Here is a 115343-nt window from a genome sequence, read left to right as displayed (position 1 = left end):
TTGCGGTCATTCCTGCCCAGCCGATGGCGTTGCCGGTCTGGCCGCGGCGGAATGCACGGCCGCAGGTGTCGGTGACAATTACGCCGACATGTTTGCCGCAGATTTGGTAAATTTTGTCTCTGATCTCTTTTGCCTCTCCCATCGGGTCTTTGGGCAGTACGATGATGTTTTCTCCTTCGATGTTGCTGTTGTCAACACCTGCGCGCACGCCGATGTGTCCGAACGGTAGTTCAGAGAGGATGAACGGGTATTCGATGATGATGTCTGTGGATGAGTCAAGGACTGCCTGAACGAACCGCGGGTCTTCTTTTGTTTTGGCTGCGATTCTTTTGGCATCTGCTGACGGGGTGATGCTTGCAAGGGCATGGGTGTATCCTTTGGATTTTGATACGATGGTGGAGGCGATGCAGATGATGTCGCCGTCTGCGAAACTGGTGTTTGCGCAGATTATTGAAGGGAGATCATCACCTTTTTGGATGATTGGAACTCCTGTAACTCCGGTTACCTGAACTGACATTATCTGAAATTATGCATTTGTGTGATTATAAAGTCGGCGTTTTGTGACTGCTTGTGTTGTCTGCGGTGTAACCGCATCATGCGGTTACAAATTCAGGCATTTTTCAGGATTCATTTTGGGAATTATTCCGTTTCAGAGTGTTTATGTTTTTTGTAGCCAATGTTTTGCTATTGTTGTTTTTAGTTTAATTTTTCTGAATAGAGAGTACTGATTTTCCGGTTACAGCGGTTACACTTTTGGTAAAACCAAATGTATTCTGTTTGTTTTTCGTTTGAAGGATAATTCGTGGTAATTTTTGTATCCGCATATGCGGTTACAGTTTTGTCAAGAGTTTTTCATTTCATAACTAAAAATGCGAAACTTCTCGGAGAGATACTTTTTTTACGGCTCAGGTCAATCATCTGATATATCCGCATGAGTACGTATCGCGTTATCCGCTGCCCGGGCTGCTATCAGTTTACCTACACGGATCAGTACGGCAAGTGGAAGCTCTGCCCTGTCTGCGGAGAAGTGATAACGGTTGATAAGGTTCCGGTCTATTTAGAGGTGGATGATTTTTCCCAGGCTGAAATTTTGATAAAAGAGGTGGAAAGATATCTGTACCGGAGCGGACGGCTGGACCTTACCCCTACCGAAGTAAATCTGATACGGGAAAAATATCTTGCCTGGCTTGAGTCAGCCGCGTAATGTTACCAGAGCCTGCCGCACTGGGGACAGAGAATTGCCGGACGGCGACCGCATTTCGGGCACATTAACTGCCCGCGCGAATTCTGGATAAGTTCGGTCCCGCACTCCCGGCAAAAGATCTCTTTTTTGAAACCGCAGATATGTTCGACGACCATTGTACAATACCTCTTGGCTGTCAAACTGATAAACTTAGTGCTCGAACAAGCGCGGCGTTTTTCCTACTGAGCCGCCCGCGGAAAACACGATTCAAAGAAAAAAAGAATTTAGTAGTCGCTGCCGCTGTAGAATTTGCGGTCGCTTCCACCATTCCGGTCACCGTTGCGCGGTCCTCTGCGGTCATAGCCGCCGCCGTTACGGTTACCATAGCCGCCGCCACTACCGCCGCTTGATCTGCGGTCTCCGCCTGAGCGATAGTTGCCGCCGCCGCCGTTGCGGTTACCGTAGCCGCCGCGGCTGTTGCTGCCGCCGCTTGATCTGCGGTCTCCGCCGTGGTCATTGCTGCGGAAGGAACGGCTGCGTTCCTTCTCCTCTTCCTCGCGCTCGGATCTCGGCGTTGCCGTCTGAATCTCAAGCTCCTGACCGCGGATCGTCTTCTGGCTCATAGTGTTGAGAACAGTCGCCGCGTGTTCAAGCGGAACCTCCACAAACGAGTAGTTGCCGTAGAGATCGATTCTGCCGATACAGCTTCCAGGAATATTACACTCGCCTGCGAATGCACCGACAATATCCTTTGGCCTGATCTGCTGATTCTTTCCAAGCGTGATTCTAAACCGCACCATACCAGCCTCTGCGCCGGTATTCTCAAACGAGCCCGGCTCTCCGGCTGGAGCTGCTGCATAGGATGTGGTTTCGCCGGACTCGGATGAACCGTTCTTGCCGGTGTCAAGATGCATCTTCAGAAGCGCTGCCGCAACCTCGATACTCGTGATCTCAGCCTCGTCCTCGGTCTCGAGCAGCTGCTCGACCATCGGGAGATACTTCTCAAGATTTCCTGCCGTGATAACAGTTCTGACCTTGTCGAGGAACACCTGCATCTTCATCTCGGCAACATCGTCAAGCGACGGCAGAGGTGTCTTTGCGATCGTGATCTTTGCATACCGCTGAATGTCGCGAAGCTTGTAGATCTCACGCGGAGACACAAACGTCACTGACTTGCCGGCTCTGCCTGCACGACCGGTTCTGCCGATGCGGTGCACATAGTACTCCACATCCTGCGGAACATCATAGTTAAACACCATATCAACGTCATCGACATCGATACCGCGTGCCGCAACATCAGTTGCGATCAGAACATCGATCGATCCTGCGCGGAACCGTGCCATGACGCGGTCGCGCTGCATCTGTTTCATGTCTCCGTGCAGGGCCTCAACAAAGTAGCCGCGTGCCTGGAGTCTGCTCATCAGATCATCAACCGTTCTCTTCGTGTTACAGAACACCAGAGCGAGCTCCGGATTGTTCATATCCAGCAGCCGACTGAGTGCCTCAAGCTTGTCGCGCTCGCGGATCTCAATGTAGGTCTGCTCGATCTGCGGAACCGTCAGTTCACGGCGGGTGATCTTCACAAACTGTGGATCACGCTGGAATCTGCGGGTGATGTCCAGAATCGGTGCCGGCATGGTTGCCGAGAAAAGAATCGTCTGACGGTCTTCCGGCGTGTTGTGGAAGATCTCTTCGATATCCTCGCGGAAACCCATGTCCAGCATCTGGTCTGCTTCATCAAGCACGAACATTTTGACTGAACCAAGGTTCAGTGTTCCGCGCTTTAAGTGATCAATTACTCTTCCGGGTGTTCCGATAACAACCTGAACAGATCCGCGAAGAACTTTGAGTTGACGCTCAATCGGCTGACCGCCGTAGATTGGAACCACACTGAGTCCCTGTTTGTATTTCATCAGCCGGGAAAACTCCTCGGCCGTCTGTATTGCAAGTTCCCTCGTGGGTGAAAGTACTAATGCCTGTACCCTTTTATTCGCCGGATCAAGTCTCTCGATAATTGGAATTCCGAACGCCGCCGTTTTCCCCGTACCCGTCTGAGCCTGCCCTGTTACATCGTTCCCCTCAAGAATCTGCGGAATAGCCATTGCCTGAATTGGTGTTGGCTCCTCAAATCCCATGTCCTCAATCGCCTGAAGAAGTTCTCCAGAGATTGTGAACTCTGCGAATGTTTTCGTATCCTCCATTCGCAATATAATAGGTTGTTTAAGGATATAGTATAGTGGGTGTGTGGCCGTAATCCCTATCCATAGGGAGCGCTAAATCAATTCATTGTATGGAGGATGTCTACATCGCCCGCGCAGGAGCACTTTCTGCCAAACGCAATACCGAAAATAAAATTCAGGCATTATGCAATGCCGCAGGTCTTGAGAATATGGTCTCTCCCGGAGACCTGACTGCGGTCAAAGTACACTTTGGCGAACGCGGGAACGACGCGTTTGTAAGCGCGCTGCATGTTGCAGGAGTTGTCCGGCAGGTGAAGGAGGTTTCTGCCAAACCGTTTTTGACCGATACCAATACCCTGTATCTTGGAGGCAGGAGAAATGCGGTTGATCATGTGGAGACTGCTCTCAGCCACGGATTCTGTTATCCGGTTACTGACTGTCCGGTGATTATTGCCGACGGGCTGAAAGGCACGAATGAAAAACTAGTCGAGGTGTACGGCAAGCATTTCGAGACAGTGAGAGTTGCCGCTGATATTGTTTCTGCCGACAGCATAGTTGTTGTCTCCCACTTCAAGGGGCATGAGGTTGCCGGGTTTGGCGGCGCACTCAAGAATCTTGGAATGGGCTGCGCTTCAGGGAATGGAAAACGCGAGCAGCACACAACCCGTCCGTTCATCAAAAAGGATGACTGCATTACGTGCGGGGCATGCATTAATGCATGTCCCGAGTTCTGCATCAGCCTTACCGAAAAGGAGATCGCAATTGATCTTGAGCACTGCATCGGTTGTCTGATGTGTATGAACACCTGCCAAAAGCATGCGATTGATATCGACTGGAAGGATGACGGCACAATTTTTGTTGAGAGGATGATTGAGTATGCGGCGGGAGCTGTTGCGAACAAGACTGGCAAGGCATTCTACATCAATTTCCTGACCAACATTACGCCGCACTGCGACTGTACTCCCTGGAATGATATTCCGTTTGTCCCTGACATCGGCATTCTTGCGTCACGCGATCCGGTAGCGCTTGATAAGGCCTGTTATGATCTGGTCAACGAGGCTGAAGGAGTCTACGGCAGTCTGTTGCCTGATCATCATCACTGCGGCGAGGAGAAGTTTACCCGCGTGTGGCCGGGGACACAGCCTGAGCTGCAGTTCAGTTATGCAGAAGAGATGGGACTCGGGCGGTCCGAGTACCGGCTCAAAGAGATCTGATCCTTCAAAGATCCTTTTTTCGATCGCTATTTTTTTATCGGGTTAAAAGTTACTCGGTGTGATTGTTAGATGGATGTCTCTGCTTGAAATAACCACGTGACGCATGCCTGCGGCCTGCGTCACGTGGTTGCTCCAAGCGCGACCACATTTGCCACCGCGCAACTTCTATGGGTATAAAATAAATTCAGGCAGAGCACTGATTCTGAGAGTGAATTTATATTGTCGCTCTTCCCATCAGTAAATCAGATGAAGATACGTGGGATAACTGTTCGTGTGCCGCCGCTTCTGTTTGCGGTCACCGTGTTTTTTGCGGCGATGTGTGCCATGATGTACGGCTCATCAAAGGATGCGGCATACATCTATATCGGCGTCCCGCTCTGTATAATTCTCATATGCATGCCGCTTGCGATGAACTACATGACAGAAAAGCAGCTGCAAAACCAGCTCCTGGGCCTCAAAACCAGAGCAAAATTCACCCGTGCACGCCAGATATCTCCTGCAATGCTTGGGACGCCGGTTGTAGTGGAAGGAAAAATTCTCAAGGTCTCAGGCATTCTCATGGGAAAACCGGTTTACCTCATCTCAGACCCGACCGGTCAGATGATCGTCAGGCGTTTTGCTCATCCTGACCCTCTTGTCGGTGTAGGGGCGGTCGTTGAGATTGTTGGAACCATCGCACGAAAAATTACCGATGCAAACGCAGTATATGTCAATGCAGTTTCCATCCGCCCGATCAAGCAGCTCAGGACCGACTCTGCGGAAACTTCGCAGGAAAAATCATCTGCATCCGAAGAAAAAACTCACATAAAAAAACTTCATTAACTTTTTTTCTGAAACGCGATTCGCGTTTTAAAATTTCATCATGAAAAAATAAGCGAGTGAGTGGTGAATGGGTATGATGTCGCAACGATGCTATCTCCCAAAACTATATCAGAAGTCGAAAGAGAGTATCCTTCATGACAGCACCTGTGAAAAAACTCGACGGCAAAGTCGCAGTAATCACTGCGTCAACAAAAGGCATCGGTCTTGAAAGCGCAAAACTTCTGGCAGAAAACGGCTGCACTGTTTATATTGCCGCGCGATCCAAGGAACTCGCCGACGAAGTTATAGCAGACATTATCTGGGCAGGAGGAAAAGCAAAGTTCGTCCGCTTCAATGCTCACGAGCCTGCAACCTACACCACCATGATCGAAGAAACGGTCAAAGCAGAAGGCAGGCTTGACATTCTCGTAAACAATTACGGATCAACCGACCGAAGCCTTGACCTTGATCTTTTGACCGGTGACACGGACGCATTTTTCCATATCGTGCAGGACAACCTGCAAAGCGTGTATCTCTCAAGCAAGGCCGCAATCCCTCACATGATCAAAGGCGGCGGCGGAAGCATTGTCAACATCTCATCGATCGGTTCAATCAGCCCTGACATCTCAGGACTCGCCTACTGCGTTGCAAAGTCCGCGGTCAACACACTTACCCAGAACATCGCAACCCAGTACGCGAGATATCATGTCCGCTGCAACGCAGTCCTGCCAGGCATGATCATGACCGACGCACTCAAAAATAATATGACGAACGAGTTTCAGGACTCATTCCTGCGCCATGTTCCGTTAAACCGTGTCGGGGAACCAGAAGACATCGCAAACGCGGTGCTGTTCTTTGCAGGCGACGACTCCTCGTACATCACCGGACATATTCTGGATGTCGCCGGAGGATTTGGCATCCCGACACCCATGTACGGCGACAATCTGATGCGATAAAAAAATTACATCCTCTTTTTTGCCGCACAGTACTTGCCTAAAACATCCATGTACTCCTCCGGCCTGTTCATAATATCAAGCGTGTCCCAAGAGCCCACAAGATCATACAGACTCCGTCCTGCTTCCAGTCCGATCTCAGGAATCGGTTCGGGCAGCATCACATGCATCGGAATAGGGTCGCCGTACCGCGGATTTGCAACCCAGCCCTCTTTTTTCATGTAGTAGTAGGCGGCTCCGCACATCTCATCGATCTCACCATACTCACTCGCAAAATCCGTGGAGACAAGGTTAGCCATCACCAGATCCTCGCGGCCCGGATTGATGGTCACGTGGCCGTAGCCCGGAGGAATCAAGACTGTATCTCCTGCATGCGCAGGAACCAGAAGCACGTCGGTGTGATCGCGGCGCTGGAGCAGATAGTAGGCAAACCCGCACAGCACTTCATAGACCTCAGGGTATGGGAGGCCGGCAGGATTTTCCGGATGATAGTGTCCTTTTGTTTTGGTGTACTCGCCGTTGTAGATGCCCGGCGGAATTCTCGTAATATCGTATCTGAGATGATGGCGTTCAAGCCATGTGTGATCCCCGTGCGTTTTGTAGAGATCGCGGTACATATAGTAAAGCGGAGTTGCAGGGTCAGCGGTCGGAGGGCGGGCAAACACGTTTGCCATATCGGCAACCGTTCTGACACCCGGCTCCGGCAGAACGCCTGACCAGTACTTTTTCATGGAATACATATATTGCATGCATCATATAAGGACAATTCGTCCGTTACAGGCCGATCAGTTCACCGATAAAAGAAAAGACGCCAAGCATGTCAAGCGCAATCACGATCATCAGCACAACAAAGATCTTTTTCAGAAGTTTGTCAGGAAACTGGTTCGCATACGTGACACCGATGAGTGCCATGGGAACAGCCGTCACCGCAAGGATCGCCCACATCACGAGATCCACGTACCCGATTAAGTAAAATCCGTACGACGAGAGGTTCACGTGGGCAGACAGACCGTTCACCACATAGGATGCAATGCCGCCAAGCGTGATGAAAACAATTGCCGCAGCTGAGGTCGCAACCGCATACCGCATCTGATATTTTCCAATTATGGTCAGCAGCGGCACAACAATTGTTCCGCCGCCGACTCCAAGGAGACCTGACATAAATCCGGCGAAACCGCCGATACCAACTCCCGCAGGAGTGGACAGCGACCGCGCATCACCGGACGGAAGAGCGGTTATCATGCGGACAGCACCGATTACAAGCATCACGCCAAACAAAAATGTCAGCACCTGAACAGGGAGGTAGGTTGCAACAGTGCCCCCGATGTAGCCGGTCACAATTCCTGCAACACCGATTATCACTGCGTCGCGCCAGACAACATTTCCTTTTCTTGAGTGGCCGAGTGCGCTGGAAAGAACGGTTGGCAGTGCCACCGCAAGGCTTGTACCAAACGCAACAAGAATTGCTGTCTCAGGATCAACGCCTGATGCCTTCATCACAAAATACATCACCGGCGCAAAAATAAATCCGCCGCCGACCCCGAGGAGGCCTGACATAAATCCGGCAAACAGACCGGTGGCAATTAAGAGACAGAGGAGAAACGGTTCCATACAACTCTCCTCACGGAATGATCTCACATCCATTGTAGCGGGTGTGTTCAAACGATGCCCGCGTAAGTTTTCCTTCATCGATCATGGTTTGCAGGCGTGGAATCTGGGTCGCAAGCGCGTCGTGCAGGGCATGGACCGTGTCGCAGACAAGCGTGTAGTGTTCGCGCCAGGGCCGGACAATGTTTGAGTAAAGACACCGCCCTCCGCAGAATCCGTAGATGTCACAGGACGGACACGGCTCCTGAATATGAATCTGCGGCAGGTTCAGAGGATCAGCCGAGCTGATGTGGCCTGCATAATAATCTGCCATGCCGACCATAATCGGGCACGGCGCAATCCAGCCGTTGGTCATGATGCTGTAGTTGGAGTAGCCTGACCCGCACCGGAGTCTGCTCTGCTGTCCAAACAGCATGTCCTCGGTTGTCGAGAGAAACGGATACCATTTTGGAACCGTGCCGGTCTCCTCAATTCGCGAGACCCACTCGTCCACGAGTTTTACGATGCCAGCATTGTAGGAGTCCTTCCACTCGGAAAATCTCCGGTGTGAGTAGTCGCCGGTAAAGTCCGCGTCCATCTGCCAGTGAATCGAGGAGAAGTGATCTGCGAGATGCGTTACGCTTGCAAAAATATCTGTGTCCTCGGCAACCGTCATACGTGCGATCAGTTCGCCCGTATATCCGCGGCCACGGATACGATCCGTGACACCAATAACGCGATCATAGATGCCGCAGCCGCGGTGGCCGTCGGTCAGTTCGCGGCAGCCGTCGATCGAGATGAGAATCGTCTCAAATTTATTCGTGTACGCAGGCGGCAGCTCGCCAAGTTTGGTACCGTTCGTCTGAAGCATGAAGCGACTGATCGGCGCATGGTCCATGATCTCGGTGACGATGTCGGCTCGTAAGAGCGGTTCACCACCAATGAAGGTCAGCACGCAATCAGGATCTTTTGCAAGAAAACGGTACAGCTCTTCAAGTGGATAGTCAAGGGTTTCAGCAATGGTCTCATCGATCGTACCGGCAGAGCCTCCTGCCGGATCCTCCTCTTCAAACATCTTTGCCCGACAGTAGGAGCAGCAGAGATTGCAGTCATCGGTTACGATCAGATGAAAGAACATAATCTTATGCGACCCTGAGACCGTTTTCCTCGGCGATGCCGAGATAGGTTTCTGCAACATACTCGGCCTGCTTTTTCGTCATGCCATAGGTGTTGAATTTCCAGACCTTGGTGGCGCCCGGAATAATGCCGGTGATGCCCTTCTTTCCAAGAGCGCTGGAGAGGAAAAAGCCGCGTTTCTTGTGCGTCTGAGCAACCACATCAAACGACCCGCTCGTATCAACGCGGGTGAGCGTGTGTTTTCTCGGATACTCGGAGAGAATTTTGGTTCCTTCGATTGACTTCAGCGCATCAACGATGATCTTACTGTTCGCCATCTCAGAATCAAACTGTTCGACCCGCGCCTTCACCTTCGGGAACGATGCAAGCATGCCGACAATCGGTGCGCCCATCAGCGAGCAGCCGATGATGCCGACCTCTTTGATGCCGAATTTTCTGCCGGTGAGATCTCCCGTCATCTGTGTTGTTCTGAAAACCTCTTCGGCACGCTCTTCGGTTGCCGCGAGAACTCCTGAAGGTGCGGGAGCCGCCATACTTTTGTGGCCGGAACCGACCACAAAGTCAACGCCGAGATCTTTTCCATTTACCGGCATCACACCAACCGTGTAGACACCGTTGTAGAGGACCGGCACATCATACTGATGAGCGACTTTTGCCACTCCGCGCACGTCATGCATGTTGCCGAACTGGTAGTCAACATGATCAATATAGAGCAGTTTCGGTGCGGTGCCGAACTCGCGAATGACATCCTCGATACGGTTTGCCGCGTCATCCGGAGTGATATGATTGTCAGCGGTTTTGGGGATCTCGCGAACAATGCCGCGGCAGATCTCAACCGAGAGGTAGGAGGTGTAGTGTGCCAGAGCACCGATCAAGACCGGATCGCCTTTTTCGACATAGGTTCCCGCAACCTGCTGAAATGCACGGCGGGCTCCGGGGACTGTTCTCGCCTGTGCCATACCGAGCCATTCGGCAAGCTCCACATGGAACTCTTTGAGGGGAGGGTTTTGGATATAATCAAGACGGAACGGTTTTCGGCAGTTGTCACAGACTGAGTAGCCGTCGCCCCAGGCAATTACCGCCTTCATTGCCTCCGGCGTCAGACGGCCGGCAACCTGAATCGGGTCAAGATTGATAGCGGTTTCTTCCACCATACGGGCGTCGATGTTTGCCGCACACTTCATAGGAGTTCCTCCTCAAGAATAGCGATCTGTTTTTTGACCGCTGTCAGATATTTTTGTGCGTCGGCTTTTTGTGCATCATCAAACTCGTGGGAGGGCGCGGTCTCGCGAAGGAGTGCGCGTATATCTGTTAAGGAAAACAAAGCAGTAAAAAGAGCTTCCGCGGCTCGCTGTGACATGATGTACTACATCAACGCCGGCATAAAATAACATATCGATTAGAAAAAAAGAAAGTTTCGAGTAAGGAAAATCTTATTCCATTTCCGAAAAGACGAGTTCGTAGACCCAGTCTTCAAGCATTTTACAGTGCTCGACGTTACACTCTTCCTCGCATGCAACGCACGGAACAATTGTCTCGCCTGCCATCAGAAGCATCGGGTCAATTGTTTCATCTTTTTTGGCTATTTTGACGAGATAGGTGCGGGTGCCGTCTCTACGGCACTCTACACGTTCGATGTGTCCGCCGGTCTCAAGTTTTTTGAGGACGCGCGAACATGCTCTGCTGTCAAGGCCAAGATCTTTCCAGAGTTCGCTCTGCAGAACACCCTCGGGATTTGCCCGGATGTGCGCAAGTGCAGCAATTTCATGGTCACTCATCTGGGATGCTGTCATGGGATTTAGTTGATTGGGGAGATGCTCAGGATGTTGTTTCCGCGGATGACGACCGTGCCGAGATTTCTGCGGGCGGTCTCGCTGACCTCGATTGCTTCTTCAAGGTGAAGATTGAGGTACTCATCCACTGCAACAAGGCGTCCCTCAAACCTGCGGCCTTCGTCCTTGATCTCAACAGAGATCTTGGAGTCTACAAGAGAGTTGACCTTTTTTATTGGAAGGACAATACTGGATACCATATCCTTATCGTTCGTCACTGAAACTAATTAATCTGATTGTTTATCGCGTGGTGTGTCTTTATGTCTGAGCAGCCCACGGAAAATCGAAACGCATGCCTGCGACCTGCTTACCGCTTCGCAGGAACACACGAAATTTCACAGAATAGGACTTTACGTGTTGGCGAATATTTTGAAACGCGAATAGCGTTTATTAGCATCAGTGGACGGTGCTGCAATGTCCCTGCCTACAATATAATCGAAGCAACCGCAGGCAGTGCACGAAGATCTTCTATAGCAGCAGCCGGAAGGGTTCCGTCGATGATTACCACCAGCCGCGGTGACTCGGCGATGTAGGGGTCAGTCACAAAAATCTGGCGGAGCGGGAGATCGTGTGAAGCGAGCACGGCGACTGCTGATGCAACAATATTTTTGTCGCCGGCATTTTTCGGCAGAATGGTTACAACCGAGAGCCCGAGATTTTTTGCAACATCCGTAATGTCAGGAGTTACGCGGAGGTGGAAGAAGGTCTCGCGGATATCATCCATCTCAAGAATTCTCTTGACGGTCGTGTCAACAACGCGCCGGTCAACACCAACAACGCGGGCGACTGCGGTTGCTGAGACCTCAATGCCGTTGACGGCAACTTTTCCGGTTTTGCTGACACCAAAGCCGCTCTCCAGAAGAAACTTGACAACCCGCTGCTGCGATGGAGAGTCAGAAAATGGTTCGAGAATGGTACGCCACATGTACAAAGTTGTGTATCGACGAATGTATTTATACTATCCTCTGCGAGTACCCTTGTACTGATTTGCGGCAGCAGGGATACAGAAAAAACCAAAATCCCTGAACATCAGTAGGTTTATTAACCAGTATGACCCACATGTATAGGTCGCACTGACAGACTCGGAATGAGTTTTCAGCCAGAATGCGAGGGTAGCCAAGCCAGGTCAACGGCGCTAGCTTGAGGGGCTAGTCTAGTAGTAGTTCTTGGGTTCGAATCCCATCCCTCGCACTGTTTTTCAAAATATTCTTTATCATCAGTCTCAGATGTTTTCGTCTTCATCGACATTTATAAATATCCTCAACGAGGAGTATCAATTATCATGTTTCAGAAGTACGAGACAAAGCCCAGCGGACTGATCTTTGGGGGAGTGTTCGCGCTCATCCTCTCAATCTTCGGACTGCAGGCATTCAATAACTATCTTCTCACGACATCAGAAGTGATTATGAATGAGATGTACATCACCATCGCAGGAGACATCATCGGCATTGCGGTCGGACTGCTGGGTCTTGCAATGCTCATCTCCGGCATATACTATGCAATAAAGGCACGAAAAGAGCCGAAGTGTGAAGATCAATAAAATATAAAAAAAATAATTTTTTTTAGATAAGCGGATCCGGGATGCTTCCCATGTCGCTTACCGGAAGTCTGGTATTTTTCACGAGGATCGGCTGATCCGTTTCAATAAGCCTGTCCATGATGATCATTTTCCCGGGCTTTGATGTGGCAAACACCGGAACACCGACGCCGCCCTGCACGAGGGCACAGGAGGCTGCAGCTTCCCGGACATACTTTGAAGCACAGGAGAACACCAGATCCGAAGCCTTCGCAAGACGAAGAGCGTCCTCAAGAGAGGCGACCGACGAGGTGTGGACTGCGATGATCAGAGCATTCGGGTATGTTGCACGAATCTCTTCGGCAAGTTCATGCTGAAAACCGGCAATGGTCACCGCCACCTTTGTCCAGCCCATCTCTTTTGCCTTGGCAAGTCCTGCGTGTGCATCCATTGCACCGGTTTTTTTGTTGACGACAAATCCTCCGGCCTCCTCAATTCGTGCGATTACCTCCGGATACGGTGTGGTCGAAACAAGTCCTGACATTCGTCCGCCGATGCCCTGCACAAGCTCGGGAGATCTGACGATGACGGTTCCGGCGCCATCACAGGCAATGACTGCCGCATCAATTCTGCCGGTCCGAAGACCGGTGGTCATCAGTTCGGATGCACCGAACAGAACAAAGGTCTCCTTGTCAAGGACCTCACGGTTTTTCGTGCACATGCCAAACCTGTCGATGCGGGCAGTGATGTTGTCCGCGACCGCTGCGGAAGTGATCGGGTCCACCGGTTTTGCAAACCGTTTTGCAAGAGGGCATGAATGAATCTTCGGCTCGCCGGTCTCCACGACAACACCATCACGGATTACCACGCGGGTCATGCCGATTGCTTCGATAATATGCTCGTCAGTCATCAAAACTCACTTTCGGTGAATAGATATGGACTCCCGAGAAACATAAAAGCAGTTAGCCATGGCGCGGTACTGGGAACTTGATGCGGCACGCGGAATTGCAATTCTTCTGATGATCGCATATCATGTTTTATTCCAGCTGAGTTTTTTTGCGCCGAAAATACTTCCCTGGTTTAATCCGTATGTGATGACAGGGGCCCCAATTGCATTTTTGTTTGTGACGATTGCCGGCGCTTCACTTATTCTCTTCACCGCAAAAGAGACGAACATTCCAAAAGCCGCAAAAAAAATGTTTGTCCGCGGTCTCTACATTCTCTGCTTTGCTGTTGTCATCACGATTGCGTCATGGATTCTTTTTCCTGCTGAGCCGGTGGTGTTTGGCATCCTCCACTTAATCGGCTGTGCAACCATTCTTGCGATTCCGTTTGTGGTTCTCAAGATTTCTCCAGTGATCACGGCAGCGTTCGGGATTGTGATCATTGCAATCTCGCCGCTTCTCTCACTCGTGAGAGGTCCTGCGATTTTGATTCCGTTCGGCATAACTCCGGTCGGGTTTGCATCGCTGGACTACGAACCGCTCATCCCCTGGTTTGGCGTGATGCTTGTTGGTGTTGCGCTTGGGATGGTCTTCTATAAAGGTGGTGTGCGGCAGTACTTTTTGCAAAAGCTTGGCGAGATGCCGCGTGCGGCGTCCCCTCTGGCATTTCTCGGCAGACATTCGCTCATCATTTATCTGATTCATAATCCGATCATCTTCGGCGTGCTTGTGCTTGCGGGTATTGCGCCGCTCTGATGTTTGGGATGATCCTCGCAGATGTATTCATTCACACGTAGCCCACGATAAACACTGAACACACGGAACTTCACGGAATCCAAAAACAATTCACTTCTGTGATGTTCTCGTCTGCTCCGTGATGTTTTTCCGTGTGCTCCGCTTTTCCGTGGGTGGCGTGGGCGGCTCGTGATCAATGATGCAAACCTATTTATCAATCAGAAATAGTACTCTCTGTAATATGACGGCAGGTTTTTTTGACCGATTTACCGCGAAGAAACCGTGGATTGTGGAGAGCATTCCGCCACCGGTTACCGGACACGGAGCGGGAATGAGCATTCCTGAATACAAATCAAAGCCGTATTTCATCGTTGCATCCGTTGAGATGGGAAATACGACGACCAAATGCATTCTTACCGGAACCGATCTTGAAGAGGGGAGGTCCTATGTTATCAACAAAACCGTCTCGATGAGCCGTGACGTTCGGGCGCCAAAGCCGGGAGAGCAGGTGTTCGGCACAACACTGGACGGAACCGAGCTTACCCGCGAGTCGGTCACTGAACTCGTGAAAAACACTCTTATACAGTGTCACCGCGATGCTGATCTGACCATCAAAGGTGATCTCGACTTCGTGGTGCGCAGTACAGGTGTTGTCGCCGCAATGGACTCGCCTGATCAGGTGGGAGATTTTATTGTGGCTCTTGCGAACGGCTGTCTTGAAGCAGGCGTTCCTCCAAAAAAGATGACGCCGCCGATGGGCAAAGACAACCTGCCGCCAAAGCTTCGTGAGTTCAGCTTCGCTGACAGATTAGTCTTCACCGGTGCGGTTGCTGGCGTGACTCCTCCTGCCGGAGCGTCCGGTGTTGAGATGGTTGCAAACGAGATGGAGGGCGAGCTTGCCATGGCAGGAATCAAAGAGGGAGCAAAGTGGACACCGGTCGATTTCCGCAATCCCTGCATCTCCATGGACTTCGGCACAACACTGGACGGCCGTATCACGAGTGACGTTGATCCTGATGCAGCAAGTCCGTTCGCAAAGACGATCGGCAACTTCTGCGGTCTTGCGGGAGCAATTCCTGATGCGATCATCCGGGGAACCGGTCTTGTGGACAAAAAGAAAGGAACCGCACTGGATCTGTTCGGCGAGACCTGTAAGCCTGCGGCGAGCCGTGCCACAAAGAAGGCGATGCCGTATGTGGAGCGGTGCATGGCCGTTCTTGACATCACCGAGGTTCCGGCCGACCGCAAGCATTTTGGAAAAGTGCCGGTCTGCGCAGATGTTGCGAAGGCTTCGGGAATTTATCTGCTCGGTGTCGATGTGGGACACGACGGCGACAAAATTCCTGAACTGGAAGCAATTGGTGCAGAGCTTGCGAAGAATGAGAGCAAGGATGTTATCCGCGAGGTTATCGACCGGCTGTGTGCAGCAGTTGCGCTCAAAATCATCGATCTGTGCAGGGAGAGAAATCTTCTGCCGCCAAACAGTTCCATCGGTTTTACCGGCCGTGCGATCATCTCTGGCAACAAACCGCAGTACATTCTGGACGGTGTGACCGAGCGCAATCTCTATGATGATCCGGTGTCGCATCTCGTGTTTGTTGACGATGGTCTCGCCCGCGGGGCAGCACTCATGGGCAGATGTATGAACAGCCTCGGCCACCCGAAATGCCCGATCGGGGGAGTCCGCGGCGGAAAATGTATTATGGCAAAACGTCAGAAAATTGGGAGGTAATGCTGATGACGGAAATTGAGGAAGTAGATCTGGTTATCCCTCCGGGAACTCCGCGGAGTATCATCCGCGATATTGCAGCGATGTTTGATCTTGAGATGGTGAGCGTGACGCGGTCGCTGAGCTATGCGAACATGGTCAATGATGAACGCGAACTGATCGCATTCCGCGGCAGCCCCGAAGAGGCCGCAAAGGCGGAAGAGTATCTGATTACAAAGATCAGAGAGTTCATCGACAACTGAATTTTTTTTGATTCATATTTTTTTTCAAACGCGAAGAGCGCGAATAAAAAATTGCCAATGGCGATTTATGAGGGATTGATGATATTATTTTATTTTTGGATGATTATTTGATCCATGAAACCCAGATGCTCCCAATTTTCTTTGAAAAATCGCCATTGGCGATTTTTTCATTCGCGCTATTTGCGCTCTTCGCGTTTGAAAAAAATATGAATCAGTGAACCGGGCCTCGCCTGTCCACCCTGCCGTCCGCATACTGCGCGAACCGATTTTTTCCTGTGTCATGCACCGGGTCAGATACCGGCCACGGCCATCCGCCAAAACCGGTTTTCTGATAATCCTGATATGCCTGATGAATTTCCTGGCTTGAGTTCATCACAAAGGGCCCGTACTGAACGACTGGTTCGTGAATCGGCTCGCCCTCCAACAGCAGCAGGAGGCAGGTATCGGATCCTGCAGTAATTGTTGCGTCAGCATCGCCTGCGAGCCTGATGCGGTGATACGGCGCAATCTGCTCTTCATCGATGGTGATGGTGTCGCCAGAGTAGAAGTAGAGATTGCGGGAGAGCGACTCAGACACTCCGGGCAGTGTGAGCTCTGCTTCAGGATCCATGCGGATGAGGAGAATTCGTACCTGATTTTTCGGATCCGCCGCCCATGATGCGGGCGCTGGATCGAGCGACCTCACACCCTGAAAAGTTCCGGCGATGATTCGGACGTGAGAGGCTCTGCCTTTCGAGTCGGTGACCGTTGCCTCGGGGATATCTTCAGACCAGAGCATTTTGTAGTTCGGCTCGGTGAACTTGTCCTTCTTTGGGAGGTTCAGCCATATCTGAAAAAGTTCGAGCGGGTTTTCCTTATCCTGATGAATCAGGGGAAACATCTCGGCATGCTGGCATCCTCCTCCGGCCGTCATCCACTGGACATCGCCGTCACCATATCGTCCGGCGGCCCCCATGGAGTCTGAGTGATCCACATATCCTTTGATAGTCACGGTGACGGTTTCAAATCCGCGATGCGGATGTTCGGGAAATCCCGGAACCGAGCGGCCGTGATACATCCGAAACCCGTCGCGAAGGGTGAAGTCATTTCCCAGATTGCGGCCGGCGAGGGAGACGGCTGGTCCGAGATTTTTGTTTCCTTTCGGATAGGCATCTTTGTGATGGGCACAAAAGAGAAAAGGATTCTCGGTAGCGAACGGAAAACCAAGTTTTTCGATCGTGCGTATCAGAGTCATGATAGAGATAAATTTCCCGGACTGTTATAAATACGCGCGGGATGTACTAAAAAAAAAGATAAAATCAGTTGCAACCGCCGCCGGAGCCGTCGCCCTTGCCGCAGCAGCCGAACTCGTTCTGAACATCTTTGCCGAGCAGACCAACAGCGTCTGCACGACAGCGCTGACAGTGCCGCATCTGGCGGACATAGGGTGCGCACAGCTCATGCATGTGTGCTTTTTCCGCAGGTGTCGGAGGAACAATATCCTTGAACTTGTACTGGGGGATGAGCGGGATAATGTTGAAGTTGAACACGCCCATTGCGCCAACTTTCTTGGCAATCTCAGGAATATGGGTGTCGTTTACTCCCGGGACGTAGACGGTGTTGATCTTAACCAGCATTTTTCGTCTGACCGCCTCTTCAATGCCTGCCATCTGATGCTTGAGCAGCAGCTCAGCACCCTCGCGTCCGTGATATTTTTTGCCCTCGTACTCAACAAAGGAGTAGATCTTTTCGCCGATCGCAGGATCAATCGCGTTCAGTGTGACCGTGATGTTTCGAACACCGTACTTTTCCAGCTCATCGATTTTGTCGGGGAGCAGAAGACCGTTGGTGCTGATGCAGAGAATCGTGTCAGGATATTTATCGTGAACCAGCCGCAGGGTCTCAAAGGTCTCAGGGTTTGCCAGCGGATCGCCCGGGCCTGCAATGCCGACCACCTTGATGTGCTTCATCTTGGAAACAACTTCATCGATGCGCTCAAGTGCGTCGCCTGGTTTTAAGACCATACTTGTTACGCCCGGCCGCGACTCATTGACACAGTCGAAGTCACGGACACAGTAGTTGCACTGAATATTGCATTTTGGCGCGACCGCTACGTGGCAGCGGCCGAACGAGTGCCGTGCCTCGGGGCTGTAGCAGGGATGTTCATTGATGCGCCTGAGCGTTTCCGGATCGTAGGGCAGCTCCTGCGCCGGCGTCTCGCCACTATGTACCATAACTTATCCTATGGGAGACGGTCCTATATAATTCCAAGTGAAAAGGCACCCGATGATGCAGGGGGTGTCTGTTTTTTGGGCGACTTTGTATTTTCATCGATGAGTCGCCCACGGAAAAGCGGAACGCATGCCTGCGGCCTGCTTACCGCTTCGCGGGAACACGCTGAATATCACAGAAAAAGATCACGGAGCAGACGTGAACATCACGGAATTTGAAATAGAAGTTTTGTGAGCTAAATCATTCGTGTGTTTTGTATTGTTTCGTGTTTCAAAAATCGCACCAAGTAACTATTATTGAAAATAATTTATTTCCGTGCTGTTCACGTCTGCCCCGTGATCTTTTTCTGTGAAATTTCCGTGTGGTCAGTGTGTTCCGTGGGCGACTCAGGATTGAAAATGTAATGCCCGGCAGAAACATGGTATAGTATGCAAGACCAAACATACTATACTCTTAATCTGAGGAATACGCATATGGTTGATATTGGAGGCCTGTTTGGCAAAAATGATCGGCAGAACCCGTGGACCCCCCGTGGAGAGCTGTCGTTTGAGAAAGGACTCTATGAAGATGCGGCGAAGAGTTTCGCCAGAGCAGTCGAGCACGAACCTCAGAACAGTTCCCTCTGGTATCGTCTCGGCGTTTCACAGAACCGGTCCGGCCAGCATGAAAATGCTGCCAAATCTCTGCAGAAAGCAACCGACCTTGACCCGAAAAATACGGATGCATGGATTACGCTCTCCACACTTCTCGCCGATGCCGGCAGATTTGATGAAGCGGTCTCTGCCATCAGCCATGTAACACTTGGCGACAGCGAGCCGTACTTACAGGAACTCAAATGCGAATGGCTGGAACGTATCGGCAGATATGCCGATGCAGCAGCTGTCTGCGGTCATCTCTCCTCCCTCCGGCCCGAAGACCGCAGACTCAGAATCCGTCTTGTGGAGCTGATCATGCGTGCCGGAAACTTTGCCGAAGCAAAGACCCTTTTTGACCAGCTGGGATCTGTTCCTGCGGACAACCACGGCATGTTCACCTCGTCTGCCGCGTTCTGCTGCGAGATGCTCGGCGACCGTGACGGTGCCCTGCAGCGCTATGCAGCCCTGCCGGAGAGTGAACCGTCCGGCTGGTACCGCCGCGCACGGCTTGAAGAGAGCATGGGCAAATACAAGGATGCTGCCGCATCCTACGGCATGGTCCAGCAGTACTCCTCAGACACCGACATCACCGTCACCGTCCGGCGTGCCCTCTGTCTCTTCTGGGACGGCAACAGCCGTGAGTCCTCGGTGCAGCTGGAAAAAGTTCTCGCACGCGGATATGCGAACGCTGAACTCTGGTATCTGCTTGGTATCGTCTCCTTCCTTTCAGGAAACATGAAACGTGCGTCTGAGGCATTCCTTGAGATGGTTCATCTCAATCAGGGCAATGCATCGGTCTGGTACATGAAAGGATGCGCCGAGTACCTTTCCGGCAGATACAAAGAGGCTGTTGAGAGCTTTGCCCGCATGGACAAACTCGGCGGCGACGGCTCACGGTCACAGTCCAGAATGAAATGGTTCCAGGACGAGGACAACGACATGCAGCTGTTCAACAACTCCGCACCCACCGGTGCCGCCGCCATGGCAAAACCTGAGATCGGCGCAGTCAACGTGGGACTTGCGACCATGCAGAGCTTTGCACTTTCGGCGCTCGGTAGGTATGCGGAGGCTGACAAGACCGCAGTCCGCGTACTTGACGCGGCTCCCGACCGGCTTGACCTGCAGCTTCTGCATGGAAAATGCCTTGCAGCACTTTCCCACTACCAGTCTGCGGCCGATGTCGCGTCCCGCGTCATTGCCAAAGATCCAGACTCCCTTGCAGCTCACGAACTCTACGCCTCCTCCATGATGCGCATCGGCAGATACAAAGAGGCCGCAGCGTCCTGGGAGAACATCATCCGCATGGCGCCTGACAACAATCCGGCATTCTTCGGTGTTGCGGAGTCATGGGCAGGCATCGGAAAATACACTGAGGCCGCAACCGCCTACTCCCATCTTCTGGAGAGCATGCCGCAGGATGTTTCACTCCTGTTCGGATCAGGAGACGTGCTTTTCCGCAGCGGAAAGTATGCAGAGGCTCTGCCCTACTATGAACAGGTGATCGGTCTGTCGCCGCAGACGCCCGCGGCATACATCGGTGCTGCCGCATGCCGCGAGATGCTCGGCAGATATGCAGAGGCTGGCGAAGCTCTCGCAGCTGCCGAACAGCTTCTCCCCGGTCATCCGGGCGTGCTGATCGCACTTGCCCGTGTGCAGGCCGAAGGCGGCAATGCAGCTGCGGCAGTTGACACCTACGCAGGTGTTCTGCGTGACTATCCTGAGATACCCGGAGTTGCGGTGCAGGTCGCAAAACTCTGTGCCGGTCTTGGCAGAAACGAGGAGGCGGCAGACGCTGTTGTTCTTGCACTCAAAAATGGTGAGGAGAGTACAGACCTTCTGGTCCTCGGCGGCGATCTCTGTACAGCCCTCGGCAGATATGATGAAGCAGCAGACTACTACTCCAGAGTTGCTGCAGTTGCTCCGGACAATGCCCATGTGTGGTTCGGTCTTGGTCATCTGCACTTTATCAGCGGCGATTTCCGCGAAACCTCGATTGGTATGGACAAAGTTCTGGAGATTGAACCTGGCAACACCGCCGCACTTCGCGACAAGGCCGCTGCTCTGACCGCTCTTGGCAAGTTCCCGGAGGCGGCTGAGGTTCTGCACAGACTGATCGATGCAGATGAGCATGATACCAAGGCCATGCTTGATCTGGCGTCGGTCCTTGAACAGATGCAGAAGTACGATGAGGCTCTTGAGATCTATGCACAGTATCTCGGCAGCGGTGCAACAAGTCTGGATGTTATTCGCAGACTATCCTCCATCTATCTGGTTCAGGGCAACTATGAAGAGGCTCTTGCCGGCTACGATATGCTGCTTGAAGCAAACCCGAAAGATCCGGTGACGCTTCGTCTGCGCGCTGAGTGCCTGCTTCAGCTGGGACGGTATGAGGAGTCTGCTGATGCATATGCACAAATGCTTGCCGAACGCCCGGCCGATGATGCGGCACGCTACGCATATGCGTCCGCTCTTGCAAATGCCGGAAAAACCGCTGATGCGGTTCGCGAGTTTTCTGATCTGGTTTCCAAAAATGCGGACAACACGACGGCGCTGTTTGCGCTTGCCGATGTGCTGGGGAGATCAGGCAAGTATCTTGAGTCTGCAAAATGCTATGACAAGCTGATCAGTCTTTATCCGAAAAACAGCTTCGCTCATCTGCAAAAAGCGATGATGCTGGTCAAGCTCGGCAACCTTCCGATGTCGATTGAGGCGTTTGAGGCTGCACTGCAGGTTGAGCCGAAAAATCCGTTCATCCTTTCCGGCCTTGCGTTCATGCAGATGCTCTGCGGCAGACCTGCCGAAGCTCTTGCACAGCTGGAGAAGGCGGAACGTTCCGGCGCTGTTGATCCTGATATCTACTACTGCCGCGGTCTCATCTGTCTGCAGCAGAGCAGATTTGATCTTGCGGTGACGGCAGCTGAAAAGATTCTTGCTGATCATCCTGATCATGTTCCTGCCTGGCATCTGAAGGGACGAGCGCTTGAACAGTCCGGTCATCTGCGTGAGGCAGTGGACTGTCTGTCCAAAGTTGTGGAGCTCTCGGAACTCTCTGACACCGAAGAGAGCTGAAATTTATGCAGATTCAGATCCTGTGTGTCGGCAGGATTAAGGATGCGTATCTGAATGAGGGAATCGCCGAGTTTTCCAAACGGCTGAAACCCTATGCATCTGTTTTTGTGACCGAGCTTTCCGAGGTAAAAGTTCCTGACGGTGCGTCAAAATCTTCTGAGATGCTTGTCAAGGAGCGGGAGGGGGAAAAGATTCTGGAGAGTGTGCGGGACGGTTTCATGACTGTTGTGCTTGATCCGTACGCGCCGCTGATCTCAAGCGAGGAGTTGTCGTCGCTGTTTGGCACTGCGGAGCTCGGCGGCAGAAATATCTGTTTTATCATCGGCGGTCCCCTGGGCCTGTCGCCTGCGGTGCTTGCGGCGGCTGAGCGGAAAGTGTCGTTTTCCCGGCTCACGTTTACGCACACGATGATCCGGCTGATTCTTTTTGAACAGGTTTACCGGGGTTTTCGTATTCTCAGAAACGAGCCGTATCATAAGTAAGGCTTTGCATGGGCGCAGCCCGTGCTCTGCCTCGCAGATATTTATGCAAATTTTGATGTGGTGATGTATTTATGATGATTGGGATCAATGTCATCAATTATGCGTGATGATGACTGTTATTGCGGGCTGCTTGCTGATGATACACATAAAATAATTGGTGCTGCAATGGAGGTGTATAATATTCTGGGGTCTGGTTTTTTGGAGAATGTGTATCGCGATGCGCTGGGGGTTGAATTTGCCGCACGGGATTTTTCGTATGAGCAGGAAAAACTGGTGAATATTTTTTACAAAGAGGTTAAGCTGCCAAGTTACTATAAGGCGGACCTTATGTGTTTTGGGAATATCATTCTGGAACTGAAAGCAAAGAAAGAGCTCACGAAAGAGGATGAGGCACAACTGGTGAATTATCTGAAGGCAACGGGGATTCCTGTTGGTCTGCTGTTCAATTTTGGAAATCCACGACGCCTTGAGTGGCGACGTTTGATCTATACGGATAAACGATACTCTGGTATGTGCTGATTCTTTCTTCTCTTTTCTGTTAAATGTGTACTGTTGAAGTGGTTAGTGGGAATTACGAGGAAAAAACCGCCACAGATTCACACAGATTCCAAATTTGCCAATCGTCATTATCTTGCGTTCGGTCGGGACTCCGGCTAATCGCCTGCGTCCTTTTCGACCTCACTGGATAATGACTGGCAAATTTTTCGGTTTTTTGTTGGAGTGGTGTGTGTGGTTTTTTTCCCATTATGTCTCCACTCTCTCCTGCAATACATTTAAAAAAATCTAAAAAATATAATTTGTGTGATACTGTAACTGGTTTTTTCAAGCAAAACCACAGATCACTTCAACAGGAAACCGAAAAATTTGCCAGCTGTTATCCAGTGAGGTCGAAACGGACGGAGGCGATTAGCCGGAGTCCCGACCGAACGCAAGATAACAGCGATTGGCAAATTTGGAATCTGTGTGAATCTGTGGCTGTTTTTCCTCGTCATGCCCACTCGCCACTCCAACAGTACACTTACGTCACACCAAAAAAAATTAGAGCCGGAGGATCTCCCGCTCTTTCTCCGACACCTGCACTAACGGTCTTCGCAGCCGGTGATGGTGCATAGCCGCCCGCACCGTCCCGCGCGTACAACCGTTCCGGAGAGCAATCTCCTCTACCGTCATACCAGAAAATAACTGCCTTTTCAAAACCTTTCGATCACAAAGATCAGGATGATCACGCCAGACCATATACTTCCGCCTCCGCCGCAGTGATGATCTCAGGGCCTGCCACGCGTTCCTTTGCAACAACATACGCTGTCATCTCCTCAGGCGCAAGATGCTTCCTGAGATCCTGAAGATTCACCCGTTCGTACGGCACCACCCGGTCGCCTGCGACACTCTTTGCACAGCTGTACAAATACCCGCGGCCGAGGAACTTCTCCGCATCCGAGCTTCGCAGATGCACAATCTTCTCATGAATCTCCGGCCGGTCAAGTCTCAGCTTCTCTACGTTTACTTCGTAGACCGTCTTCGTCGGCCAGAAAATCCGGTACTCCACGCTTTCGCAGTTTTCTGCGCGAATCATCTCGATATCTGTATGATACTGTTCAAGAAATCCGAAGTGGAAACCTTCAAACGCGTACGCAAGGTCGCGGCTGTGCAGTGCTGCCTCAAACGCATCTTTGGGGCGCGGATGAATCCGCGGAAGGGTTGCGGTGAGAAAATGTTCGGTGTTAAAAGGGGTATACGTCATGGGGAGTCCTGTTTTTGTGAAAATTTGTGTCTGTTTTCAAGATACTTCTTCTGCATGATTCTGTCATATGCCTCCCTTAACAGGATTTCTTTTCTCCTGTATGCGTGACTGAATCAGCTTCTTTGCCTCTGTTCTGCTTAAAACATACGTCGTAATCGTTCGCATCTCCGACTGGCTGACACGGATTGCGGTATCAGCATGACATGCCGGGCAGCGAAGAACGGGCGCTCCGTCGACAATGCCGGTGCCGGTGATTTCACGAAGAATTAAAGAAAAAGAGGAGCCGCAAGCAGGGCAACAGTAGGTACTGCCAAAGTATCCTGAACTTTCAGTCAATAGTTACCTCCGCTTCACCGGTTTTGCGAAGAGTAAGAGATAACGAGGAGTCGTTCCTCCCCTTCGGGGAGTCACAGTCGCATGTCACTTCGTTCCATGCTCCGCTCCTTCCCTTCGGGAAGTCACTCATCGACGACCTCTGCACTCATACTCTCCTGCATCCGATCGCGCTCCTCTGCAATCCTCGCCTCATAGTTGAGGTTTGTCCGGTACTCTGCCAGCTGTTCGGCGAAGATCGTCTCATACACCTGCATCCAGTACCGCATCTGATCTCCTGTCGGAACGATCCCGGCACGGTCAGCGATCGCGTCTGTTATCTCCTGTTCCAGCAGATGAAACGCACGCTGACCACCGCGTGTTGCGATCACTGGAAATGCAAGATCGGTCAGCACATCAAAATAGTTCTGACGAAGTCTGTCCTCATCCTGCATCATTCGTTTCCGGTACTGTATCCATGCCCCTGCATCAGGGTCCAGTTCTCCTGCGGGTATGGAGAGCCTGGCATGGTATCCGTAAAGGCTGTGCTGGATGACCGAGGTAAGATAAGCGGTTTTGTTGGCAAATCCCATTCGGTGAATGAGTTCGCCGAATGTGCAGTACTCTTTGTCGGTAAGGACTGCGTAAAGTGTTTTTCTCACGTAATTAATTAGTTCTGTCATGATGTCTCTGGAGATATACATCATATATCATATGTCAGTTGTTTCTGCGCGGTTAGACACCCTCGTGAAAAAATATCCACATTTTTTTCGAAAACGCCTTTTTTGCGCTCTGTCCAATAACAACCATCGAAGTATATTCTTATACAAAGAAAAACAAATATAGTACACAAGAGTAGTGGAATACTCATTCATCATCAGGTGGATGAGTGTGGCCGGAACTTTTGTGCATCAGTATCTGAGAAACTCCGTCGTTGATATCTGACATATGATATACTTCAGATGTATGACCAACGGCAATACTGAAAGGATGACCGCCGATAAGCTAATCATCTGTGACGGCGAAAATAACTAATGTCTGCATTGGTTTCTGTTTTGACGGCTGAAACGATTCAGACATCTCCGGTTTCGCCCGAGGGTATTTGTAATCTTTCTCCTGGGTTCCTGATGCGCGTTGTAAGCCCCGAGGCTTGGCGCAGCTCTGTCACCTCCCTTCGGTGGTGTTCGCCGCAAAATACCTTTGGTATTTATTGGCTGTTCGAACGTGGTCTTTTGTAGTATATATAGGTATCCGAAAAATGGGGGAAAACAGCGTCCGGTGAGCGGTGTTGGCAAAATCCCGGATCTTCGAAAGGTATGTATGGGGGATTTCGTTGATGTATGTTAATTTTTATATAATATTATATGTATAATGGTGTGGGGAGTATGTTTGTATTGTCATGCCGGTTAGTGTGAACGCGCACACTATTTTGAAACCTGTTTTTGGATGTATTGAATCCTCTCAGGAGAGGACGCAATCTCACGAAAAATATTAACCATAATTTCACGACAAACATCAAAATTATGAGGCGAAAACCTTGCGCATGTCAGAGGGCAACTTGCAAAAATTGAATAAAATTGGTAGGATACTGACACGCACAAATTTCAAAACTAAGCCAGTATTTCACTTGTATTTCGATTTAAAAAACAGAATGAGTAGATTTAATAGGATGAATCGATCATAATACTATCCTGATAGGATAAAAAAATCTCCACTCATTGAATAAAAGTGTCTGTGCGATTGTTTGTCCGACCAAATATATGTGGTGTGTGTATGTCATTGAATGATAATTCTCAGGATAAAGTATCGTACAGATGTTGGATACATCGGCTGCTGTTGATCTTTGTAGCTATGTTGATCGCAGGTGCACTGCTCGCAGGACCGGCGGCAGCGGATACATATGTCACAAATTTTTCCGAACTGAAGTCTGCGATTACTGCTAATAAGGACCCCGTCATCGTGATCTGCGAGAATATTTCTCTCACTGCGGTGCTCACCATCAATTCTGATGTCACTATCACTACCGATGGCACAGACCGCAGTCTCATCCGTTACTCTGCATATAAAAATTCCATCTTCAAAATCAGCTCAGGAGGTAATCTGACACTCACTGGAAATGATTCTGGAATCCTCACTCTCGATGGATATAATCTTGCAGTTTCCACTAATGGTGCCGGCGTCTACGTTGATGGTGGCAATTTCACGATGAGAAACTGCACGATCACCGGTAATAAAGCTAATGCGAGTGGTACTAGCAAAACTACCTATAGTGGCGGCGGCGTCTACGTTGCTAGCGGTAATTTCACTATGAGTGGTGGCACGATCACCGGTAACACTGCTACTGCTAACGGTGGCGGCGTCTACGTTGCTAGCGGTAATTTCACTATGAGTGGTGGCACGATCACCGGTAACACTGCTACTGCTAACGGTGGCGGCGTCTACGTTGCTAGCGGTAATTTCACTATGAGTGGTGGCACGATCACCGACAACACTGCTAAGGACAGCGGCGGTGTCTACGTCCAGAATGGCGGCATTCTCACCATGAATGACAGCATTATTTCAGACAATTACGGCAGCAATGCCATCTACTTTACCGGCACTCATATCATCGTGAATAACTGCACTATCTCCGACAACAATGCCGCTGGACTCAGTTGTAGCGGTAATACCATCGTGAATAACTGCACTATCTCCGGCAACAGTGGTCTCGGACTCAGTTGTGGCAGCAATGCCATCGTGAATAACTGCACTATCTCCGGCAACAGTGGTACCGGACTCAGTTGTGGCAGCAATGTCATCGTGAATAACTGCACTATCTCCGGCAACAGTGGTACATCTGGCGGCGGCGTCAAGGGAGCGAATGTTACTATGAATAGTTGCACTATCTCCGACAACACTGCTACTGACGGTGGCGGCGTCTTCGTTAACGGTGTTTTCGTTATGAATGACAGTACAATCTCCAACAATACCGCCATAGGTGGCAGCGGTGGTGGCGTCTACATCTACAGCAGTACTTCCACTATGGGTACTTTTACTATGAATAGTGGCTCAATCTCCGACAACAACGCGATGATTGCGAGCTCGTTCTATGGCGGCGGCGGCGTCTACGTTAATGGTGTTTTCGTTATGAATGGTGGCACAATCACCAACAATACTGCTACATATGGCGGTGGTGTCATTCTTGGTGTTGGTTACAACAAGATTTTCGATATGAAGGGCGGCACGATCACCGGCAACACTGCTACTGGTAAAGGCGGTGGCGTCTACACTTACGGCTGTTTCACTATGTTTGGCGGCACGATCACCGGCAACACTGCTACTGATAAAGGCGGCGGCGTCTACCTTGACAGCAACTCGTTCAGTATGTGTGATACCGCCACCATCTCCGGCAACATCGCGACGAATGGCGGTGGTATCTACGTTGTTGACGGTACTACTTTCAATATGAATGGTGGCGAGATCTCCGACAACAGTGCAACGATGAATGGCAGCGAAGTGTATCTGTCTAGTTCATCTAACCCCAAATTTTGGATTTCGAGTGCTTCGAACATAGGGCCAAACACGACCTACATCGCTGCCAACACATTTATCAAAGTCGGATTCCTTCCTAGCGATAATAAACCGGTAGTCCAAAACATCACTCCCCAAAATCAGACCGAGGGTGCCAAAATTGTGCAGCTGTTTACTGGTGCAACAGCTGAGTCCGAAGACTACTTTACTCTGTCGCCGGATTTGAAAGGGATAGCGCTGAAATATTCTGATGTATCTTCTCCGCCAGAGTTGCGTATCGTCATTATCAACTCCGACTACTCTCTCACTGTAATCAATGGCAGCGGCACCGGTTCCTACCCTTCCGGGCGTTCCGTCAGCATCAGCGCTACCCCTCAGTCTGGCAAAGAGTTTGTCAACTGGACAAGCAGTATGGGAGGTACCTTCGGTAACAATGAATCCGAAACTACCACCTTCATCATGCCTGATAATGACGCTACCGTCACGGCAACGTTCAAAGATATCTCTCCAACCGATTACTCTCTCACTGTAATCAATGGCAGCGGCACCGGTTCCTACCCTTCCGGGCGTTCCGTCAGCATCAGCGCTACCCCTCAGCCCGACAAAGAGTTTGTCAACTGGACGAGCAGTATGGGAGGTACCTTCGGGAATAATGAATCCGAAACTACCACCTTCATCATGCCTGATAATGACGTCACTGTGACGGCAAACTTCAAAAATATACTCCCTACCCCTGTTCCGACGTTCCGGCCCTCCGTAGACTCCTCTGATAGTAAATACAGTGACACGATCATCGCATATATTGATGATACCGGCGCCGCATCCTTCGACAATCTCCTTGGTTTTATCAGAATCATCCTCCCCAAAGGAACATACGGCACCGTTATTCTCAACACCGCTCCGTCTGGAGTTACAGCACCTCTGGACAGCTACACTGTCTGCAATATCACTGTTCCAGAGTTTCAGGGCTTTGCGCAGATAGAGTTCAGCGTTCCGATAGCCCTCCTGAGAGATCAGGGATTAACAGTGAACGATGTCGTTCTCCGCCATTATACAAATGGTCAGTGGGTAAACCTCCCGACCTTCTACCTCGGTGAAGAACGCGGCGCAGCAACATATGTTGCCTCCACCAGCAGTTTCTCACCGTTTGCGATCGTCTACGAACGCGGAGGCGCAACAATCGTTGAGAAGTCCACGCCGCAGCCGACCGCCTCCTCCGGCACTGCGAAAACCGCAGCAGCAACTGCTGTACCAACAGTTGCAGATGATCAGACGCAGTCTGCGAACTCGGATTCGCAGACCATTTCAAGCAATAGCGGTGCAACAGCAGCACCTACGCTGACCCAGGCACCCGCATCTCTGGCAGGATTGTTTGCAGGGCTTCTTGCTGCCTGCCTGCTCGTAAGAAGGAGGGTATAACCCTTTCTTCTTCACAATGCGGTGAATGAACATACTGATAAACTATGTTTATCTCATCATTCGACCTCACTCAATCAGATTTCCACCAAAAATCAGCTGTTTGCTGCACCGGCGGCACATGGCACCATCCGATACATCCAATGATGACCCGGGTAATAATTCCTACCCGATTAAATTCGTAAAAGCAGATGTTTCCCGCAATAATATGCGGAAAAACATTCGATTCATCACAATCAGCACACACACATCGGATGGTGCCGGCCGTTACCGGTGAATCTACCGGTCGGGATAGACATCAAAAATGATCAGCCGCAGACTTCATATCAGGCAGATATTCTGATTGTCCCCCCACCCCTAATCCCGCAAATACAGAAGTGATCTGTCTATGAACATTACCAGAGATATCTTTGTTCTCATAATTCTTTTTGGTATGTTTGCCGGCTTCATGATAATCATCATTCCGATGATTATGGCGTGAAGACGGCGAACAGAACCAGATTTTTTTTTCGATGTCACAGACATAGCGGACAGCACCGGCTTTGTCCATAAATTCGTTTATTGATAACTGACGTATCGTTGTAGCTCCGTCCACGATCGCATGCCTTTCCCACGCCGCCACGTCGTGTTTAACTCTCCTTTCAGGAGTCGTTTTGGCCTGCTCACTACTTCGCGAGAACACACAGAAATTTTACGAAAAAAACATCACGGAAATGCATTGTTTTCGGGTTCCGTGATGTTCACGTCTGCTCCGTGATGTTTTCCCATAAAATTTCCGTCTGTTCCGCTTTTCCGTGGGCGGCCGGGAATTAATAGGCAACATCGACAGCACCCATAAAAGCACCCCTAAATAAAGTGAATTTGTTCCCCGGTCAGTCAGAATTGTGAAAGAGTTATACCCGAATACTTCCAACACTCCTCTACCATGAAACTGGTATACACCGGCAAAACAAAGAATGTTTTCGCTCTTGACGACGGAAACTATCTGCTGAAGTTTAAGGACGACTGTACCGGCGCTGAAGGCGTTTTCGATCCCGGGATGAACACAGTGGGCCTGACCATTGACGGCGCGGGCCGTGCCGGTCTCCGGTTGACCAAGTACTTCTTTGAGATTCTGAACACGAAAGGTATCCCGACACATTACATTGACTGCAACATCAATGATGTGACCATGACCGTGATTCCGGCAAAACCATTCGGCAAAGGCCTTGAGGTCATCTGCCGGTTCCGTGCGGTCGGCAGCTTCTACCGCCGCTACGGCGACTATGTCAAAGAGGCCGCAAGCCTTCCGGCATTTGTTGAGACAACTCTCAAAGATGATGCCCGCGAGGATCCGCCGATCACCAAAGACGCACTTGACATCCTCGGCATCGTCTCTGCAAAGGACTACGAGATCTTAAAGGACCTCACCCAGAAGATTGCCACCATCATCAAAGATGAACTTGCCAAAAAGGACATTGACCTCTATGACATCAAGTTCGAGTTCGGCAAAGTCGGCGACAAAATTGTTCTCATCGATGAGATCTCAGGCGGAAACATGCGTGCCTACAAAAACGGCAAACACATCCAGCCGCTCGATCTCGAAAAAATGGTCCTGGATGCATAAATCCTGATTATTTATTTTTTTATCTGTTGTCTATTACGTTCTGCTCCGCCCACGACTCGCATGCCTTCCACACGCCGTTTCGTCGTGCTCACTGCTTCACAGAAAAAACGGAGCACACGAAAAAAAGATCACGGATCAAACGTGAACATCACTGAATCCGAAAACAATTCATTTCCGTGATGTTCACGTCTACTCCGTGATTTTTTCAGTGATATTTCCGCGTGTTCCGTTTTTCCGTGGGCGGAGCAACCGTCGCCTACTCCTCACAACACAAGGATCGTCTTGTCCCCGAGCAGCTCCGTGATAGTATCATTGCTCTGCAGCTTACCATCCAGATACACGCCCTGAAGATTTTTCAGATACGCCGGCCGCGTCCCAAACCACTCAGAGATCATCTCTGCAATGTACTCTGCTCCCTGTCCTGAGCCTGCGAGGATATACGGTCGTCCCTCATTGCGGACATTCATGTAATAATGGAATGCCGCCTTTGCATCCGCATACGCAATCATTCGTGCCGCATCCTCAATGATCGGCAGATCAGCCTCCTGCGCATACTGGGTCACCTGACGATAGTAGGGAATGTAGTTATTCATCCCTGACGGATACGCATCAACCGTTGCCGTGAGCTCATCACTCACCCTGTTGTGTATCTCATAGAGCGAAACATCCACATTTGTCTCGTACGGACTGATATCAGAAACATTCACATCATCGTACAGATAAAAAACATCCAGCTCAGCCTCGGGATCAGATCCAAGCGAGTGCCAGTTGGCGGGATCTGCGTACTTGATCGCAATCGTCTCCGGTACATCCCCTGCCATATAAATCGCCCCGACTCCGATGACAACCAGAATGATAATTCCTACAAACAGCCAGATCATCGGCATCCATTGTTCAAGATCATTTCCTTTCATGTGAAAAACTCCGTGAGTGTCTTTTGTTGTCTGATATCACGCAGCATCTTTGCATGCGCCAGCCAGAAATTTGTGGAAAGCAGCGCTTGTGCAGCAGATGTCGCCTCGGCAAGAGTACCGACCCGCACCGGAGCTGTCGCAAGCGAAGCATGTGACGCCTCGCGGATTACCCAGGTCCCAAGAGGCGCCCAGTACTCGCCTGAGATGTCGCGGATGCAGAGCACCTTTGCACACCTGCCGATACTTTTCAGATACTCCAGCACCGCAAGCCGGGCCGAGTAGTACGCGCCGCCAATCGGCGAGTACTTGCTTTTTGTCAGACCTGCTTCTGCATCCTCGATGATGGTCTCCTCCTCGCCTGCCCAGAGAGAATGTTTCTGCCAGCGCTCAATCATCTCAAACTTCCACTCCTCTGCAGGAATCAGCAGGAAACAGAGACTGTTGCCGTGCAGGGTCGCACAAAACACCTGAAACTCAGGCAGCGCAGGCATACGAACCACATCGCGCTTCATGCCGGACGAGATCATATCATCCGTCGCCGTGATTGCCCAGCGGGTCGGGACAACTTTTCTCTGCACACCAAGAAGGCCTGAGGTCAGAAGATTCGTGATCTTATACACATCAGTCCCGTTCTCAAACAAAATGCGTGCCGCTTCCGTCGCACGGAGATCGGTGTCTGAGGTGCACCGGTCAACGATCCGCGACACGCTTGCATTGTCGATCACATCCAGCTTTTTCATTGCGCCTGACATCCCGACCGGTGCAACCGTTCCGTCGAAGTTCAGATCAAACTGCACCGGTTTCGCAAACGCTACCTCAACGTCAAGAGGTTTATTGGAGAGTGCGATCTCCTGAATTTTTTCGGTGTCAGGCAGTTTTACGTCCATCTCTTTTCCGCCGCGGATCGTTCTGGACCGGATGTTTACAATGTCGTCGATCGAGAATCCCTCGCGTACCCACTGAAGCGGATTGTCAGAGTCATTGATCATCAGAGGGCCGCCGATCACTCTCGGGTAACCGTAACTGCCGACGAATACCGAAGGGGACGCTCCCATGTACTCGCTGACCGGCCGGACATCTTTGAGTGCGTGAAACCTCCGCGTGACAGGACAGTTCGGCAGGCCGCAGAGACCTTTTCCTTTGCAGACAGCACACTGGGACGGCATTTTGTTACTTTTGTTGTTTCAGGTCAGTTAGCTCAGCATCAGGATGCGTCTTCAGATATGCGGCGATCTCGGGCTTGTGGAGAAGCAGACAGTTTGTGCAGGCCCAGATTTTTCCGCCAGAGGAACTGTCCACAAACTCTCCAAGCTCGGTGTCATGGCAGGGATAGAACGGGCAGTAGCAGAAGTCGCAGGACTGCCCCTCAAAGTGGCAGGGATAGTAGGGACAGCTTTTTTTCTGCCACTCGACCCAGTGGTTTCCGCCGTAGCGCGAGTAGATGAAGTAGGATGGTGTCCTTCGGACAACACGACCTTCATGCCGGTCAAGCGATGCGGTAACCCCGTTGAGGACTGCATCATACACGCGTCGTCCTACCTCGGTGAAGGTTCCGGCATACAAATGACGCGGGGTGCCTGATGGGATCGCCGCAACGACGACCGCGTCTGATGTGGTGCCGGTAAAGTCGCGTCCGAGATTTTTCAGGGCATGGGCTTTTGCTTCGGTCGCGGTTATGATCGTTTCAAGAATTGCCGCGTCCGAGAGACTTTCGTCTGAGGTTACGATGATGTTGATGGTGTGGGGTTTGGCCGGGTCAGGGTTTGGGTTGGAGACGCCGGCTGTGACGAATACGGTGATGTAGTCGTACTGAAGCACGCAGAGGTTGTGCATCGAAACTGCAGTCAGAAGACCGAATGCATCAGTTTCGTATCCTTTTGCTGTGAGGATGTCCCTGATATATACAAGAGGGTTGTCGTGATCAAAATTATTCGGAACGGTTCGGTTGAGAATGGTGGAGATGTTTTTCATGCCGCCGTCAACACCGGTGCTTGCCGCACGCCATGTGCCCCGGATGTAGACGGTCTCTTTGTCGTAATGGTATCTCACTGCTTCTCCTCAGTTATTACATATCTCTGCGGCTGAGCTCTTTACTGTATGTGTTTTTGCGTGTTCGTTGAAAAAAGGTAATACCGTCCGCACCAAACATATGGTCATGTTTTGGCAGCCGCTCTCGGTTGAGTCATGGATTGGCATGCGCAGAGGCTCGTTATCTGATGTGAAGGATTCGGTAAATACGATCATCGAAGATGTCAGAGTAAACGGCGATAAGGCGCTGTTCTCTCTGACGGAAAAGTTCGATCATCAGAAACTTTCCTCGCTTGCAATTTCTTCTGAGGAGATTGATGCAGCGTACGATCATGTGTCTCCCGAGCTGGTGCAGGCGCTGATTGAAGCTGAGGCGCGGATCACTCAGTTCCATGAGTTACAGAAGAGCAAAACGCTGTGGCTTGAGGAGATGGAGCCGGGCATTACGCTTGGGGTGAAGACGACGCCTCTGGACCGTATCGGTGCATACATCCCGGGCGGCCGCGCTGCGTATCCGTCGACCGTTCTGATGACGACCGTTGCTGCACGGGTTGCGGGCGTTCCTGAGATTGTTGTCTGCACGCCGCCAAAGGTCAATCCCTTAACGCTGGTGGCCCTTGATATTGCAGGTGTTGATGAGGCGTATCAGATCGGAGGTGCTCAGGCAGTTGCTGCGATGGCTCTTGGTACCGAAACCATTCGTCCGGTGCAGAAGATTGTCGGTCCCGGCAATGTGTTTGTGACGCAGGCAAAAATGATGCTTCGCGAGTACGCTGACATTGATTTTCCTGCGGGACCGAGCGAGATCGGTATCATTGCTGATGCGTCTGCTGAGCCGCGCTATATTGCAGCAGATGTTCTTGCGCAGGCCGAGCATGATCCAAACGCTGCATGCGTTCTGGTGACCGACAGCAAAAAGCTTGCAGCAGAGGTTGGAGATGAGATTGCTCAGCAGATTGCGAATGCTCCGCGCCGTGAGATTATGGAAAAAGCCCTTGCCCACTCAGGGTATGTGATTGCGGAGAGTATGGAGGATGCAACGGATCTGATGAACCGGATTGCTCCTGAGCATCTTTCGATTCAGACGGTGGACGCGCTCTCGACACTCTCCGGCATCCGTCATGCAGGCTCGATCTTCATCGGTCCGTACACGCCGGTCGCCTGCGGTGATTATGCGTCCGGCACGAACCATGTGCTGCCGACCGCAGGGTATGCGAAGAGCTACTCTGCTCTTGATGTGAATCATTTCATGAAGCGGTCGCAGGTGCAGATGGTGACCCGCGAGGGACTTGAGTCGATCGGCGATGTGATCGAGGCACTCGCTACTGCGGAGGGACTTGCGGCCCACGCGAACTCGGTGCGGCTCCGACGCGAATAATTTTTTTGGAATTATTTTTTTGCGATAGGAGTTCCGCGGTGATGAATTTCATCGTTTGAGATTTTTACTGTTTTTTTCCTTATTTGGAGTAACCACGGAATGCACGGAAACATCACGGAGCTTCACGGAATGCACGGAAACATCACGGAGCTTCACTGAATGCACGGAGAACGCCTGCGGCGCCGGAATGCACGGAAGAACAAAGGAGATGGAAGAAGTCCTCAAGTATTTTCTCCATATAAAATAAAGCCGAAGAATATCTCTTTCTTAGCTCTTCCGTGCATTCCGGCGCCGCAGGCGTTCTCCGTGCATTCAGTGAAGCTCCGTGTTCTCCGTGCATTTCGTGGTTACTCCAAACGAAACCAAAGTTGAGATCTCTCACCTCAACAATTTCAAAAAAAAATTTAGATCTTCCGGGCGATCGTCAGATAACCCGTGTGCGACACTTTCGTCGAGGGCCGCGTTCCCCGTGCGCTCCGCGTCAGTTCGCGCTCCATGCACTCAAACGTCTGCACGCACTCCTCGCCGAACAGCCGCCGTGCCGTATCCATCACACAGAACGTCTGCTCAAGGAACGGCGTATAGGTTGCGAAGTATCCGCCGGTCCTGAGAAGTCCGTAGGCATGCTCCACATGCTGCGGCTCAATCATCATATCCAGATGCACCACATCAAACGGCCCGTCCGTAACCGCGAGCACATCACATGCCCGGCACTCAACATTCGTAAGCCCTGCATCACGGATGTTTCCCTCCGCAACGCGGGAAAACTCCTCGCGTGCCTCACACGTCACCACAGACTTTGCAACGCCGCCGAAAAAAATCGTCGCAATCCCTGAACCGGTTCCTGCATCAAGCACGCGGTCGCGGGCAGACATACCGGTATAGGCAATCACCATGCCGATATCCTTTGGCATCATCGGTGCGCCGGTGCGTTTTCCATGAGAGAAAAAATCCGTCGGCCTTGGCACAAGGACCGTGAACGGTTTTTCCAAGTGCGTCAGAATCGTATCCCCGCTCTCAAGTTCAGCCACCGCCGAAAGATCAATCATCCCGAGATCCGTCGAAAGTTTCCCCTCTCCGGCCCGCACATAATACTCGCGGCCGTGACCGCGGACAATCACCCGGTTTGGTCCGATCATTCTACTGCCGTAAGTTTCAGAATTGCCTCGGCAATATCGCCGTTGCATGATTCAAGTGCTGCGCGTGCAGTCTCCGGCGACACCTGTGTCTGGGACGAAACAAGCTCCACATCAGACTCAGGGATCTCCACCTTCGCCGGCTCAAACCGCGGAGTGCCGGTCAGCTGGTACGAAGTCTGGCCCTGCATCGTAATGCCGACAACCTCAGCCGGCTCAAAGACATAGTTTCCTGAAGATGTGTAGACAACAACTCTCTCCACATTCTCGATCTCGTCCATCTTCATGCCCATCTTCTTCATTGCGGCCTTCATCTGTTTGGGGTTAACACCTGGCATCATAGTTTTTTACCTATCCTTACTCTATCATTTTTTTTCAATCAATCTTAACTCCATCGGGATTACTGACGGTTTTTCCCCTGACGAACCTTGACTGCAGTTCCATAGGAAAATCCGATCATCTCAGTACCCGAAAGCATCGCCATACCGGTTGCAAGCAGATTATCATCCTCATCAACCACAAGCACCTCATCCTCGGCCATGATCGCAGGATCGCTTGAAACCACATGCTTTGCCATCGCATTTTTGCCGTCAAGAATGAACGGCACCGCATCGCTCATCACCACAACACGATTTTTCGGTGCGGCAAGGAATGCATGCAGGCGTTCTGCCGCAGGATACCCAAGCGTCAGTCTGCCGTCGCCGGCGCGGACCGTTATTAACCTCGTCTTGCCTGAGTTCGCGTATCTGATGCGTTTGGTGTTTGAGTAGGCAAACGTGGTGTCGTCAGGAAACATCGCGTCTCCTGCTCCCCTGCCGAACTGAAAATCAGCGATGCGGCGCACCCGCAGCAAACTGACCGGCAATAAGCTCGTTAACTCTTCTGATGAAATCATCTTCACAACCTTTCGGGATATATGCCCCCGCAGCAATATTATGTCCTCCGCCCGCACCGTCAAACTCTGCGGCCGCTGCAACCAGTGCCGCCTGCAGGTCAACGCCGCGGCGGAGTACTTTTTCATAGGTCCTCATCGAAATTTTGACAAGATCCGGCTCGTCAGAGACATAGCACAGCACCATAATCGGTTTTGACGGATCGAGTTTGGACAGCGCCATACCTGCTCCGATGCCGACGATCGTGTCAGGGTATGTATCCCTCGTGTGGATCCACTGCAGATGTCCTGCGTCGGTGACGCCCGCGGACAGAATGTGCTCGCAGAGTTCGCGGATGATCGTGCGGTGATGTCTGAGCATGTGCTCTGCCTCGCGGTACTGGGTTCCCCGGTCGCCGAAGCAGACTGCTTCACCGATTTTTGGCTTTGCCCATCTGCCGCAGGCGTTCAGCATGGTTGCATACTCTGAGGCGTTGCGCAGAGGCGACAGCTCGGTCTCGTGCGGGAAGAAGTAGAGCTCGGCAAACAGCCGTTCGGTTGACTCGCCGTTGGCGATCATCTGTTCGGCAATGATGCTTGTAAGAAGCTTTGCTTCATCCGCTTCCAGAGACTCCCAGACCCGCTGGTCCGTGGACTTTTCATAGATACCAAGCCGGATCAGAAGATCAGCGGCTGCTTTCGGGTCTCCTGAAAGGCCCGGGAGAATCGGGTCGTCGCTGTTGGCGAGGCAGAGATGGAGGGGGCGCGTTGAGAGTCCGTAGCAGTTGATGCCTTTGGTGATTCTTACGCGTCCGGTCTGTGCACCGTCCTCTGCAATCCACCGGGCGATGCCGGTTAAGCCGCAGGTTTCGCGTGCCATCATGTCGCCCACGTTGCCGACAACCGCGAGCTCCGCAAGGTCGGCGTTGTCTGGGTCAAGTTTTCGCGCAAGCATGTAGACGATGCCTGCCGCAGAACATTTCGCATACTCAGGTCCGTACAACTGTGCGTTGACCTGGGGATAGATCGTGCCGTTTGGTGCAGGCTGGTTGATGTGATGATCGAGGATCAGCACGTCATCAGCTTTCATTCCTGCCTCTTCCATGAGGTTTTGCTGGCCGGCACCGAGGTCGGTGAAAACTTTGAGGGTGTCGTCATCTGGCACATGGCGCATGGTCAGCGGTTCAAGCTGGCGGACGAAAACGGGTGTCACGGGGATGCCGAGACGCGCAACCGCCTGTGCGGCAATTGCTTCGCTGGTGATGCCGTCTGCGTCGATGTGCGAGATAAGCGTCACTGCGTGCGCATTTCTGATGATCTCGGCTGCGGCACTGATGTCCTCAATGAAACCCATTCCTATGTACTTGGCGCTCCGGCAAACTATAGGTATGGGATGGTGTGGTTTGGTACTTTTATCAGTGATCCGCCCACGGAAAAACGGAACACACGGAATTCGAAAGTATTTTTTATTATTTCTGTGATGTTCACGTCTGCTCCGTGATGTTTTTTCCGTCAATATTTCCGTGTCATCCGTTTTTCCGTGGGAGGCCATACATTAAGGAGGCCAAAAATTAATAGACAACACCCTCGGGAGGCTCACATCACACACAGAGATGCAAACGTCGGATGGTTTAAGCGGTTTTGATGCAGATTACATAATTATCAGGTCTGGTCCAGACCGAAATATTCGGAGATACTCATGCGGGAGCTGCTTTCATTTGGTCTTTCAGGCATTGTTTCGGCTGATACCATGCGGGTCGTTGACAGGAACACGGACGGCTGCGGTGTTTCGGCGATGCAGAGAATGGAGAGCGCAGGCGCTGCTCTTGCGTTTGCTGTCAGGAAGGAAAATCCGTCTCGTGTCGCAATTCTCTGCGGTCCCGGAAACAACGGCGGCGATGGACTGTGCGCCGCACGCCACCTGTCTGCAGACACCGATGTCATGGTATACTGCTGCGGCGAACCAAAGACCGTCGAGTCCCGCGTCCAGTATGCGGCACTCGCAGGATGTCCGGTGACGATATTTTCCGAGCCGCCACCAGAGATCTTCTCTGCCGACGTAATTGTGGACGCTCTGTTTGGAACAGGTGCACGCCTGCCGCTTCGTGAACCGTACGCCGGCCTGGTCTCTCGTATGAACACGTCTGGTGCACGCATCATTGCCTGTGATGTGCCGACGCCAGGGGGCCGGGCAGACCGCGTTGTCGCGTTTCATCTCGCAAAGACCCCGGGTGCCGAGGTGTACGGGATCGGGATTCCACTCGCAGCAGAAGTTTTCTGCGGAGAAGGAGATCTTCTTCTGATTCCTGAAAAGTCAGCGGGTTCCCACAAAGGCTCGGGCGGCACCGTGCTGGTGGTAGGCGGCGGCCCCTATCAGGGAGCGCCGTTCCTTGCAGGAGTAGCCGCACTTCGCGCAGGCGCAGACATTGTCCGTGTTGCATCGCCCTCAGACGGCTTTATGCCTGACATTATTCACGAACGCCTGTCTGGGAACCATGTTTCCAAGGAGCACCGCGAGCATCTCGTATCCCTCGCAGAAAAATCCGACGCAGTTGTCTGCGGTCCGGGTCTCGGCACTGCATCAGACAGCCTCTCGGTCTGCTTTGATGTGGTTGCCGCTGCACGAAAAGCTGTTGTGGATGCGGATCTGATCAGAAACCCTCTGCCGCATGCGAGGGATGGAACTATCTATACGCCGCATGCAGGAGAGTTTGCCCGCATCGCGGGAGCTGCTGTTCCTGCCGGACTTTTTGAGCGAGGGTCTGCGGTTCGTGCGGCGGCAGCTGCTGCAAACGCGACGATCATTCTCAAAGGCCCCATTGACACGATCTCTGACGGCACGCGTGTCAGGTTCAACAAAACCGGCGCACCAGGCATGACCACCGGCGGAACAGGCGATGTTCTCGCCGGCTGCACGGGCGGTCTCCTTGCCCGCATGAAACCGTTTGAGGCTGCGTGCGCCGCGGTCTATGCGACCGGCCTTGCCGGAGGCATCGCCGATGATGAGGCCGGAGACGGGCTTCTTGCAACCGATCTTCTAAGGCATCTGGCGCATACATTATACAGAGAGGAGTGAGACATGCCTACATTCACACACTTAAACGAAAAGAACGAAGTCCATATGGTTGACGTCACCCCCAAGCCCGACGTTGCCCGCGAGGCAACCGCCAGCGGGAGAATTTATCTCAGGCCCGAGACGCTGAAAGCAATAGCCGAAGGAACGGTTGTGAAAGGAAACGTCCTTGCAACAGCGCAAGTGGCGGGCACCATGGCAGTGAAGCAGACCTGGGCAATCATTCCCATGTGCCACCCGATTCCGGTCGGCGCGGTGACGGTTGCGTTTGATCAGACTGCCGAGTACATTGAGGCGACGTGCCGCGTCAAGACGTTCGGCAAAACCGGCATTGAGATGGAAGCGCTGACTGGTGTTTCAGTAGCCCTTCTGACGATCTGGGACATGGTGAAGTCTGCTGAGAAGGATGAAGCAGGCCAGTATCCGGCGACGCGGATTGAAGGAATCCATGTCGTGGAAAAGATCAAAGCAGCTGCTTGAGTAAAAATTCTTTTTTTGTTTCTGTGAGTTTGCATCTTCACCCACGAGTCGCCCACGGAAAAACGGAACACACGGAGTTTCACAGAAAAAAAACATCACGGAGCAGACGTGAACAGCACGGAAATAATTGTTTTCAGATTCCGTGATGTTCACGTCTGCTCCGTGATCTTTTTCCGTCAATATTTCCGTGTGTTCAGTGTCTTCCGTGGGCGGAGCTGACCAATCCCAAACTGTGTTCCCCAATAACCGAATTTATGTCAAAGCCCTTTTCGCCCACATCATTTTATAGCACATACACCCAATAATACACAGTTTACAGCACTGTGCCGTCATGGTGCAGCTGTATATCACAGGAATGTGGCAGCATATCCGAAGAATATTCGGATGATAAGACTGCTGAACCTGAGGTGAAAGCAAAAATGTCCAAATCAATGTATGGATACGTTCGGGATGCGTGGAAGAGACCCGCAGACTCTGGTGTAAAGAAACTCCTCTGGGAGAGAATGCAGGTATGGCGCCGTCAGGGCGCAGTCGTCCGCCTTGAGCGTCCGACCCGTATCGACCGTGCCCACGCACTCGGCTACAAAGCCAAGCAGGGCATCATTGTTGTTCGTGCATCCATCCGCCGTGGTGGCCGCAGAAAGTCCCGGTACATCCGCGGACGCAGAACCAACCGTATGGGAATGCGCAAGGCAACGCCTGGAAAGAATCTGCAGACCATCGCAGAAGAGCGCGCAGCAGACCGCTACCCGAACATGGAAGTTTTAAACTCCTACTGGGTTGGACAGGACGGAAAGAGCAAGTACTTCGAGGTCATCCTTGTTGACCGCTGCAGCCCGTCTGTCCTTGCCGACAAGAATCTCGCATGGGTTGCAAACACCCGTGGACGTGTCTACCGCGGCAAGACCTCCGCAGGCAGAAAGGGACGCGGACAGCACAACCGTGGAACCGGTACCGAAAAGTGCCGCCCGAGCATCCGTTCCAACAAGAGCCAGGGCAAATAACCCTGTCTTCTTTTTTTCCATTATGATTACCGACGCCTGTGTATTCGCAAACCAGGACCAAGCCGCAACAGTTCGGCGCCTTCTTCTTACCGGTAAATCCTGCGGACTCTCCCGCATGGTTATCTGCGGCACTGCACCCGACATTCCTGACTCCTATGCCGGAGTAGAAGTTCTCCGCGGCAGGGTTGTTGGCAAACAGAACGGCAAAACGTTTCTTGACACCATGAAAAAAATACCGAAAGGTGTTGTTGTAATGGTGTATGTTGGAGAAAACAGCTTCAACCGAACCGCCATCACCACAAAAGGCGTTCATCTGCTGACGGGGATCGCAGATCTTCCGAAAGGCGGGTTTGACCACATCGTCGCAAAAATGGCGGCTGATCACACCACCGGTGTGGTGATCGATCTCTCCCGCATCATCGATGCAAAAGGAAGGCGGACAGCTCTTTTGCGATATGCAGAAATTCTTCTGCTGCACCGGAAGTTCCGTTTCCCTCTCGTGATCGCAAGCGGAGCCGACACAATCTTTGGCATCAGAAATGTGGAAGAGACTCTTGCGCTCTGCTCACTGTTCGGCATGACGCGGGCAGAAACATATGCCGCACTGAACGGTCTTGACGCTGTACTCAGCCCACCCCGGCCGGTGCGGATCGTGGAGGATGCATGAGACCGCTTCCGCCGACCCTTCGCGAAAACCGGAGATATATTCTGGTGAAAATTGCCGGAGAGTTTACCGCTCCCCTCACGCAGAAGGAGATCTATTTCACGATTTCCGAAGCGGTCACCTCGCTCTTCGGAGACGTCGGCTCTGCCGCGGTTCATGTTGCGGTCGTCTGGTCCGAAGACGAGCACGCGATCGTTCGGTGCAGCAGAGGATCAGAGCAGAAGGTCATTGCATCGCTTGGAGTTATCACAAAAATTCTGGGAGCTCCAGCAGTGTTTCACAGTGTCGCGGTGTCAGGCACCATCCATGGCGTCAAAAAACATCTGCATCCAACAACATGGGATGACGAGGTCATCGCCGGCTACCGGTGCTCAGGCAAAAAAGTTGATAGTCTTACAGGTAGTAATACGCACAGATATCTCACACGAGATGATATAATTAAGGAGTAATCATGCAGCCACAACAATATCAGATGGGAGGATACGATCGTGCCATCACGATGTTCTCTCCCGACGGGCGCTTATATCAGGTTGAATATGCCCGCGAGGCAGTAAAGCGCGGCACAACTGCTGTCGGCATCAAATGCAAGACCGGCGTTGTGCTTCTGGTTGACAAACGTGTCAGCTCCCGCCTTTTAGAGCCCTCGTCGATTGAGAAGATCTTCAGAGTTGATGAGCACGTTGGTGTTGCTTCCTCTGGTCTTGTCGGCGATGCACGGGCACTTGTTGACCGCGCCAGAATCGAGGCCCAGATCAACCGTGTCAGCTATGGTGAGCCGGTTGATGTGGAGACGCTTGCAAAGAAGCTCTGCGACCATATGCAGACGTATACGCTGTTCGGCGGAGCACGTCCGTACGGAACTGCACTGCTGATTGCAGGTGTAGAAACCGATGAATCCGGTACCCGTTACCGCCTCTTTGAAACCGATCCCTCAGGAACTCTCCTTGAGTACACGGCGACCGGTATTGGTATTGGAAGACCTGCGGTGATGAAGCTCTTTGAGGCTGAGTACAAGGAGAACATCTCTGCTGAAGAGGCAATCGAACTCGGTCTGAAGGCGCTTCACACCGCAACCGAGGGCAAGTTTGATGTCAACACGGTTGAGATCGGTATTGCCGGTTCCTACTCTGCGAAGAAGAAGACCGCAAAGAAAATCGAAGCTCCGAACGGGCATGAGTCGTCTCTTCTGCCGTTTAGAAAGCTGAACGCTGATGAGGTCAAGGTTGCGGTAGCAAAGTTTTCCAAGACGCAGGGCAGCTCTCCGGTTCAGGAAAAAGATCCGGACGTGTGAGTGAGGTAGAGGGATATGATCTCGCTTGATGATGCAGTGGTGGCGCGGCTTGAGACGCATGGTCTGAAGTTTGAGATTCTGGTGGATCCCGAACTTGCAGACAAGATGCGCCACGGCGATGAGTCGATTGCAATTGAGGACGTGGTCGCAGCGCTGTATGTGTATGAGAATGCTTCCCATGGCGACAAGTCGCCGGAAGAGGATCTGCAAAAGGCGTTTAAGACGACTGACTTTGAGCAGAATGCAAAACAGATCATTCTCAAGGGAGAGATTCATCTTACTACCGAGCAGCGCCGTCATTTAATAGAGGAGAAACGCCGCCGTGTCATCAACTTCATTGCGCGAAATGCGGTGAACCCGCAGACCGGACTTCCGCATCCGGTGACGAGACTTGAGATCGCCCTTGAGGAAGTGCGGGTGAACTTTGATCCGTTCAAGTCGGTGGATGAGCTGGTGAAAGAGACCGTGAAGGCTCTCCGCCCGATTCTTCCCATCAGATTTGAGGAGAGAAAGATTGCGGCAAAGTTCCCGATGGATTATGCTGCACGTGCGTATGGTGCGGTTTCCGGTGCTGCGTATGTTACGATGGAGAAGAATGAGTGGCAGAGCGACGGGTCATGGATCTGTGTGGTAAAAATCCCGGCCGGGATGCAGGAGGAGTTTTTCAGCCTGGCAAATCATGCGGCCAAGGGTGATGCCCAGCTCAAGATTTTAGAATAATATTAAAACATCTGAGAACTAATGATAGTAGATATTTCTGAGGAATACTTATGGCATCCAAGAGCAAGAAAGTAGCAAAGGGACGCGTCACCGGTAGTGCCGGACGTTTTGGCCCGAGATACGGTCGTTTCACCCGTAAAATGGTGAATGAGAGCGAAAAGATTTCCCGCGCAAAGCACCTGTGTCCGATGTGCGACACCGTTGCAGTAAAGCGTGTCGGTACCGGCATCTGGGAATGCAAGAAGTGCGGTTACAAGTATGCCGGCGGTGCATATGTTCCGCAGACTCCGGCTTTAAAGGTCGTTCTTCGTTCCATTGATACCAAGGGAGTATAACTGAATGGTCAGTTATAAGTGCGCCCGCTGTAAACAAACAGTTGAGATTGACGCAAATGTCCGTTGTCCCTACTGCGGACACCGCATTCTCTTTAAGGCGCGCGGTGCCGGAATGAAAGTACTGAAAGCCCGATGACATTCATAACATCATCGCGTAAACCGTCACCGGATGTGCGCAGACTTGCCAAGGAGATCGCCTTTGCGCTCGATCTCCCGTATGTCCAGCGGGGAAAGTCAGGTCTTCGGACGATGGATGCCGAAGACCCGGTAGTTATTTTTCTGTCCGGTGCAAAGCGGGGCGGTCAGCTTTTTGATCTGACGGTAAACGGAAAGATCGTTTTTTCAATGCTGATTACGAATGTTTTGACAAGCGAGAGGACGGGTCCGTTCCATCATGGTTTTGTGGTGCGGGAACGTGATCTTTATGATGCTTTGTCACCCCATATGCAGGTGATGTTTGATGCGGACGCTCCAGGTCCGATTGTGTTTGCCGGGACCCAGAAGATGCAGTATATTCTGCAAGTGATGGTGTGATGGCGACGCACGCAGCTGAGTTCCGGTTTGAGTGTTCGTATGCAGATAAGCTGTATGCGGTGCTTGTTCCGGAGGCAGGTTCGGATCCGGGTGAAAAGTCCCGGGTGAGTCTCATGCATGATGAGTCTTCGGTGACTGTTCGTGTGGAGGCTCTTGATGTTTCATCTCTCCGGGCTTCCCTGAATATGTGGCTGCGTCTGGTTAATGTGTGCAGAGAAATACAGGAGTTGTAAAAAATGGCAAATCCACAAGGGGGCATCCCCCCGCAGATTCAACAGCAGCTGGCGATGTTTCAGCAGATTCAACAGCAGCTGCAGCAGGTGTCTTCCCAGAAGATGCAGTATGAAATGACGCTTCGCGAGACCAAACGTGCGTTGGAGGAGCTCGACGCGGTTGCGGATGATGCGGTGGTGTTTTCCAGCGCAGGTTCGATTCTTATTCAGAAGAATAAGGCTGCAGTGATCACTGATCTTCAGGAGAAAGTTGATTCTATGGAGCTTCGCATCGGTTCACTTGATAAGCAGGAGAAGACGATGACGGCAAAGGCAAGTCAGCTGCAGAAGCAGATTCAGGAGGCAGTTGCCGGTCAGGGCAATGTGCCGACTGCACAATAATTCTTTTTTTTCCTCTACATTGAAATACGCTCCTGACATACTTATCTGGTATGAGATATTTACCAGAGCAAATTCTGGGTGTTGCGGGTTGTATTCTGCTGCTTGTCGGTATGATTGCTCCGCTCTACACCATTAGTCTGGCTGTTGTTGAGCTGTATCCGGTTACGGTGGCAGCTGATTTCAGGCTGGCTCTTTGTTTTGCGGTCCTGCTGGTTATTGCGGCATGGGCGGTTGTGTTCGGCAAGCATCTGGTGACTGCGATTCTCGGTCTGCTGACGCTTGTGTTTACGTCAGTTTTGCAGGTGATCATTGACAGCCAGATTCAGAATCTTGCTGCTTCAATCAGTGCAATTGGCGGCGGCTCTTCATCTTCGCTCCTTGGAGGAATCCTCGGAACTGTTGCCGGGTATCTGATCAATACTGCGGTGACGTCTTCGTGGGGCTGGTACGTCCTCTTTGGTGCTGGTGTTGTTCTGGTGATTGCAGGTGTGTGCGGATTTATTCGTGCGAGAAAGACACCGGCAAGTGCCGAGTAATTTTATTTTTATTTTTTAGGATGCTGTAGAAAAATTTCGTTGTTGTTTTTTGAAAAAAATGTAATCGAATAAGTGGTGAATCTGCGGTTTATTTTATCTCGTGCGTCCACACTCACCATTTACCCGATAACATTTTTCAAAAAAAGCAACTAAATTATTTCGCGATAAATCACAAACAACCAAAAAAGAAAAACTACGCCCAAGTCGGAATTCGAATCCGAGTCGATGCCGTGACAGGGCATCATGATAGGCCACTACACTACTTGGGCACAAACACCTGCATGTCATCCCGTTCACAATCAAAAACGCTAAACGCCCAAGTCGGAATTCGAATCCGAGTCGATGCCGTGACAGGGCATCATGATAGGCCACTACACTACTTGGGCACAGTTATTCGTTTTTGATTGCGTCATTGAAAATGGTCCCGACTCCCGGATTCGAACCGGGGACATCGCGGTAGCCGCGCAGTACGCCCGCAGGCGTGATTCTTACTACAGCCGCGCACTCTACCATCTGAGTTAAGTCGGGATGACTGCTCTACATAGAATGATGTTTTCAAATATAAATATGACGGTTTTTCGGCGTTGTGTTTTTAATCCCAAGCCGCTCCTAATTTTTTGCGGACGGCTCAGAAATAACGCCTGTGGCAGTTCAGAAATACATATGATACGACCATATTTTCCGCACGGTATTTTTTAGTAGAAACCAAATCCTTAATAGATTGGATAGTGAGATTACATCCATAATTAGGGGGAGAATCGAATTGGGAGAATCATACTATATCGGGGGTAAACTAACCTCCAGTCCAAACACCATACCGGTGTTGTTTCCCTACACCGGCGAGGTATTCGCCGAGGTAGACATTGCAGGAACAGAAGATCAGGCGCGGGCCGCCGACTCTGCAACAGCCGGATTTTCTGAAACCCGGCTCATCCCTGCATACAAACGTGCGGAAATTCTTCAGCGCATTGCGGATCTGATCGAAAAAAACCGTGACAGATTTGTGGAAATACTGATTCATGAATCGGGAAAACCGTTCCGTCAGGCACATATGGAAGTGACCCGGGCCGCGGACGTAATGCGGCTGTCGGCCGAAGAAGCAGTCAGAGTCAACGGAGAGATACTCACGCTGGACAGTGCCGCTACCGGTGAAGGATATGTCGGCTACTACTCCCGCGTCCCTTCCGGTCCGATCCTGTGCATCACCCCGTTCAACTATCCATTGAACCTTGCCTGCCACAAAATCGGGCCGGCAATAGCTGCCGGATGCTCATTTGTTCTGAAACCCTCATCAAAAACACCAATGTCTGCACTGCTGCTTGGAAAGCTGGTCCTCGAAGCCGGATACCCTCCCGCCGCAGTCAACGTCGTTCCCTGTTTTGGAGACAACAGCGAAACACTTGTCCGTGACCCGCGCTTCACCGTACTCTCCTTCACCGGAAGTCCGGCTGTTGGATGGAGACTCAAAGAAATCTTCCCCGGCAGACGCATCGGTCTTGAACTCGGAGGCAACGCCCCTGCCGTGATCCACAAAGACGCAGACCTTGATTACGCAGCACGGCGGATTGCCGAAGGAGCAGTGGTAAACGCAGGCCAGAGCTGCATCAGCGTCCAGCGTGTCTATATTCACAATGCCGTGTACGACGAATGCCTGAAAAAAATTATGGCCCACATGCGTTCCTTCGTAGTCGGAGACCCCCGCAACCCGGAGACCGATATCGGCTCTATGATCTCTGAAGAGGAGGCGCGGCGTGCAGGAGAAAAAGTACGGCAGGCGGTAATGCGCGGAGCACGTCTGCTTCTTGGCGGCATCAGGGAAGGATCGGTGATGCATCCGACCATCCTCGAACGCCCCTCCTCTGACATGGGCATCTACTCAAGCGAAGCATTCTCTCCGGTCATCACCGTGGACCAGTACTCAGACATCGACGAGGCCATACAAATGATGAACGAATCACGGTATGGTCTGCAGGGATGCATCTTCACCAACTCAATAGACATATTACAGAAACTCTCAGTTGTCTCTGAATGCGGAACACTGGTCGTCAACGACTATCCCTCATACCGGTCTGATGCAATGCCGTACGGCGGAACGAAACTCTCGGGAATCGGTCGTGAAGGTCCAAAGTATCTGATTGAGGAGTTCATGGAACGAAAACTGATTGTGGTCAAACAGTTTGCCTCGATCACATGACAGATACCGAATTTGCCATCATCGGATGTCCGAAGTGCAGGAGGATGCAGGTAGCAAGTCTCTTGCATGCAACCAAAACCTGCGCATGCGGATACAAAATCGATCTCTCCAAGGCAAAACTCCTCCGTGTATGCGAATCTGCGGACGAGGCAGGGGAACTGCTTCGCTCCTTTGCCGCACCAAAAAACTCCGGGTTTGTATCAGCCTCAACGATTGGAACGTGTTCTGCATCAGAGTTTATTACAGAAAAAAAGAACGACTGAGATGTTCAGTCGAGCGGGATTGCTTCAAGGGTTGAAGCAAGCTCCCAGATTCTGGTACGTGCATAGACCGGCATGTTGGGGTCATTGCTGATCTCGTCGATTTTGGATAAGGCATCAGCTGCACGAAGGCCGGTGCTTTTTTTGTCGTCAAGCAGTACGGTTTTTGTTTCTTCTGCGACGCGGCGGATGTTGCGCGGAATAGTATTGTCCTCGCCAATAGCCTGTAGCATCATTACACACTGTTTAATCATATCTTCCGGACTTGCCATGTTGAAAAATCCCTCCTGAAGCTGTTGCTTCCCGGCAGAACCGGGTTCATACCCCGAAACTAATCATTAGGTTAGTCCTTACAGGGTGATAAAGGATGCTATCTATATGTGGTGTGCAGGCTAATAGTAATGAGTATGAACTGCGGTGCGCGAAAACCTGACGACATCATGGCCGAGTATCTCCTCGGCGGTGCAAAGATGCTGGCTGAGCTCTGTCCAAAATGCGGAGCGCCGATGTTTGAGGTGAAAGGAAAGCGGATGTGCGTGGTCTGTGCCGAGGCTGAAAAGAGCCCTGTGCAGACCGCAACCGCTGCGTCTGAACCAAAAGTAGCTGATACCCTGCGTGTTATTACGCCGAAGTATGCAGCGGCTCCGGCAAAGTCTGTTCCGGTGTCTGAGGATATTCCATCAAGGCTTGATGCGCTGATTCTTCAGTTCTGTGCCCGCGCCGAAGGTGAACCTGATCCGTCGCGCTGCCTGTCGTATATGGAGTGCATCAGAACTGCTGCTGAAGCAAGGGTTATGCTGAACCGCTGAATATGATAATCGTTAATGAGCATCCGCGCTCAAATGGTAGGTACATGAAGGTTATCGGTGTTGTCGGTTACCCTGCAAGCGGCAAAGGGGAGTTTTCACAGATCGCAGCAGAGCTTGGTATTCCGGTTGTGGTGATGGGCGATATGATCCGGCGCCGCGTTGCTGCTGCCGGTCTCCCTCTTACCGATGAGAACATTGGTTTTGAGGCACGGCAGCTCAGGGCAGATCTCGGTATGGATGCGGTTGCAATTCTGACCGCTGAGGAGGTTGCCCGGCAGTCTGGGGATGTTGTGGTGATCGATGGTATCCGCGGTGATGCGGAGGTCAGATACTTTGCTTCGGTGTTTGCAGAGTTTACGCTTGTTGCGGTCATTGCTTCGTTTGAGACGCGGCTGTTTCGGATGCAGTCGCGGGGCCGCAGTGATGATACGACGACGGTTGAGAGTCTTGCAGCCCGCGATGCACGGGAGAATTCGTTTGGTCTTACCGCTGCGATGGGTCTTGCTGAGGTTCATATCTTCAATGAGTCTACAAAGGATGTGTATGAGGCGCTGGTGCGAAAATTCTTGGCGGAGGAGTCATGAAGATTTATTTTGCGTCGTCGCGTCTTGCGCTGAAAAATCCTGAGACCTGGGTTGCGGGTATTGCTGATGCGGGGTTTGACGGATGGGAGATCTCTATGGACGGCTGGTTCCACGGAGTTGAGGATATTGCAAAACAGTTCCCGGGAATCAGGAGGGTGCTTGCGGATACCGGTCTTGAGTCTTCGGTTCATCTGCCGTTTTCCGGTCTGAATCCAGCTTCGTTAAATGAGGATATCTGGGGTACGACGGTTGATCAGCTTTCGGCATGCGTCAGTTCAGCGGCTGAGTTTTCTGATATGGTGACTCTGCACCCGGGATATCTTGAGCCGAACGGGCGGGAGGCAACGTCTGTTGCATGGAATAATCACAAAGAGGCTCTGGTGCGGCTGAGTGATGCGGCAAAGGATGCGGGCGTAGTTTTGTGTCTTGAGAATATGCCTAATCTTGAGGATTTTTACTGCCGCGATCCGTATGAGCTGGCAGGGTTTGCAGATGCTGTGCCTGGTATTTCCCTGACGTTTGATGTGGGGCATGCGAACACGAATCAGAATCTGGATGCGTTCTGCAAGTTGATTCTGCCGCGTGCGCGTCATATGCATATTCATGATAATTATGGGAAGTATGATGAGCACTTGGCGCTTGGGAAGGGTTCGATCGACTGGAAGAAGGTTCTGCCAAGGATCAAGGCTGATTATCACGGAAAAATTATGGTGGTTGAGGGGAGGAATCCTGCGGAAGGGAAGGTCAGTCTTGATATGCTGCGGGAGTGGTTCTGAATGGCCGGCGGCGAGACGCTGTTTGTGCATTTTCTTGGGACTGCGGGTGCTCTTCCGACGCCGAATCGGAATCCGTCGTGTGTTATGATCCGCCGCGGTTCGGATATGCTGTTATTTGACTGCGGGGAGGGTGCGCAGCAGCAGATGATGCGGGCGAAGACGGGTTTTACGGTGAGTGCAATTTTTGTGACGCACTGGCATGCGGATCATTATCTTGGGATTTTTGGTCTGGTGGAGACGATGTCTTTTAACGGCCGTACTGAGCCTCTGACGATTTATGGTCCGCGGGGTGTGGATGCGTTTGTGGAGATTATTCATCAGCTGACGCCGAAGATGTCGTTTGTTTTGACTGGTGTTGAGGTTTCTGATGGTGATGTGACGCTGTTTGACGGGTATTCGGTGATGGCGTTTAAGACGTATCACGGGATTGAGAGTGTCGGGTATGTGCTTGAGGAGGATATGCGGCCCGGACGGTTTGATCGTGAGGGTGCTGTTGCTCTTGGTGTTCCTCCAGGCCCGCTGTTCGGGAGGCTTCAGCGGGGTGAGACGGTGCGGATTGTCCGTGATGGTGTTGAGCGTGTTGTGACGCCTGATCAGGTGATGGGCAGTCTCAGGCGCGGCCGGAAGGTTGTGTATACTGGGGATACGCGGCCGGTGAAAAACCGTAATGATCTGCTGGAGGGGGCGGATCTTCTGATTCATGAGGCGACGTTTGATGAGGAGGAGGGGTCTGCCCGGGCGAAGGAGGTCTGGCATTCAACGGCGCGGGAGGCGGGTCTTGTTGCTGCGGAGGTGAGGCCGAAGATTTTGGCGCTGGTGCATTTCAGTTCCCGGTATACGTCGGCGGCGAATCATGTGCATGATGCGCATGAGTTTTTCGATGGTGAGGTGATCGCTCCGTTTGATCTGGCGGTGGTTGAGATTCCATTTTCGGATGATTGATTGCGGGGCGAGATGTTTCTCTTTTTTTTTGGTTTTGCTGTGATACTGCGGAATAATTTTGTGAGGAGTTATGCGGTGTGAAATAGCACAGGGAAAAGAAATTATCTTTATTTGGTTTTATTTGGAGTAACCACGGAAAACACAGACCACACGGAATACCACGGAAAAATGTGATGCCACAAAAAGATTTAGTAAGTTTCGTCTTGGAAATTTTTCAAAAAAAAATTGTCGCAGAAATATTTTCAGAGTGTCGCTGAAGTAGAGAACACGAATTACACGAATCGCATGCCTTCGGCATGCTGTGCTCGCCTACCGGCTCGCCCACGACATAATTTTGAACCTCTTTCCTCCTCCCTTCCTCGCTAATTGCTCGTCAGGGTGTCGGAGCTAATAAGATGCAACGAAAAACTGTATTTGATCGACGAGCGATTAGCGAGGAGAAAATATGTTATACATTTCAAATATCGGCGAGCCGGTAGGCGAGCCAAGCAGGCCGCGAAGCGGCGTGCGATTCGTGTAATTCGTGTTTTATTCTCATCGTCCAATTGATTTTTTTCCAAATAACTGCGGGAGTATATATTACCACATGAAAATATTTCATCACGATATTTCAGAAAAAAATTCACTAAATCTTTTTGTGAGAGTACAGCAGTTTCGCGGGAAACCCTAAGGAAATTGGCATTTCAAAACGATGATCCACTACCCATACTCATACTCTTAGGCTTTCCGTGTTTTCTGGCGTCGCAGGCGTTCTCCGTGTTTTTTCCGTGGTATTCCGTCTGGTCTGTGTTTTCCGTGGTTACTCCAAACGAAGCAAAGGATAGATAAATCGCAAACAATGAAGCTCACATCGCGGAAGCCCTCTTTGAAGTAATCACGTACAAAAATAACCTCTTCTTTATGCAATTTCACATGGCGAAACTCATTTTAAAAAAATCAGATTAATTTTCACCGGTTTCGGCCGGGCACTCAGCAGTTTGCGCTGCGCTGAATGGTGTATGATGAAGACGCAGCGGATGTGTTAGATGTTTTGTACTGTTTCATCCGAGTGATTTGGCTACTGTGTGAGTGCGGGAATGCCGCCGGAGGCAGTGTTGTGCTGTCTTGAGTGGTTTTTTGTTGGAGATGATGCGGATGGCTCGCATACGCTTGTCCCGGTATCGGCAGACAATTCCGTGAAGTGTGCTGTTTGGTGATGGCGGGTATACGTGTATACCCGTTTTCCGGACAGGAATCAGATGATAATGTTCCGGACCATTTTTCCTTGCGGGATTTGTCTAATGCCGCCGGAGCAGCGATTTCACTGTTGAAGTGATAAATTTGAAAATCTGCGGTTGGTTCTATCTCATTATTCCCAGTTACCACTCAACCGAATACAAAGTACCAAAAAGAAAGAGAGTGGTTACTCTCTTCTTCTGAGCAACACTCCGGCCGCAACCAATCCGGCAAGCATGCCGAATAATGGTGCGGGAGCCTGCGTCATGGTCGGCGAGATGCCGGCGGGCGCTGTCGTCGCGGATGGTGTCGCTTCTTGCGTTGCTGACGCTGTCTGCATCACCGACGAGCTTTGCGTGGTCTGTGCGGATGCTGCCTGCGTTGCTACGGCATTGGTGGTCCCCGAGCCTTGGGAGATCCACTTTGCATAGAGTGTCGTGTCGCCGGGAATTGCATCCTCGGCAAAGACCCATGCAATGGTGCCTGCTTCATCCTTGTACCAGCCGGCGAAGGTGTAGCCGTCGCGTTCTGGATCAGTGGGTTTTGTGATGCGGTCACCATAAGAGAGACCGGTTGCCGGCTGCACGAAGCTGCCGCCTTTGGAGTCGAAGAGGACGCGGAAGGCGTTCTCCATGTTGCCGTCAGAGGTGCTGTAGACTGGTGGTGCCGGCTGATATGTCGGCACCGTTGTTATCGGTTGGGTGGAGGCTGCGACAGCGATGGTGGAAAATCCACTCGTTTTCACGATGAAGGTGTAGGAGGTAGCATCGCTTGACCCTCTGGTTACCGCCAGCGGCCCTTCCATCGAACCATCTGATTTTATGTGGAATCCTACAATTCTATCCAGACCAACACGGTCAGCCCATACCCTCGGAACTTTGAAGCTGACTTCCACGTAACCGCCGTTTGTAATATTTCTGTTGATAGCACTGACATCGCCGGTTGCAGTAATCATTGCAGCAACTGCATATCCCTTTCCGGCTATCTGTGATGCTTTCGTTTCATTGAATGCCGGGCTGATGGTTGGCAGATTTGCAGTATCAACCGCTGTGAGGGTGATGTTGAGCTGATATTCGGTATTTCCTACTGAAGCTGGAGATTCGGCGGGAGATTCCTGGTAAACAGCTTTGATCTCGGCAGTTGCGGGGACAGTGAGAGCACCAGTACCTGGATCTCTACTCACTCCGGTGCCGGAAATCTGAATGACTGCGGTACTTGTGGTTGCATTACCGATGGTTGCGGTGGTATCGGTAATGGAGGTATCACCCGATGAAGTTGGAGTGAGAACAGTATTTCCTTGTATATCAGTGGTTGGTGTGACCGAGGGAACTTCGGGAACTGCCGGTTCGACGTTGCTCGTCCATGTGATACCACTTACCGTGAATGTGGTAACATCAGTGCTGTTTTCTGCCTTTTTACCGGTAATCGTAGCAAAGTTGTTGTATGATACGGTGCCGGTTACGGTAATGGATTTTGCACCGTCATTCCCGTCGGCATAGATGAGGTAGGTTCCTTTCTTGACAGTGTTGTTCTGGATATCAACATTCACCGTGAAGGCTGTATCGTCGTTTTTCATTAGAGGATTAATGTAGAGAACGCTGCCATAGCCGCCGAGTGCTGTGTTATTCGTGGTTGTTCTGTTTGCATTGTTCAGGGTGAACGTGTTGTTGGTGATGACAGCCTCGATGGATGTTCTTGTTGAGGTGTCAAGGCTGACACCGGAGTTTCGGGTGGTTTCGTCTTTCGACCATGTGCTCGTTATGACGTTGTTGGTAACCGTGAGTTTTTCCGATGTGTCGCCTGTTAAGCGAACAGCAACACTGCCGCTGGATGTTTTGCCGTCTTTTTTCAGCCCCTTCAATGCTGTTCCCGGAGTCAGTTTGTTGTTGGTGATTGTAGCATTATTTCCGGAAACTACGATACACTGGCTGCTGCTGGTGGTAGAGTTACCATTGAAGATCTCAGTTCCTGAGACGACGGAATCAGCACCATTGAGACGGACTGCGGCGAAGGAATCATCAAGATTTATATTACTGAAATCAATTTTGCTGTTCAGAAGTTTGCCATTAACTCCAGAGAATTGGATAACACCATTTGAGTTTGCTCCGGCAGTACCGTCAATTGCGGTCACATACATGTTTGTCAGGGTAACCGAAGTTCCTTTAATCTGAATCGGGTTTTTTAGTGGTGATTTTGATAATGTAATCTGTACTCCTGCGCCTTTGTTGCCGTCAAAGGTGACCCCTGATATAGAGGAAGGTATATCCATACTGCCGAGCGTGATACTGTCCATCAGCTTGTAATTGCCGCTTTGGCTGATCGTCAGGTTATAACCGCTGGTGTTGTCACCGCCCCACTTGAAGGTCGGTGTGGCACCGGCACTCGTCAGATTCACCCCGCGATAGAGCAGGTTGTTGCCTGTTTTATCCTTAATGGAAATGCCATCGGTGATGTTTGTGGTGTCACCGGAGTTCTGAATGGTAATAGCACTCAGAGTGTTGTTGTTCATCTTGAAATTACCGCCGGAGATGGCCACCATCTTCAGGGCTGAACCTGCCTGATACCCTTTATCTTTATCCCAACTCGATCCCTCATAAAATGCGGACTGGTCCGTACTTGTGAAATTACCGCCGGTGATAGTGATGTTCACATTCTTTGCATAACCATGATTTGTGGTAACACTCAGAGCAGCACCAGTTGGTTCAGACCCATTACTGTCGGAGATAGCAGGATCAGCGAACAATCCATTTCCGGTAAACTCTCCTCCGGAAATATACCATTTGCCTGACTTGATGCCAAGTGCCTCACCACCGATGATCGTTCCACCAGTGATGGTCCAGTTTGCAAATCCTGCTCCATAGACAGCAGCTCCGTTGTATTTTGCCGCCCCAAGTGATTGGGATGCAACGGCATTGTAACCAATGATCTTTGCTCCATCATGAATTCGAATCTCCGGAATGTTCCCACTGGGAACAGTGTTCCCCGAACCTTGAACATTGCCGTTAACGGTTAATCCTCCGCTTCCGTAGGCATTCTTCAAAGAAGATGCAGTCTGATTGCCTCTCAGGATGCCGTACACATCCAATTCGATACCATAGGCAGCCTTGATACCATTATTACCAATACCAACGGCCCAAGCATATCCTTCAACGATGGCATCAGGGCCTATGGTAACAACAGAGTGCTTGTTGGCATTTGAACTGGATGATCCTTCAATATCGATAGTATAACCATGAACTACCGCCTTGTTCGTCGTATTCTCAATTTTTTTCACTGTTCCTTTATCTAAATTCAGAACACCCTGTTTCACGACAATCGCAGTCCAGCTGCTTTCAATGGAACCAAGGGTATTGGATGAAGAATCAGTGATCGTCAGATTACCACCTCCAAGAGTGATGATGGCACCTGTATCTCTAGTACTACCCCACATGGTAGTATTGAACAACCTACTACCATTCAGATCCAAGGTGACAGGTTTATTCGAGTCACTCAGATTGAGTGATGTGTTTAGAGCATTGATATTCTGAACCAATTTAACTGAGTACCCTGCTGTGAGATTAGCATACAACTCATCCCAATTTTTAACATCAACAGGCTCATCCGCACTAACAGCTCCCACTGTCAGCACACACACAAGCAGAAGAGCCGCAATCGCAAGGCAAAGCCTTGCTCCGCTCCTTCTTTCAGAAGTCGCAACCGCGATCACACCACCGCGTGCAAGGACTTCCGCCCGCTTTTTGGGACTTTCCGTCCCGCATTTACGTAAAAGCATTAAATTCCTCCTCAGGATGAGCAAACCACGTGTGAACAGCACAAACACACATACTTGAAACATTAAATCCTAAGATAATGGTATGTTATTTTTTATCTGATATGAATCTATCTTTGATTATAACTCGAATAACTCATGAAATTCATTATATATCGCCCCATTCACTGCACGAAACCTAATCTGTGTCCAATATATTTGTATGTCGGTATTTTTTTGAAATATTTCAGCCGAAAATATCGGATGAATCTCCAAGGAAACCAAAAATAAACCTCAAATCAATAATTCAATTGTTCTCTGGGCAGTTCTCCTCATATCTTAGGATGCAACACCTAATTTTCCCCTCGCGCGAACACTAAAATACTATCGTCGCATCTATTATTATAATTGAATTTTAATGCAGATTGCTGCATCAAACACGAAAATACAAGAAAATCACACCTGATTTTTGTTCAAAACCTTAAAATCACATAACGGAAAATAAGAGAATCGGCTCAAAGAAAACACCCTATCTTTGGCCACCGGTGCATAACCACCATGCACCAAAAACCAACCGCCGGACCAACCGCAAAACAGCAACCTCTCCCCCTCCAAAAACCACCGGCATACAACTTGCGACTTACGACTCAGGAGAAAAATCGTATGAGAATCGCACTCATCGGACAACTGTCGATGAAGATCAGGGATAAAAAAACTCCCGAAATTATTTTTTACCAAAACCATTTCCCGCTCAACCATGATTACCGAGTCCCGAAGGGATGAGCGACCCTGTTTGCAGGGGAGCAGAGCAAACCATAGGTTTGCGATGGATGCCGAGCCGATACATTTGTGTGGGGCCGCAGGCTTTTGGCCTGCAGCTCCCACATTACAAATGTGTCGGGGCGGTTAGTGTATCTTCGTCCCCGGCGCAACATCGCGGAGCGGAACAAGCAGTGACGCCGACTCGCCCGCGGCGAACAGCATACCATTACTCTCCTCTCCCCGGAACTTTGCCGGCTTTAAATTCACAATCACAATGATCTTTTTCCCGACCATCTCCTCAGGCGTATACTCCAGAGCAATACTCGAAACAATCTGGCGGACCTCGGTTCCCACATCCACCTGCAGCCTCAGCAGTTTCTCCGTCTTTGGCACCTTTTCAGCCTTCACCACCAGACCCACACGAAGATCCAGCTTTGCCACATCATCGATACTTACAATCTCCTCTGAAAACGGTTCAATCTCAACTTTCTCTGCATCAATCATACTCTTACCTGCTGCCTTATTCTGTGCCTCAACAGCCCGCTTTGCAAGCGTAGCCTCAAGATCCTCGCGCTGCTTGTCCTCAATCCTTGCAAACAGCGGACTAATATCTCCCAGTGTCTTGTTCTCAAACGGTACCAGAGCATCCGCAATCGGATGGCTCTCAACCTCATCCGCATAACCGAGCATCGCCCACAGCTTCTGTGCCGAATCCGGCATCACCGGCTGAATCAGCAGTGCGCATGCCTTCACAATCTGCAGACAGTTCTTCAGAATCACCGCCGCTGCCGCCGGATCCTCCTTTACCAGCTTCCACGGAGCAGCATTCGAGATATAGCTGTTACCGTATCCTGCAAGAAGCAAAATCCCGTCAACCGCAGCCTTAAACTCATACGCCCGCACCGACTCCTCGACTGACGCAAGCGTCTTTGCAATCTCATCAAAGATCTCCTGCGCAACCGAAACATCCGGTACATCACCGAATTTCGTTTTAACAAGCGTCATACTCCGGTTTGCAAAGTTGCCGAAGGTGTTGACCAGCTCATTATTGATCCGTGCCTGAAACTCCTTCCACGAAAAGTCCAGCTCGCGGGTGTGGCTCGTGTAGGCAAGCAGATAATACCTGAGATAATCTGCCGGAAGGCCCTTCTCCAGATAATCCTCCTGCGTCCAGACCACATACCCGCGTGACTTGGAGAACTTCTGGCCGTCAATCGTTACCATACCGCTCGCAACAACTGCGGACGGCGGCTGGTATCCTGCGCCGTGCAGCATTGCAGGCCAGAACACGCAGTGGTGGTAGATGATATCTGAACCGATGAAGTGCACGCGGTCGCCCTCGCACCAGTACTTCTGCCAGCTGCCTCCGGTGGCAGCTGCCCACTCCTCGGTAAAGGAGATGTAGCCGATCGGAGCGTCCACCCATACATAGCAGACGAGGCCTTCGGCATTCTGCGACGGGAACTTTACGCCCCAGTCCATCATACGGGTGATGCACCAGTCTTTCAGCTCGTTTTCCACCCAGCCGATCGCATAGTTGCGGGCGTTGATGGTTCCTTCGAGTGTCGGGAGGTACTCGATGAGATAGTCTCTGAACTCGCTGAGTTTGAAGTAGTAGTGCTTCTGTTCGCGAAGCTCTGCTTTGGTTCCGCAGGTGGCACAGACCGGATCAAGGATTTCTCCGGGTTCCAGATGTCTGCCGCAGCCCTGGTCGCACTCGTCGCCGCGTGCATGTTTGCCGCAGTAGGGGCAGGTGCCTTCCACATACCGGTCCGGCAGGAACCGCTTGCAGTTCGGGCAGTAGCTCTGCTGGATGGTCTTTTCATACACGTATCCCTTTTCGATCAGGGTTTTGAGGATGCTTGTAGTCCGGTTGTGGTTGGTCGGGTCGTCCGTCATGCCGAACCGGTCGAACCTGATTTCCATTGCTTTGAATACTTCGTCAAAGTGTGCATGGTAGTGTTCGGAGACGGCACGGGGTGTGGTGTGTTCCGCCTCTGCGGTGACGACGATCGGGGTTCCGTGGTTGTCGGATCCGCAGATGAAGACGATGTCGTCGCCAAGCCGCCGAAGGTAACGGACGTAAAAGTCGCCGGGAATGTAGGTCCTCAGGTGGCCAAGGTGGCACAGGCCGTTGGTATAGGGAAGACCGCAGGTGACGACTGTCGGCTTATTGGTCATAGTAGTTACTCATTTGGCGCGGAAATGGTATTAGGGTTTTTACCTTTCCAGTGTTTGGGTCGTTATTTCTGAGTCGCCCACGGAAAATCGGAACACACTGAACTCCACGAAAAAAACATCACGGAGTAGACGTGAACATCACAGAAATAAATTGTTTTAGAATTCCGTGCTGTTCACGTCTACTCCGTGATGTTTTTTTCTGCATATTTCCGTGTGCTCCGTTTTTCCGTGGGATGCAGGACTTAATGGCCAGCACGGCATTTGGAGCATGATTAAATACTTCAGTGACTTATCTGCTCATAAGTGAACTGCGTTGCGTGAACGATCATTTCCGGTACGAAGCCTCGGGTCTGCAAAGCCTTCCCCTCCTGCGGCCAATGAACTGGGGAAATGGATTCTGGATCATATGGGCAGAACCGTTGATCTGACTACTTGGGAGATAGAAACATCTCTTCGCGCCCAGCTGCCGCCGGTTACCCATCCTGCCTGCGGCGGAATGTTCTATCAAGGCCGCATCGATTCGGCACTGTCCAATATTTGTGATCAGACCATCACGGCAGAGTTTGATCTCATTCCAGATGACATCCTTGCCGACTGTTCAGTAGCCGGGAGGATCTCCCGCGGGTGCTGGTGGGCGATGCCCTCTCCTTCTGCACTGCATTATACCGATGCCTACTTCGGCGACGCTGATGATGCGTCCGCCGAACTCGCAGACGCAGTCACGGACCTCTGTCGTCTGATGCGTGATGCCGGCACCGCAGGCCATGTGCTCATCTATGATGACGCGCCCGATTATATTGATATGGAGCACTTCTCCGGCAGACGCTATCTCCGGTATGTGCCCGACGCCTATCTCTCTGATGTCCTGGAGGTTCAACGGGACCTCATCCTTTCCAAAGATGCCGTGCCAGGTCTTGAAGCACTCGCCGACTGTTATACCATCCGGCATGTCTGTGTGATCGACCCTGATGCAGAGGCCCTTACTGCGGTCTGCCGGCTGTTCGATCCTGAAGATGTTTTCATCGCAGGAACCGCGCCCGAGTCAGGGCAACAGGAGTACTGGAAAAATCTTGCCGACCTGCGGATACGGGTCGCGGATCTGTGATTCTGTCGCTGTGAGAGAAAAGGGGGTTTGCGGCATGCGGTTTTGTTTGGAGTAAACACGTGACGCATGCCTGTGGCCTGCTTACCGCTTCATACGCCGTTCCGTCGTGCTCACTGTTTCACAGCTTCGCGAAAATGCACAGAGCTTCACGGAAAAATGCACTCTCACAAAAAGATTTAGTTGGTTTTTTTCTGGAAAACGTAAGCGAGTAAGTGGTGAGTGTGGACGCACGAGAAAAAACCCACCGCAGATTTTCGCAGATTTCCAAATTTGCCAATCGCTGTTATCTTGCGTTCGGGCGGGACTCCGGCTAATCGCCTCCGTCAATTTCGCCCTCACTGGATAACAGCTGGCAAATTTTCATCGGTTTTTTGTTGGAGTGGTGAGTGTGGTTTTTCTCATCGTTCCCACTCACCCTCCACCCGTTCACATTTTCTAAAAAATGCAATATGTGTGAATCCTTCATTATTTTTTCTCATCGTTCCCACTCATCACTCAACAAAAAACCGATGAAATTTGCCAGCCATTATCCAGTGAGGGCGAAATGGACGGAGGCGATTAGCCGGAGTCCCGCCCGAACGCAAGATAATGGCGATTGGCAAATTTGGAAATCTGCGAAAATCTGCGGTTGGTTTATCTCGTGCATCCACACTCATCACTTACCCGCTTGCATTTTTTTCGTGTTGTTTTGTGTTTCAAAAAATTTCACCTCAGACCACCTATTCACCCTGCCATTTTTCACAACGACGACACCATCCATATCCACAGAATAAACACCGTCGCAGACACAATCGTCAGCGGGACCCCCACCCTGAAATACTGCCAGAAAGTCATCGTCTGGCCGCGCTTCTCCGCATTCTGAATAATAATCACCGAACTTGCCGCACCAAGAATCGTCAGTCCCCCTGACACCGTACTTCCCGCAGCAAGCGTCAGATACATCGACATCGGCGCCCCCGCAGCCTCCAGCACCGGCAGAACCAGCGCCACATACGGCACATTTGACACCAGCTGCGGCACCAAAAGGCTCACCACAAACAGCATCGGCATTGACGTCGTAAACGACTCAGGCAAAAGCGACTGAATCACCCCAGTGTTCCATACCGCAGCCATCAGAACAAACATCGACACAAAAAACACCAGCGTGCTCCAGTCAATACCCCGCACCAGCTCAACCCTTCTCCTTGAAAAAATAATCAGCGGCAGTGCGGCAGCAGCTGCGATCGTCACCATTGGAAGCTCGTAACCAAACATTGACGCAACCATCCGCAGACCGATAACTGCAAGCATAAGCACAAGCGACAGCTTCACCAGCCTCTCCAGCTTCAGATCCTCCGGCTCCTTTGCATCAGGACCAACCTTCAACAGCTCCTCACCATCCGGCAGCCGCCAGATCATCAGCCGGTAAAGGACATACAGACTCACCATCGCCGGAACGAACAGATAGACGAAAAAACTCACAAACGCATCAGGGACCCCTCCTGACATTGCTATCAGCAGCACCTGCGGGTTTCCGATCGGCGTCATCACACTGCCGAACGTCACCGACGCTGCAAGAGCCACCAGCATCCTTGTCACCGGAATCCCAAAATGCCTCGCACAGTATAACGCCACTGGCGTCCCGATAATTGCCGCCGTATCATTCATCAGAAACGCCGACGTTGCCGCCATCAGAAAAATAAACCACAGCATCACCTGACAACGGGTCTTCGCCTTTGAAAATACCGCAACCGATGTCGTGTGCAAAAGTCCGGACCGCTCCATAGCAACCCCCAGAACAAACACCCCGAACAAAAATATGATCAGCTGCACATTCACCGACGCAACCGCATCAGGAATACTGATCGATCCGGTCAAAAGTGCTGCAACAGCGCCGCCTGTCATCACCGCCCAGATGGGGAGCCTGACTCCTCCCACGCGGCGGACCACAATCAGCAAAAAAACAACTGCAAGAATTGCAACTGCAACCGGAAACATTCTCTCTTACCCGCGGGAAACACTCACCAGATCAATTGGTTTGTAATGCCCCCGATACATAGAATCATCCGATGTATTCAGAACTGCCGTGAATGAAACCCGCACACCATTGTCGAACTCCACAGGAACACCGGAGATCGGGATATAGGTTGTGCCGTCATCCCCGGAGATTACCGTGCCGCCTCCGAGAACCTCCACCGTTCCCGAGGCAGAAAACTCTTCGGTCTTTGGCATGCTCACATACCACACGCAGAGCACACAGGCGACCACAAGAATCACCCCGACAATCGTATTTTTCTTTGACATAAGCAGAAAAATCAGGATTTTGCCAGAATTATTTCAATACACGAAACGTTTGACGGACCATTGTCGGTTTCAACCTGATCAGTGGAGGTGGTTACACTCCGCTTGACCACATTCGGAAGAAACTGGCGGACCACAATCTCCGTCGTGTCCACTGCGCGAACAATGGCCTTGCCGCGTGCTTTTACAATCACCTCGGCGTTGTCGGCGTTGAACTGGGTCACCACGGCAAGCACGTAGTTCATCACCGGCTTGTTTCCAATCAGGACTATATTATCCATCTTCTATGTATAATGTATCAGTTAATCAGATATATTTCATCGCTTCCCATTTTGCAGAATATGGCATATCGGAAAAATTATGGAAATTATTTTGATTCTTCCAAATCTTTTTCAGAAATATTTCTTGGTATGCAGCAGCTCTGCATTCAGGACCGATGCGCCGGCAGCGCCGCGGATGGTGTTGTGACCCATTGCCACGAATCTGATGCCGTCACGGACGCGCCCGACAGAGACTGTCATGCCGTTGCCGCGGTTTCTGTCAAGGCGCGGCTGCGGTCTGTCTGTCTGTTCAAGGTACTGGACGGTTTTTGCCGGCTGGGTGGGGAGGCCGGAGAACGGCGGTTGCCAGGACTTGAATGCTTCAACAACTTCGGCAGGAGTTGCTGCGAGGTCGATCCAGACGTTGAGTGTGTGGCCGTCGATTACTGCGACGCGGTTGCAGGATGCGGACACGGTAAACGGGGCGTCGGTTATTTTTGCGCCGTTAAATGTTCCGAGAATTTTGTTTGCTTCGCGTGCGATTTTTTCTTCTTCAGATCCGATGTACGGGATGACGTTGTCGTAGATGCCAAATGCGGGGACTCCGTCAAAGCCTGCGCCGGAGATTGCCTGAAGGGTTGCCACCTGTATGCTTTTGAAGGGGAACTGCATCAGCGGTGCGAGTGCGGTTGCAAGCATGATTGTTGAGCAGTTCGGGTTGGTGACAATGAATCCGTCGCGGTTGTGATTCTTTTTCTGGATGTCAATCAGTGCGGCATGTTCCGGGTTGACTTCTGCAATCATCAGCGGGACGTCTGTTGCCATGCGGTGAGAGCTTGCGTTGCTGAAGACGCCAACACCTGCGTCTGCGATTTCAGACTCAAGTGTGGTTGCAATCTCTGCCGGCAGTGCGGAAAAGACGATGTCACAGTCTTTTACTGCGTCAACTGTCGTCGGAGAGACGACGAGGTCGTTTACCGAGTCAGGGAAGGGAGAGTCAAGCCGCCAGTTGACCACTGAGCCGTAGGTTTTTCCGGCTGACCGGTCCGATGCCGTCAGTGTCGTCAGGGAAAACCACGGATGGTCTGCCAGAAGCTGCACGAAGCGCTGACCAACTGCGCCTGTGGCTCCAAGGATACCAACATTAACCATGGGATATTGATATGCTTTGCCGACTATTGATGCTTTGCTTCGCTTCGGACTTTGCTCCAAAAATCTGGGGGAATCTGCGATGTATGAAAAAATAATTTTCGAGCGAAATCTGTGGTTTTGCTTGGAAGAGGAGTTCTGCGGTGTGGCCTCGTTTGTGGTTACTCAAGTAAAACCAAAACCTACTCCCCAAACATCTCCGCCTCCCTCTCATCAGAAACATCAACCTCCAAGACCCCCGCATCATGCGAGAAGTACACACATGCGAGCGGCCGCACCGAAAACAGCCGCTCCACCGCAGCTGCATACAAAGAAACCTGTCTTTGATACCGCGCAAGCGTCTCTTCGTCCGTTGCACTCATCCTGCCAGATTTGTAATCGATCACCCGCAGACTTCCATCCCTATATCTGACAAGCCGGTCGATAACTCCGGTAAACTCTCTACCCGCAATTTCCACTGAAAACGGCAGCTCGCAGAACTCCTCAGATACATTCTGCATAAGTGCAGACTGCAAAAACTGTGCATACGCATCCCTGATCTGTTTCTCAACAGAAGCATCCAGCCGGTACTTTCTGCACAGCATCGACGCATCCTGCCCCTGAAACACACCATGTAAAACAGTACCGTAGAGAGCTTTAGGTGTTGCTGGCTCGTCTGCATCCGTGCGATTCATTGCTGTTGCAGAAGCTGGCCGCCTTCTTCGCCTTACAACCTCCTCCTCCTCAGGCGCCGCATACGAATACGCCGCAGGAGGGGCAGGACAACAGACATCCCTGCACTCCTCCGCTTGATACGCAGTTCCCGAAGTCACGGAGATTTCAATCTCCATCTCATCAACAGAAATCGTAAATGACTGCACCTCCTCTTTGGGAAGCAGGTACTCAGACAACCACTCCGCCCTGCTGTTTTCCCGCGGGAAACTCTTCTCTTTCACGTACGACAAAACCAGATGATCCTTCGCCCGCGTCATTGCAACATAGAACAACCGTTTCCGTTCGGCGATCTCTTTTGCTCTCCGCATCTCCTTGGTAAACATCCGCACAAACGTATCCGCAGGTCTCTCCCCCTCGCCGTGCATCCGTATCGAAAGCCCGACCCCGAACATTTTATCAAGCACCAGTCCGGTACCGGTCGGGGATGTGTTTCTGTCAAGATTTGCCAGGACCACCACCGGAAACTCAAGACCCTTTGAAGCATGGACCGTCATAATCCGTACCGCATCTCCATCCAAAAGATCAACCTGCGCCTCGCTCTCGCTGACCTCCTCCTCTGCACCGGTCGCAAGCATCCGCACAAACTCAGGGAGCGGCAGCGACCGTTTCCGGGTCTGAGTCCTGGCAAGCCCGATCAGTTTCTCAAGATTTGCAAGAATAAATCTGCCGTCCGGCATCCCTCCATACACCGCATACATTCCTGCCTCGCGGAAAACCCGCCGCAAAAATTCAGGTACCGCTTCTTGCATCGAAAAACTCTGCCACCGGCGAATCTGTATCATTGCCCTGGCAATTTGCGACTCAGGATGTTCCTTTGCATACCTGCTGACCCTGCCGTAGTAACTGCCGCCGCCGGTGATACAGAGCTCTGCATCCGAGATTCCAAAGTACGGAGAGCGGAGCACGCCGTAGATCGCAATGTCGTCACCCATTCCGGTAACCACCGACAAAAGCAGCATTATATCAGTGATCTCCTGTGACCGGTAAAATCCCTGACTCTTGTAGATGCTGTAAGGAACTCCTGCCTCCCGCAGGGCATGCTCGATCAAAGCCTGCGTGTTTCTTGTCTCCAAAAGAATTGCCACATCCCCAAACCGCGCAGGCCGCAGCTCGCTTCCGTCGCGAACCAACACGCCGGATCTGATCATCTCCAGAATTTTTGCTGAGATCATCCGTGCTTCAAGAACTCTTGGCGGCGCTGAGTCGTCAGGAATCGTCTCAAGAATCTGCACCGTCCCCGTGTCGCAGGCACGCGGCGGAGACACTTTGATTGGATCATACCCAACATCCCATGCCTCTGCGGATTTTGCAAACAGTTTTGCAAACAGATAGTTCACGACACCAAGAATCTCCTTTGTGCTGCGGAAACTTACGTTGAGTGCAATCGGCTCTGTATTGCAGGCGGCGGAGATCTTCTCCTGCATCGCGTTTACCTCGCAGATGTCTGCGTTGCGGAACGCATAGATCGACTGTTTTGGATCTCCGACTAAAAACACCGAGTCGTTGGACGGATCAAGAGAGCCGACAATCCGCCAGATAAGAGCGGACTGCGCAGGATCGGTGTCCTGCACCTCGTCCACCAGAATGTATGAATATCGTTTCCTCAGTACTTTTTGCACCTGTTCATTTCTGGTGAGCTCCCCTGCAAGCCTGATCAGATCCTCAAAGTCAAGAGCATTTCTCTGCTGTTTTTCCCGCTGATACCTTGCATACACCTCGCCTGTCACGCGGCCGAGAGCTGCAATAACGTTCACACTTTCTTCGGTGAACGAGTCTCCTTCTCTTGGAAGGTGTGACCAGCCGTCCGGGAATGTGTCGCAGGCTTTTCTCAGAGTCACAAACGAGTCGCGGAACCTGATGAGATCGTCGCCGAACTCTTTTTTGCTGCCGAGAGTTTTTCCGGTTTTTGTCCCGTTCGCTGCCTTGATCGCTGCGACCGCCGCACAAAACTGATCTTCATCCGCGTCAATGTTCAGATAATTCAGCGCATCGCAAATCTCTCTGAGATATTTTCCTCCGGTGTCGTCAGCCCTGCCGTAACTTTTGGCGAGAGTTTTCAGTTCACTGATCGATTTTTTTGTGGAAGGGTCAGCGAAAAAAATTTCCTGCTTGTGTCTGATGGCCTCACTCATCAGTTTCCGCCACTCATTGATGCAGAATTTTTTTTCGTCAGCATTTGTTGGGAAAAATTTTCTGAACTCAACATACTGCGGCAAAAGTTCTGCGACAATTTTCTCCGGTGCTGCAACATCAGTGAACAGCAGCGCCGCATCATCATACAAAAACTCCGGTGGCCGCATCAGAACATTTCTGATGGAGGTTGTGGTCATCACCTGCTTTTCCATCTCATCCAAAATCTCAAACCCTGGATCAATCTCTGCGTCGAGAGCAAACTCCCGCAGAACCGCGGCACAGAATCCGTGAAAGGTGGTGATCGATGCGCGGAAAAACTCGTCAAGAATTTCTGTCCAGAACAAATACTCTTCCGTTTTCCCTGCGGTCTCTGCAAGACCGCGGATATCGGACTCAATCCTCTCCCGCATCTCTGCCGCAGCTTTTTCGGTAAACGTCAGCGCCAAAATATCTGAAACACTTGCCGACCCTGTTGTTTCCCGAAGGTAAGAGAGCAGCACCTGATAGCGTCTGCTCAACAGAAATGTTTTGCCGGTCCCCGCTCCCGCAGTTACGCAGAGACTTTTTCCGATAGAAAGCGCCTCTTTTTGTCGTTTGGTCAGTTCCACCATTGTCTACTCTTCACCTCCGCCGAGTGATCTGAGTTCGGTAAATCTGCAGATGAACCTCTCCTTGCAAAAGGAGCATTCGGTTTTGTTGTAGACCGGTGCACAGACTCCTCTTTGCATTCCGTTTCGGTATGCTGCGGCGAACTCAAGTGCGAGCGAAACATAATAGTCGCCTGAATCCTTCAGCGGATAGGTTTCCAAGACCGATTTTGCCGATATCTGATAGTAACTGCCGCCTGCCTGCCGCAAATCCGGTCTGAGATGTCTGATTGCGGCGAGGTACAAGGGGAGCTGAAGGGATTTTCCTGTTTTGATATCACCAGCTGTTTTCACCTTGCCGGTTTTGTAATCGGTCACCACAAACTCGCTGCCCCGCACTCCGATCCGGTCAACCCTTCCTTCCAGCCTGAGTTCATCACCGTTTGGCAGAGGTATGCCTGGTCCATCCTCCATCGAAAATGAAAACTCCAGCATCTCTTTGGGTGTGAGGTATCCTGAGTTTGCAGCGTCAATTTCTCTGTCGATAACTTCAACGAGCCTTCCCGGATATCTGGGAGTTCCTATGTATCGGTCTTTCAGGCTCTGCCATCTCGGGGTTGCAAGGCCGGCCTGATCAAACTCTTCTGCGGCAATTCTCATAAGATCCGCGGTTGCAGACTCGCGGGTCTCTTTTGTCGGCGGAAAAAACTGCGACTCTGCAATCATCCGGTACATGGTTTTGTGAATGACCACTCCCAGTTCAGGAGTATCGTCACCCTTTGGATCAGGGTGAGCTGCGAGTCGCAGGTGGAGCTCTGTATACCAGCGGAAGGGACATGCGGCGTACCGCTCAAGTTCGGTTACCGAGAAACAGACCGAGCTTCTGTACCGGTCGGTAAACTGGTCATCACTAAATACTGCGTCGTACTCTGTTGTCGGCGCTCCGGCACGGCTGACAACCTCGACTCCGGTCCTTCGTGCGGCGTCGATCAGGTCCGGCAGCCGGCTTGTGTCCAGATCCGTTTCCCAGCTGTTTTCTGCCATTAGTTTTCCTGCATGCATCGACAGCCATGCATTTGAATGCCGCAGCTCTTTTGTTTCCCATGCAGCGTCCGGCAGGTCAAACATTTTCAGCCATGCGGACGGAATTTTTGCTTTGCCTTCGTCTGTTGTTGGTGCGGAGAGGTAGAGGGATTTTTCTGCGGTGAGCAGTGCTGACAAAAATGCGTACCGCTCTTCACGGAGCGTTTCTTCATAAGTCTGGGTCTTTGCTTCCAGAGTTTCTGCCATCGTCAGAAACGGCAGCCGCGGATGCACGCGGGGGAGAACGTCGGCGGTGAGTCCTGCAAGGAACACGTGCGGAATTTTCTGATGAACGGTCTCGCGGAATCCGTAAATTTTCACGCATTCTTCACTTTCAGCGGGTGATGAAGGGGTGGTTTGTGCGGACTTGACAAAGGAAAACAGCATCGAGTAAAATTTTCCGGCAGATATTTTTTCGCTGCGGATGAGAGTTTCTGCATAGTCAATTGATAGAAGTACTTCTTCAAAACTTTTCACTGCCGAAGCATTCGTTTCAGCCTCGTTCCTCTCTTTTCCGGGGAACTCAAGCTGTGCAAGCACCTTTCGAAGTTCTTCGATATACTCTTCTGCGGTTTTTTTTCCGTCGTTCAAGGGAGCGAGGAGAGCAAAAATCCGCTCAAGTTTTTCTTTGATTGCATCTATTTTTGCTGCCTTTGCCGCAAGCTCTGCTTTTTCCGGCGCAGGAGTGTCAAAATCCTCCATTTTTCGATTCAGCCGGCTTTTCAGTTTTTCCGGATATGTCAGCCACTGGTGTTTTCCGCCGGTGATCTCTGCTGCCTGAGATAGCCAGAGCAGGTCGCGGGATGAGATGGTGTTTTCCTTCCAGAAAAAGTGCGGGTAGGAAAAGAGTGTTGTCATCTCTTCAGTTTGGTAGTTTCCGATCACGGTTTTCAGCAGGGAAAACACCGCGGCTACTGCGGGAGACCGGAACAGGGGGTAGCCGATAGAGCTTTCAAATTTCAGTGTGCTGCCCCCCGCAGAAAAATCCGGGAACAGTTCTCCGGCAAGTTCTGCATAGAGCGGCACTTCAGGCGTGAGGATTGCGATGTCTCCGGGGCTGACTCCTGTTTCCATTAAGCGGCATATCTCTTCTGCGATTGCCGAGAGTTCAGCCGACCTGCTTGAAAACACACCGATCTTTTTGATCGGGAGGTTTGGCGACAGGGAGAGTTTCTGAAATACTGTTTCTGCGAACTCGTGGTGTTCGCTCTCTTCGAGATTTTTTCGCACAGGAAATATTTTGGTGTTTTCTGCATGGGGAACAAACTCCACTCCGTTTTGCGCGCATGCTTTTACTGCATTCAGGAGATCTGTTTCCAGCTCTTTTGGTGCATAGTGGCCAAACAGTACTGCATATTTTATTGAGAATTTTCCGTCGCGCACAGCGTCTGCTGCGAGTTCAAGGGTGCGGACTGCATCCGCTGCCAGTTTCTGTTTCAGGAATGTTTCGTACTCCTCAAACACCGAGGCGATGGCCGCAAGTTTTTCATTTCCTTTCGGGAGCTGCGCGCGCCGGTAGCGGAGGGTGTTGTAGAGGGTGACGAGGTTTTCTACTGCTGCAAGTCCGGTCTTTTTCTCAGGAAATATGTTGAGCATCCGCTGATTTTTTCCAATGATTTCAGAAAATATCAGTGTCTGTTCGATCGATGAAAGGATTCTGATGTTTGGATAAACTGCGGCCGAAACGGTTTTTGCAAACTCAGGAATGGTTGTGATGCGGGATGGTATGCAGGATCCGTTTTCTTGTATGATCTGGTTTTTTGTTGTTTCTGCGAGCCGGTTTACCGGCAAAATCATCCATGCGTTTGCCGGATCTGCTTTTTGTTCGCAAAGGTATGCTGCGATAAGGTCGTCTGGTATGGTTTTCGGCAGACCGTAGCGATTCGGAGCAAACATTATTGATTTAGTTGGACGGCAGAATACGATAAATGTGTTCCAATTGAAAAGAAGGGGTGGCAGTTGTTTCGGATGGTCTGCTGTTTTTTTGCGGATGAAACTGCGACGAACGGCAAGGTGTATTCGTCAATAAACGAGTTTTCACACGACAATGACACGTCCGCAAACTTCATAAGGTATTACGTTGAGAATACTATTGTTGGGCGGGAGAAAGAAGGGGAGTTCTATCTCATGCCTTAACACTTGTTTTTTTTCTTACCTTGTTGGAATGTTGCTTGTGCTTCTGTTCCGTGCATTCCGTGGTTACTCCAAACAGAGTCATCCGTCTAAAAATCATACCGCGGAACTCCTAAAAAAAAGTAGTTGGTTTTTTCACCATGCCTTACGGCATCTTTTTGATCTCTTTTGCGATCTCCTGACCAAGCTTGAAGAACTTCTCCTTGTCCTGCTGATCCGGGCGGTAAGTGAACTCTACCGGCTCATGCCAGATCTGAATGCCGGCTTTTTCCAGAAGTTCAGTGATGACTTTTGGCGCACCGCCTTTTCCGCCGTTGGAGCCGAACGCAAACCCGATTTTTTTCTGCGTCTGCTTACCTGGTCTGATTCCCATCAGATAGTAGAGGAATCCGGCAACTGTCGGCAGCGGATAATCCTCCAGAGTCGGGGAACCGACAATGACCGCCTTTGAGTCAAGAATGTCGCGGACGACATCCGAGCGGTGAACTCCTTCATACCGTCCGTCCTTTAAGAGATCGAACTTGACCTCAACACCTTCAGTGATCGCGCCCTCGGCAATGTACTGAGCGGCAATGCCGGTTGAGTAGTGCATCGTGTCATACACGATTGTGATCTTATTTTTGGCAACACCGTTCGCCCAGTTGACATAGGCGTTGATGATATCTGCTGCATGGCTTCTCCAGATAATTCCGTGCGAAGGTGCGATCATCTCAATCGGCACACCAAGCTCGGTGACCTCGCCAAGTTTCTTGAGAACTTTTGGAGAGAGCGGAACAATCAGGTTTGCAACAAACTTTGCCGCATGCTCCATCGCAATATCAATACCGAGCTCATCATCGAAACGCTCACTGGATGCAACATGCTGGCCGAACGCATCGTTCGGGAAGAGAATCTTGTCCTCACCAAGATAGGTGAACATCGAGTCAGGCCAGTGGAGGAACGGGGCCTCAAGGAAGGTCAGGGTCTTGCCGCCGCCAAGCGAAAGGTTTTCCAGATTTTTGATGGTGTGAATGTTCCATGCGCTGGTGTCAAAGTGGCGCGCAAATCCTTTCTTCGCGATCTCGGTCATGTAGATCGGAACTTTTGGCAGTTTCTTGGAAAAGAGCGGGAGGGAGCCTGAGTGATCAATCTCGATATGGTTTGCCACGATGTAATCGATTTTTTCCAGCGGCAAAACGGACTCAATTCGTTCGATAAGCTGCCACTCATGACCCGGGTAGGTTCCGTCAATCAGTGCAACCTTTTCTCCGATAACGAGGTACGCGTTGTAGGTGGTTCCCGGAAGAGTATAGCCGTGGTAGTCACGAAGATTCCAGTCAATAGCTCCTACCCAGTAGACGCCGTCTTTGATTTTTACTGCTTGCAACATGATAATGTATCCCGTACCGAGTCCGGCTGGTCAGTTCCGCCTTCATTTCTCGGTCGATGGCTACATATTCGTATTTGATATTTAATAGAGGTGAGATTGCGGCATTTTTATCAAAATCGGTTTCCTGTGTGAGTTCCTGATCTTTTTTTTAACATTTCGGCATTTCTAAATTTTTCTGCTGAAAATACCAACAAAACAGATGCATCCGGTTTGTTTTTGTATGAACTGTTCTGGGTTACAATCCAAAACTTCTTCAACGGACAAATATTTATCCCACGGTCTCATAGTTACAAAGTAACAGACCCGAATGCCGGATCTGACAACACAGAAACGAGGATACAACAATGGGATTTTTACAAAGTGTCGATAATGCCGTAGGCGGAGTTATTTCTCCGTTTACCCGCGTAATGTTTGGCGAAGCACTGGTCGGTGAAGGTGCTGAGGTAGCGCACATTGATCTGATTATCGGGCCAAAAGGAAGTTCAGTTGAGCAGGCATTTGTCAGTGCCCTTTCCTCTCCGCAGAAAGGACACACACCCCTGCTTGCTGTCGTTACTCCCAACCTCCCGCCAAAGCCGTCAACTTTGATGGTGAACAAGGTCACCATCAAAAATGCCGGTCAGGCGGTCATGATGTTCGGGCCGGCCCAGCACGCGGTTGCGATGGCGGTCATGGATTCGGTTGAAGAAGGTGTGATTCCCAAAGACAAAGCAGAGGATCTGTTAATCATCGTCTCCGTTTTTATCGAGTGGGATGCAGCTGACAAAAAGAAGGTTCACGACTGGAACTATGAGGCAACCAAACTTGCGATCAAACGTGCGATTACCGGTGAGCCGAAAGTCGATGAAATTCTTGCCAAGAAAAACTCGGCAGTTCATCCATTTAACTAATTTTTTTTTTTGAATCTTTTGCATTGTTCCGAACCTTCATATCTCTCTGCGGCATATTATATTCCCAATCAGGTTTTTGAGATACATTCCAAAACCACAGTTATATTATGCCTGAACCCGACATTTCCCAACCTCTCAAATTATTTTCCAGCGATGGGACAGTCACGGCAATCCGAAGTCCGGTGAGAAACAGCATTCTTTTTCTCATCAGGGATGAAGGCGAGGTGTCCTTTTCCCGCATCATGGAGTTTACCGGCCTTTCCAAATCCACGGTATCTGTTCACGTTAACTCTCTTATTGACTCAGGCCTCATTGCTTCCCACTCTGTTCCGGGCGATGCACGAAAAAAGACCTACTATCTTACAGCGTCGCATCTCGCTGATATTGAACCCTGCCGGCAGACCGGCAACAATGAGTTCCGGGAACTGATCCGCCAGTGTTACATCAAGTACGACAACGTGGACTACCGCCAGATCATTCCGCATATTATTCAGGTGGCTCTCATTGAAGCAGGCATCAGGATCGATCCGATCATGATCCGCGGCGGGGAAATGCTGGGCGAGTCGGTGTCGATGTATCTTGTTGCAAACACTCTCGAAAAAACCCTTGACAATATTGTCAGGTTTTGGACACGGTACGGACTTGGGGAAATGCGGATTCGTTCCATGTCCCCGCTGCGGATTGAGATCTACAAATGTTATGAGTGTATGGTCCTTCCAAAAGTTGAGCGCGGCTGCTGTGTTATTTCGCGCGGGATCCTCACCGCGGTGCTGTCAGCCTACTTCGGCAAAAAACCGGTGATTGTGGAAGAGATCGAGTGTATGGCGCAGGGATACCCTGCCTGCTGTTTTGAGATAACGCTGCCCGACTCTGCTGTGATTTCTTGAAAAAATAGATGTTACGCGGGTGTGCTCTGTGCATTCCGTGGTTACTTCAAACAAAACCGCACGCCGCAAAACCACACCGCGTAACTCCTATCTAAAAAAATAAAAAAAAATTAATTTTTCTTTCCGCTTTTCTTCGCAGATTTCTTTTCAGGTTTTGCCGCAGGTTTTCTGATCACAAGGAAGTAGACAAGCCCTGCGATGATGATAACACAGATCACTCCTCCGGCAACGAGAAGTCCGGTGTTATCAGACTCAGCCGGAACCTCTGTATCAACAAGCGTTATCAGAATGCCTTTGGAGGAGCTCTCAGGCATAATCCATCCGACCAGTGCTGCCTTTCCGGTCGAAACAGATGCTGCATCATTGAATTTGGAAGTCTTTCCATTCTGGGATATTTTCTGCAGATCCGTGATTGCGCCGCCCAGCGACAGCGTCAGCCATACCGGATCATCATACCCGTCCATTCCCGCGGCAAGGTATCCGTCACCGAACTGCACGACCGCGTAGGGAATGTAGCATCCCGGGAGCTCATTGACCCATGCAAGGGAGAGATCTTCTTTCACGTGTGCTGCCCAGCCGAGTCCTGACTCCCAGGTCACACCAAACGGAGGATTGGAGCCGACAACAAGGTAGCCGCCGTCATGCGCTCTGGTAAGATCATACCCGCATGCGCCTTCGCCGTACAAGGGGTCAGCACTGCCGGTCCGAACGATCGCTTCATTTTGGACGATGCCGCCCTTCACCTTTGCAATCCATGCATACGCACTTCCCTCAGTGAGATATGACGTCGTTCCTCCGGTGAGAACCAGCGTTCCGTCATCCTCAAGAAGCATCGCAAGCGGAATCATGGGTGAGGTTTCGTTGCCAAGCCGGATCTGATCATTTCCCGGAGCACCGTTTGAGAGCAGGAAACTCTGAGTAAATCCGGTGTTGGTCTCCCAAAACCATCCGGCGAAGTAGATTTTTCCGCCTGATACCGCAATGCCGCCTGCGCCGGTATCTGCAAGAGGCGACTCCCAGAGAACAGTTCCTTTGCTGTCAACTCTGATGAGTGTTGTCTCCCCGCTGAAGGTGTAGCCCTCTTCAGGAGTTCCTTCAATGACTCTGGTTATTGTGGTAAGAACACATCCTCCGTCATCCAAAGTAACAACTGATCTGACACTTTCCCCCGTGAGATAGGTTCGCCAGATCTCTTTTCCTGCATTGTCGGTCTTTAACAGAACTGCACTTGAGCTGTTGGTCATCCCGAGGAAAAATCCTCCGCCGGTTATCGGAGCAACAGCATCCGCATTGATGTAGGTCCCGTCCAGCTGATAGGTCACGTTGAGATCCTCAACGATGCTTGCGGAAACTCCCCCGCAGCATATGACCGCCATCAGCATCAGAACGAAAAATGCCTTTGCGTATTTGATCATGTATAGTATCTTTTACGTTAGGGTATTAGTATCTTTGTGGAGTGCTGGATGTTACATTATTATTTCCGAGTCGCCCACGGAAAAGCGGAACACACGAAAAAAAACATCACGGAGCAGACGTGAACATCACAGAAATGAATTATTTTCGAATTCCGTGCTGTTCACGTCTGCTCCGTGATGTTTTTTTTTCTGTGATATTTCCGTGTGTTCCGTTTTTCCGTGGACGGAGCAGCAACCATGCCAAAGACTTGTTTACCGTTTTTCCGTGGACGGAGTAGCGATCAGGCCAAAGATCTGCTTACCTCAAAATGATGAATGTAAAAACGTTGAGACGACTTCTTTAATGATTTCAGAAAACAAACTATTACCCGCGTGAAGGCAGAATTCGATGGCACCAGAGTTGAGGCACCTCAGGAGGCCGCAGTCTTTTATGAGCAGAGCGGCTATGGGCGCATAGAAAAGACCGGAAAACTCCGGCTTGCCGTAGAGGAGGCCCTCTACCTTATTGCGCGCGGAAAAATTGAGATCGACGGCTGGTCATTTGACCACCTCCTCTCGGCAAATGCCGCAAACCATGGATTTCTCCGCAGCTTCATCGTCTATCGCGACATTCGCGAGCGCGGCTATGTAGTCACAACAGGTCCGCAGGATTACCGCATTTTTCCCCGCGGTCAGCGCCCGGGACACGGTCAGTCAAAATATCTGCTGCGGGTACTTTCCGAACGCGACATGGTCGACCTCTCAGTTGTCCTGCGCGAAGCACAGGCCGCATCCAACATGCGAAAACAGTTCCTCCTCGCAGTCGTTGACGACGAACATGAACTGACCTACTATGAGATTCGGATCAGTAAACCAGCAGCAAAAGAGGAGTCATCCTGTCGCGTAGATGATCTTCCACCGGCCAGCGCGATCTTTGCAGGCGCGCCCGCCTATGTTGTCGAGGACGGCTCAGGAATTACCGAGACACTGAAAAAGTTCTGGTGCGGAACGATGCTTGACGCATCACGCCTGTTCCTCGCACCAGCCGAGGTCTGCTGGCTCCTTGAGATCGGAAAACTATCCCTATCGCCGGAGATGACAGCTGCTGAGTATGAAAAACATGCCTCGGCCTATGACCCTGAGTTCACCGACAAAATGATCGTCTACCGGCATCTGCGCAGCATCGGCTACTCGCCAAGGACCGGCTACAAGTACGGTCATCACTTCCGCGTCTACACCGAGGAGGGCAAACACTCCGAGATGCTGGTGCATGCATGCCCGCACGACCTTACCATGCCGATGAGTCTCATCTCCCGCTCGGTCCGTCTCGCCCACAGTGTGAAAAAGAAGATGCTTTTCGCAGTCATTGACGACGCTGACATGGTCTTCATCGAATTCGCCCGTATGAAATTATAACATAAAACAATCGTGAGATTTATGGCAGAACAGATTAACCCCTGGTCAAGTACACCCAAAATGGATATCAACCGGCTGATTACCGACTTCGGTATTGAACCGTTTGCACCGGTAAAAGAAAAAATCGAAAACCAGCCGGTCTTTATCCGCCGCGACATCGTTGCTGGCCACCGCGGCTACGACGCAGTTGCGGACGCAATGGCAGAGAAAAAACCGTTCCATGTGCTGACCGGTTTTATGCCGAGCGGTCATCCGCACTTCGGTCACCTGATGGTGATGAAGGAGGTCGTCTGGCACATTCAGCAGGGCGGCAGGGGATTTATCTCCATGGCAGACCGCGAAGCACATGCTGTCCGCGGTCTTTCATGGGATGTCTGCGACAAGTACGCCCGCGAGTACATGGAATGCCTGTATGCGCTCGGGTTTGAAGGCGAAATATACTCACAGCGCCGCAATAATCAGCTCAAGGATCTCGCATTTGAAGCAGCAACAAAGATCAACTTCTCAGAGCTGTCGGCGATCTACGGATTCGGGCCCGAGACGGAACTCGCCCACGCGGTCAGCGTTTCCATGCAGGTTGCAGACATTCTCTACCCGCAGCTGGTTGCAGGGATTGCACCGACCGTTGTTCCGGTCGGCATCGATCAGGACCCGCACATCCGGCTGACCCGCGATGTGACGAACTCTCTAAGAATGTTTCTCGTCGAAGACCGCGGAACCCATATCAGCATCAGATCAAAGAACGCTCCCGAAGGTGCGATTGATGCGGTGGCGAAGCGGTTTGTTGGTTCGAAAAAATACGAAGCCCATGTTGATCTCCCGGCAGGCCACACTCTTGCAGAGACCGACGCAATTGTTCGCGGAATTGAGCAGGAGTTCGGCGGGTTCGGATTTTTACTGCCGTCTGCAACCTACCACAGCTTTTTGCAGGGTTTGCAGGGCGGCAAAATGTCGTCCAGCGTCCCGGACAGTCTGGTCTGGTTTGACGATCCCGACAAGGATGTCAAGAAAAAGATCATGGGCGCACTCACCGGAGGACGCCAGACACTCGAAGAGCAGAAAAAACTCGGAGGCGAGCCGGAGAAGTGTTCGATTTATCAGATGAACAGATTCCATATGCAGGAAAACGACGCTGAACTTGCCGAGATGTGCCGCGCCTGCAAGGCCGGAGAACTCATGTGCGGAACCTGTAAGAAGGAGACGCTTGAACGTGTCCGCACGTTCCTTGCTGAGTTCAGGGAAAAACGCGACGAAGTGGCTCACATGGTGGAGTGGTAACAATGGATCTCACAATCAATGAAAAACGCGTGCTTGCCGTGCTTGCAGAACTCAAATCTGCGGACGCGATCACGCTCGCAGAAAAACTTGATGCTCCTGAGGGAGCAGTCGTTCAGTGGGCGCATCTGTGTGCAGACCGCGGTCTGGTCACTCTTGACAAAACGGTCGTCGAGACCGCCGTCCTGACCGAGGAAGGAAAAAAGTATGCGACCGAAGGGCTGCCCGAGCGACAGGTACTTGCAAGCATCGAGGGTTCGATCCCGATGGCGGAACTCACCAGACACCCGCTGTCAAAGATTGCCGTCGGCTGGCTGCGCAAGAAAAACTGGATTGTCATTGACAAAGGAGTCGTCACCAAGGCAGCGGACGTATCCGAAGGAGCGGATGAAATCGCGCTGAAAAATCCGGTCGCAGGAACCGAAGGATGCAAAGAATTGGTCAAGCGCGGTCTTGCCGAAGTTCTCGAGAGCGTCTCGTGGAAAGTCTCCATCACGCCTGCGGGCACGGCAGTCGTCGCTGCGGGTCTTGATCTCCGTGAGGAGATTGGCACACTCTCCAGCGAACAGATTCTCTCAGGCGAGTGGAAAACGCTGCCGCTACGCCGCTACAGCGTGGACAAGCTGCCGAAAAAGATCTACGGCGGCCGCGTGCACCCGAACCAGCAGATTCTCGATGAGATTCGTACGCTTCTGTTTGAGATGGGATTCACCGAGTTCCATGGCTCGATCGTCCAGAACGCATTCTGGAACTTTGACTCGCTCTACCAGCCGCAGGACCATCCGGCCCGCGAAATGCAGGACACGTTCCACCTCGCTGAAGAAATGGACCTCCCAACCGACTGGGAAAAGATCAAAAACATCCACATGACCGGAGGCCAAACCGGTTCAACCGGATGGGGCGGCGACTGGAGTCCTGACATTGCCAGAAAATGTGTTCTTCGGACGCACAGCACCTCGCTCTCGATTCAGCATCTTGCCAAAAATCCGAACCCGCCGGTCAAGGCATTCTCCATCTCCCGCGTCTATCGCCGCGAGACGATCGACCCGACGCATTTACCGGAGTTCGAGCAGCTGGAAGGAATCGTCATGGACAAGGACCTGACGTTTGGTCACCTGCTTGGATTTTTCAAAGAATTTTTCGGCAGAATGGGTTTTGAGTCGGTCCGGTTCCGGCCCGGCTATTTCCCGTACACCGAGCCATCCGTTGAACCCGAGGTCTGGGTCGACGGTCTCGGCTGGGTCGAGCTTGGCGGTGCAGGTATCTTCAGAAAAGAGGTCACCGCTCCGTGGGGCATCGACTGTCCGGTCCTCGCATGGGGACTTGGCGTGTCGCGTGTCTCGATGCTGCGGATGGGTCTCAAAGATCTCCGCCAGCTTTACCGCAGTGACATTGACTGGATTCGTGCGAGTCCGGTTCGGAGGGTGTAACCATGCCGGTCGTAAAACTCAATAATACCTATCTTGAACGGCTGACGAAGACCGATATCAAAACCATCCGCGACAATCTGCCGATGATGGGCTCTGAAGTGGAACGCGAAGAGGCGGACCAGACTGATGTTCAGTTTTTCCCAAACCGCCCTGATCTTTACAGCGCGGAAGGAACCGCGCGAGCAATGCGGGGATACCTTGGTATCGAAACCGGCCTTCCGACCTACTCGGTGAAACCGTCAGGAATGAAGTTCTCGGTCGATCCAAAACTGAAGAACATCCGTCCCTATCTCGGCTCAGCGGTTATCAGAAATGTCAGAATGGACAATGCGATGATTGAGTCGCTGATGGGCCTGCAGGAGTCCCTGCACTGGGCGGTCGGCCGCGGCCGTAAAAAGGTCGCTATCGGTGTGCATGATCTTGACACCATCACCGGCCCGTTCTCCTATGTCGCGGCCGAGCGGTCGACGAGTTTCGTTCCGCTTGACTACGACACTCCTATGACGATGGACACAATTCTTGCCGAGCATCCGAAGGGAAAAGCCTACGCAAAGATTGTCGAGGACCTGCCGCTCTTTCCGCTGATTCTTGATGCGAAGGGCAATGTCTGTTCGTTCCCGCCAATCATCAACGGAGAACTGACCCGTGTTACTGAAGCGACCAGAAATATTCTGCTGGATGTAACCGGAACTGAGCCGCGTGCGGTGATGGTTGCGGTCAATATCATCTGTGCCGCAATGGTTGAGATGGGCGCAACTGTTGAGTCGGTGGATGTGGAAGGAACGGCTGTGCCGACTCTTGCTCCTGCGGAACGCACGGTTTCGGTTTCTGAGTGCAATGCTCTTGTCGGCATCAGTATTGATGCTTCAGAGATGAAGGGGCTTCTTGAGCGGATGCGGTTCGGCGCTGAGGTGGCGGACGCTGATCATGTCCGCGTTACGATTCCCTGTTACCGTGCAGATATCATGCATGATCATGATATCTATGAGGATGCGGCGATTGCGTACGGGTATGATAAGATTCCGGCAAGCCTGCCGCCGACGTTTACGGTCGGCAAGCCTCATCCGGTTCAGGAGATTTACAGCCTTGTAAGAAATGTCATGATCGGTATGTCCTACACGGAAAATACGCCGTTTACGCTGACGAGCGGAAAGGTATCGTATGAGATGATGAATCGGCCGGAAAATCCTGCGGCGCTTCATGTGCTGCATCCGATCAGTGAGGATCAGACGATCATCAGGACTGATATTCTGCCGATGCTGATGGATTCGCTTTCCCTGAACCGGTCACGCGAGCTGCCGCAGAAGATTTTCGCCTGCGGCGATGTGGTGGAAAATCTTGTGACGTATCCGAAGATGGCGGCAGCTTCGATTCATAATGCGGCGGATTTTTCGGAGATTTATGCGGTTGTTGATTCGTTCTGCCGGATGATGTCGCTTGCGTATGTGGTCCGCGAGTCAAGTGATCCGGCGTTTCTGGACGGCCGCCGCGGCGATGTGTATGTGGATGGAAAAAAGATCGGTATGTTTGGTGAGATCAGTCCAGATGTTTTGGTGGCGTTTGGTCTTGAGCATCCGGTGGCAGCGTTTGAGATGGACCTCTCCGGTCTGCTCTAACTTTTTTTCGGATTAGGGATTATTGGTGGTCATGAGTCGATAGTCGACAGTCGACAGTCGATTACTGTTTTGGGGGATGGGTGGTTCCCTCATTTTTTGTTTTTTTGTTTTTTTCAATCAGGAAATTGTGCAGATTTATTACTTATTAGTTCTATATATAAACAACAAGATAGCGGGAGAGCGTCACTTCTCGTGCGAAAGGAGAGACGCGGGGTTTTTGTCTATCTGATTTTTTTGGAATGGTGTGATCAACTGTCGACTGTCGACTGTCGACTGTCGACTGGCAGGGTAGTGCGAGAATCGTTTTTTCATATGGGGGTTATGTGGCGGTGAGTTTCATTGTTTGGGATTCTCTTTCCTTATGTTATTTCACACCGCGGAACTCCTATTCATAGTAATTCCCTATCCACTTTGAGATAAACCAAACGACCCCCACCTCCTCTTTGACAACATTCAACATTCCCGAACTCCCAATGTACGAAAAGAATGCGGCCTGCAAAAAACGTGATCTACCCATCCATAACTCCGGCAGTTACTTCTGGAGACACATCGGTCAGAATCACCTTTCCGTTCCGCCACTTAAACCACAGCTTTACGATCTCAGTCCCTGCCTCGCTCTATGAAGGAGCAAAATCATCAGGAAAATCCGCCCGCGTCCCCGCAGGCATCGGGGACGCCTGGCTTGCCGGCTACTATGCAGCGTTTGTCGAAGACCCCTCCCTTACCTCCTTTTATCGGACACTGTTGTCCGGCATGCGAAAAATCCGGTCAGCCCAGAACTATGACGACGACGACTATCTTGAAATGCTCGCAGCATTTGTGCAGTCAATCCCCTATGACACCGAAAAAGTTGCCTCCATCGACCGGGCGCCAAGATTTCCCGTCGAGACCGTTGTTGACGGCCGCGGCATATGCAGCGACAAATCCCTGCTTCTTGCAGGCCTTCTCTCACACGAAGGATATGCAGTCGCCATTCTACAGTTCACCGCAGAAAATCACGTTGCCGTCGGCATTCCGGTCCAAGACGGCTACGACTTTCGAGGATGCGGCTGCGCAGTGATCGAATCAACTGCGATCAGCTATGTGGGTGATGCCGAAGGAGAATTCCCCGCAGGAGATGGCAGCATGCGAGTACTTGCCTCACGCCCAAAAGTGTTCTTTGTCGGCCACGGCTCAAAACGGTACGGCAGCATCACTGAAATTTCCCGCATTCTCGTCGTCAGATCCACCCTCAAAGAAAAACTATCCGAGACCGGCGATCTTGTGACGATGATCAAAACCCAGGAAGAAAAAATCACCCGCGACAAAGAAGCGCTCACCGTCTCGCGGGAATCACTCAGCTGCCTTGAAGCAGAAACCGCAAAACTATCCGATGACGCTGAGCTGTTTGCCGCAAAGTATGCCTCATACAAAAAATCCGTAGCCTCGCACAACGCGAGGGTCACAGGCCTTGCAAAACAGATTGAGCGGTATAACGCGGCTGTTGACGAGTATAACCGTCTCGCCGCAGTCGCCGGATTTATTCAGCACAACCGCCTCGACCGAAGATCGGTCTCGGCAAAAATACAAAATATGCAGCTTTGATCTCACAGCCCGCTTTTTTCCAGCTCGTTTGCGATTTGTGCGAGTAAAATTTTATCATCAAGCTCCTTTGCAAGCCCTTCCGCCTTCCCAAAATCCGCCAGGCCTTTTGTCAGATCGCCGCAGTCGATACGCGCAAGCCCGCGCTCCAGATACGCAAGCGCCAGCCAGTGCCCCTCGCCTTTTGCTCTGTCGGCATGCACAATAATGTAGGTCAGATCCTCTGCGGCCCGGTCGGCATGTCCCATTTTTCTGCATATCTCTGCACGGTTGTAGCGGATCGGCACACATCCTGAGAATCGGTTTAGCGCCTCGGAATAATCAGCAACCGCTTTGGCAAACTCATCCATCTCCTGATACGCGGTTCCCCGGTAGTAGTAATAGTTTACATTCTCAGGATTTTTTTGGATCGCCTGAGAAAACCAGACAACACTCTCTGCAAAGTTGCGGTTCAGGTACTCCTTCATACCGTTCCGGAAAAATTCATCAGCGGTCAAGACGATCCTCCGCAACGAGACCTGCCAAACAGATATGCAGTAACACGGGCGGTACAGGAATTCATACTAACTCGTTGGTTCTGCATGCTATTAGGGTTGTCGGGCATCCACAATATGGAAAACATGTTATACATTCAAGAGAAATAAGAGACCCAACAATGAAATTTCCACACACCCTCCTGATCGGAGCACTCGTTCTCTTCCTGTTGGTCACTGGCGGCCTCTCCTCTGCTGCCGCCGAAGAAACCGGACAGGTATCTGTAATCAGCCTCACCATGGACCCTGAAGTCCTCATGCCCGGTGATACCGCAACAATAACCGCAGTCATTAAAAATTCAGGTACGACCTCAGTCTCCATCGGCCGTGCGCTGATTATGGGTGTGAACGAAGTGTACTCTCCCGAAGCCAAAGCCTACAACAGCGTGGGCATGCTTGGTCCGGGCGATGAAATGACATTCACGTTCCCGATCACCTCCCGTGGCCAGATCGGTACCTACTATCCGATGCTGTATCTGGATTTCCTGAACGCAGGACTCAGCAGTCTGAAGTACACGTTTGCCGTCCGCGTTGACGACACCCAGCTCTCGGTCGCACTGATCGACCAGCCGGATGCATTTGGCGAGAGCAGAAATGAAAAAGTCACCGTACGTGTTGGAAACCCGCGTGCAAACAGTCTGAACGGTATTCAGATCAGCGTCTCAGGCGATGGCGTCTCTTCCAAGCAGACCACCTACTTTGTCGGAAAACTTGATCCTGATCAGTATGTGGACGCAAATCTCACGGTAGTCGTTGACAAACCGACCGACATCTCCTTTGATGTCAGCTACCGCAACGGCCAAAACCTTCACACCAACTCTGTGCAGATCCCAGTCTCTCTTGGAGAGCGCAAGGTCCGCGCAGAGATGATTCTCAACAATATTGAGATTGCCAACAAAGGAACCTACTATCAGGTCACGGGCGATGTCAACAACGCAGGACTTGAGGATGCAAAGTCCATCATCGTAACAACCGCAAAAGCAACACCGGTCGCTCCTATGGAAAGCTATGTGGTAGGCTCTCTTGAACCGGACGGAATTGCCGAGTTTGATGTCACCTTCACAAACCCCGAATCCAATGTTGTTGATCTCCTGGTCTCGTACAAGGATGCGGACGGCAACCAGTATCAGTCAACCGTTCAGGTGACTCTGAGCGGCGCTGTTGTCTCCGGCAACGCAACCTCAAGTGACGAATCTCCCGCTGGCGCTGTTGCTGCGGTTGTGGTAATTCTTCTGATTGGTGTCTGTGCGGTTGTTGCATGGCGGCGCGGACTGCTGACGGATCTGAGGAAAAAATAAATCATGACAGACGTTCCTGTAGTTGAGCTTGTCGACGTGTATAAGGTCTATCACATGCCGGCAGGCGATGTGCATGCCTTAAACGGCGTTACCTTCTCAGTGATGAAAGGAGAGTTTGTGGCTATCATGGGTCCGTCAGGTTCGGGTAAATCAACACTGATGAATATGATCGGCTGTCTTGACGTGCCGACATCAGGCGAGATGTACATCGACGGCCGGAGCATCAAGGAGATGACCGATGATGAGCTGACCGAGCACCGCCGTGACCGGATTGGTTTCATTTTTCAGAAGTTCAATCTGATCGGTCTTCTGACCGCATATGAGAATGTGGAGTATCCGATGATTCTCAAATACGGTAAGCGCGATGATACCGGCAGACCAAAGGAGCTTTTGGGAATGGTAGGCATTGACGAGCAGAAGATGACCCACACGCCGTTTGAGCTCTCGGGAGGTCAGCAGCAGCGTGTGGCAATTGCGCGGGCGCTTGCCAACGATCCGGCTCTTCTTCTTTGTGATGAGCCGACCGGAAATCTGGATTCCAAGATGAGTCAGCAGATTATGGAGCTGCTGCAGGATCTGAACAATAAAGGCAGGACAATTGTGATGGTCACGCATGATCCAAATACGGCGAAGTATGCACGCCGGACAATTGTTATCCGTGACGGGGAAATTGTGAATGAGTAAAACGTCCTCCACCTCTGTTGTGGGCAAGCTCATTTCTCCGATTATTTTTGAGCTTTCGATACGCAACCTCCGGCTGAATTTTCTGCGGTCGCTTCTCTCGATGGTTGGTATCATTATCGGCGTTGTTGCGATTACGTCGCTTGGTATGATGGGTGCTGCGTTTTCTTCGGATATGACATCGATTCTGTCGTCTTCGACGAACTCGCTGACCATTTATTCAGCTGATGAAAAAATAGTGGACGGAGTTTCGGCGAATGGTCTCTCTTCCAAGGATCTCCGAGATATTGAAGCCGCGATACGAACGGTGACGAGTGACTATTCACTGATTCCTATGTATCAGGGAAGTAAGTCGATTACTTCGGGCAAGGATGCGTTTTCGGCATCAGTTTATGGTCTTGAACCGGGTGATATCCCTGATCTTGTGACGATTTCCAGCGGAAAAGTTCCCCGCAGTACAGAAGGGGTTCTGATTGGTCAGAAGCTTGCGGATGATTATGATCTCCGCATCGGCAGTCGTCTGATGATGACTGATAAGAACGGGGCAACGACCGCCGTGCGTGTTGTTGGTATCATGGAAAGTTCAGGTATGTCACTGACGTTTTCAACGGATCGGGCGATTGTCGGGACTGCGACATGGTTTGAGTCTATGGCAAATACCCACAAGCTGTACTACTCTGCCATGGTGAAGACAGGTAATCTGGATAATCTTGATCCGATGGTTGAGGCGATTGAGAAGCGGCTGAATGGTCGTGCCGACCGCAAGACGGATGATCGTGTGAATATCCTTGATGCCCGGCAGTTTGCTGCGGCGATGCAGGAGGGTCTTGGTATGGTCTCTCTGTTCCTTATGGCTATCGGCGGAATTTCCCTGTTGGTTGCCGCAATTGCGATCTTCAATGTGATGCTGATGAGTGTGAATGAGCGTATCCGCGAGATTGGTATTCTGCGCAGTATCGGAACGCTCCGCAGTCAGGTGCTGCTGATGTTTCTGTATGAAGCAATTATCATTGGTCTGATCGGGGCGCTGATCGGCGGAATCTTGAGCGCCGGTGCGTCGGCGGTGGTGATTGGTCTGCTGTTTGGAAACATCGCTCTGATGTTTACTCCGGCGGTCCTCGTCTACATTCCGTACGGTATTATTATCGGCGTTGTTGTCTGTCTGCTGTCAGGATTGTATCCGGCATGGAAAGCGGCGAATCTGAATCCGGTGGAAGCACTGGCTTCGGATTAATTTTTTTTATTGATCTGATTTTCTGTTCGTTTTTAAAATCGGACTTACGCGGTGATGAGTTTCATTATTTGAGATTTTCTGTCTTTGGCCGCGCTTGGAGTAACCACGGAATGCACAGAGCACACAGAACTTCACGGAAAAATGAAAATCACATGCCTTCGGCCTGCTCACTGCTTCGCAGAAATGCACGGAGAACGCCTGCGGCGCCGGAATGCACGGAATATATTTTTCATATTTTGAGGGAGTAAAAGAGAATAAATTGTCTCGGAAATCTTTCCGTGCATTCCGGCGCCGCAGGCGTTCTCCGTGCATTCAGTGAAGCTCCGTGTGTTCGGTGCATTCCGTGGTTACTTCAAACAAAAAAAGTATTTTTACTCTGCAAGTTTCTTGCCGAGTGTTTTTGCCGCTGCGATCGTTTCAGGTTTCAGATCATCTGCCGTGTGCAGGCTGCCCACGATCAGCGGCTCGACAGCAGTTGCACCTAAATGACTAAAGCCGCCCACAAGCGTGTTCGCACACTGCACATACGCCTTTTCATCATCATATCCTTGGGTTATAATTGCCGCAGTCTTTATCCCGGGCTTCATTCTCGAACCCTCAGGCCCGATAAATGCATACAGCCGGTCGATGAAGCATTTGATCTGGCCCGTGTTTTCGCCAAAGTAAATCGGTGACCCGATAATAATCGCATCCGCAGCATTGATCTTAGCATACAGCGGCGTCATGTCATCCTTTTGCGTACACAGTTTCGCCTGATCCGCTTTACAGGCAAGACATCCCTTGCAGCCGTGAATATTCATCTTTGCCGCATCAATGAACTCAACCTCCGCCCCCGCAGTCTTTGCCGCGTCAAGTGCTGCTTCGATCAGTTTCTTTGTGCTGCTTTTCGGTGCAGCCGAACCGCAAATGCCGAGAACTTTTGTCATGTCTTTTATTTTCTTTGGAATCTGTAATTAGTTTGTGTATCCTGACACTGCCGCATTTGCGCTGTCAGGTTTTTTTTCGTGCTGCTTTTCATCGTTACCGCTGAGTTGCAACCATGAAAAAACCTCACTCTCGCATAACAATCAAATGGAAAGAAAAACAAAAACTACTGCAGATGTCACTCCCAGAGGAGCTCCCAAAAACATACGACTTTGCCGCCGTGGAAAAGCGGTGGCTGGGCGAATGGAATGATAGCGATTTTTACTTCGATACCCAATCGAACAAACCCCAATACGTAATTGACACCCCGCCGCCGTACCCGACCGGCAAACTCCACATCGGCCACGCATTAAACTGGGTCTACATGGATATCATCGCGCGCTACAAACGCATGACCGGCTACAACGTCATGTTCCCGCAGGGCTGGGACTGTCACGGCCTCCCGACCGAAGTCAAGGTCGAAGAGACCCACAACATCACCAAAAATGACGTTTCCCGCGAAGAATTCCGCCGCATGTGCCGCGAACTCACCGTAGATAACATCGCAGCAATGCGCCAGTCACTTCGAACCATGGGTTTCTCGGTAGACTGGAGCAACGAATACATCACCATGGAGCCGTACTACTACGGCAAAACCCAGCTCTCGTTCCTGCGCATGCTCAAAGACGGCTACATCTATCAGGACGAGCATCCGGTAAACTACTGCACCCGCTGCGAGACTGCAATCGCATTCGCCGAAGTATCCTACTACGAAGGAACCACGCTCCTCAACTTCTTCGACTTCGACGGACTGGAGATCGCAACCACGCGCCCTGAACTGCTCGCAGCCTGTGTCGCCGTCGCCGTCCACCCTGATGACGAGCGGTACACGGAAAGTGTTGGAAAAACTCTCCGCGTCCCCATCTTCGGTCACGACGTAACCATCATCGCCGACGATGCCGTTGACATGAACTTCGGATCAGGTGCCGTAATGATCTGTACGTTTGGTGACAAGACCGACGTGTTCTGGTGGAAAAAACATCACCTCCCGCTCCGCAAGGCGCTCTCCACCAATGGAACCATGACTGCCATCTGCGGCAAGTATCAGGGAATGACCTCAAAGGCATGCCGCGAAGCAATCCTTGCCGACATGAAAGCACTCGGCATCCTCAAAAGCCAGAAACAGATCGACCAGCGTGTCGGCGGCTGCTGGAGATGCAAGACTCCGATCGAAATTCTCTCCGAACGCCAGTGGTTCGTCAGAGTCAAGGGTGATGAGATCGTCAAAGCAGCCCGCGAGATCAAATGGTATCCCGAACACATGCTGCAGCGGCTGGAAAACTGGGCAGAGCAGATGGAGTGGGACTGGTGCATTTCCCGTCAGCGGCTGTTTGCCACCCCGATTCCGGTCTGGTTCTGTGATCAGTGCGGCGAAATGATTTTGCCGGACGAGGCCGATCTCCCGATCGATCCGACCATCGACAAACCAAAGCATGCCTGCCCGAAGTGCGGCGGCAGTTCGTTCACCGGCGAAACCGACGTGCTCGACACCTGGATGGATTCATCCATCACTGATCTGCACATCACCGGCTGGGACGGTTCAGGCAGACCGCCGTACTTCCCGTCACAGATTCGTCCGCAGGGACATGACATCATCAGAACCTGGGCATTCTACACCATCCTCCGCAGCATCGCGCTCACCGGTGAAAAGCCGTGGGACGGCATTCTGATCAACGGCATGGTGCTCGGCGAGGACGGGTTCAAGATGTCGAAGTCGCGCGGCAATGTGATCGGCCCTGAGGATGTCATGGGTCCGTACGGTGTTGACGCGCTTCGTCAGTGGGCTGCTGCCGGCTCTTCGACCGGTCAGGACATTCAGTTCAACTGGAATGATGTGGTCGCAGCATCCAGATTCCAGACAAAGATGTGGAACATCGTCAGGTTCTCCTTGATGCAGATCAACAAGGAGACCACGGTTCCGGAAACAAACGGCCCGTCCACTCTGATTGACCGCTGGATGCTTGCAAACCTCTCACATACGATTGCTGAAGTAACGGACGCTATGGAAAACTATCTCTTCGACAAGGGTCTGAAGCTGATCCGCGACTTTGCATGGAATGTGCTTGCCGATGAGTATCTGGAGTTTGTGAAAGGCAGACTCTACAGCGAGGACCCTGACCGCGCCGGTGCGGTTTACACGCTTCGGACGACGGTGGATGCTCTGTGTACGATGCTCTCTCCCTATATTCCGTTCTTTGCGCAGGAGTGTTACCACCATCTCTCCGGCGGTGCGAGAATTATTGATCATCCCTGGAGCAGTTTCTCGTACACTGATGCGGACGCGATGCGTGACGGCGATCTTGTGGTGAATATTGTCGGCGTGCTCCGCAAGTACAAGCATGATGCAGGACTTGCCCTCAATGCACCGCTCGGTGAGACTACCATCTATACGCCGTCGCACAATGTTGATGATGCAGGCGATCTCGGCCGCACGGTGAATGCTCAGGTGACCTGGAAGGCGGAGGAGCCGAAGCTTGAGAAGAAGGTCGGCGATGTGGTGTTCAACAAGGGTGTTGTCGGCAAAACGCTCCGCGGAAAGGCGGGCGCATTCATGGCAGCGGTGAACGCACTTTCTGATGCCGACAAGATAACACCGCCGGCATTTGTCGTCGCTGACGGCGAGGAGATTGCGGTGCCGGAGAATGCATGGACCACTTCGTATGTTTACTCGGTCTCCGGTATGGCGGTTGATGTGATCATGGTTGATGATGCGATCATTACGATCAGAAAAGCCTGATCGTTTTCACTTTTTTTCGCTTCGTCGTGTTTGCCGCTTCGTCGGCTCCGCCCACGGAAAATCGGAACGCACGGAAATTTTCACAGAAAACATCACGGAGCAGACGTGAACAACACGGAAATGAATTGTTGTGATCTCACAAAATGTTTCGTTGGTTTCGTTTTGGGAATTTTTCTGAAAAATCGCGACGAAATATTTTCATGGCACAACAACAGAAATAGGAGTTACGCGATATGATATTGCAAAAAGATCTCAGTTCCTTTTTTTCTGGAAAAAAGTAGGCTGGTGAGTGGTAAGTGGGTTTTACTTGAAAAAACCAACCGCAGATTCACGCAGATTCCAAATTTGCCAATCGCTGTTATCTTGCGTTCGGTCGGGACTCCGGCTAATCGCCTCCGTCCTTTTCGACCTCACTGGATAACAGCTGGCAAATTTCTTCGGTTTTTTGTTGAGTGATGAGTATAATTTATCTCATCCTCTCCCCTCACATTTTTCAGAAAACGCCATCTATACGAATATGTAATTGATTTTTTTCCAAACAGAGCCGCATTTACCACTCCAACAAAAAACCGATAAAATTTGCCAGCTGTTATCCAGTGAGGTCGAAAAGGACGGAGGCGATTAGCCGGAGTCCCGACCGAACGCAAGATAACAGCGATTGGCAAATTTGGAATCTGCGTGAATCTGCGGTTGTTTTTTCTCATCATACCCATCCACCACTAATCCAGTCAACATTTTTCAGAAAAAAACAGATAAGTTTTCCTTGACATCACACCGCGTAACTCCTATCCTAATTAAAATAAATCTATTTCCGTGTTGTTCACGTCTGCTCCGTGATGTTTTTTCCGTGAAATTTCCGTGTGTTCAGTGTGTTCCGTGGGCGGAGCTGCGAAGCAGAAATGATTTTGTGTATATGATCCCCGCCCACTCTTTTTATATTTCAAGTCCCAACATTTATGGAATATGGTCGAAAGCTACGCATGCGGCGTGTCCATGAAACCACTTCTTGGACAAACCGTTGGACAAATCCTGAACAGCACTGCAGCGAAGTACCCGAGCACTGACGCTCTCGTCTCCGTTGAACAGAATCTTCGTTACACATGGGCGGAGTTTCTAAGCGCTGTTGATGACGTAGCCAAAGGGCTCATGATGCTTGGCGTCGAACACGGCATGCGTGTTGCCATCTGGGCAATGAACTATGCCGAGTGGGTACTCGTTCAGTACGCCACCGCAAAAATCGGTGCCGTCATGGTCAACATCAACCCTGCTTACCGGACATTTGAACTGGAGTACGCCTTAAAGCAGTCTGAAGTTGACACCCTGATCTTACAGGGACGGTTCAAGACCTCAGACTACGTCGGCATGTTCTACGAAGCATGCCCCGAAGCATTTGAATCAAAACCGGGGAGACTGAGATCAGAAAAGTTCCCGTACCTCAGAAACATCGTCTTCATGGGCGAAATCCCTTACAACGGCATGTACCGATGGAGCGAAATGCTCGAAGCAGGCAGACAGATCTCGGATCAGGAACTCTCCGACCGTGAAGACTCGGTCGAGTTTGACGACCCCTTAAACATCCAGTACACCAGCGGCACCACCGGCTACCCAAAAGGCGTCGTCTTATCCCATCACTCAGTGCTGAACAACGGCATGATCATCGGCGACGGCATGAAGTTCACCGAAAAAGACAAACTCTGCATTCCGGTGCCCTTCTACCACTGCTTCGGCATGGTCCTCTCCAACATGGCCTGCGTCACGCACGGCACCACCATGGTGATTCCCTCTCCCTCCTTTGACCCAGAAGCGGTCATGAAAGCAGTACAGGACGAGCGATGCACCGCCGTGCACGGCGTTCCCACCATGTTCATCGCCGAACTTGAGCACCCGAACTTCTCCCGCTATGACTTCTCCAGTCTCCGCACCGGAATCATGGCAGGTTCCCCCTGCCCGATCGAGCGGATGCGGGAGGTCAGCGACAAGATGAACATGAAAGAGATCGTCATCGTCTACGGTCTCACCGAAACATCCCCGGGAATCACCATGTCCACCACCGATGACAGCCTCGAGCGGCGTGTCACAACCGTCGGCCGTGTTTTCCCTCACACCGAACTCATCATCAAGGACCCGAAAACCGGACGCATCGTACCACTCGGCGAGACCGGTGAAATCTGTGCCCGCGGCTACATGAAAATGAAGTGCTACTACAACAATCCTTCCGCCACCGCACAGGTGATCGACCGCAACGGATGGCTGCACTCAGGCGATCTTGGAACGATGGATGAAGAAGGCTATGTCAAGATGGTCGGCCGGTTAAAGGAGATGGTAATCCGCGGCGGAGAAAATCTGTACCCGCGTGAGATCGAAGAGTTCCTGCACCTGCACAAAAAGATCTCTGATGTTTACGTCATCGGTGTTCCTGACGAAAAATACGGCGAAGAGCTGATGGCATGGGTCAAGGTCGAGCCTGGCCAGACGCTTACCGAAGACGAGATTCGTGATTACTGCACCGGACGCATCGCCCGCCAGAAAATTCCCCGATACTACAAGTTCGTTGACTCGTTCCCGATGACGGTCACCGGAAAAATTCAAAAAGGCGAAATGCAGAAGGTTTCCATCGCTGAACTCGGCCTCGAAGAAGTTGCAAAAATCAAAACTGCATAACTCACTTCCTTTTTTTTCGAATTAATCCCTGTTCTGATGAATTTTGCGTAAATGGATTGCATCCAACAACATAATATAATAATCAATTCTAATATGAACTGGAACAAAAAATGCCAACAACACATGTAGTATTTGTCGGACCCGAGCGGGATTTCCTCATGGGATCCATCGCTCTTCTTCGCGAAGTGGGATTTTCCCGCATCGTTCTGGTGACTGGGAATGATCCCAAGTTCTCCGGAGAAGCTCTTGTACAAAAAACTGCAAAATCCCTGTCCCGCGATCTTGGAATCTTTTGGCCGGTCTCCGTGGTGGAAGTGAACAAGTCGTCAGTCATGGAGGCTGCAAATCAGATCCTTTCGATCATCAACAGTGAGCGCACGCTCGGCAACGATGTTTTACTCAACGTCGCTTCTGCTCTTCAGCCGCTTTCGATGAGTGCATACATTGCCGCAAGCATGAGCAGAGCACGTGTGGTCTCGGCTCTGCCAAACTACAGCGACGATGGTACGCTTGTTGGAGCGCTGGAGATTGTTGAGATTCCGGTTCTGCCGATCGGCTATCCCGGTGCAGAGCAGCAGTTGTTAATTTCCCGTATCGGCGATGGTGTGGAGTCGCTCGATTCGCTGATTTATCTGATGTTTCCGGAGATCGACAAGAATTCAAAGCGGTTCCGCAGCGAGAGGAGCAGACTGTCTCACCATCTCTCAAAGCTTGAGTCCGGCGGATTCATTGTGAAGACTAAGTACGGCAGAAATATTGCGATCCGTTTGACCTGTCTTGGCCAGATGTTTGCACAGGTTATCTCCCGCGGCGATGTGCCCCAGGATGACTAATCTTTTTTAGAGAAGTATTTTTCCAATATCTTCAGGACTCTCTGCCACAATTACTCGTGGCGGACAGGTCCGGTTTGGTTCGTAGAAGTTTCGGTCACCGTAGGCTGCGTAGACTGCGGCAAGTCCGAGTGCTTTGGCAGGTTCGATGTCGCGACGGATTGAGTCGCCGACATAGATGGTCTCGTGCGGCATGGTGTCAAGCAGACTCATGGCGTACTCAAACGGTGCGTGATGCGGTTTTTTGTAGCCGGTGAGATCATATGCAACGACGACGTCGAAGTAGGCGTCAAGACCGGTGTGTTTCAGCCGCTCGACTGCGGCATACTCATACGCGTCGGTTACGATGCCGAGCCGGTATCCTTTTTGTTTGAGTCCTGAGAGAAGGTCGGGGATTCCCGGGTAGGGTGCAAGGCCGGTGAACTTTGCGTCTTCAAATGCTTTGACTGCGGCAAGGTATCCGTCCACGCTGAATCTCTGGTTGTCCATCATGAAGTCCTGGAGGTTTGCATGGTCTTCGATGTGATATTTCCAGCGGAGGTAGTAGGAGAAGAGCTGGTCTCCTGTTCCAAAGCCCACGGTGTCCGCGGCAGCTGCGGCTCCTCGTTTCATTGCGGCAACGAAGTCGAAAAGTGTGTTGTCCATGTCGAAAAGGACGGCAGAGTAGGCAGGTTCAAGGAGGGGTTTCTGCATGTTGCTGGTTAGATGTTTTCCATAAGTCTACTTAGGGATGCCGGTTCCGGCAGGCAGGGGTTCAGGAAAAAAATGATGGTCAGCTCCGCCCACGGAAAAACGGAACACACGGAGTTTCACCGAAAAAAACATCACGGAGCAGACGTGAACATCACGGAAATGAATTGTTTTCGTATTCTGTGATGTTTTCGTCTGCTCCGTGATGTTTTTTCCACGTGTTCCGTTTTTTCCTGCGAAACAGTGAGCAGGCCGAAGGCATGCGAGTCGTGGGCGGAGGAACAACGAACGTTAGTTGCCAATAAACGAGTTCACGATCAAAGCCAAAAAAATGGTGCCGGAAATAAACTGCGGGTCAGTTCATTTGGCGTCTGCGGCATAGTGTTGTATTTCGCCTGCGGCAACCATGTTTCCTGTGTCGTCAAGCATGGATACTGCGCCGTGTCCGCAGCAGATCAGGAGTTTTTTTCCTTTTCTCTTGAGCTCGTCGTCAAGTTCTTTGGCGATGCGCATGAGTTCATGGCGTTCGGTTCTGGCGATTGTGCTGTTGACGTTGACGCTGGTGACGAGATAGTCTGCAATGGAGCAGTAGTCTCTGCGCTCTTTTGTCATGGTGGCAAAGTTGATCAGTGCGTCGCTGGTGAAGAGGAGGCCAATGTCTTTTTCGTAGAGAAAAATTTGTCCGGCGATGTGGCCGCCCAGACTTTCCCAGATCTCAAAGTGCATGCCGCCGAAGTCGAGTTCATCGATCACGGGGAAAAGTCCGTGCATCTCTTTGGGTGTGGTGCTGCAGAGGTCGACAGAGTCCGGGACATTCATTTTGGAGAAGGTGTTGATGGTGGTGGTGTAGGAGCGTTCCAGTTGTTTGTGATCTGTGTCGGATCCAAATCCCCGTGTTCCTGCGTCAAGGATCTGTTTTGTTACGGGGTGCATGATTGGTTTTACCGGCAAAAATCCTGCGGCTCCGCAGTGGTCTGCGTCGGCGTGAGTGCAGACGACTTTTTTGACGTCGGCAAACCCTTCGACGCCGAGAGTTTTCAGCATGGTTTCGACGTCATGATAACAGCAGCCGTATCCGGTGTCGAGGATCATGTTTCCTTCCGGCGTTCTGAAGAGGTTGACGTTTCCTCCGCCCGGCAGTTGTATGGACCAGAGTTCACGATCGTTCGAGAGTGATATTTTCTGATAGTCGGCGGTGAAGTTTTTGCCGGAGTTTGCCGAGAGATAGAGGCCGATGTTTTCCATGATCTGGAGGGCTTCTTTTGGATCTTTTCCAAGCTCTACCAGTTGTTCGACCGCTTCTTCAGTTTCTTTGAAGTACTCTTCTGCTTCTTTGTCATTCAGTATGGATATGTATGGGCGAATCCGTTGCTGAAACGTTTCGTCAATGTAGGGTGATTTTTTTCCCTGAGTCTCGTTTGACGGAGTCATTGTTTGAGTAGTATTGGTTTTTTCAGTTATATGTTTTGCAGGTTTTTTCCTTGGCTTTGTTGAGCTGATGCGTCGACGCTGTTTTTGTTGGCAATGGTTTTTACGTATATCAATATGGGGTTTATTGCTTGTGTGTTTTTCTTTGCAATTTGGGTTGGTACTCATTTTTGTTGATGTTTTTGTGTCTGTAACGGTGTTCTGATCAAAATATTTTCTCGGTGATTGGGGTAGTGTTGGGCTTTTTTTACGATACTGTCCGAAAAGTTTTGCACAGGAAAAAAATTGTGATGCCGTGAACATTTGAATATTTTGAAACACGAAACAGTACGAAAAACACGAAACCTCTGCTTTGATTCAGATTCAACCGCTTGTGAGATCCAAATGCGTTGCAGCAAAAACCACTCTACAGCACCGCTTGCGTCATTGTTCTCATTTTGTGTTTTTCGTGTGGTTCGTGTTTAGAATTGTAATGAGGCGTAGAACAATAGCCCAAAATAATTTTTTTACAGATGAATGCATGGATATCACGCCGAACGCGAAACAATTCACCATCACCATCGGTAAAGGATGCCTCTTTTCAGAACAGAGTTCGCTCAGCGCCGTACTCGCACAAATTCATGCAGAATTTTCTCATATTTTTCCTATTTGATCTCACATCTCACATCTCCTCCAGCGAATGCTCTCTCAGAGTTCTGAAACTGATAATGATAATTCTCGGGAAACCTTATATATTATCATGACTTACTACTAGTAATCAACTCTGAAGGAGTTGTCCCCTAAAAAACCAAAAGGATGGTGATGTAAAAAGTCTCCAGTAAAAAAGAACCCAACAGTTTCAATCCAGATGCCGGTCTGACAGCACAAGAATCAGAGTAATGTTACCACCACATGCCCGGCCAATCCAAACACTCATACTCTCCAATAATTCGGACTGCAAAAACCACCACACACCATTCAAAAGCAGTCTGAATCAAAAAATACAATACTGCCTGCGGACGTCCACACCCGTCCGCAGCAAAAAAATTGTTACTCCTCCTTTTCTGTCTTCTCAGTAAACAGCGGAAGAATGTCCGTAATTGCCTTCCGGTCCCCGATAACAACCGCCGTGTCGCCTGCCTCAAGTACTGTATTTCCGTCAGGCGCAACAACAGCATCATTACTGTCCTCGCCGCGCCGCACAGCAATAACCGATATACCGTGGTCTGCCCGCAGGTGAACATCAGACAACCTTTTTCCGGCAACATCACAGTTGTCTCCAACCCTGATCTGCTCAATTGAGTTACGGTTCATCGAATCCTTCTCCTCAGTCCTTATCGCCCGCAGATGAATCGCATCAAACCAGCTGCCGGACTTCTCCGTCTTATCGCCATGCGATCCCACATCAATATACTGATCATAAAGATCATTTCTGATCTGCTTCACATACAAATCCTGATCCTGCTGCGGAACCTGCTCGTTTGCAAGAATTCTGCGGAAAATCTGCAGAGCCGCCTCACGTTCATCCACAATCACTTCATCAGCACCAAGCCGGTACAGCTCCTGGGTCTCGGAGATAAATCTGGATCTTGTGATGATGTTGATGTGCGGATTCATCCTGCGAACGGTTGTAACAATCGCTTTGATTGCTTCCATGTCAGGAATCGTGATCACAATGGAACGTGCCTTCATCACTCCGGCGTACTCAAGGATCGAGTCACGCGTTGCGTCGCCGTAAACGATTCGTTCACCGCGTTTCTTCTCGCGGTTCACAGTCTCCGCATTCAGTTCAAGAATGAGGTAGGGGATCTCCACCCGCTTCAGTGCCTTCGATACGTACTGTCCCGCAAGACCGTATCCCACCACAATCACATGCTCTTTGGGTTTGATCTCGCAGTTGTCCCCCTCTCCCTCCTCTTCGAAGATGTTTCCGCCCGGCACCTTTGGCTTGACCAGCCTTTTTGCAATCGCCGGACCTGCATTCACCGCAAACGGCGTAATCGCCATGGTTACAATAGTAATCGCAAGGAATACCTGATAAACATCCTGCGTCAGAATGCCTGACGACAGACCGGTGGATCCCAAAATGAATGAGAACTCACCAATCTGCGACAGGCCGATTGCCGAGAGGATCGCAGCAGCTCCCGTTATACCAATCGCTCTCACACTCACGATGTTGATGAGTGTTTTTCCAAACATCAGAACAACCGCAAGTACAATGATTAACAGAAGGTGTTCCATGACGTACTGCAAATTCAGCATCATACCAATTGAGACAAAGAAGAAACTTGTCAAAAGATCACGGAACGGCAGAATCTGTCCGATGACTTCGTGGCTGTAATCGGATTCAGAGATTGCAATTCCTGCGAGGAACGCACCAAGCGCAAGAGAGACACCGTTTAAGGACATCAGCCAGGCGATACCGAAACAGATGGCAACGATTGAGATGATGAAGAGTTCCTTGCTCCGGGTTAAGGCAACTCTTGTCAGGAATTTTGGTACAAGGAATATGGCTCCAACGAGAACGATTGCAAGGATAACCATACCCATACCGAAGTTCAGAAGGGATCCAACCAGATCGGTTTCTGAGGTTCCGGCAAGGATGGGGACCATGAGCATCATGGGAATGACGTTTAAGTCTTGGAAGATAAGCAGGCCAAGCGCAATTCTCCCATGCTTTGTGTCAACCTCGCCGCTGTTCTGGTACAGGTTCATGATGACGGCGGTTGATGAGTGCGCAACTAAGAATCCTATGAAAATTGCGACGTTCGAGTCAAATCCGACCGCGACCATGACGGCCCAGACGGCTGCCGTGGTGAGCACCAGCTGGAGGGTACCTCCTACCAGTACGATCTTTTTCATTGAGAGCAGACTCTTCAATGACATCTCAAGACCGATGGTGAACATCAGGAGGATGACACCAAGTTCGGCTAAGAGTGATACCTGTTCTTCGGTGACCAGACCAAGGCCTGCAGGACCTACGATGATACCGGTAATGAAGTAGCCGATAATAAACGGCATACGCAGGCGTCTGCCTACGAAAAGAACGGCGATGGCGCACGCGAGTACTACCACCACCGACATAATAAGTTCTGATTGTGCGTCCACCTGTTAATCCTCCAAAATTTCAGGGCGTTTCAACTTTTTAATGAGAGAATGCACAAAACAGGCATGCCTCTGGTGTGCTCTGTGTTGGGTATTCTGTCATTACCAAGGATGCTTCCCGGAGATGATGTTTTGGTGGAACTTTTTATGCAAGTAATCAGTAAAAAACTCTCTGTAGACAAGAGGAGTTGAGAAAAATTGCTGTTGTTTCTGATGATGTTTTGGCTGAGTGATTTTTCAATATTTTTTGGTGAAGAAAACTTCATATGAAATAAACTTCATATATACTTTCAGAGGATCATGAAGATTACCAAACGACTGTTTTCCCTGTGTCTGATTTTTGCATTTTTTTTGGTCTGTGGAATTTTAGGGCTGTTGTTGGAGTATCTCTATCCGAATGTTCCGCCGGGCCCTGGACTGAGCGGCGTAACCTATGGAATTATTGGTGTTGTTGTCGGAGGATGTTTTATTCTTGGATGCCTCTACCGGTACCGGCGTGATCCTGCTGAGATGAAAATTGATGATAAACCGTATCAGGATGAACGATGGCTTCGTGTGCAGGAGAAGGGAGCGTCCTCTACATTTTATGTAGTTCTTGGACTCCTTTTCCTCTGTGTCACCTATGTGCAGTACATCTGTGAGATATTTCTTGGTATCAGCGACATGGTGATTGTCGAAAATATATCCAGAATGTTTCTGTCTCTGATGCTCCTTTCTGTTGGCGCTCTGGTCGTGTTTGTCATCCATTACTACTATGCAAAGGTGTGAAATATTATGACATCTCTTTACTATCTTGAACGCTACACCGTTCTTGCCGCAGGTTTTCTTGCCTGCGGGGCCTTGAGTCTGCTTCTCTCGTTTGCAGACGACACTGCCCAGTTTCCCTACACATCCATTTTGTTTCTCGGGATGGGAGTTGCTGCGGCAGCATATGTTCTGAAAAACCACCGGGACAGAACTGACTCATCAGGAAATCTGGTGTTTCCCAAACTTGATGAACGCGAACTGCTTGTTGTTATGAAATCATCCTGGGCCGCACAGGAGATTGCAGTAATAGTACTGCTGTTTGCCGCATTCAATGCAGGACCGATTCTTCACATCCTCGCAGGAGATGTCTCTTACGCGGTAGTTTCTGCTGTGCGGGTACTTCTGTTGGGGTTGTTTGCTGTTCTGATGATGGTCTACCTGATTGCTCATGCATACTTTGAACGGAAAATGTAATTTCTCTGAACATTGAAAACTGCGAAAATTTCTCAGGCATGTTTTGAGAAGTTGGAAGGACGGCAAGGCTATTTCCCTCTCTGTCAAAATAATTAAGGATAAAGAAATGGATAACAAAATTCGGGAGCTGCGTGCCACACGCAGCATGACCCAGCAGGAGCTGGCTGATGCGGTCTTTGTATCCTCCCGGACAATTATCTCTCTGGAAAAAGGGCAGTATAATCCTTCAGTCCTGCTCGCCCACAAAATTGCCTGCATCTTTGATCTCCCGATCGAAGAGGTGTTCATCTTCTCAGCAGACGATGAACCAGAATCGGTGGCAAAATGATCCGCCGGCTGCTTGTTCTTTTTCTTCTCTTCATCATCATCACATCTCCGACAGTCGTGGCATCCCCCGCATCCTTTGATCTGCGTGAGCTGCATGCCGTAACTTTTGCAAAGTCGCAAGGAGATGCCAACACCTGCTGGGCGTTCGGTGTTGTGAACGCTGCCGAGTCAAACATCATCACAAAAGGCCTTGCGGATGCTGACTCTCTTGATCTCTCGGAGCTGCACCTCGCCTACTTTGCCTACAATCGCGACGAGGTAAGTGTTGATGCTGTCCAAGAGGGACTCGAAGGACTTCGCGGCGACTTCATCAGTCTCTCTGACGAAAAATCGTATCTTGAAGCAGGAGGCAACGAACTTTTTGCCGCGTTCGTTCTTGCGTCATGGTTCGGGTTTGTGAACGAATCCATCGCTCCTTACGAAAATATTTCGGCTCTTGATTCCTCGCTTGCGCATGCGGCAAACTCGTATTATCTCGTGAACTCTTCATGGCTCAAGTTCAGTGAGCCGGATGCGATCAAACGCATGATGATGAAAACCGGAGCTGCGTCTGTTGGTCTCTACTCAAACGACTCCTACTACCGCAACGACACCTTCGCTTACTACTGTTTTGATCATGCGGACAGTTCTCACACCGTCGGCCTTGTCGGATGGGATGATAATTTTTCCAGGGAAAATTTTACCGTCGTCCCTCCGGGTGACGGTGCATGGCTGATGAAAAACAGCTGGGGACCTGAGTTTGGGGACAATGGATTTTTCTGGGTCTCGTACTATGATACCTCGCTTGACAATGCGGTATTTTATGATGTCGTCCCTGCCGAGACATTTGATCACAATTACCAGTACGACGGCGGCATTCTGCCGACATCAATGCCGGTCGCTTCCAACGGCAGCGACGAAATAACAGTTTCTGCGGCGAACATCTTTACTGCGAAAGGATATGAGTCCCTTCGTGCGGTCTCGTTTTTCACCTTTAACAAAAATGTCTCGTATGATATTTTTGTCTCAATCAATGGAGTCAAATTCGGTAGCGCCCTCAAAAGAGTGGTGAGCGGAACTGCGGAAACCCCTGGGTATCACACGATTCCGCTCCCCCGCCCGCTTCTGCTTCGCCCGAACGAATCTTTTGCCGTCACGGTTACGCTTCGTGCAGAGGCTGACACCTCGGATTTTTTTGAAAACCCGGGCCTCTCCCTGCCGCTGGATCTCACCCAGCGGCATCAGATATTTATCTCAACCTCGGTGTCTGAGGAAAACCAGAGTTATCTGTTTGATGAGGATGAAGGGGCGTGGACCGATATTGGTGCGCACGGCGATGTGAACGTGAGGATCAAAGCGTTCACTGTCGACGCTGGCACGCGATAAAACGCGAAGAACGCGAATCGCATGCCTTCCACACGCCGTTTCGTCGTGTTTAACTCCTCCTTTCAGGAGTCGTTTCGGCCTGCTCACCGCTTCGCGGAATAGCGCGAATAAAAAAAATCGCCAATGGCGATTTTTAAGAGGTTGCTAAATAACTTATTTTCAGATTAATCTATGCTCTCAGAAAAATATTGGTAATTTTTTTTCAAAAATCGCCATTGGCGATTTTTAAGAGGTTGCTAAATAACTTATTTTCAGATCAATCTATGCTCTCAGAAAAATATTGGTAATTTTTTTTTCAAAAATCGCCATTGGCGATTTTTTATTCGCGTTCTTCGTGCTATTCGCGTTTCGAGTTTCTTTGCGTTTCACAAAGATCATATACCGCAGGATGAACAGCCGCCGCTTCGAAGCAGGCGTTCGGTCAGCTGCCCGGTCTGGAGCTCAAGATCAGACACCCGTTCGCGCAGCTCCATATTCTCCTTCTCAAGAACGAGGATCATCCCTTCCAGCCGCTTGAGTTCATGGAGAATGGCATCATTATCAAGTTCCTGTGTCATATGATTGAGGTGTTCGCCTGAATAGTATATAGATATGAAGATAGCGACCCCTGATGCCGCATTCCCACATACTAATAGTACCTCACACCAAGATTACTACTACAAATGGCAGGCATGTTTGAGATCACCTCCTCGTTCGCTCCCCGCGGCTCGCAGCCGGAAGCAATCGCCGAACTCACCGACAGAATTTTAGACGGCGAACAGTATCAGACCCTGCTTGGCGTGACGGGGTCAGGAAAAACCTTCACCATTGCAAATGTTATCGCAAACGTCCAGAGACCAACGCTCGTGCTTGCCCACAACAAAACCCTTGCCGCACAACTTTACAATGAGTTCAAGGAATTTTTCCCGAACAATCATGTCGAGTACTTCATCTCCTACTATGACTACTACCAGCCCGAGTCCTACATCGCCAAAAAAGATCAGTACATCGAAAAGGATGCACAAATCAATCCCAAAATCGAGATGATGCGGCTTGCGGCGACCGCGTCTTTACTCTCCCACAGAGATACTATAATAGTGGCTTCGGTCTCCTGCATCTATGGTCTGGGTAACCCTGAGAACTTCAAAAATCTCGGTTTTGAACTCCGCACCGGTCAAAAAATCGGCAGGACCGAAATTCTCGAAAAACTCATCAGCATTTTGTTCGAGAGAAATGATCTTGAACTGATGCCCGGACGATTCCGCGTCAAAGGGGACACGATCGATATCATCCCCGGTTACTTCAACGACATCATCAGAATCGAACTGTTTGGTGATGAGATCGAACGAATCTCTGAGGTGGACAAAAACACCGGCAAGGAAAAAGAACGGCTCGAGTACTTTTATGTCTATCCGGCGCGCCACTTCGTCACGCCCGAGTCTGAACGGCAGCGAAGTCTTGCATCCATTCGATCTGAACTTGACGAAGTTCTCGGAGAGGGAAAACTCGACGATCTCTCGGCCCACCGTCTGCGTCAGAGGACGCAGTATGATCTTGAGATGATTGAAGAGACCGGCTCCTGCAAAGGTATCGAGAACTACTCCCGCCACTTCGATGGACGAGCCGCAGGCGAGAAACCGTTCTGTCTGCTTGATTACTTCCCTGATGATTTTTTGCTGGTGATCGATGAGAGTCACCAGTCGCTCCCGCAGGTTCGGGGGATGTACAACGGTGATCACTCAAGAAAAATGTCGCTGGTTGAGTACGGGTTCCGGCTGCCGAGCGCATTTGACAACCGCCCTCTCAAGTTTGATGAGTTTGAGAAGTATATGCGTCAGGTGATCTTTGTCTCGGCAACGCCGGGCGAGTATGAGTTGTCCCACTCGGGCGATGTGGTCGAGCAGATCATCAGGCCGACGGGTCTGGTGGATCCTGTTGTTGAGGTGCGGCCCATTAAGGGGCAGACTGATGATATCATCAGAGAAATTCAGGCGGTGATCGCGAGAGGCGACCGTGCGCTTGTTACGACGCTGACGAAGAAGCTTGCCGAGGAGCTGACCGAGTATCTTGCGCAGCAGGGGATTAAGACGAGATATCTTCACTCGGAGATTCAGGCGCTTGAGCGGACCGAGCTTATCCGCCAGCTGCGGCTTGGTTTGTTTGATGTGCTGGTGGGTATCAATCTGCTTCGTGAGGGTCTTGATATTCCTGAGGTCGGGTTTATCGGAATTCTTGATGCTGATAAGGAGGGGTTCCTGCGTGATTCGCGGAGTCTGATTCAGATCATCGGCCGTGCGGCACGCAATGCTGAGTCACGGGTGGTTTTGTATGCCGACAACATGACCGAGTCGATGCGTGTTGCGATGTCAGAAACCGCCCGCAGACGTGAGATGCAGATTTTGTTCAACACCGAGCATGATATTGTGCCAAAGACGATCAAGAAACCGGTCCGCGAGAAGGAGGTTGACATTAAGGATGTGAAGCATCTGCCGAAGTCGGAGATTCCAAATCTCATCATCGAGCTTGAGGCTGAGATGAAGGCAGCCGCCGCTGGTCTTGACTTTGAGAAGGCGATCGCACTTCGCGACAGGGTTAAGGAGCTGCGGAACGGGTTGTGATTATTTTTAAAACGCGAATAGCGCGAATCGCATGCCTTTGGCCTGCTCACCGCTTCGCGGAATAGCGCGAATAAAAAATCGTCAATGGCGATTTTTCAAAAAATTGTATGTACTTCTCTGGACGAATTGGTTTGTTTGAAAATAAATAATTTTAGTAAAATTCTAAAAATCGCCTTTGGCGATTTTTTATTCGCGCTATTCCGCGAAGCGGTGAGCAGGCCAAAGACATGCGATTCGTGCTATTCGCGTTTCAAACTTATTCCAAAAACAAACGAACTCTTTTTCGTGGATCACCTCGACCCAATCTCATTAATACCTTCTCCCGACCATATACTTTTGATATGACTCGTGCACTCCTGTCGGTCTGGGACAAGACCGGCATTCTTGATCTTGCCAAAGCCCTGGCAGCAAAAAATATCGGCATTCTCAGTTCCGGCGGAACCGCAAAGACGCTTCGTGACGCAGGCATTCCGGTCACAGACGTCTCTGAGTACACCGGTTTTCCGGAGATGATGGACGGCCGCGTCAAGACACTGCACCCGAAGGTTCACGGCGGCCTTCTGGGCAGGCGCGGAACAGACGACGACATCATGAAGGCTCACGGCATCGAGGGCATCGACATTCTCTGCGTCAACTTATATCCGTTTGAGGAGATGTCTCAAAAGAATCTGCCGCTTGACGAACTGATCGAGTTTGTCGATATCGGCGGCCCTGCAATGATTCGTGCGGCGTCCAAAAACTTCAAAGACGTTGCCGTTGTGGTGGACCCGAGTGATTACCCGATGGTCATCGAAGCCGTGAGTGGCAAAGGGTTCACGTACGAACAGAGGCTCGGCCTTGCCGCAAAGGCTCTCACCCGGACCGCTGCCTATGACGGCGCGATCTCCAACTATCTGAACAGCCTCGGCAGTGATTTCCCAACCACCTACACATTCCAGTTTGCCAACGGCCGCCCGCTGCGCTATGGAGAAAACCCGCACCAGAAGGCAGCAGTCTACGGAACATCAGGCATCGCAGGACAGGTTGCTTTGCAGGGCAAGGAGATGTCCTACAACAACTATCTTGATGTGCACGCGGCGGTCGGCCTCTGCCGCGAACTCCCGTCTCCGGCAACGGTCATTGTAAAACACAACAACCCGTGCGGGGTAGCTCTTGGGTCAACCCAGCTTGCCTCCTACCTGAAAGCACGCGATGTGGATCCGGTTTCCGCCTACGGCTCGGTCGTTGCGATGAACAGCCAGGTCGGCAAAGATGTTGCCGAAGAGATCTGCTCCACCTTTGTTGAGGTATTGATCGCCCCCTCCTTCACGGATGAGGCACGCGAGATCATGAAGAAAAAGGAGAACATGCGTCTTTTGCTTCTCCCGCCCGAAGTTTCGGCTGATGAAGTTCGGACGATCGACGGCGGCATTCTTGTGCAGCGAACTCCGGCCCATGAAGAGGGCTGGGAGATTGTGTCAAAGCGTGCGCCAACCGCTGAAGAGGTTGCCGCACTGAAGCTTGCATGGAAGGTTGTCAAGCATGCGAAGAGCAATGCGATCATTTATGCGAACGCGACCGAAACCGTCGGGCTTGGCGTCGGCCAGATGAGCCGCGTGGACTCGGCAAAACTTGCCATAATCAAGGCATCTGAGTTCGGCAGAACAATGAAAGGAACCGTCATCGCATCCGATGCGTTCCTGCCGTTTGCCGATACGCTTGAGGTTGCGGCAGCTGCTGGCGCGACCGCACTCATTCAGCCGGGAGGCTCGATCCGTGATGCCGAGGTTATTGCCAAGGCAGATGAGCTTGGCGTTGCGGTGGTGTTTACCGGAACCCGCCACTTCCGGCACTAATTTTTTTTCTTATTTTGTTTTGTGTTTATACTCAGAATTAAAAATGCAATGACGTTTCGTCCATAATCTGTAAATAGCATAGGAGCAAATTACTCAGTATTTACGAAAGAGGTGAATTGAAAAAAATGGTTATTGGCATTGTGGAGAACCTTTACAGTTCTTATGATTTTACCAACAAAGCACTCAAATCCTTTAGTGACTGGCTGATTCTGATCTTCATCAATCTTATGGCCGTCGCTGGTGCCCTTCTTATTTTTTGCGGCGTGTTCGGCATGATAATTTCAGCGTTGTCCGCGTACAACCTTCCAACGATGACGTCAAATTCAATGGTTCTGGGAGATCCGATTTCCTCCTCCATGACATCAGCGTTTGCCATGGCCGGTATTTTCTCAATGGTATTCATTGGTCTTGGCATAATTCTTGCCCTGATATTTGGTATTCTCCTGACCGGTGTTCAGATCCGCGCGTATCGCGGCGGCGAATTTACGCTTGGCTCCTATGGAGGCATGTTCCTTGATGGTCTGCTTGCAACAATCATCTCCTTCATCTACTTCATTCCCTACATTATCATCTCGATCCTGCTCAACTTCGGTCCGATGATGAACCCTGCATATGTCATTGCATCCATGATCATCGAGATCGTTGTCATGATAGTAACGATGCTGTTCTACCTCATGGCAGTCATCAGATTTGCAAAGGTCCAGAAGTTTAGTGCGGCATTTGAGTTAAAGGAAATCTTGAATGTGATCAGCACCATCGGCTGGCTGACGTACATTGTAAACATCATTGTTGTCGGCATCGTGATTCTGGTGATCTACCTGATCCTTGCTCTGATCCCTGTGGTCGGCTGGGGTTTACTGATTGTTGTTATGCCGTTCCTGATCATCTGGGAGGCAAGATTCTTCGGAGCCCTCTACGAGTCTGCAACTGCAACCAAGGAAATTGAACCTGCGTCCCCCTAACGCAGATCCTTTATTTTTATTTTTTTTTTACTGCTGTTTCTTTTTGTGATCCGCGCTCTTTTCTCTGAATTGCTCATGACGTTTTTCTTCTGTTTGGTAAAATGTCGATAATTTGCGGTGTATTTTGTAATTCCTGCGAAATGTTCGTCAAAACACGAAACTGATTTCGTGTATTTCTAATCTCGATGAATTTTCGTGAGATTTCTAAATTACTCAAAAAATTTCCGTTATCTCGCCAACAGAGGAGTAATTATAAATAGGTAAAAGTGAATTTCTCTATAACCACAAAAAGAGGTGGAAATTTATGTCTATTGGTATTGTAGAAAATGTCACAGGTTCTTTTGCATTTGCAAAAGACAGGCTTGTCGGCAAATGGCTTGACTGGCTTATTCTTATCATCCTGTTTATCATCCCGATCATCGGATGGGCTCTGCTGTTCGGATTCCTTGCCCGTGTATATCGCGGCGGAGAACCAAAACTTGGCGACTGGATCAAGATGCTTATCGATGGTATCCTGATGTGGATCGTATTCATTGTTTATATGATCATTCCGGCTATCGTGTTCGTTATCCTTGGCGGTGCAGCTGTTCTTACCTCCTTCGCCTCGGTTGATGGTATGATGAATCCGACTGGTGCACTCGGCGCAGCATTAGGACTTGGTGTTGGTGTAATTCTCTCTGTCATTATTGCCATTATCTTCGGTTTCCTGGCTACTATGGGTATGGTCCGGTTTGCCAAGGAAGAGAAGTTCGGCGCTGCATTCCAGGTCGGTGAACTTTTCAAGATCATCGGCAAGATCGGCTGGCTGCACTACATCCTTTCCTGGATCGTTCTTGCAGTCATCTTTGCCATCATCTACTTCATTGTCGGTCTGATCACGGGACTCGTCGCTCCGCTTGGAATGATCATTCTCTGGATCATCGGTCCGGTTCTGGTAATCTGGCAGGGTAAATTCTACGCTCACCTCTACGAGTCTGCGTAAGACCTTAAAACCCAAAATTATTTTTTTTTCTTTTGTTGAGTGATTTTGTCTACGAACTCCTGTCGTTCACATGAAGTATACGTAAACATCATGGAATGAACTCCTCACTCAGGCACAAACTATAATTGTCCTTGTGACTACTTTAGAGTATGAACTACAAACTTGTGACCATGTGTGTTCTGTTGCTTGCGGCCCTTGTTCTTGCGGCAGGATGTGTCGGTACCGATAATCCTCCGGCGACCGTCACTCCTACACCAACACCAACCTCGACCACCAACCCTGACTTCAGTCTTACTCCGGGACCAACCGGTACGTTTCCTGACGGAAAAGCGGTAGTTGTGCAGGTTGGCCGTGACTCGATCAAGCCGGAGATTACGGCAACGTATTCGGGAGGCAAGGGAACGAATCAGATCAGCAAAATAGAAGTGACCCTCTACCGTGCGGATGACAAAGAAATTATCACACAGCAGTTTGGCAAGGAACCGAGAATCGGCACCGAGCTGGTGTTTGTGGGTTCGTCAACGCCGTCCATCAGTGACCGTGTGAAGGTTGTTGCATACTACTACTCAGGTGAGGTTGTTGTGGTGAGCGATCAGCTCTACACGTTCAAGCCGAGAACATAACTAAAAAAATATTTTATTCTTTTTTTGCCCAGGTTATGAGCAGACCGTCATCAATTTTTTCAATATTTTTGAGAGTGAGACGGGGAAAGCCTTCGGCACGGGTGAATCCTGTCCCGTCAACGAGGGTGGGTGCGTCCGTTCCGCCGATGATGAGCGCTCCGACATAGATGCGTATTTCGTCGAAGAGTTTCTGGCTGGTGAATGACCAGAGAAGGGTTGCGCCTCCTTCGACCATGAGTTTTTGTACGCCCATTTCACCGAGTTTGTCGAGGACAAGTCCGAGGTCAACCTGATCTGTGCCCGCACGAATAACGGTCGCCTGTTTTGCAAGGACGGCAACTTTTTCCTCAGGCGCCTTGTCTGAGACGAAGATGACTCGTCTGCCGGTTCCTTTTTTGAACATGTCTCCGTCCGGCGGCATCTTTGCCTGACTGTCGATGACGATTCTCATCGGCTGTTCCTCACGTCCCTGTGCTGTGCGTTCGGCGATGAGGTCAGGGTTTTTGAGACGAAGCGAGGAGTCGTCGGCAAGGATGGTGCCAATTCCGACCATGACGGCGTCGCAGTCTGCCCGAAGCCTGTCGACGCGGGCAAAGTCCTGGTCTCCGGAGATTTTGGTCTGCCGGTGTTCTTTGGTGGATATTTTTCCATCAGCACTCATTGCGGCGTTGATGATGACGTAAGGGCGCATGTATGTCCCTTTGTGTTGTTGGGATATATACGTTGCAGGTTTATCTTATGAGTCGCCCACGGAACACACGGAAAAAACATCACGGAGCAGACAAGAACAACACTGAATTGAAAAACAATTCATTTTCATAATGTTTTTGCCTTGTAGTCATATTTTTTCCGTGTTGTTCACGTCTGCTCCGTGATGTTTTTCTGTGAGATTTCTGTGTGCTCCGTGTTTTCCGTGGGCGGCTCATGAATTATAATACTGCAAAACCTACATTCTCGGAAGCATTAATCCCTCCCACTGCAAATAGTTAGGGATATGCCAAATCTTACGGTTGCTGTTCTTGCTCCCAACGGATATGCCCGCGATATCGGGAAAAAGGGAACAAGTACTGATATTACTTTCTATAATCTGAAGAAGGGACATGACACCGTCACGCTGCTTGAGCCGACCCGGTATCCTGACCGGCTTGCCCCGCTGTTTTATGTGGTCTCGATGGCTCACGAAGCAATTGTGGTGGTGGACGCTATCACCCCGATGTTTGCCGAGTGGGTTTTGATTCTGGACTGTGCCGGTGTTTCAAAGGGAACGATCATTCTGAAGAATTACATTCAGCCGTCTGATATTGCCCCGCTGATCAAGGGAACCGTTCTTGAAGGCTACGAGGTCTGCGAGGAGGATTTTATCACGCTTTCTGCAAATCTTCTTGCAAAAGCTGCCACACAGCCTGAGTCAGAACCAAAAGACGGTGCTGTGGGTTCGGTCCCCATCGATCACCACTTCAATGTGCGAGGAATTGGAACGGTTATTCTCGGCTGTGTTGTGGACGGCTGGATCAAGAAGCATGACAAAATGCGGGTTGAGCCAACCGGAAAAACCGCACAAATCCGTTCCGTGCAGAAGCATGATGATGACTTTACCTGGGGATGTGCAGGCGACCGTGTGGGCTGTGCACTGAAGGATATCGAGTCTGATGACCTTGACCGGGGTTTTGTTCTGACCACTGATCCTGCCGTGAAGAGTTCAACAAGCATCACCGGCCAGGCACATCTGGTGAAGTACTGGCCTGCGGCAGTGAAGGATCAGATGGTTGTTTCCGTCGGCCACTGGATGCAGTTCCTTTCTGCCCGGGTGGTTGCCGTTGAGAACGGTTCAGACTGGCATAACCCGAAACTTACCATTGAACTGGAGACTCCGGTCGTGTATAAACCGGGAGATAAGGCGGTTCTGCATTATCTGGACGGCGGAAAGCTGCGGATTATGGGGACGATTACCCTTCCCTGATTTTTTTGTCGTTTGTCGGAGATAATTTTGGTGCTGATCAAGGCTGATGACTGATATCACTTTTTTTAGAGTCGACAAACGACAAACTTTTTTTTGTCAACAGGAGTTCCAATCTGAAAAATCGCCTTTGGCGATTTTTTTATTCGCGCTATTCGTGCTATTCGCGTTTCAAAAAAAGATGAGGAAAAACCCCTTCACTTCACGTTCTCGCAGTACTTCAGAATATCCCTTGTCCGCTCAATCCCCAGCGTTGGCTTCGTCACCTCAAGCCACAGATAGAACCCGACCCGCGACGGCGTTGGCCGCTCATACTTAAACCCGCCAGTTTTCACCGGAATCATCTTAAAATATGTCCGCTGTTTGCGCGGCTTCAGATAAATCACCGGCGACATCTCAGGATAATCCACCGCAAGAACTACCTTCGAATAATTCTCCGACAGCTTCGTAAAATCCAGAACATCAGACTTCACCCGCAGCCCATACTCAGACACCAGCCCTTTCAGCGCAGACGGATACAACCCTCCGCAGATCACCTTCTTCACCAGCGGCGACACACACGGATCCGCAAAATACTGCTCGCTTGAAAACTTATGATCCATCGCAAAATACAGACGCGTCAGCGCCTCATCATGCAGCTTCTTATAATCAAACCCTTGCGTCCTCAGCGACTCGCAGGACACCAGCTTCGGATTTTTCACCGGCTGTGTTGGAAGCGTCGTCAGCCGCAGCGGACGAAGCACCGACTTCATCACCTCGCACGGCTTTGTTCCCACATACAAATTATCAGGATCAGCAACTAACCGCCGCACCACCTGCGTATTCGAAATATCCACCGAAGAAAACAGAATGAACCCCACATGCTCCTGCTTAAACATATAGCCGAACAGATGCTTCTTGTAAATAATCTCCGCCTCAAGATCCTTCAGATCCGCGGGAGACGTCACAATCTCGCAGAACGTCGCCTGATTCTCATTATCAAACAACAGCAGATCAACTTCAGCCAGATCCTGCCCGTTCCCCCGCACCCGAATATCCCCTTTCTCCGCAGAGTACAAACCATTCATCCCGAGCGCAATCTTTGACTTATGTTTCGGAACATCAGCACCTTTGCGGACAATTTTCTTAATCGTATTCGTCTGGGACGCAATTCGAATCAGCTGCTCATAAATCAGCGACTCAAACCAGTATCCTTCCGCCGTCCGCATCAGCATAATATCTTCGGAAAACAGATTCTTCCGCTCCGCTGCCCGCATATGCCGCATAGCCCGCACCGCAACCGCCCGATCTGGGTGATACCGGTCAAACTGCTCGCCTATCCACCGGAGCATAGCCGCCCCTCCTGCACTAACATCGTACGTATCACATCAGATAAACTTCAGCAGAGCACCAGAATCCTGCGTGTCAGACTCTTGTGCACTCGCTGTTCATAATATCCCGAAATCTCAAACAGACCGTCGGTCAGGCCGCGTATATCACGGTGCGTAACCACAACAGCACGGCCGCCCTTCTTTAAGATGCGGCGGATTTCCCGCAGGGAGTCCACATACAGCGTGTCCAGCGAATCAGCTCCAACCGTAGTCGACTGGCCGTAGGGTAAATCGGTCGCGACCGCATCAAAACATCCGTCAGGATACGGCATCCTGGTCGCGTCCGCACGAACATATGCACCGTCGGGCAGATTGCTCCGGCATCCTTCAAGCATCTCGGGATCATAATCACTGCCGATGGATACAACACCCATCAGCTCGGTCTCAAGCAGCATGCCTCCCGTGCCGCAGAACGGATCGCACAACAGTTCTCCCGGCATAACATGCGTCAGGTTCACCATCGTTCTTGCCATCAGGGGCATCATAACTCCCGGATGGAAGAAGGCCCGTCTCTGCGGATTACGGTAGGCATAAGATCCCCGGTCAATGGTGTAGAGAACCTTGCCGAGGAAACACCGGTTATCGGTGAAGAGCGCACGATATTCAACCTCAGGATTACTGAGGCACACAGTTCCGCGTATGCTCTTCCCCATCATGCGCTCCAGCTCCAGCTGGGGCGCATCTACGGTGGAAGGATGAACCTTTCTGACTCTGCAGGCAAAGGGACGGTCAGCGATAATATTCAGCTGCGTCAGCAGTTCCTGTAAGGCACTGCTGGTTCCGTCGCATTCGCCAATCAGCTCCATAACTACATGGGTCTGCGCAAGTCGTGTCGTCGTCTCAGGATACTCCACCTCAGCGATCGCAGCACCGGTTGCCGTTCGCGTCACCGTTCCGACGCAGGCAATTTCCGCGATAGCCAGAGAGGTGTTCTCTCCGGAGAGTTCAAACAGCAGGTTCATCCGTCCTATAGATATGCCGTTTGGTTACTATATACCTGTGGTAAGTCTCAGATATTTTCAGAGCACAATCTCCTTCTTCTTGATATACCATGCTTTTGCGCAGTGGTTGGGATGATAGCGCATCTTTGCCTCGCGCAGTCCCGGAACATCCATGTCGGATTCTCTGTTGACCCACTCGCATTTTGCCCGGAGACATTTTGCCGTCTCCTGATTGATGATCTTATAGATGCCCTTGTACTTCACGAACCCTTTTTCAAAATGTATGAGCGCAGTTGATTCATTGAAAAACTCCCAGACAGCAATTGCGGCAATGTTTCCTTCAGGCATGATTCTGATTGCAAGTCCTTCGCATCCAAGTTCCTGCCAGTGTTCGAGCGCAAACAAAACAGCGGTCAGTTCCTCTTTCATGATCAGGTTTGCTTCGCAGTGTTTTGAGATGCTCCACTCCTCAATCATCTCCCGGACTTCGGGCAGGATATCGATTGTGATTCGTTCGGTTGTGTGGCAGTACTCGGCGTTGAATCTGTTGATCTGGCCGCGGATGTTGAGATATTTTCTTCCTTTGAGTTCGGCGAGTTCAACGGTTCGGTAATAATACTCGGAAAATCCTCGGTTGGTGTAGACCGGGGTTTCGGGGTGAACTTCTTTGAGGTAGCGGACGTCTGATTCGTTGTAGAAGTCCATGGCCATTTTTCCGCCGCACTCTTTTGCGAGTGCGAGGACTTCTTCGAATAGTTTTGGGGCTGGTTCCCCCACGGGTGCGCGGTAGGTTGTTTCGCCGTCTACGGTGCAGGCGGTGAGCAGTCTTCCGTCCTGAACGGTAAATGAGTAGGGGGCATAGTGTTCCCAGCAGACCATGTTCATGAACGAGTACTCGGAGTGTACTTGCGGGTATTGTGCAAATATTTTGTCGAAGACTGGTTTGTCCTTCAGGGTAACTGGTTTATAGTCTGCTTCACTGAGTGTCATGATATCTGTTCGGTCGTTCCTGTTCAAGGTTCATGGGGGTGTAGCGTTCCATGGGAGAAAATCCTGCGCGTTTATAGATGCCTTCAGCTTCGGGCGCTGCAATGAGGCCGAGCCATGAGAGGCCGAGGGTTTGCCCGAGGCTGCGTAGAATTTCGGCAATTTTTGATCCGATGCCCAAATTCCGGTAGCTGGGAAGGACGGCGACGTCTTGTATGTAGCCGTCTGATGAGCCGTCGGCGATGATTCTTCCCATGCCTACGGCAGAGCCTGTTGCGCTGTCAAGTGCGATTATGAAGAGGAAACTACCGCGAATGAGGGGCGCGATACCGCCTGGGTTCCAGCCCATTTCCCACCAGCCGCCTGCACGGTAGAGGTCGATGATCTCTTTGGTCTGCCAGTTTCTGATCATCAGGTATTTGATTTCCGGTTGATTTTGTCTGTTTTCTTCCCCAATGTCCATGAGTTTTTATTAGGTTGGTTTCTGAGTGTTATGAGGATGACTGTTTGGGACAAAAAAATTCTGTTTCGCTGTCTTTATATCTCTCTTCATCCTATGTTGTTAGCTCACAGTCACTCATGTGTTTTGTGAGAAATCAGGCGAGCTTTTTCGTCTGATTGGTATCATCCAGCAGTTCGGAGGGTTTATAT

107 protein-coding genes and 4 tRNA genes (1 of these 111 running past the window's edge) are annotated in these 115343 nt (G+C 50.9%); 58 read left to right on the top strand and 53 right to left on the bottom strand.

Translation table 11 applies throughout. The features are described from left to right. A protein-coding gene (locus McpAg1_RS03350) for a coenzyme F420-0:L-glutamate ligase (protein WP_338093882.1) crosses the window boundary here: on the bottom strand, positions 1-517 show its 5' portion. It extends 221 nt beyond the left edge of the window; 517 of the gene's 738 nt are visible here — the first part of the coding sequence; it begins with the start codon at positions 515-517; its stop codon lies beyond the left edge, outside the window. 414 nt (positions 518-931) lie between these two features. On the opposite strand from McpAg1_RS03350, the gene McpAg1_RS03345 reads away from it, so the two are divergent. Then, entirely contained in the window at positions 932-1204 is a 273-nt protein-coding gene (locus tag McpAg1_RS03345) for a DUF1922 domain-containing protein (protein WP_338093881.1), read from the top strand. A gap of 2 nt (positions 1205-1206) precedes the next feature. Here the strand turns inward: McpAg1_RS03345 and McpAg1_RS03340 are convergent, their stop codons facing one another. Next, positions 1207-1359, bottom strand: coding sequence for a DNA helicase PriA (locus tag McpAg1_RS03340; protein ID WP_338093880.1), 153 nt, complete (start codon positions 1357-1359; stop codon positions 1207-1209). Between the two features lie 108 nt (positions 1360-1467). Next, positions 1468-3384, bottom strand: a complete 1917-nt coding sequence (locus tag McpAg1_RS03335; protein ID WP_338093879.1) for a DEAD/DEAH box helicase — start codon at positions 3382-3384, stop codon at positions 1468-1470. Positions 3385-3473: 89 nt separating this feature from the next. Between McpAg1_RS03335 and McpAg1_RS03330 the strand changes: the two genes are divergently transcribed. The 3 genes from McpAg1_RS03330 (at position 3474) to hdhA (ending at position 6334) form a co-directional block, all read left to right on the top strand. Beyond that, positions 3474-4577 (top strand): DUF362 domain-containing protein, encoded by a 1104-nt coding sequence (locus McpAg1_RS03330; protein ID WP_338093878.1) that lies wholly within the window; start codon positions 3474-3476, stop codon positions 4575-4577. 246 nt (positions 4578-4823) lie between these two features. After that, positions 4824-5399 (top strand): hypothetical protein, encoded by a 576-nt coding sequence (locus McpAg1_RS03325; RefSeq protein ID WP_338093877.1) that lies wholly within the window; start codon positions 4824-4826, stop codon positions 5397-5399. Positions 5400-5533: 134 nt separating this feature from the next. Beyond that, positions 5534-6334: a 7alpha-hydroxysteroid dehydrogenase gene (hdhA, locus tag McpAg1_RS03320; protein WP_338093876.1), complete on the top strand. Its 801-nt coding sequence runs from the start codon at positions 5534-5536 to the stop codon at positions 6332-6334. Between the two features lie 5 nt (positions 6335-6339). Here the strand turns inward: hdhA and McpAg1_RS03315 are convergent, their stop codons facing one another. The 8 genes from McpAg1_RS03315 to McpAg1_RS03280 all read right to left on the bottom strand — a co-directional run bounded on the left by McpAg1_RS03315 (position 6340) and on the right by McpAg1_RS03280 (position 11812). Next, positions 6340-7062, bottom strand: coding sequence for a glucose-6-phosphate isomerase family protein (locus McpAg1_RS03315; RefSeq protein WP_338093875.1), 723 nt, complete (start codon positions 7060-7062; stop codon positions 6340-6342). Between the two features lie 43 nt (positions 7063-7105). After that, positions 7106-7942 (bottom strand): sulfite exporter TauE/SafE family protein, encoded by an 837-nt coding sequence (locus tag McpAg1_RS03310; protein ID WP_338093874.1) that lies wholly within the window; start codon positions 7940-7942, stop codon positions 7106-7108. A gap of 10 nt (positions 7943-7952) precedes the next feature. Continuing rightward, positions 7953-9116: a TIGR04084 family radical SAM/SPASM domain-containing protein gene (locus tag McpAg1_RS03305; RefSeq protein WP_338093873.1), complete on the bottom strand. Its 1164-nt coding sequence runs from the start codon at positions 9114-9116 to the stop codon at positions 7953-7955. Continuing rightward, on the bottom strand, positions 9061-10239 hold the full coding sequence (pscS, locus tag McpAg1_RS03300) for an O-phospho-L-seryl-tRNA:Cys-tRNA synthase (RefSeq protein ID WP_338093872.1): 1179 nt from the start codon (positions 10237-10239) through the stop codon (positions 9061-9063). Before pscS ends, McpAg1_RS03305 begins: the two co-directional genes overlap by 56 nt. Further along, a complete protein-coding gene (locus McpAg1_RS03295) occupies positions 10236-10415 on the bottom strand; it encodes a hypothetical protein (RefSeq protein WP_338093871.1) in 180 nt (59 codons plus the stop codon). The genes pscS and McpAg1_RS03295 overlap by 4 nt, the downstream gene beginning before the upstream one ends. A gap of 73 nt (positions 10416-10488) precedes the next feature. Next, positions 10489-10848 carry a helix-turn-helix transcriptional regulator gene (locus McpAg1_RS03290; protein ID WP_338093870.1) on the bottom strand — a complete coding sequence of 120 codons (360 nt, stop codon included), beginning with the start codon at positions 10846-10848 and terminating at the stop codon, positions 10489-10491. 5 nt (positions 10849-10853) lie between these two features. Next, positions 10854-11087 (bottom strand): LSM domain-containing protein, encoded by a 234-nt coding sequence (locus McpAg1_RS03285; protein WP_338093869.1) that lies wholly within the window; start codon positions 11085-11087, stop codon positions 10854-10856. 224 nt (positions 11088-11311) lie between these two features. Beyond that, positions 11312-11812, bottom strand: a complete 501-nt coding sequence (locus McpAg1_RS03280) for a regulator of amino acid metabolism, contains ACT domain protein (protein ID WP_338093868.1) — start codon at positions 11810-11812, stop codon at positions 11312-11314. A gap of 181 nt (positions 11813-11993) precedes the next feature. Here McpAg1_RS03280 and McpAg1_RS03275 point away from each other — a divergent pair. Both McpAg1_RS03275 and McpAg1_RS03270 read left to right on the top strand, forming a co-directional pair. Further along, a tRNA-Leu gene (locus McpAg1_RS03275) sits at positions 11994-12078 on the top strand. A gap of 91 nt (positions 12079-12169) precedes the next feature. Next, positions 12170-12427 carry a hypothetical protein gene (locus McpAg1_RS03270; RefSeq protein ID WP_338093867.1) on the top strand — a complete coding sequence of 86 codons (258 nt, stop codon included), beginning with the start codon at positions 12170-12172 and terminating at the stop codon, positions 12425-12427. A 22-nt stretch (positions 12428-12449) separates the two neighbouring features. Here McpAg1_RS03270 and McpAg1_RS03265 read toward each other — a convergent pair whose 3' ends face one another. Beyond that, on the bottom strand, positions 12450-13313 hold the full coding sequence (locus tag McpAg1_RS03265; protein ID WP_338093866.1) for a methanogenesis marker 8 protein: 864 nt from the start codon (positions 13311-13313) through the stop codon (positions 12450-12452). Between the two features lie 58 nt (positions 13314-13371). Here McpAg1_RS03265 and McpAg1_RS03260 point away from each other — a divergent pair, with 58 nt between their 5' ends. The 3 genes from McpAg1_RS03260 to McpAg1_RS03250 all read left to right on the top strand — a co-directional run bounded on the left by McpAg1_RS03260 (position 13372) and on the right by McpAg1_RS03250 (position 16053). Beyond that, positions 13372-14103, top strand: coding sequence for an acetyltransferase domain-containing protein (locus McpAg1_RS03260; RefSeq protein WP_338093865.1), 732 nt, complete (start codon positions 13372-13374; stop codon positions 14101-14103). Between the two features lie 220 nt (positions 14104-14323). Next, a complete protein-coding gene (locus McpAg1_RS03255; protein WP_338093864.1) occupies positions 14324-15814 on the top strand; it encodes a methanogenesis marker 14 protein in 1491 nt (496 codons plus the stop codon). Positions 15815-15819: 5 nt separating this feature from the next. Then, on the top strand, positions 15820-16053 hold the full coding sequence (locus McpAg1_RS03250; protein WP_338093863.1) for a hypothetical protein: 234 nt from the start codon (positions 15820-15822) through the stop codon (positions 16051-16053). 211 nt (positions 16054-16264) lie between these two features. Here McpAg1_RS03250 and McpAg1_RS03245 read toward each other — a convergent pair whose 3' ends face one another. Beyond that, entirely contained in the window at positions 16265-17287 is a 1023-nt protein-coding gene (locus tag McpAg1_RS03245; RefSeq protein ID WP_338093862.1) for a pirin family protein, read from the bottom strand. 64 nt (positions 17288-17351) lie between these two features. After that, positions 17352-18266: a nitrogenase cofactor biosynthesis protein NifB gene (gene nifB, locus McpAg1_RS03240; RefSeq protein ID WP_338093861.1), complete on the bottom strand. Its 915-nt coding sequence runs from the start codon at positions 18264-18266 to the stop codon at positions 17352-17354. 471 nt (positions 18267-18737) lie between these two features. Between nifB and McpAg1_RS03235 the strand changes: the two genes are divergently transcribed. The 3 genes from McpAg1_RS03235 (at position 18738) to McpAg1_RS03225 (ending at position 22969) form a co-directional block, all read left to right on the top strand. Further along, positions 18738-21968, top strand: a complete 3231-nt coding sequence (locus McpAg1_RS03235; protein WP_338093860.1) for a tetratricopeptide repeat protein — start codon at positions 18738-18740, stop codon at positions 21966-21968. Positions 21969-21973: 5 nt separating this feature from the next. Continuing rightward, positions 21974-22450 carry a 23S rRNA (pseudouridine(1915)-N(3))-methyltransferase RlmH gene (locus McpAg1_RS03230; protein WP_338093859.1) on the top strand — a complete coding sequence of 159 codons (477 nt, stop codon included), beginning with the start codon at positions 21974-21976 and terminating at the stop codon, positions 22448-22450. Positions 22451-22537: 87 nt separating this feature from the next. Beyond that, entirely contained in the window at positions 22538-22969 is a 432-nt protein-coding gene (locus McpAg1_RS03225) for a GxxExxY protein (protein WP_338093858.1), read from the top strand. 519 nt (positions 22970-23488) lie between these two features. Here the strand turns inward: McpAg1_RS03225 and McpAg1_RS03220 are convergent. The 5 genes from McpAg1_RS03220 to McpAg1_RS03200 all read right to left on the bottom strand — a co-directional run bounded on the left by McpAg1_RS03220 (position 23489) and on the right by McpAg1_RS03200 (position 25186). Beyond that, positions 23489-23620 carry a hypothetical protein gene (locus McpAg1_RS03220; RefSeq protein WP_338093857.1) on the bottom strand — a complete coding sequence of 44 codons (132 nt, stop codon included), beginning with the start codon at positions 23618-23620 and terminating at the stop codon, positions 23489-23491. 52 nt (positions 23621-23672) lie between these two features. Continuing rightward, complete coding sequence (locus tag McpAg1_RS03215; protein ID WP_338093856.1) at positions 23673-24191, bottom strand: hypothetical protein; 519 nt, start codon at positions 24189-24191, stop codon at positions 23673-23675. Between the two features lie 63 nt (positions 24192-24254). Beyond that, a complete protein-coding gene (locus McpAg1_RS03210; RefSeq protein ID WP_338093855.1) occupies positions 24255-24527 on the bottom strand; it encodes a hypothetical protein in 273 nt (90 codons plus the stop codon). After that, positions 24520-24657 (bottom strand): hypothetical protein, encoded by a 138-nt coding sequence (locus tag McpAg1_RS03205; protein ID WP_338093854.1) that lies wholly within the window; start codon positions 24655-24657, stop codon positions 24520-24522. The genes McpAg1_RS03210 and McpAg1_RS03205 overlap by 8 nt, the downstream gene beginning before the upstream one ends. Continuing rightward, positions 24650-25186 carry a hypothetical protein gene (locus McpAg1_RS03200; RefSeq protein ID WP_338093853.1) on the bottom strand — a complete coding sequence of 179 codons (537 nt, stop codon included), beginning with the start codon at positions 25184-25186 and terminating at the stop codon, positions 24650-24652. The genes McpAg1_RS03205 and McpAg1_RS03200 overlap by 8 nt, the downstream gene beginning before the upstream one ends. A gap of 1168 nt (positions 25187-26354) precedes the next feature. Between McpAg1_RS03200 and McpAg1_RS03195 the strand changes: the two genes are divergently transcribed. After that, complete coding sequence (locus McpAg1_RS03195) at positions 26355-29432, top strand: InlB B-repeat-containing protein (RefSeq protein WP_338093852.1); 3078 nt, start codon at positions 26355-26357, stop codon at positions 29430-29432. Between the two features lie 295 nt (positions 29433-29727). On the opposite strand, the gene McpAg1_RS03190 is transcribed toward McpAg1_RS03195, so the two are convergent. Beyond that, positions 29728-30051 carry a hypothetical protein gene (locus McpAg1_RS03190; protein ID WP_338093851.1) on the bottom strand — a complete coding sequence of 108 codons (324 nt, stop codon included), beginning with the start codon at positions 30049-30051 and terminating at the stop codon, positions 29728-29730. A gap of 303 nt (positions 30052-30354) precedes the next feature. Here McpAg1_RS03190 and McpAg1_RS03185 point away from each other — a divergent pair, with 303 nt between their 5' ends. Next, the gene (locus McpAg1_RS03185; protein ID WP_338093850.1) at positions 30355-31035 is read left to right on the top strand and encodes a phosphoribosylaminoimidazolesuccinocarboxamide synthase; all 681 of its coding nucleotides are present in this window, start codon (positions 30355-30357) and stop codon (positions 31033-31035) included. Positions 31036-31298: 263 nt separating this feature from the next. Here the strand turns inward: McpAg1_RS03185 and McpAg1_RS03180 are convergent, their stop codons facing one another. The 3 genes from McpAg1_RS03180 to McpAg1_RS03170 are packed head-to-tail and all read right to left on the bottom strand — an operon-like array spanning position 31299 to position 33998. Next, positions 31299-31949, bottom strand: coding sequence for a DUF3089 domain-containing protein (locus tag McpAg1_RS03180; protein WP_338093849.1), 651 nt, complete (start codon positions 31947-31949; stop codon positions 31299-31301). Then, positions 31946-33115: a hypothetical protein gene (locus McpAg1_RS03175; protein ID WP_338093848.1), complete on the bottom strand. Its 1170-nt coding sequence runs from the start codon at positions 33113-33115 to the stop codon at positions 31946-31948. The genes McpAg1_RS03180 and McpAg1_RS03175 overlap by 4 nt, the downstream gene beginning before the upstream one ends. 4 nt (positions 33116-33119) lie before the next feature. Next, positions 33120-33998, bottom strand: coding sequence for an adenosylcobinamide amidohydrolase (locus McpAg1_RS03170; protein WP_338093847.1), 879 nt, complete (start codon positions 33996-33998; stop codon positions 33120-33122). A 106-nt stretch (positions 33999-34104) separates the two neighbouring features. On the opposite strand from McpAg1_RS03170, the gene hisD reads away from it, so the two are divergent. Further along, a complete protein-coding gene (gene hisD, locus McpAg1_RS03165; RefSeq protein ID WP_338093846.1) occupies positions 34105-35355 on the top strand; it encodes a histidinol dehydrogenase in 1251 nt (416 codons plus the stop codon). A gap of 404 nt (positions 35356-35759) precedes the next feature. Here the strand turns inward: hisD and McpAg1_RS03160 are convergent, their stop codons facing one another. The 4 genes from McpAg1_RS03160 to McpAg1_RS03145 are packed head-to-tail and all read right to left on the bottom strand — an operon-like array spanning position 35760 to position 38716. Beyond that, positions 35760-36494, bottom strand: a complete 735-nt coding sequence (locus tag McpAg1_RS03160) for a methyltransferase domain-containing protein (protein WP_338093845.1) — start codon at positions 36492-36494, stop codon at positions 35760-35762. Further along, positions 36491-36832 (bottom strand): nascent polypeptide-associated complex protein, encoded by a 342-nt coding sequence (locus tag McpAg1_RS03155; RefSeq protein WP_338093844.1) that lies wholly within the window; start codon positions 36830-36832, stop codon positions 36491-36493. The genes McpAg1_RS03160 and McpAg1_RS03155 overlap by 4 nt, the downstream gene beginning before the upstream one ends. 59 nt (positions 36833-36891) lie before the next feature. Beyond that, positions 36892-37356: a PUA domain-containing protein gene (locus McpAg1_RS03150; RefSeq protein WP_338093843.1), complete on the bottom strand. Its 465-nt coding sequence runs from the start codon at positions 37354-37356 to the stop codon at positions 36892-36894. Beyond that, positions 37319-38716, bottom strand: a complete 1398-nt coding sequence (locus tag McpAg1_RS03145) for a RecJ family nuclease (RefSeq protein ID WP_338093842.1) — start codon at positions 38714-38716, stop codon at positions 37319-37321. Before McpAg1_RS03145 ends, McpAg1_RS03150 begins: the two co-directional genes overlap by 38 nt. Positions 38717-39061: 345 nt before the next feature. On the opposite strand from McpAg1_RS03145, the gene McpAg1_RS03140 reads away from it, so the two are divergent. The 13 genes from McpAg1_RS03140 to McpAg1_RS03080 all read left to right on the top strand — a co-directional run bounded on the left by McpAg1_RS03140 (position 39062) and on the right by McpAg1_RS03080 (position 46613). Beyond that, a complete protein-coding gene (locus McpAg1_RS03140) occupies positions 39062-40438 on the top strand; it encodes an NAD(P)H-hydrate dehydratase (RefSeq protein WP_338093841.1) in 1377 nt (458 codons plus the stop codon). 3 nt (positions 40439-40441) lie between these two features. Next, positions 40442-40915, top strand: a complete 474-nt coding sequence (moaC, locus tag McpAg1_RS03135; protein ID WP_338093840.1) for a cyclic pyranopterin monophosphate synthase MoaC — start codon at positions 40442-40444, stop codon at positions 40913-40915. A gap of 419 nt (positions 40916-41334) precedes the next feature. Beyond that, positions 41335-41919 carry a 50S ribosomal protein L15e gene (locus McpAg1_RS03130; RefSeq protein ID WP_338093839.1) on the top strand — a complete coding sequence of 195 codons (585 nt, stop codon included), beginning with the start codon at positions 41335-41337 and terminating at the stop codon, positions 41917-41919. Between the two features lie 22 nt (positions 41920-41941). After that, entirely contained in the window at positions 41942-42586 is a 645-nt protein-coding gene (locus McpAg1_RS03125; RefSeq protein WP_338093838.1) for an RNase P subunit p30 family protein, read from the top strand. After that, on the top strand, positions 42583-43032 hold the full coding sequence (locus tag McpAg1_RS03120; protein WP_338093837.1) for an Rpp14/Pop5 family protein: 450 nt from the start codon (positions 42583-42585) through the stop codon (positions 43030-43032). The genes McpAg1_RS03125 and McpAg1_RS03120 overlap by 4 nt, the downstream gene beginning before the upstream one ends. Before the next feature lie 2 nt (positions 43033-43034). After that, positions 43035-43874, top strand: coding sequence for an archaeal proteasome endopeptidase complex subunit alpha (gene psmA / locus McpAg1_RS03115; RefSeq protein ID WP_338093836.1), 840 nt, complete (start codon positions 43035-43037; stop codon positions 43872-43874). A gap of 15 nt (positions 43875-43889) precedes the next feature. Further along, positions 43890-44594 carry a ribosome assembly factor SBDS gene (locus McpAg1_RS03110; RefSeq protein WP_338093835.1) on the top strand — a complete coding sequence of 235 codons (705 nt, stop codon included), beginning with the start codon at positions 43890-43892 and terminating at the stop codon, positions 44592-44594. Between the two features lie 50 nt (positions 44595-44644). Then, positions 44645-44929 (top strand): 50S ribosomal protein L37ae, encoded by a 285-nt coding sequence (locus McpAg1_RS03105; RefSeq protein WP_338093834.1) that lies wholly within the window; start codon positions 44645-44647, stop codon positions 44927-44929. Positions 44930-44933: 4 nt separating this feature from the next. After that, positions 44934-45065, top strand: a complete 132-nt coding sequence (locus McpAg1_RS03100; protein ID WP_338093833.1) for a DNA-directed RNA polymerase subunit P — start codon at positions 44934-44936, stop codon at positions 45063-45065. Beyond that, entirely contained in the window at positions 45062-45463 is a 402-nt protein-coding gene (locus McpAg1_RS03095) for a Brix domain-containing protein (RefSeq protein ID WP_338093832.1), read from the top strand. The genes McpAg1_RS03100 and McpAg1_RS03095 overlap by 4 nt, the downstream gene beginning before the upstream one ends. Further along, on the top strand, positions 45463-45696 hold the full coding sequence (locus tag McpAg1_RS03090; protein ID WP_338093831.1) for a KEOPS complex subunit Pcc1: 234 nt from the start codon (positions 45463-45465) through the stop codon (positions 45694-45696). Before McpAg1_RS03095 ends, McpAg1_RS03090 begins: the two co-directional genes overlap by 1 nt. 3 nt (positions 45697-45699) lie before the next feature. After that, positions 45700-46077: a prefoldin subunit beta gene (locus McpAg1_RS03085; protein ID WP_338093830.1), complete on the top strand. Its 378-nt coding sequence runs from the start codon at positions 45700-45702 to the stop codon at positions 46075-46077. Positions 46078-46127: 50 nt separating this feature from the next. Continuing rightward, positions 46128-46613 carry a hypothetical protein gene (locus McpAg1_RS03080; protein WP_338093829.1) on the top strand — a complete coding sequence of 162 codons (486 nt, stop codon included), beginning with the start codon at positions 46128-46130 and terminating at the stop codon, positions 46611-46613. 196 nt (positions 46614-46809) lie between these two features. On the opposite strand, the gene McpAg1_RS03075 is transcribed toward McpAg1_RS03080, so the two are convergent. The 3 genes from McpAg1_RS03075 to McpAg1_RS03065 all read right to left on the bottom strand — a co-directional run bounded on the left by McpAg1_RS03075 (position 46810) and on the right by McpAg1_RS03065 (position 47141). Further along, positions 46810-46882, bottom strand: a tRNA-Asp gene (locus tag McpAg1_RS03075). Between the two features lie 44 nt (positions 46883-46926). Then, a tRNA-Asp gene (locus McpAg1_RS03070) sits at positions 46927-46999 on the bottom strand. Positions 47000-47032: 33 nt separating this feature from the next. Then, positions 47033-47141: transfer RNA gene (locus McpAg1_RS03065), tRNA-Tyr, on the bottom strand. 235 nt (positions 47142-47376) lie between these two features. Here McpAg1_RS03065 and McpAg1_RS03060 point away from each other — a divergent pair. Together McpAg1_RS03060 and McpAg1_RS03055 are read left to right on the top strand one after the other, a co-directional pair. Then, on the top strand, positions 47377-48807 hold the full coding sequence (locus McpAg1_RS03060; RefSeq protein ID WP_338093828.1) for an aldehyde dehydrogenase family protein: 1431 nt from the start codon (positions 47377-47379) through the stop codon (positions 48805-48807). Continuing rightward, complete coding sequence (locus tag McpAg1_RS03055; protein ID WP_338093827.1) at positions 48804-49070, top strand: DUF1922 domain-containing protein; 267 nt, start codon at positions 48804-48806, stop codon at positions 49068-49070. The genes McpAg1_RS03060 and McpAg1_RS03055 overlap by 4 nt, the downstream gene beginning before the upstream one ends. A gap of 5 nt (positions 49071-49075) precedes the next feature. Here McpAg1_RS03055 and McpAg1_RS03050 read toward each other — a convergent pair whose 3' ends face one another. Then, a complete protein-coding gene (locus McpAg1_RS03050) occupies positions 49076-49339 on the bottom strand; it encodes a stationary phase-response protein (protein ID WP_338093826.1) in 264 nt (87 codons plus the stop codon). Positions 49340-49474: 135 nt separating this feature from the next. Here McpAg1_RS03050 and McpAg1_RS03045 point away from each other — a divergent pair, with 135 nt between their 5' ends. Genes McpAg1_RS03045 through McpAg1_RS03030 form a run of 4 tightly spaced genes read left to right on the top strand, consistent with a single transcriptional unit; the run spans position 49475 to position 52178 of the window. Beyond that, the gene (locus tag McpAg1_RS03045; RefSeq protein WP_338093825.1) at positions 49475-49876 is read left to right on the top strand and encodes an Sjogren's syndrome/scleroderma autoantigen 1 family protein; all 402 of its coding nucleotides are present in this window, start codon (positions 49475-49477) and stop codon (positions 49874-49876) included. Positions 49877-49878: 2 nt separating this feature from the next. Continuing rightward, positions 49879-50460 (top strand): AAA family ATPase, encoded by a 582-nt coding sequence (locus McpAg1_RS03040; RefSeq protein ID WP_338093824.1) that lies wholly within the window; start codon positions 49879-49881, stop codon positions 50458-50460. Further along, entirely contained in the window at positions 50457-51236 is a 780-nt protein-coding gene (locus tag McpAg1_RS03035) for a sugar phosphate isomerase/epimerase family protein (RefSeq protein ID WP_338093823.1), read from the top strand. The genes McpAg1_RS03040 and McpAg1_RS03035 overlap by 4 nt, the downstream gene beginning before the upstream one ends. Continuing rightward, a complete protein-coding gene (locus tag McpAg1_RS03030; RefSeq protein ID WP_338093822.1) occupies positions 51237-52178 on the top strand; it encodes a ribonuclease Z in 942 nt (313 codons plus the stop codon). It abuts the gene before it with no gap. Positions 52179-53580: 1402 nt separating this feature from the next. On the opposite strand, the gene McpAg1_RS03025 is transcribed toward McpAg1_RS03030, so the two are convergent. From McpAg1_RS03025 to metG, 3 genes are all read right to left on the bottom strand, one after another. Next, positions 53581-57165: an InlB B-repeat-containing protein gene (locus tag McpAg1_RS03025; RefSeq protein WP_338093821.1), complete on the bottom strand. Its 3585-nt coding sequence runs from the start codon at positions 57163-57165 to the stop codon at positions 53581-53583. Positions 57166-57597: 432 nt separating this feature from the next. Next, entirely contained in the window at positions 57598-57900 is a 303-nt protein-coding gene (locus McpAg1_RS03020; protein ID WP_338093820.1) for a hypothetical protein, read from the bottom strand. Positions 57901-58047: 147 nt separating this feature from the next. Then, entirely contained in the window at positions 58048-60084 is a 2037-nt protein-coding gene (gene metG, locus McpAg1_RS03015; protein ID WP_338093819.1) for a methionine--tRNA ligase, read from the bottom strand. Between the two features lie 313 nt (positions 60085-60397). Between metG and McpAg1_RS03010 the strand changes: the two genes are divergently transcribed. Next, on the top strand, positions 60398-61189 hold the full coding sequence (locus McpAg1_RS03010) for a hypothetical protein (RefSeq protein WP_338093818.1): 792 nt from the start codon (positions 60398-60400) through the stop codon (positions 61187-61189). A gap of 738 nt (positions 61190-61927) precedes the next feature. Here McpAg1_RS03010 and McpAg1_RS03005 read toward each other — a convergent pair. The 7 genes from McpAg1_RS03005 to McpAg1_RS02975 all read right to left on the bottom strand — a co-directional run bounded on the left by McpAg1_RS03005 (position 61928) and on the right by McpAg1_RS02975 (position 72897). Beyond that, positions 61928-63166, bottom strand: a complete 1239-nt coding sequence (locus McpAg1_RS03005) for an ArsB/NhaD family transporter (RefSeq protein WP_338093817.1) — start codon at positions 63164-63166, stop codon at positions 61928-61930. A 6-nt stretch (positions 63167-63172) separates the two neighbouring features. Next, a complete protein-coding gene (locus McpAg1_RS03000) occupies positions 63173-63472 on the bottom strand; it encodes a hypothetical protein (protein ID WP_338093816.1) in 300 nt (99 codons plus the stop codon). An 11-nt stretch (positions 63473-63483) separates the two neighbouring features. Then, the gene (gene albA, locus McpAg1_RS02995) at positions 63484-63750 is read right to left on the bottom strand and encodes a DNA-binding protein Alba (RefSeq protein WP_338093815.1); all 267 of its coding nucleotides are present in this window, start codon (positions 63748-63750) and stop codon (positions 63484-63486) included. 111 nt (positions 63751-63861) lie between these two features. Next, positions 63862-64881 carry an aspartate-semialdehyde dehydrogenase gene (gene asd / locus McpAg1_RS02990; RefSeq protein ID WP_338093814.1) on the bottom strand — a complete coding sequence of 340 codons (1020 nt, stop codon included), beginning with the start codon at positions 64879-64881 and terminating at the stop codon, positions 63862-63864. A 179-nt stretch (positions 64882-65060) separates the two neighbouring features. Beyond that, on the bottom strand, positions 65061-68336 hold the full coding sequence (locus tag McpAg1_RS02985) for a UvrD-helicase domain-containing protein (RefSeq protein ID WP_338093813.1): 3276 nt from the start codon (positions 68334-68336) through the stop codon (positions 65061-65063). 3 nt (positions 68337-68339) lie between these two features. Next, positions 68340-71291: a PD-(D/E)XK nuclease family protein gene (locus McpAg1_RS02980; RefSeq protein WP_338093812.1), complete on the bottom strand. Its 2952-nt coding sequence runs from the start codon at positions 71289-71291 to the stop codon at positions 68340-68342. Between the two features lie 382 nt (positions 71292-71673). Continuing rightward, positions 71674-72897, bottom strand: coding sequence for an FprA family A-type flavoprotein (locus McpAg1_RS02975; protein ID WP_338093811.1), 1224 nt, complete (start codon positions 72895-72897; stop codon positions 71674-71676). Positions 72898-73241: 344 nt separating this feature from the next. Here McpAg1_RS02975 and fae point away from each other — a divergent pair, with 344 nt between their 5' ends. Then, a complete protein-coding gene (gene fae / locus McpAg1_RS02970) occupies positions 73242-73787 on the top strand; it encodes a formaldehyde-activating enzyme (RefSeq protein WP_338093810.1) in 546 nt (181 codons plus the stop codon). 107 nt (positions 73788-73894) lie between these two features. Continuing rightward, positions 73895-74674: a transcriptional factor MsvR gene (locus McpAg1_RS02965; RefSeq protein ID WP_338093809.1), complete on the top strand. Its 780-nt coding sequence runs from the start codon at positions 73895-73897 to the stop codon at positions 74672-74674. Positions 74675-74784: 110 nt separating this feature from the next. Here McpAg1_RS02965 and McpAg1_RS02960 read toward each other — a convergent pair whose 3' ends face one another. Beyond that, complete coding sequence (locus tag McpAg1_RS02960; RefSeq protein WP_338093808.1) at positions 74785-76089, bottom strand: PQQ-binding-like beta-propeller repeat protein; 1305 nt, start codon at positions 76087-76089, stop codon at positions 74785-74787. Positions 76090-76461: 372 nt separating this feature from the next. On the opposite strand from McpAg1_RS02960, the gene endA reads away from it, so the two are divergent. The 5 genes from endA to McpAg1_RS02935 all read left to right on the top strand — a co-directional run bounded on the left by endA (position 76462) and on the right by McpAg1_RS02935 (position 83389). After that, on the top strand, positions 76462-77484 hold the full coding sequence (gene endA, locus McpAg1_RS02955; RefSeq protein ID WP_338093807.1) for a tRNA-intron lyase: 1023 nt from the start codon (positions 76462-76464) through the stop codon (positions 77482-77484). A 21-nt stretch (positions 77485-77505) separates the two neighbouring features. After that, positions 77506-78762, top strand: a complete 1257-nt coding sequence (locus tag McpAg1_RS02950) for a tryptophan--tRNA ligase (protein WP_338093806.1) — start codon at positions 77506-77508, stop codon at positions 78760-78762. A gap of 2 nt (positions 78763-78764) precedes the next feature. Beyond that, positions 78765-80189 carry a phenylalanine--tRNA ligase subunit alpha gene (gene pheS / locus McpAg1_RS02945; RefSeq protein WP_338093805.1) on the top strand — a complete coding sequence of 475 codons (1425 nt, stop codon included), beginning with the start codon at positions 78765-78767 and terminating at the stop codon, positions 80187-80189. A 2-nt stretch (positions 80190-80191) separates the two neighbouring features. Further along, positions 80192-81805 (top strand): phenylalanine--tRNA ligase subunit beta, encoded by a 1614-nt coding sequence (pheT, locus tag McpAg1_RS02940; RefSeq protein WP_338093804.1) that lies wholly within the window; start codon positions 80192-80194, stop codon positions 81803-81805. A gap of 486 nt (positions 81806-82291) precedes the next feature. Then, positions 82292-83389: a transglutaminase-like domain-containing protein gene (locus McpAg1_RS02935; protein ID WP_338093803.1), complete on the top strand. Its 1098-nt coding sequence runs from the start codon at positions 82292-82294 to the stop codon at positions 83387-83389. A gap of 2 nt (positions 83390-83391) precedes the next feature. Here the strand turns inward: McpAg1_RS02935 and McpAg1_RS02930 are convergent, their stop codons facing one another. Beyond that, positions 83392-83883 carry a tetratricopeptide repeat protein gene (locus McpAg1_RS02930; protein WP_338093802.1) on the bottom strand — a complete coding sequence of 164 codons (492 nt, stop codon included), beginning with the start codon at positions 83881-83883 and terminating at the stop codon, positions 83392-83394. A 158-nt stretch (positions 83884-84041) separates the two neighbouring features. Here McpAg1_RS02930 and McpAg1_RS02925 point away from each other — a divergent pair, with 158 nt between their 5' ends. Genes McpAg1_RS02925 through McpAg1_RS02915 form a run of 3 tightly spaced genes read left to right on the top strand, consistent with a single transcriptional unit; the run spans position 84042 to position 87132 of the window. After that, a complete protein-coding gene (locus McpAg1_RS02925) occupies positions 84042-85217 on the top strand; it encodes a COG1361 S-layer family protein (RefSeq protein WP_338093801.1) in 1176 nt (391 codons plus the stop codon). A gap of 3 nt (positions 85218-85220) precedes the next feature. Further along, positions 85221-85901, top strand: a complete 681-nt coding sequence (locus tag McpAg1_RS02920; RefSeq protein WP_338093800.1) for an ABC transporter ATP-binding protein — start codon at positions 85221-85223, stop codon at positions 85899-85901. After that, positions 85894-87132 carry an ABC transporter permease gene (locus McpAg1_RS02915; protein WP_338093799.1) on the top strand — a complete coding sequence of 413 codons (1239 nt, stop codon included), beginning with the start codon at positions 85894-85896 and terminating at the stop codon, positions 87130-87132. Before McpAg1_RS02920 ends, McpAg1_RS02915 begins: the two co-directional genes overlap by 8 nt. Positions 87133-87503: 371 nt before the next feature. Here the strand turns inward: McpAg1_RS02915 and McpAg1_RS02910 are convergent, their stop codons facing one another. After that, positions 87504-88058, bottom strand: coding sequence for a flavodoxin family protein (locus tag McpAg1_RS02910; protein ID WP_338093798.1), 555 nt, complete (start codon positions 88056-88058; stop codon positions 87504-87506). A 173-nt stretch (positions 88059-88231) separates the two neighbouring features. Between McpAg1_RS02910 and McpAg1_RS02905 the strand changes: the two genes are divergently transcribed. The 3 genes from McpAg1_RS02905 (at position 88232) to McpAg1_RS02895 (ending at position 94326) form a co-directional block, all read left to right on the top strand. After that, positions 88232-90832 carry a valine--tRNA ligase gene (locus McpAg1_RS02905; protein WP_338093797.1) on the top strand — a complete coding sequence of 867 codons (2601 nt, stop codon included), beginning with the start codon at positions 88232-88234 and terminating at the stop codon, positions 90830-90832. A gap of 963 nt (positions 90833-91795) precedes the next feature. Continuing rightward, positions 91796-93493, top strand: coding sequence for an AMP-binding protein (locus McpAg1_RS02900; RefSeq protein ID WP_338093796.1), 1698 nt, complete (start codon positions 91796-91798; stop codon positions 93491-93493). A gap of 110 nt (positions 93494-93603) precedes the next feature. Then, a complete protein-coding gene (locus McpAg1_RS02895; RefSeq protein WP_338093795.1) occupies positions 93604-94326 on the top strand; it encodes an HFX_2341 family transcriptional regulator domain-containing protein in 723 nt (240 codons plus the stop codon). Positions 94327-94332: 6 nt separating this feature from the next. On the opposite strand, the gene McpAg1_RS02890 is transcribed toward McpAg1_RS02895, so the two are convergent. The 3 genes from McpAg1_RS02890 to McpAg1_RS02880 form a co-directional block, all read right to left on the bottom strand. Next, the gene (locus McpAg1_RS02890) at positions 94333-95016 is read right to left on the bottom strand and encodes an HAD family hydrolase (RefSeq protein WP_338093794.1); all 684 of its coding nucleotides are present in this window, start codon (positions 95014-95016) and stop codon (positions 94333-94335) included. 357 nt (positions 95017-95373) lie between these two features. Next, positions 95374-96444, bottom strand: a complete 1071-nt coding sequence (locus tag McpAg1_RS02885; protein ID WP_338093793.1) for an MBL fold metallo-hydrolase — start codon at positions 96442-96444, stop codon at positions 95374-95376. Positions 96445-97470: 1026 nt separating this feature from the next. Next, complete coding sequence (locus McpAg1_RS02880; protein WP_338093792.1) at positions 97471-99528, bottom strand: monovalent cation:proton antiporter family protein; 2058 nt, start codon at positions 99526-99528, stop codon at positions 97471-97473. Between the two features lie 297 nt (positions 99529-99825). Here McpAg1_RS02880 and McpAg1_RS02875 point away from each other — a divergent pair, with 297 nt between their 5' ends. The 4 genes from McpAg1_RS02875 (at position 99826) to McpAg1_RS02860 (ending at position 102438) form a co-directional block, all read left to right on the top strand. After that, positions 99826-100293, top strand: a complete 468-nt coding sequence (locus McpAg1_RS02875; RefSeq protein WP_338093791.1) for a hypothetical protein — start codon at positions 99826-99828, stop codon at positions 100291-100293. A gap of 6 nt (positions 100294-100299) precedes the next feature. Further along, on the top strand, positions 100300-100746 hold the full coding sequence (locus McpAg1_RS02870) for a DUF2178 domain-containing protein (protein ID WP_338093790.1): 447 nt from the start codon (positions 100300-100302) through the stop codon (positions 100744-100746). A 106-nt stretch (positions 100747-100852) separates the two neighbouring features. Then, complete coding sequence (locus tag McpAg1_RS02865) at positions 100853-101074, top strand: helix-turn-helix transcriptional regulator (protein ID WP_338093789.1); 222 nt, start codon at positions 100853-100855, stop codon at positions 101072-101074. Beyond that, positions 101071-102438 carry a lectin like domain-containing protein gene (locus McpAg1_RS02860; RefSeq protein ID WP_338093788.1) on the top strand — a complete coding sequence of 456 codons (1368 nt, stop codon included), beginning with the start codon at positions 101071-101073 and terminating at the stop codon, positions 102436-102438. Before McpAg1_RS02865 ends, McpAg1_RS02860 begins: the two co-directional genes overlap by 4 nt. Positions 102439-102812: 374 nt before the next feature. Here the strand turns inward: McpAg1_RS02860 and McpAg1_RS02855 are convergent, their stop codons facing one another. Beyond that, positions 102813-102995: a hypothetical protein gene (locus McpAg1_RS02855; RefSeq protein ID WP_338093787.1), complete on the bottom strand. Its 183-nt coding sequence runs from the start codon at positions 102993-102995 to the stop codon at positions 102813-102815. Between the two features lie 105 nt (positions 102996-103100). On the opposite strand from McpAg1_RS02855, the gene uvrB reads away from it, so the two are divergent. The 5 genes from uvrB to McpAg1_RS02830 all read left to right on the top strand — a co-directional run bounded on the left by uvrB (position 103101) and on the right by McpAg1_RS02830 (position 109437). After that, positions 103101-105035: an excinuclease ABC subunit UvrB gene (gene uvrB, locus McpAg1_RS02850; protein ID WP_338093786.1), complete on the top strand. Its 1935-nt coding sequence runs from the start codon at positions 103101-103103 to the stop codon at positions 105033-105035. A gap of 341 nt (positions 105036-105376) precedes the next feature. Further along, positions 105377-106870 (top strand): bifunctional phosphoribosylaminoimidazolecarboxamide formyltransferase/IMP cyclohydrolase, encoded by a 1494-nt coding sequence (gene purH / locus McpAg1_RS02845; RefSeq protein WP_338093785.1) that lies wholly within the window; start codon positions 105377-105379, stop codon positions 106868-106870. A 125-nt stretch (positions 106871-106995) separates the two neighbouring features. Continuing rightward, a complete protein-coding gene (locus McpAg1_RS02840; RefSeq protein WP_338093784.1) occupies positions 106996-107832 on the top strand; it encodes a DUF4013 domain-containing protein in 837 nt (278 codons plus the stop codon). 304 nt (positions 107833-108136) lie between these two features. Then, a complete protein-coding gene (locus tag McpAg1_RS02835) occupies positions 108137-108814 on the top strand; it encodes a DUF4013 domain-containing protein (protein WP_338093783.1) in 678 nt (225 codons plus the stop codon). 149 nt (positions 108815-108963) lie between these two features. Next, positions 108964-109437 (top strand): hypothetical protein, encoded by a 474-nt coding sequence (locus McpAg1_RS02830; protein ID WP_338093782.1) that lies wholly within the window; start codon positions 108964-108966, stop codon positions 109435-109437. A gap of 13 nt (positions 109438-109450) precedes the next feature. Here McpAg1_RS02830 and McpAg1_RS02825 read toward each other — a convergent pair whose 3' ends face one another. Further along, positions 109451-110128 (bottom strand): 2,5-diamino-6-(ribosylamino)-4(3H)-pyrimidinone 5'-phosphate reductase, encoded by a 678-nt coding sequence (locus tag McpAg1_RS02825; RefSeq protein ID WP_338093781.1) that lies wholly within the window; start codon positions 110126-110128, stop codon positions 109451-109453. Between the two features lie 303 nt (positions 110129-110431). On the opposite strand from McpAg1_RS02825, the gene McpAg1_RS02820 reads away from it, so the two are divergent. Then, positions 110432-111397 (top strand): EF-Tu/IF-2/RF-3 family GTPase, encoded by a 966-nt coding sequence (locus McpAg1_RS02820; RefSeq protein ID WP_338093780.1) that lies wholly within the window; start codon positions 110432-110434, stop codon positions 111395-111397. 194 nt (positions 111398-111591) lie between these two features. Here the strand turns inward: McpAg1_RS02820 and McpAg1_RS02815 are convergent, their stop codons facing one another. The 4 genes from McpAg1_RS02815 to McpAg1_RS02800 are packed head-to-tail and all read right to left on the bottom strand — an operon-like array spanning position 111592 to position 115155. Further along, positions 111592-112725, bottom strand: coding sequence for a hypothetical protein (locus McpAg1_RS02815; RefSeq protein WP_338093779.1), 1134 nt, complete (start codon positions 112723-112725; stop codon positions 111592-111594). A gap of 47 nt (positions 112726-112772) precedes the next feature. After that, positions 112773-113726, bottom strand: coding sequence for a methyltransferase domain-containing protein (locus tag McpAg1_RS02810; RefSeq protein ID WP_338093778.1), 954 nt, complete (start codon positions 113724-113726; stop codon positions 112773-112775). Positions 113727-113783: 57 nt separating this feature from the next. Beyond that, positions 113784-114695: a DUF2156 domain-containing protein gene (locus McpAg1_RS02805; RefSeq protein ID WP_338093777.1), complete on the bottom strand. Its 912-nt coding sequence runs from the start codon at positions 114693-114695 to the stop codon at positions 113784-113786. Continuing rightward, on the bottom strand, positions 114682-115155 hold the full coding sequence (locus McpAg1_RS02800; protein WP_338093776.1) for a GNAT family N-acetyltransferase: 474 nt from the start codon (positions 115153-115155) through the stop codon (positions 114682-114684). Before McpAg1_RS02800 ends, McpAg1_RS02805 begins: the two co-directional genes overlap by 14 nt. Positions 115156-115343: the final 188 nt, after the last annotated feature.

This window comes from Methanorbis furvi, from assembly GCF_032714615.1.
GTDB classification, from domain to species: domain Archaea; phylum Halobacteriota; class Methanomicrobia; order Methanomicrobiales; family Methanocorpusculaceae; genus Methanocorpusculum; species Methanocorpusculum furvi.
This window is presented reverse-complemented; position numbering and strand designations above follow the sequence as displayed.

Excerpts from the sequence above, each read along its gene's own strand:
- McpAg1_RS03345 (WP_338093881.1), top strand. The coding sequence starts at position 932 with ATGAGTACGTATCGCGTTATCCGCTGCCCGGGCTGCTATCAGTTTACC.
- McpAg1_RS03340 (WP_338093880.1), bottom strand. The coding sequence starts at position 1,359 with ATGGTCGTCGAACATATCTGCGGTTTCAAAAAAGAGATCTTTTGCCGG.
- McpAg1_RS03335 (WP_338093879.1), bottom strand. The coding sequence starts at position 3,384 with ATGGAGGATACGAAAACATTCGCAGAGTTCACAATCTCTGGAGAACTT.
- McpAg1_RS03330 (WP_338093878.1), top strand. The coding sequence starts at position 3,474 with ATGGAGGATGTCTACATCGCCCGCGCAGGAGCACTTTCTGCCAAACGC.
- McpAg1_RS03325 (WP_338093877.1), top strand. The coding sequence starts at position 4,824 with ATGAAGATACGTGGGATAACTGTTCGTGTGCCGCCGCTTCTGTTTGCG.
- hdhA (WP_338093876.1), top strand. The coding sequence starts at position 5,534 with ATGACAGCACCTGTGAAAAAACTCGACGGCAAAGTCGCAGTAATCACT.
- McpAg1_RS03315 (WP_338093875.1), bottom strand. The coding sequence starts at position 7,062 with ATGAAAAAGTACTGGTCAGGCGTTCTGCCGGAGCCGGGTGTCAGAACG.
- McpAg1_RS03310 (WP_338093874.1), bottom strand. The coding sequence starts at position 7,942 with ATGGAACCGTTTCTCCTCTGTCTCTTAATTGCCACCGGTCTGTTTGCC.
- McpAg1_RS03305 (WP_338093873.1), bottom strand. The coding sequence starts at position 9,116 with ATGTTGCAGAAACCTATCTCGGCATCGCCGAGGAAAACGGTCTCAGGG.
- pscS (WP_338093872.1), bottom strand. The coding sequence starts at position 10,239 with ATGAAGTGTGCGGCAAACATCGACGCCCGTATGGTGGAAGAAACCGCT.
- McpAg1_RS03295 (WP_338093871.1), bottom strand. The coding sequence starts at position 10,415 with ATGTCACAGCGAGCCGCGGAAGCTCTTTTTACTGCTTTGTTTTCCTTA.
- McpAg1_RS03290 (WP_338093870.1), bottom strand. The coding sequence starts at position 10,848 with ATGACAGCATCCCAGATGAGTGACCATGAAATTGCTGCACTTGCGCAC.
- McpAg1_RS03285 (WP_338093869.1), bottom strand. The coding sequence starts at position 11,087 with ATGGTATCCAGTATTGTCCTTCCAATAAAAAAGGTCAACTCTCTTGTA.
- McpAg1_RS03280 (WP_338093868.1), bottom strand. The coding sequence starts at position 11,812 with ATGTGGCGTACCATTCTCGAACCATTTTCTGACTCTCCATCGCAGCAG.
- McpAg1_RS03270 (WP_338093867.1), top strand. The coding sequence starts at position 12,170 with ATGTTTCAGAAGTACGAGACAAAGCCCAGCGGACTGATCTTTGGGGGA.
- McpAg1_RS03265 (WP_338093866.1), bottom strand. The coding sequence starts at position 13,313 with ATGACTGACGAGCATATTATCGAAGCAATCGGCATGACCCGCGTGGTA.
- McpAg1_RS03260 (WP_338093865.1), top strand. The coding sequence starts at position 13,372 with ATGGCGCGGTACTGGGAACTTGATGCGGCACGCGGAATTGCAATTCTT.
- McpAg1_RS03255 (WP_338093864.1), top strand. The coding sequence starts at position 14,324 with ATGACGGCAGGTTTTTTTGACCGATTTACCGCGAAGAAACCGTGGATT.
- McpAg1_RS03250 (WP_338093863.1), top strand. The coding sequence starts at position 15,820 with ATGACGGAAATTGAGGAAGTAGATCTGGTTATCCCTCCGGGAACTCCG.
- McpAg1_RS03245 (WP_338093862.1), bottom strand. The coding sequence starts at position 17,287 with ATGACTCTGATACGCACGATCGAAAAACTTGGTTTTCCGTTCGCTACC.
- nifB (WP_338093861.1), bottom strand. The coding sequence starts at position 18,266 with ATGGTACATAGTGGCGAGACGCCGGCGCAGGAGCTGCCCTACGATCCG.
- McpAg1_RS03235 (WP_338093860.1), top strand. The coding sequence starts at position 18,738 with ATGGTTGATATTGGAGGCCTGTTTGGCAAAAATGATCGGCAGAACCCG.
- McpAg1_RS03230 (WP_338093859.1), top strand. The coding sequence starts at position 21,974 with ATGCAGATTCAGATCCTGTGTGTCGGCAGGATTAAGGATGCGTATCTG.
- McpAg1_RS03225 (WP_338093858.1), top strand. The coding sequence starts at position 22,538 with ATGTCATCAATTATGCGTGATGATGACTGTTATTGCGGGCTGCTTGCT.
- McpAg1_RS03220 (WP_338093857.1), bottom strand. The coding sequence starts at position 23,620 with ATGACGGTAGAGGAGATTGCTCTCCGGAACGGTTGTACGCGCGGGACG.
- McpAg1_RS03215 (WP_338093856.1), bottom strand. The coding sequence starts at position 24,191 with ATGACGTATACCCCTTTTAACACCGAACATTTTCTCACCGCAACCCTT.
- McpAg1_RS03205 (WP_338093854.1), bottom strand. The coding sequence starts at position 24,657 with ATGAGTGACTTCCCGAAGGGAAGGAGCGGAGCATGGAACGAAGTGACA.
- McpAg1_RS03200 (WP_338093853.1), bottom strand. The coding sequence starts at position 25,186 with ATGACAGAACTAATTAATTACGTGAGAAAAACACTTTACGCAGTCCTT.
- McpAg1_RS03195 (WP_338093852.1), top strand. The coding sequence starts at position 26,355 with ATGTTGATCGCAGGTGCACTGCTCGCAGGACCGGCGGCAGCGGATACA.
- McpAg1_RS03185 (WP_338093850.1), top strand. The coding sequence starts at position 30,355 with ATGAAACTGGTATACACCGGCAAAACAAAGAATGTTTTCGCTCTTGAC.
- McpAg1_RS03180 (WP_338093849.1), bottom strand. The coding sequence starts at position 31,949 with ATGAAAGGAAATGATCTTGAACAATGGATGCCGATGATCTGGCTGTTT.
- McpAg1_RS03175 (WP_338093848.1), bottom strand. The coding sequence starts at position 33,115 with ATGCCGTCCCAGTGTGCTGTCTGCAAAGGAAAAGGTCTCTGCGGCCTG.
- hisD (WP_338093846.1), top strand. The coding sequence starts at position 34,105 with ATGTTTTGGCAGCCGCTCTCGGTTGAGTCATGGATTGGCATGCGCAGA.
- McpAg1_RS03160 (WP_338093845.1), bottom strand. The coding sequence starts at position 36,494 with ATGATCGGACCAAACCGGGTGATTGTCCGCGGTCACGGCCGCGAGTAT.
- McpAg1_RS03155 (WP_338093844.1), bottom strand. The coding sequence starts at position 36,832 with ATGATGCCAGGTGTTAACCCCAAACAGATGAAGGCCGCAATGAAGAAG.
- McpAg1_RS03145 (WP_338093842.1), bottom strand. The coding sequence starts at position 38,716 with ATGGGTTTCATTGAGGACATCAGTGCCGCAGCCGAGATCATCAGAAAT.
- McpAg1_RS03140 (WP_338093841.1), top strand. The coding sequence starts at position 39,062 with ATGCGGGAGCTGCTTTCATTTGGTCTTTCAGGCATTGTTTCGGCTGAT.
- moaC (WP_338093840.1), top strand. The coding sequence starts at position 40,442 with ATGCCTACATTCACACACTTAAACGAAAAGAACGAAGTCCATATGGTT.
- McpAg1_RS03130 (WP_338093839.1), top strand. The coding sequence starts at position 41,335 with ATGTCCAAATCAATGTATGGATACGTTCGGGATGCGTGGAAGAGACCC.
- McpAg1_RS03125 (WP_338093838.1), top strand. The coding sequence starts at position 41,942 with ATGATTACCGACGCCTGTGTATTCGCAAACCAGGACCAAGCCGCAACA.
- McpAg1_RS03120 (WP_338093837.1), top strand. The coding sequence starts at position 42,583 with ATGAGACCGCTTCCGCCGACCCTTCGCGAAAACCGGAGATATATTCTG.
- psmA (WP_338093836.1), top strand. The coding sequence starts at position 43,035 with ATGCAGCCACAACAATATCAGATGGGAGGATACGATCGTGCCATCACG.
- McpAg1_RS03110 (WP_338093835.1), top strand. The coding sequence starts at position 43,890 with ATGATCTCGCTTGATGATGCAGTGGTGGCGCGGCTTGAGACGCATGGT.
- McpAg1_RS03105 (WP_338093834.1), top strand. The coding sequence starts at position 44,645 with ATGGCATCCAAGAGCAAGAAAGTAGCAAAGGGACGCGTCACCGGTAGT.
- McpAg1_RS03100 (WP_338093833.1), top strand. The coding sequence starts at position 44,934 with ATGGTCAGTTATAAGTGCGCCCGCTGTAAACAAACAGTTGAGATTGAC.
- McpAg1_RS03095 (WP_338093832.1), top strand. The coding sequence starts at position 45,062 with ATGACATTCATAACATCATCGCGTAAACCGTCACCGGATGTGCGCAGA.
- McpAg1_RS03090 (WP_338093831.1), top strand. The coding sequence starts at position 45,463 with ATGGCGACGCACGCAGCTGAGTTCCGGTTTGAGTGTTCGTATGCAGAT.
- McpAg1_RS03085 (WP_338093830.1), top strand. The coding sequence starts at position 45,700 with ATGGCAAATCCACAAGGGGGCATCCCCCCGCAGATTCAACAGCAGCTG.
- McpAg1_RS03080 (WP_338093829.1), top strand. The coding sequence starts at position 46,128 with ATGAGATATTTACCAGAGCAAATTCTGGGTGTTGCGGGTTGTATTCTG.
- McpAg1_RS03055 (WP_338093827.1), top strand. The coding sequence starts at position 48,804 with ATGACAGATACCGAATTTGCCATCATCGGATGTCCGAAGTGCAGGAGG.
- McpAg1_RS03050 (WP_338093826.1), bottom strand. The coding sequence starts at position 49,339 with ATGGCAAGTCCGGAAGATATGATTAAACAGTGTGTAATGATGCTACAG.
- McpAg1_RS03045 (WP_338093825.1), top strand. The coding sequence starts at position 49,475 with ATGAACTGCGGTGCGCGAAAACCTGACGACATCATGGCCGAGTATCTC.
- McpAg1_RS03040 (WP_338093824.1), top strand. The coding sequence starts at position 49,879 with ATGATAATCGTTAATGAGCATCCGCGCTCAAATGGTAGGTACATGAAG.
- McpAg1_RS03035 (WP_338093823.1), top strand. The coding sequence starts at position 50,457 with ATGAAGATTTATTTTGCGTCGTCGCGTCTTGCGCTGAAAAATCCTGAG.
- McpAg1_RS03030 (WP_338093822.1), top strand. The coding sequence starts at position 51,237 with ATGGCCGGCGGCGAGACGCTGTTTGTGCATTTTCTTGGGACTGCGGGT.
- McpAg1_RS03025 (WP_338093821.1), bottom strand. The coding sequence starts at position 57,165 with ATGCTTTTACGTAAATGCGGGACGGAAAGTCCCAAAAAGCGGGCGGAA.
- McpAg1_RS03020 (WP_338093820.1), bottom strand. The coding sequence starts at position 57,900 with ATGGTTGAGCGGGAAATGGTTTTGGTAAAAAATAATTTCGGGAGTTTT.
- metG (WP_338093819.1), bottom strand. The coding sequence starts at position 60,084 with ATGACCAATAAGCCGACAGTCGTCACCTGCGGTCTTCCCTATACCAAC.
- McpAg1_RS03005 (WP_338093817.1), bottom strand. The coding sequence starts at position 63,166 with ATGTTTCCGGTTGCAGTTGCAATTCTTGCAGTTGTTTTTTTGCTGATT.
- McpAg1_RS03000 (WP_338093816.1), bottom strand. The coding sequence starts at position 63,472 with ATGTCAAAGAAAAATACGATTGTCGGGGTGATTCTTGTGGTCGCCTGT.
- albA (WP_338093815.1), bottom strand. The coding sequence starts at position 63,750 with ATGGATAATATAGTCCTGATTGGAAACAAGCCGGTGATGAACTACGTG.
- asd (WP_338093814.1), bottom strand. The coding sequence starts at position 64,881 with ATGGTTAATGTTGGTATCCTTGGAGCCACAGGCGCAGTTGGTCAGCGC.
- McpAg1_RS02985 (WP_338093813.1), bottom strand. The coding sequence starts at position 68,336 with ATGGTGGAACTGACCAAACGACAAAAAGAGGCGCTTTCTATCGGAAAA.
- McpAg1_RS02980 (WP_338093812.1), bottom strand. The coding sequence starts at position 71,291 with ATGTTTGCTCCGAATCGCTACGGTCTGCCGAAAACCATACCAGACGAC.
- McpAg1_RS02975 (WP_338093811.1), bottom strand. The coding sequence starts at position 72,897 with ATGTTGCAAGCAGTAAAAATCAAAGACGGCGTCTACTGGGTAGGAGCT.
- fae (WP_338093810.1), top strand. The coding sequence starts at position 73,242 with ATGGGATTTTTACAAAGTGTCGATAATGCCGTAGGCGGAGTTATTTCT.
- McpAg1_RS02965 (WP_338093809.1), top strand. The coding sequence starts at position 73,895 with ATGCCTGAACCCGACATTTCCCAACCTCTCAAATTATTTTCCAGCGAT.
- McpAg1_RS02960 (WP_338093808.1), bottom strand. The coding sequence starts at position 76,089 with ATGATCAAATACGCAAAGGCATTTTTCGTTCTGATGCTGATGGCGGTC.
- McpAg1_RS02950 (WP_338093806.1), top strand. The coding sequence starts at position 77,506 with ATGGCAGAACAGATTAACCCCTGGTCAAGTACACCCAAAATGGATATC.
- pheS (WP_338093805.1), top strand. The coding sequence starts at position 78,765 with ATGGATCTCACAATCAATGAAAAACGCGTGCTTGCCGTGCTTGCAGAA.
- pheT (WP_338093804.1), top strand. The coding sequence starts at position 80,192 with ATGCCGGTCGTAAAACTCAATAATACCTATCTTGAACGGCTGACGAAG.
- McpAg1_RS02935 (WP_338093803.1), top strand. The coding sequence starts at position 82,292 with ATGCGGCCTGCAAAAAACGTGATCTACCCATCCATAACTCCGGCAGTT.
- McpAg1_RS02925 (WP_338093801.1), top strand. The coding sequence starts at position 84,042 with ATGAAATTTCCACACACCCTCCTGATCGGAGCACTCGTTCTCTTCCTG.
- McpAg1_RS02920 (WP_338093800.1), top strand. The coding sequence starts at position 85,221 with ATGACAGACGTTCCTGTAGTTGAGCTTGTCGACGTGTATAAGGTCTAT.
- McpAg1_RS02915 (WP_338093799.1), top strand. The coding sequence starts at position 85,894 with ATGAGTAAAACGTCCTCCACCTCTGTTGTGGGCAAGCTCATTTCTCCG.
- McpAg1_RS02910 (WP_338093798.1), bottom strand. The coding sequence starts at position 88,058 with ATGACAAAAGTTCTCGGCATTTGCGGTTCGGCTGCACCGAAAAGCAGC.
- McpAg1_RS02905 (WP_338093797.1), top strand. The coding sequence starts at position 88,232 with ATGTCACTCCCAGAGGAGCTCCCAAAAACATACGACTTTGCCGCCGTG.
- McpAg1_RS02900 (WP_338093796.1), top strand. The coding sequence starts at position 91,796 with ATGGTCGAAAGCTACGCATGCGGCGTGTCCATGAAACCACTTCTTGGA.
- McpAg1_RS02895 (WP_338093795.1), top strand. The coding sequence starts at position 93,604 with ATGCCAACAACACATGTAGTATTTGTCGGACCCGAGCGGGATTTCCTC.
- McpAg1_RS02890 (WP_338093794.1), bottom strand. The coding sequence starts at position 95,016 with ATGCAGAAACCCCTCCTTGAACCTGCCTACTCTGCCGTCCTTTTCGAC.
- McpAg1_RS02885 (WP_338093793.1), bottom strand. The coding sequence starts at position 96,444 with ATGACTCCGTCAAACGAGACTCAGGGAAAAAAATCACCCTACATTGAC.
- McpAg1_RS02875 (WP_338093791.1), top strand. The coding sequence starts at position 99,826 with ATGAAGATTACCAAACGACTGTTTTCCCTGTGTCTGATTTTTGCATTT.
- McpAg1_RS02870 (WP_338093790.1), top strand. The coding sequence starts at position 100,300 with ATGACATCTCTTTACTATCTTGAACGCTACACCGTTCTTGCCGCAGGT.
- McpAg1_RS02865 (WP_338093789.1), top strand. The coding sequence starts at position 100,853 with ATGGATAACAAAATTCGGGAGCTGCGTGCCACACGCAGCATGACCCAG.
- McpAg1_RS02860 (WP_338093788.1), top strand. The coding sequence starts at position 101,071 with ATGATCCGCCGGCTGCTTGTTCTTTTTCTTCTCTTCATCATCATCACA.
- McpAg1_RS02855 (WP_338093787.1), bottom strand. The coding sequence starts at position 102,995 with ATGACACAGGAACTTGATAATGATGCCATTCTCCATGAACTCAAGCGG.
- uvrB (WP_338093786.1), top strand. The coding sequence starts at position 103,101 with ATGGCAGGCATGTTTGAGATCACCTCCTCGTTCGCTCCCCGCGGCTCG.
- purH (WP_338093785.1), top strand. The coding sequence starts at position 105,377 with ATGACTCGTGCACTCCTGTCGGTCTGGGACAAGACCGGCATTCTTGAT.
- McpAg1_RS02840 (WP_338093784.1), top strand. The coding sequence starts at position 106,996 with ATGGTTATTGGCATTGTGGAGAACCTTTACAGTTCTTATGATTTTACC.
- McpAg1_RS02835 (WP_338093783.1), top strand. The coding sequence starts at position 108,137 with ATGTCTATTGGTATTGTAGAAAATGTCACAGGTTCTTTTGCATTTGCA.
- McpAg1_RS02830 (WP_338093782.1), top strand. The coding sequence starts at position 108,964 with ATGAACTACAAACTTGTGACCATGTGTGTTCTGTTGCTTGCGGCCCTT.
- McpAg1_RS02825 (WP_338093781.1), bottom strand. The coding sequence starts at position 110,128 with ATGCGCCCTTACGTCATCATCAACGCCGCAATGAGTGCTGATGGAAAA.
- McpAg1_RS02820 (WP_338093780.1), top strand. The coding sequence starts at position 110,432 with ATGCCAAATCTTACGGTTGCTGTTCTTGCTCCCAACGGATATGCCCGC.
- McpAg1_RS02815 (WP_338093779.1), bottom strand. The coding sequence starts at position 112,725 with ATGCTCCGGTGGATAGGCGAGCAGTTTGACCGGTATCACCCAGATCGG.
- McpAg1_RS02810 (WP_338093778.1), bottom strand. The coding sequence starts at position 113,726 with ATGAACCTGCTGTTTGAACTCTCCGGAGAGAACACCTCTCTGGCTATC.
- McpAg1_RS02805 (WP_338093777.1), bottom strand. The coding sequence starts at position 114,695 with ATGACACTCAGTGAAGCAGACTATAAACCAGTTACCCTGAAGGACAAA.
- McpAg1_RS02800 (WP_338093776.1), bottom strand. The coding sequence starts at position 115,155 with ATGGACATTGGGGAAGAAAACAGACAAAATCAACCGGAAATCAAATAC.